General features: G+C 64.7%; 94 protein-coding genes and 1 tRNA gene. 43 read left to right on the top strand and 52 right to left on the bottom strand.

What is annotated here, in order from left to right:
* Positions 1–272 precede the first annotated feature (272 nt).
* The 4 genes from NMG10_RS13760 (at position 273) to NMG10_RS13745 (ending at position 4068) form a co-directional block, all read left to right on the top strand.
* Entirely contained in the window at positions 273–1082 is an 810-nt protein-coding gene (locus tag NMG10_RS13760) for a nuclear transport factor 2 family protein (RefSeq protein ID WP_232855661.1), read from the top strand.
* Positions 1083–1146: 64 nt separating this feature from the next.
* Positions 1147–2553 (top strand): FAD-binding oxidoreductase, encoded by a 1407-nt coding sequence (locus tag NMG10_RS13755; RefSeq protein WP_254464536.1) that lies wholly within the window; start codon positions 1147–1149, stop codon positions 2551–2553.
* Positions 2554–2586: 33 nt separating this feature from the next.
* Complete coding sequence (locus tag NMG10_RS13750; protein WP_203650757.1) at positions 2587–2928, top strand: cupin domain-containing protein; 342 nt, start codon at positions 2587–2589, stop codon at positions 2926–2928.
* A gap of 60 nt (positions 2929–2988) precedes the next feature.
* Positions 2989–4068: a polyamine ABC transporter substrate-binding protein gene (locus NMG10_RS13745; RefSeq protein ID WP_203650756.1), complete on the top strand. Its 1080-nt coding sequence runs from the start codon at positions 2989–2991 to the stop codon at positions 4066–4068.
* 159 nt (positions 4069–4227) lie between these two features.
* Here the strand turns inward: NMG10_RS13745 and NMG10_RS13740 are convergent, their stop codons facing one another.
* From NMG10_RS13740 to NMG10_RS13730, 3 genes are all read right to left on the bottom strand, one after another.
* Positions 4228–5811 carry a peptide chain release factor 3 gene (locus NMG10_RS13740; protein WP_203650755.1) on the bottom strand — a complete coding sequence of 528 codons (1584 nt, stop codon included), beginning with the start codon at positions 5809–5811 and terminating at the stop codon, positions 4228–4230.
* A gap of 110 nt (positions 5812–5921) precedes the next feature.
* Positions 5922–6251 carry an XRE family transcriptional regulator gene (locus NMG10_RS13735; RefSeq protein ID WP_203650753.1) on the bottom strand — a complete coding sequence of 110 codons (330 nt, stop codon included), beginning with the start codon at positions 6249–6251 and terminating at the stop codon, positions 5922–5924.
* A 3-nt stretch (positions 6252–6254) separates the two neighbouring features.
* Positions 6255–6701 (bottom strand): type II toxin-antitoxin system RelE/ParE family toxin, encoded by a 447-nt coding sequence (locus tag NMG10_RS13730; RefSeq protein WP_254464535.1) that lies wholly within the window; start codon positions 6699–6701, stop codon positions 6255–6257.
* A gap of 291 nt (positions 6702–6992) precedes the next feature.
* On the opposite strand from NMG10_RS13730, the gene NMG10_RS13725 reads away from it, so the two are divergent.
* From NMG10_RS13725 to NMG10_RS13710, 4 genes are read left to right on the top strand one after another with little or no spacing between them, the layout of a single operon-like run.
* Positions 6993–7706 (top strand): ABC transporter permease, encoded by a 714-nt coding sequence (locus tag NMG10_RS13725; protein ID WP_046854270.1) that lies wholly within the window; start codon positions 6993–6995, stop codon positions 7704–7706.
* A 13-nt stretch (positions 7707–7719) separates the two neighbouring features.
* Complete coding sequence (locus tag NMG10_RS13720) at positions 7720–8631, top strand: glycine betaine ABC transporter substrate-binding protein (RefSeq protein WP_254464534.1); 912 nt, start codon at positions 7720–7722, stop codon at positions 8629–8631.
* Entirely contained in the window at positions 8628–9281 is a 654-nt protein-coding gene (locus NMG10_RS13715; RefSeq protein ID WP_203650748.1) for an ABC transporter permease, read from the top strand. Before NMG10_RS13720 ends, NMG10_RS13715 begins: the two co-directional genes overlap by 4 nt.
* Positions 9278–10435, top strand: a complete 1158-nt coding sequence (locus NMG10_RS13710) for a betaine/proline/choline family ABC transporter ATP-binding protein (protein ID WP_254464533.1) — start codon at positions 9278–9280, stop codon at positions 10433–10435. The genes NMG10_RS13715 and NMG10_RS13710 overlap by 4 nt, the downstream gene beginning before the upstream one ends.
* A gap of 115 nt (positions 10436–10550) precedes the next feature.
* On the opposite strand, the gene NMG10_RS13705 is transcribed toward NMG10_RS13710, so the two are convergent.
* From NMG10_RS13705 to NMG10_RS13695, 3 genes are all read right to left on the bottom strand, one after another.
* Positions 10551–12968, bottom strand: a complete 2418-nt coding sequence (locus NMG10_RS13705; RefSeq protein ID WP_254464532.1) for a TonB-dependent siderophore receptor — start codon at positions 12966–12968, stop codon at positions 10551–10553.
* A gap of 108 nt (positions 12969–13076) precedes the next feature.
* Positions 13077–14039, bottom strand: coding sequence for a FecR family protein (locus NMG10_RS13700; RefSeq protein ID WP_254464537.1), 963 nt, complete (start codon positions 14037–14039; stop codon positions 13077–13079).
* 17 nt (positions 14040–14056) lie between these two features.
* Positions 14057–14545 carry a sigma-70 family RNA polymerase sigma factor gene (locus tag NMG10_RS13695; RefSeq protein WP_254464531.1) on the bottom strand — a complete coding sequence of 163 codons (489 nt, stop codon included), beginning with the start codon at positions 14543–14545 and terminating at the stop codon, positions 14057–14059.
* A gap of 613 nt (positions 14546–15158) precedes the next feature.
* Between NMG10_RS13695 and NMG10_RS13690 the strand changes: the two genes are divergently transcribed.
* Positions 15159–16322 carry a type III PLP-dependent enzyme gene (locus NMG10_RS13690; protein ID WP_254464530.1) on the top strand — a complete coding sequence of 388 codons (1164 nt, stop codon included), beginning with the start codon at positions 15159–15161 and terminating at the stop codon, positions 16320–16322.
* Positions 16323–16485: 163 nt separating this feature from the next.
* Here the strand turns inward: NMG10_RS13690 and NMG10_RS13685 are convergent, their stop codons facing one another.
* Positions 16486–17244, bottom strand: a complete 759-nt coding sequence (locus tag NMG10_RS13685) for a tetratricopeptide repeat protein (RefSeq protein ID WP_254464529.1) — start codon at positions 17242–17244, stop codon at positions 16486–16488.
* Between the two features lie 3 nt (positions 17245–17247).
* Positions 17248–17928, bottom strand: a complete 681-nt coding sequence (locus tag NMG10_RS13680; protein WP_232855669.1) for a Fe2+-dependent dioxygenase — start codon at positions 17926–17928, stop codon at positions 17248–17250.
* 222 nt (positions 17929–18150) lie between these two features.
* Here NMG10_RS13680 and NMG10_RS13675 point away from each other — a divergent pair, with 222 nt between their 5' ends.
* Positions 18151–20430 carry a TonB-dependent siderophore receptor gene (locus tag NMG10_RS13675; protein WP_254464528.1) on the top strand — a complete coding sequence of 760 codons (2280 nt, stop codon included), beginning with the start codon at positions 18151–18153 and terminating at the stop codon, positions 20428–20430.
* A gap of 216 nt (positions 20431–20646) precedes the next feature.
* Positions 20647–23202, top strand: coding sequence for a sulfite reductase flavoprotein subunit alpha (locus NMG10_RS13670; RefSeq protein ID WP_254464527.1), 2556 nt, complete (start codon positions 20647–20649; stop codon positions 23200–23202).
* A gap of 114 nt (positions 23203–23316) precedes the next feature.
* Here the strand turns inward: NMG10_RS13670 and NMG10_RS13665 are convergent, their stop codons facing one another.
* The 21 genes from NMG10_RS13665 to trmJ form a co-directional block, all read right to left on the bottom strand.
* Positions 23317–24108: an amidohydrolase gene (locus NMG10_RS13665; RefSeq protein ID WP_254464526.1), complete on the bottom strand. Its 792-nt coding sequence runs from the start codon at positions 24106–24108 to the stop codon at positions 23317–23319.
* Positions 24096–25244, bottom strand: coding sequence for a pyridoxal phosphate-dependent aminotransferase (locus NMG10_RS13660; RefSeq protein WP_203650726.1), 1149 nt, complete (start codon positions 25242–25244; stop codon positions 24096–24098). The genes NMG10_RS13665 and NMG10_RS13660 overlap by 13 nt, the downstream gene beginning before the upstream one ends.
* Positions 25245–25537: 293 nt before the next feature.
* Positions 25538–27001, bottom strand: coding sequence for a ribosome biogenesis GTPase Der (gene der / locus NMG10_RS13655; RefSeq protein ID WP_203650724.1), 1464 nt, complete (start codon positions 26999–27001; stop codon positions 25538–25540).
* A gap of 117 nt (positions 27002–27118) precedes the next feature.
* Entirely contained in the window at positions 27119–28261 is a 1143-nt protein-coding gene (gene bamB, locus NMG10_RS13650; RefSeq protein ID WP_186712887.1) for an outer membrane protein assembly factor BamB, read from the bottom strand.
* 1 nt (position 28262) lies between these two features.
* Complete coding sequence (locus NMG10_RS13645; protein ID WP_203650721.1) at positions 28263–28904, bottom strand: tetratricopeptide repeat protein; 642 nt, start codon at positions 28902–28904, stop codon at positions 28263–28265.
* Between the two features lie 38 nt (positions 28905–28942).
* The gene (gene hisS / locus NMG10_RS13640; RefSeq protein ID WP_186712888.1) at positions 28943–30229 is read right to left on the bottom strand and encodes a histidine--tRNA ligase; all 1287 of its coding nucleotides are present in this window, start codon (positions 30227–30229) and stop codon (positions 28943–28945) included.
* 24 nt (positions 30230–30253) lie between these two features.
* Entirely contained in the window at positions 30254–31363 is a 1110-nt protein-coding gene (gene ispG / locus NMG10_RS13635; protein ID WP_011532347.1) for a flavodoxin-dependent (E)-4-hydroxy-3-methylbut-2-enyl-diphosphate synthase, read from the bottom strand.
* Between the two features lie 3 nt (positions 31364–31366).
* Entirely contained in the window at positions 31367–32398 is a 1032-nt protein-coding gene (locus NMG10_RS13630; RefSeq protein ID WP_234560413.1) for a RodZ domain-containing protein, read from the bottom strand.
* Positions 32395–33156, bottom strand: coding sequence for a type IV pilus biogenesis/stability protein PilW (gene pilW, locus NMG10_RS13625; protein WP_254464525.1), 762 nt, complete (start codon positions 33154–33156; stop codon positions 32395–32397). Before pilW ends, NMG10_RS13630 begins: the two co-directional genes overlap by 4 nt.
* Before the next feature lie 14 nt (positions 33157–33170).
* Positions 33171–34313 carry a 23S rRNA (adenine(2503)-C(2))-methyltransferase RlmN gene (rlmN, locus tag NMG10_RS13620; RefSeq protein WP_028689594.1) on the bottom strand — a complete coding sequence of 381 codons (1143 nt, stop codon included), beginning with the start codon at positions 34311–34313 and terminating at the stop codon, positions 33171–33173.
* A 28-nt stretch (positions 34314–34341) separates the two neighbouring features.
* Positions 34342–34767: a nucleoside-diphosphate kinase gene (gene ndk / locus NMG10_RS13615; RefSeq protein ID WP_011532343.1), complete on the bottom strand. Its 426-nt coding sequence runs from the start codon at positions 34765–34767 to the stop codon at positions 34342–34344.
* Between the two features lie 89 nt (positions 34768–34856).
* Entirely contained in the window at positions 34857–35057 is a 201-nt protein-coding gene (iscX, locus tag NMG10_RS13610) for a Fe-S cluster assembly protein IscX (protein WP_028689593.1), read from the bottom strand.
* Between the two features lie 10 nt (positions 35058–35067).
* Entirely contained in the window at positions 35068–35409 is a 342-nt protein-coding gene (gene fdx, locus NMG10_RS13605) for an ISC system 2Fe-2S type ferredoxin (protein WP_028689592.1), read from the bottom strand.
* A gap of 3 nt (positions 35410–35412) precedes the next feature.
* Positions 35413–37275 (bottom strand): Fe-S protein assembly chaperone HscA, encoded by a 1863-nt coding sequence (gene hscA / locus NMG10_RS13600; RefSeq protein ID WP_203650716.1) that lies wholly within the window; start codon positions 37273–37275, stop codon positions 35413–35415.
* A 43-nt stretch (positions 37276–37318) separates the two neighbouring features.
* On the bottom strand, positions 37319–37840 hold the full coding sequence (gene hscB, locus NMG10_RS13595) for a co-chaperone HscB (protein WP_110735787.1): 522 nt from the start codon (positions 37838–37840) through the stop codon (positions 37319–37321).
* Between the two features lie 8 nt (positions 37841–37848).
* The gene (iscA, locus tag NMG10_RS13590) at positions 37849–38172 is read right to left on the bottom strand and encodes an iron-sulfur cluster assembly protein IscA (RefSeq protein ID WP_023630636.1); all 324 of its coding nucleotides are present in this window, start codon (positions 38170–38172) and stop codon (positions 37849–37851) included.
* A 28-nt stretch (positions 38173–38200) separates the two neighbouring features.
* On the bottom strand, positions 38201–38587 hold the full coding sequence (gene iscU / locus NMG10_RS13585; protein WP_007929523.1) for a Fe-S cluster assembly scaffold IscU: 387 nt from the start codon (positions 38585–38587) through the stop codon (positions 38201–38203).
* A gap of 46 nt (positions 38588–38633) precedes the next feature.
* Positions 38634–39848, bottom strand: a complete 1215-nt coding sequence (locus NMG10_RS13580) for an IscS subfamily cysteine desulfurase (protein WP_232855676.1) — start codon at positions 39846–39848, stop codon at positions 38634–38636.
* Between the two features lie 44 nt (positions 39849–39892).
* Positions 39893–40384, bottom strand: coding sequence for a Fe-S cluster assembly transcriptional regulator IscR (gene iscR / locus NMG10_RS13575; RefSeq protein ID WP_050704358.1), 492 nt, complete (start codon positions 40382–40384; stop codon positions 39893–39895).
* A gap of 168 nt (positions 40385–40552) precedes the next feature.
* The gene (gene cysE, locus NMG10_RS13570; RefSeq protein ID WP_028689587.1) at positions 40553–41341 is read right to left on the bottom strand and encodes a serine O-acetyltransferase; all 789 of its coding nucleotides are present in this window, start codon (positions 41339–41341) and stop codon (positions 40553–40555) included.
* A 3-nt stretch (positions 41342–41344) separates the two neighbouring features.
* Positions 41345–42100 (bottom strand): tRNA (cytosine(32)/uridine(32)-2'-O)-methyltransferase TrmJ, encoded by a 756-nt coding sequence (gene trmJ / locus NMG10_RS13565; protein ID WP_254464524.1) that lies wholly within the window; start codon positions 42098–42100, stop codon positions 41345–41347.
* Between the two features lie 151 nt (positions 42101–42251).
* Between trmJ and suhB the strand changes: the two genes are divergently transcribed.
* The gene (suhB, locus tag NMG10_RS13560) at positions 42252–43070 is read left to right on the top strand and encodes an inositol-phosphate phosphatase (RefSeq protein ID WP_110735793.1); all 819 of its coding nucleotides are present in this window, start codon (positions 42252–42254) and stop codon (positions 43068–43070) included.
* Positions 43071–43269: 199 nt separating this feature from the next.
* Here suhB and NMG10_RS13555 read toward each other — a convergent pair whose 3' ends face one another.
* From NMG10_RS13555 to queA, 6 genes are all read right to left on the bottom strand, one after another.
* Positions 43270–43818, bottom strand: a complete 549-nt coding sequence (locus NMG10_RS13555; RefSeq protein WP_050704355.1) for a glycine zipper 2TM domain-containing protein — start codon at positions 43816–43818, stop codon at positions 43270–43272.
* A 119-nt stretch (positions 43819–43937) separates the two neighbouring features.
* Positions 43938–44846: a protein translocase subunit SecF gene (gene secF, locus NMG10_RS13550; RefSeq protein WP_110735797.1), complete on the bottom strand. Its 909-nt coding sequence runs from the start codon at positions 44844–44846 to the stop codon at positions 43938–43940.
* Between the two features lie 10 nt (positions 44847–44856).
* Positions 44857–46719, bottom strand: coding sequence for a protein translocase subunit SecD (gene secD, locus NMG10_RS13545; protein ID WP_203650709.1), 1863 nt, complete (start codon positions 46717–46719; stop codon positions 44857–44859).
* Between the two features lie 64 nt (positions 46720–46783).
* Positions 46784–47119, bottom strand: a complete 336-nt coding sequence (gene yajC / locus NMG10_RS13540; RefSeq protein WP_110735801.1) for a preprotein translocase subunit YajC — start codon at positions 47117–47119, stop codon at positions 46784–46786.
* A gap of 43 nt (positions 47120–47162) precedes the next feature.
* The gene (gene tgt / locus NMG10_RS13535; protein ID WP_023629281.1) at positions 47163–48278 is read right to left on the bottom strand and encodes a tRNA guanosine(34) transglycosylase Tgt; all 1116 of its coding nucleotides are present in this window, start codon (positions 48276–48278) and stop codon (positions 47163–47165) included.
* Positions 48279–48292: 14 nt separating this feature from the next.
* The gene (queA, locus tag NMG10_RS13530; protein WP_050704349.1) at positions 48293–49342 is read right to left on the bottom strand and encodes a tRNA preQ1(34) S-adenosylmethionine ribosyltransferase-isomerase QueA; all 1050 of its coding nucleotides are present in this window, start codon (positions 49340–49342) and stop codon (positions 48293–48295) included.
* 108 nt (positions 49343–49450) lie between these two features.
* On the opposite strand from queA, the gene NMG10_RS13525 reads away from it, so the two are divergent.
* The 6 genes from NMG10_RS13525 (at position 49451) to NMG10_RS13500 (ending at position 52800) form a co-directional block, all read left to right on the top strand.
* A tRNA-Leu gene (locus NMG10_RS13525) sits at positions 49451–49535 on the top strand.
* Positions 49536–50064: 529 nt separating this feature from the next.
* Positions 50065–50298 carry a hypothetical protein gene (locus tag NMG10_RS13520; protein ID WP_234560419.1) on the top strand — a complete coding sequence of 78 codons (234 nt, stop codon included), beginning with the start codon at positions 50065–50067 and terminating at the stop codon, positions 50296–50298.
* 16 nt (positions 50299–50314) lie between these two features.
* The gene (locus NMG10_RS13515; RefSeq protein ID WP_254464523.1) at positions 50315–50575 is read left to right on the top strand and encodes a DUF3077 domain-containing protein; all 261 of its coding nucleotides are present in this window, start codon (positions 50315–50317) and stop codon (positions 50573–50575) included.
* Between the two features lie 217 nt (positions 50576–50792).
* Positions 50793–51347 carry a type IV toxin-antitoxin system AbiEi family antitoxin domain-containing protein gene (locus NMG10_RS13510; RefSeq protein ID WP_234560421.1) on the top strand — a complete coding sequence of 185 codons (555 nt, stop codon included), beginning with the start codon at positions 50793–50795 and terminating at the stop codon, positions 51345–51347.
* Positions 51334–52236 (top strand): nucleotidyl transferase AbiEii/AbiGii toxin family protein, encoded by a 903-nt coding sequence (locus tag NMG10_RS13505; protein ID WP_254464522.1) that lies wholly within the window; start codon positions 51334–51336, stop codon positions 52234–52236. Before NMG10_RS13510 ends, NMG10_RS13505 begins: the two co-directional genes overlap by 14 nt.
* 84 nt (positions 52237–52320) lie before the next feature.
* Positions 52321–52800, top strand: coding sequence for a GNAT family N-acetyltransferase (locus NMG10_RS13500; protein WP_254464521.1), 480 nt, complete (start codon positions 52321–52323; stop codon positions 52798–52800).
* A 157-nt stretch (positions 52801–52957) separates the two neighbouring features.
* On the opposite strand, the gene NMG10_RS13495 is transcribed toward NMG10_RS13500, so the two are convergent.
* The gene (locus NMG10_RS13495) at positions 52958–53119 is read right to left on the bottom strand and encodes a hypothetical protein (RefSeq protein WP_232855678.1); all 162 of its coding nucleotides are present in this window, start codon (positions 53117–53119) and stop codon (positions 52958–52960) included.
* Positions 53120–53310: 191 nt separating this feature from the next.
* Between NMG10_RS13495 and NMG10_RS13490 the strand changes: the two genes are divergently transcribed.
* A complete protein-coding gene (locus tag NMG10_RS13490; protein WP_234560424.1) occupies positions 53311–54201 on the top strand; it encodes a bestrophin family protein in 891 nt (296 codons plus the stop codon).
* Between the two features lie 411 nt (positions 54202–54612).
* Here NMG10_RS13490 and NMG10_RS13485 read toward each other — a convergent pair whose 3' ends face one another.
* Positions 54613–55731 (bottom strand): polysaccharide deacetylase family protein, encoded by a 1119-nt coding sequence (locus NMG10_RS13485; protein WP_254464520.1) that lies wholly within the window; start codon positions 55729–55731, stop codon positions 54613–54615.
* Between the two features lie 149 nt (positions 55732–55880).
* Here NMG10_RS13485 and yaaA point away from each other — a divergent pair, with 149 nt between their 5' ends.
* The 15 genes from yaaA (at position 55881) to NMG10_RS13410 (ending at position 75294) form a co-directional block, all read left to right on the top strand.
* The gene (yaaA, locus tag NMG10_RS13480; RefSeq protein ID WP_254464519.1) at positions 55881–56660 is read left to right on the top strand and encodes a peroxide stress protein YaaA; all 780 of its coding nucleotides are present in this window, start codon (positions 55881–55883) and stop codon (positions 56658–56660) included.
* A gap of 861 nt (positions 56661–57521) precedes the next feature.
* The gene (locus NMG10_RS13475; protein ID WP_050704345.1) at positions 57522–58838 is read left to right on the top strand and encodes a nucleotide sugar dehydrogenase; all 1317 of its coding nucleotides are present in this window, start codon (positions 57522–57524) and stop codon (positions 58836–58838) included.
* 71 nt (positions 58839–58909) lie between these two features.
* A complete protein-coding gene (locus NMG10_RS13470; protein ID WP_203650674.1) occupies positions 58910–60391 on the top strand; it encodes a glycosyltransferase family 2 protein in 1482 nt (493 codons plus the stop codon).
* Between the two features lie 34 nt (positions 60392–60425).
* Positions 60426–61592 (top strand): alginate biosynthesis protein Alg44, encoded by a 1167-nt coding sequence (locus NMG10_RS13465; protein WP_232855682.1) that lies wholly within the window; start codon positions 60426–60428, stop codon positions 61590–61592.
* A 12-nt stretch (positions 61593–61604) separates the two neighbouring features.
* Entirely contained in the window at positions 61605–63140 is a 1536-nt protein-coding gene (gene algK, locus NMG10_RS13460; RefSeq protein WP_254464518.1) for an alginate biosynthesis TPR repeat lipoprotein AlgK, read from the top strand.
* Complete coding sequence (locus NMG10_RS13455; protein WP_203650671.1) at positions 63137–64615, top strand: alginate export family protein; 1479 nt, start codon at positions 63137–63139, stop codon at positions 64613–64615. The genes algK and NMG10_RS13455 overlap by 4 nt, the downstream gene beginning before the upstream one ends.
* A gap of 19 nt (positions 64616–64634) precedes the next feature.
* On the top strand, positions 64635–66191 hold the full coding sequence (gene algG, locus NMG10_RS13450; protein ID WP_186712910.1) for a mannuronan 5-epimerase AlgG: 1557 nt from the start codon (positions 64635–64637) through the stop codon (positions 66189–66191).
* Between the two features lie 13 nt (positions 66192–66204).
* Positions 66205–67650: an alginate O-acetyltransferase gene (locus NMG10_RS13445; protein WP_203650669.1), complete on the top strand. Its 1446-nt coding sequence runs from the start codon at positions 66205–66207 to the stop codon at positions 67648–67650.
* 7 nt (positions 67651–67657) lie between these two features.
* Positions 67658–68761 carry a mannuronate-specific alginate lyase gene (locus NMG10_RS13440; RefSeq protein ID WP_203650667.1) on the top strand — a complete coding sequence of 368 codons (1104 nt, stop codon included), beginning with the start codon at positions 67658–67660 and terminating at the stop codon, positions 68759–68761.
* A gap of 178 nt (positions 68762–68939) precedes the next feature.
* Entirely contained in the window at positions 68940–70397 is a 1458-nt protein-coding gene (locus NMG10_RS13435; protein WP_234561614.1) for an MBOAT family protein, read from the top strand.
* A gap of 10 nt (positions 70398–70407) precedes the next feature.
* Positions 70408–71559 carry an alginate O-acetyltransferase gene (locus tag NMG10_RS13430; RefSeq protein WP_254464517.1) on the top strand — a complete coding sequence of 384 codons (1152 nt, stop codon included), beginning with the start codon at positions 70408–70410 and terminating at the stop codon, positions 71557–71559.
* Between the two features lie 20 nt (positions 71560–71579).
* Entirely contained in the window at positions 71580–72227 is a 648-nt protein-coding gene (locus NMG10_RS13425; RefSeq protein WP_203650648.1) for an alginate O-acetyltransferase AlgF, read from the top strand.
* Between the two features lie 34 nt (positions 72228–72261).
* Entirely contained in the window at positions 72262–73716 is a 1455-nt protein-coding gene (locus tag NMG10_RS13420; RefSeq protein ID WP_203650646.1) for a mannose-1-phosphate guanylyltransferase/mannose-6-phosphate isomerase, read from the top strand.
* 166 nt (positions 73717–73882) lie between these two features.
* Positions 73883–74347, top strand: a complete 465-nt coding sequence (locus NMG10_RS13415) for a multidrug transporter (protein ID WP_232855686.1) — start codon at positions 73883–73885, stop codon at positions 74345–74347.
* A 134-nt stretch (positions 74348–74481) separates the two neighbouring features.
* Positions 74482–75294 (top strand): SDR family oxidoreductase, encoded by an 813-nt coding sequence (locus NMG10_RS13410; protein ID WP_232855687.1) that lies wholly within the window; start codon positions 74482–74484, stop codon positions 75292–75294.
* A gap of 75 nt (positions 75295–75369) precedes the next feature.
* On the opposite strand, the gene NMG10_RS13405 is transcribed toward NMG10_RS13410, so the two are convergent.
* The 4 genes from NMG10_RS13405 to NMG10_RS13390 all read right to left on the bottom strand — a co-directional run bounded on the left by NMG10_RS13405 (position 75370) and on the right by NMG10_RS13390 (position 80685).
* On the bottom strand, positions 75370–76764 hold the full coding sequence (locus tag NMG10_RS13405; protein WP_232855759.1) for an efflux transporter outer membrane subunit: 1395 nt from the start codon (positions 76762–76764) through the stop codon (positions 75370–75372).
* A gap of 149 nt (positions 76765–76913) precedes the next feature.
* Entirely contained in the window at positions 76914–77975 is a 1062-nt protein-coding gene (locus NMG10_RS13400; protein WP_232855688.1) for an HlyD family secretion protein, read from the bottom strand.
* A 27-nt stretch (positions 77976–78002) separates the two neighbouring features.
* The gene (locus NMG10_RS13395; protein WP_203650638.1) at positions 78003–79526 is read right to left on the bottom strand and encodes an MFS transporter; all 1524 of its coding nucleotides are present in this window, start codon (positions 79524–79526) and stop codon (positions 78003–78005) included.
* 238 nt (positions 79527–79764) lie between these two features.
* Positions 79765–80685: a LysR family transcriptional regulator gene (locus tag NMG10_RS13390; RefSeq protein WP_232855689.1), complete on the bottom strand. Its 921-nt coding sequence runs from the start codon at positions 80683–80685 to the stop codon at positions 79765–79767.
* Between the two features lie 241 nt (positions 80686–80926).
* On the opposite strand from NMG10_RS13390, the gene NMG10_RS13385 reads away from it, so the two are divergent.
* The 3 genes from NMG10_RS13385 to NMG10_RS13375 all read left to right on the top strand — a co-directional run bounded on the left by NMG10_RS13385 (position 80927) and on the right by NMG10_RS13375 (position 82281).
* The gene (locus NMG10_RS13385; protein WP_234561619.1) at positions 80927–81373 is read left to right on the top strand and encodes a universal stress protein; all 447 of its coding nucleotides are present in this window, start codon (positions 80927–80929) and stop codon (positions 81371–81373) included.
* Positions 81374–81460: 87 nt separating this feature from the next.
* Positions 81461–81787, top strand: a complete 327-nt coding sequence (locus NMG10_RS13380) for a type II toxin-antitoxin system PrlF family antitoxin (protein WP_050704328.1) — start codon at positions 81461–81463, stop codon at positions 81785–81787.
* On the top strand, positions 81784–82281 hold the full coding sequence (locus NMG10_RS13375) for a type II toxin-antitoxin system YhaV family toxin (protein ID WP_203650632.1): 498 nt from the start codon (positions 81784–81786) through the stop codon (positions 82279–82281). Before NMG10_RS13380 ends, NMG10_RS13375 begins: the two co-directional genes overlap by 4 nt.
* Positions 82282–82325: 44 nt before the next feature.
* On the opposite strand, the gene NMG10_RS13370 is transcribed toward NMG10_RS13375, so the two are convergent.
* Genes NMG10_RS13370 through NMG10_RS13355 form a run of 4 tightly spaced genes read right to left on the bottom strand, consistent with a single transcriptional unit; the run spans position 82326 to position 87087 of the window.
* On the bottom strand, positions 82326–83186 hold the full coding sequence (locus NMG10_RS13370; RefSeq protein WP_254464516.1) for an HlyD family secretion protein: 861 nt from the start codon (positions 83184–83186) through the stop codon (positions 82326–82328).
* 10 nt (positions 83187–83196) lie between these two features.
* Complete coding sequence (locus NMG10_RS13365) at positions 83197–83397, bottom strand: DUF1656 domain-containing protein (protein ID WP_028689551.1); 201 nt, start codon at positions 83395–83397, stop codon at positions 83197–83199.
* Positions 83387–85564, bottom strand: coding sequence for an FUSC family protein (locus NMG10_RS13360; protein WP_254464515.1), 2178 nt, complete (start codon positions 85562–85564; stop codon positions 83387–83389). Before NMG10_RS13360 ends, NMG10_RS13365 begins: the two co-directional genes overlap by 11 nt.
* On the bottom strand, positions 85561–87087 hold the full coding sequence (locus NMG10_RS13355) for an efflux transporter outer membrane subunit (RefSeq protein WP_254464514.1): 1527 nt from the start codon (positions 87085–87087) through the stop codon (positions 85561–85563). The genes NMG10_RS13360 and NMG10_RS13355 overlap by 4 nt, the downstream gene beginning before the upstream one ends.
* A 180-nt stretch (positions 87088–87267) precedes the next feature.
* Between NMG10_RS13355 and NMG10_RS13350 the strand changes: the two genes are divergently transcribed.
* Positions 87268–88215 (top strand): LysR family transcriptional regulator, encoded by a 948-nt coding sequence (locus NMG10_RS13350; RefSeq protein WP_028689548.1) that lies wholly within the window; start codon positions 87268–87270, stop codon positions 88213–88215.
* A 225-nt stretch (positions 88216–88440) separates the two neighbouring features.
* Positions 88441–89415 carry a D-glycerate dehydrogenase gene (locus NMG10_RS13345; protein WP_254464513.1) on the top strand — a complete coding sequence of 325 codons (975 nt, stop codon included), beginning with the start codon at positions 88441–88443 and terminating at the stop codon, positions 89413–89415.
* Between the two features lie 112 nt (positions 89416–89527).
* Here NMG10_RS13345 and NMG10_RS13340 read toward each other — a convergent pair whose 3' ends face one another.
* Positions 89528–90430, bottom strand: coding sequence for a DMT family transporter (locus tag NMG10_RS13340; RefSeq protein ID WP_203650618.1), 903 nt, complete (start codon positions 90428–90430; stop codon positions 89528–89530).
* Positions 90431–90652: 222 nt separating this feature from the next.
* On the opposite strand from NMG10_RS13340, the gene NMG10_RS13335 reads away from it, so the two are divergent.
* Positions 90653–91528, top strand: a complete 876-nt coding sequence (locus NMG10_RS13335) for a helix-turn-helix domain-containing protein (RefSeq protein ID WP_254464512.1) — start codon at positions 90653–90655, stop codon at positions 91526–91528.
* A 114-nt stretch (positions 91529–91642) separates the two neighbouring features.
* Here the strand turns inward: NMG10_RS13335 and NMG10_RS13330 are convergent, their stop codons facing one another.
* The 6 genes from NMG10_RS13330 to NMG10_RS13305 form a co-directional block, all read right to left on the bottom strand.
* Positions 91643–94045 carry a TonB-dependent receptor gene (locus NMG10_RS13330; protein ID WP_254464511.1) on the bottom strand — a complete coding sequence of 801 codons (2403 nt, stop codon included), beginning with the start codon at positions 94043–94045 and terminating at the stop codon, positions 91643–91645.
* A 180-nt stretch (positions 94046–94225) separates the two neighbouring features.
* The gene (locus tag NMG10_RS13325; RefSeq protein WP_254464510.1) at positions 94226–95197 is read right to left on the bottom strand and encodes a FecR family protein; all 972 of its coding nucleotides are present in this window, start codon (positions 95195–95197) and stop codon (positions 94226–94228) included.
* The gene (locus tag NMG10_RS13320; protein WP_244670957.1) at positions 95194–95745 is read right to left on the bottom strand and encodes an RNA polymerase sigma factor; all 552 of its coding nucleotides are present in this window, start codon (positions 95743–95745) and stop codon (positions 95194–95196) included. The genes NMG10_RS13325 and NMG10_RS13320 overlap by 4 nt, the downstream gene beginning before the upstream one ends.
* A gap of 4 nt (positions 95746–95749) precedes the next feature.
* A complete protein-coding gene (locus tag NMG10_RS13315) occupies positions 95750–96076 on the bottom strand; it encodes a DUF3325 domain-containing protein (protein WP_254464509.1) in 327 nt (108 codons plus the stop codon).
* Positions 96076–97638, bottom strand: a complete 1563-nt coding sequence (locus NMG10_RS13310) for a PepSY domain-containing protein (protein WP_254464508.1) — start codon at positions 97636–97638, stop codon at positions 96076–96078. The genes NMG10_RS13315 and NMG10_RS13310 overlap by 1 nt, the downstream gene beginning before the upstream one ends.
* Positions 97635–97940: a DUF3649 domain-containing protein gene (locus NMG10_RS13305; RefSeq protein ID WP_186712930.1), complete on the bottom strand. Its 306-nt coding sequence runs from the start codon at positions 97938–97940 to the stop codon at positions 97635–97637. The genes NMG10_RS13310 and NMG10_RS13305 overlap by 4 nt, the downstream gene beginning before the upstream one ends.
* A 179-nt stretch (positions 97941–98119) precedes the next feature.
* Between NMG10_RS13305 and NMG10_RS13300 the strand changes: the two genes are divergently transcribed.
* From NMG10_RS13300 to fecA, 3 genes are all read left to right on the top strand, one after another.
* The gene (locus tag NMG10_RS13300; protein WP_232855701.1) at positions 98120–98614 is read left to right on the top strand and encodes a sigma-70 family RNA polymerase sigma factor; all 495 of its coding nucleotides are present in this window, start codon (positions 98120–98122) and stop codon (positions 98612–98614) included.
* 214 nt (positions 98615–98828) lie between these two features.
* Entirely contained in the window at positions 98829–99755 is a 927-nt protein-coding gene (locus NMG10_RS13295) for a FecR domain-containing protein (RefSeq protein ID WP_254464507.1), read from the top strand.
* A gap of 148 nt (positions 99756–99903) precedes the next feature.
* Positions 99904–102213, top strand: coding sequence for a TonB-dependent Fe(3+) dicitrate receptor FecA (fecA, locus tag NMG10_RS13290; RefSeq protein WP_254464506.1), 2310 nt, complete (start codon positions 99904–99906; stop codon positions 102211–102213).
* The last annotated feature ends 159 nt before the right edge of the window (positions 102214–102372 follow it).

Here is a 102372-nt window from a genome sequence, read left to right as displayed (position 1 = left end):
GCCGCAAGGCGGCCCCTGGGCTCTCAATGCATAAAGAACCAGATCAGGATGATCACCGGAATCGGCACCCCAATCATCCACAGCAGTATCGAGCGCATGGCCGTTCTCCTCGTTCGGTGTTAATCAAAGGAGGTGCAGCCCCCATGCCAGCTGTATCAAAAAGTTACATGCATACGAATCAAGCCCTTAGCCGATAACCGCCTGGGAAAACCGTGCAAAATGCCGGATCCATGCCCTTGCGCCTGGGTTTTCTGCAATGCACTATCGAGCCCATGACCGCCACTCCCCTCCCCGACGGCCCCGGGCAGACCCCGCTCACCGCCGACACCGTCATGCGCTACCACCTGTGCTGGAAGCATCGCGACCTGGACGGGGTGATGGCGCTCTACCACCCACATGTCCAGTACCACGACTTCTTCCAGAACCGCGTGCTCGGCTTCGACGAGCTGCGCGACTACGTGCGCGCCTGCCTGCCCCATGAAGCCGGCGAGGACATCGTCCACAGCGACCGTATCCGCGTCGACGGCTGCACCGCGTTCATCCAGTACCAGGTCACGGTCCAGGGTGGCGAGGGATTGGTGGCGTTCCAGTCCAGCGAGGCGATCACGGTCAGGGACGGGTTGATCTGGCGGGTCAACGAATACGCCACCCTGGTACGCCAGGGCGGCAACGCCAGCCTGCCGGGCGGCCCGCGTCCGGCCACCAGCCGCCTGGGCCTGTCACCGCGCCAGCTGTCGACCATGGCCCAGGACCTGGAGCACTACTTCCAGGCCCAACGCCCCTATCTCGACCCGGAACTCGACCTGCAGCAGGTCGCCGACGCAAGCGGCTACAGCCGCAACCAGATCTCCTACCTGCTCAACCAGGTGCTCGGCCAGAGCTTCTACCGCTACGTCAACCAGGCGCGCCTGCAACACCTGATGGCCAGCCTCGCCGACGCCAGTGCACGCACGCCCATCGACGAACTGGCGTTCAATGCCGGCTTCAACTCGCTGTCGGCCTTTTACAAGTGCTTTCGCGAGCATACCGGGCTGTCGCCCAAGGCGTATCTGAAGCAAATTTCCCTGCGTGCACGCACGTAAGACAGCCCCGCCCGCGCTTCACTAGGATCGCCCACAGACCCCAGCGGATGTGGAGCCCGACCCGATGCAACCCCTGCGCACGATCAGCCTGTGGATGGACCAGCTCGACGAGCCCCTGTGCGCACGCCCCGCACTGCGCCAGGACCTGGACCTCGATGTGTGCATCATCGGCGCCGGCTACACCGGCCTGTGGACCGCCTACTACCTCAAGCGCCAGGCACCTCAGCTGAACATCGCCGTGATCGAAGCCAATATCGCCGGCTTCGGCGCCTCCGGGCGCAACGGCGGCTGGCTGATGGGCAACCTGCTGGGCGAGGACCGCCTGCTTGCCACGCTCTCGCCGCAACAGCGGCGTGAAAGCATCGACCTGCTGCACGGCATCCCCGACGAAGTCCACAACGTGCTGCTGCGCGAAGGTATCGCCTGCGACTACCGCAAGGGCGGCGTGCTGTACTGCGCCGCCCGCTACCCGGAACAGGAGCGCAGCCTGCGCGCCTGGCTCGATGACCTCTACCGCCAGGGCATGAACGAAGACGACTACCGCTGGCTGCGCCCCGAACAGCTGGATGCCCAGTTGAAGGTGAGCAACCCCTACGGCGCGCTCTACAGCCCACATGTCGCCACGATCCAACCGGCCAGATTGGTGTGCGGCCTGGCGCGGACGGTCGAGGCCATGGGCGTGCCGATCTACGAGAACACCCCGGCCATCGACTGGCAGACCGGCGAAGTGCGCACCCCGCTGGCGCGTATCCGCAGCCACTGGGTGGTGCCGGCCGTCGAAGGCTACGCCGCCAGTCTGCCACCGCTCGGGCGGCACCAGTTGCCGGTGCAGAGCCTGCTCGTGGCCACCGAGCCGCTGCCCGAGTCGACCTGGGAACAGATCGGCCTGAGCCAGGGCCAGGCCTTCAGCGAAAACAGCCGCCAGGTCACCTACGGCCAGCGCAGCGCCGACAACCGCCTGGTGTTCGGCGCCCGCGGCGGCTACCGCTTCGGCGGTCGCCTGCGCGAAGACTTCACCCTCACCGACAACGAGGTCGAACTGCGCCGCTACCTGTTCGGCGAACTGTTCCCGCAGCTCAAGCATGTGCGCATCACCCACTCCTGGGGCGGCAACCTGGGCATGGCCCGGCGCTTTCGCCCACATATGCTGTGTGACCGCCAGCGCGGCATCGCCTTGTCCGGTGGCTACGGCGGCGAAGGCGTCGGCGCCACCAACCTGGGCGGGCGCACCCTGGCCGCGCTGATCCTCGGCCAACACAACGCACTCACGGCCCAGCCCTGGGTGCACGACAACCGCCCGTTGTCGAGCCTGGCCAGCTGGCCACCGGAGCCCTGCCGCTGGCTGGGCTACAACGCAATCATCCAGAGTTTCGTCCACGAGGACCGGACCCTCGCCAACCCGGCCAGCGCCCCCTGGCGGCGGCGCCTGGCCAGCGGTTTGGCCGACTTCATGGAAGGTTTCATGCACTGACTTCCCTTCATCACCACACAGGATCCACCGGTCATGAGCATCACCCAGTTCAAGCACACCGACAGCGCCATTCTGGACAGCTCCACCCCAGTCGCCGTGCCCCTCGGCGAGCCGGTCGCGGTCACCTCGGTCACTTGCGTCGAACGCAGTGACGGCGTCGAGACCGGAATCTGGGAGTGCACCCCGGGGCGCTGGCGGCGGCAGATCGTGCAGCAGGAGTTCTGCCACTTCCTCAAGGGCCGCTGCACCTTCACCCCGGACGGTGGCGAGCCACTATTCATAGAAGCCGGAGACGCCCTGATGCTACCGGCCAACAGCCTCGGCACCTGGGATATCCAGGAGACCGTGCGCAAGACCTACGTACTGATTTTCTGATCCGCTGAACCGCTGATCGCCTGCCTTCGATAACAACAGACAAAGCAAGGTAACCCCGACATGCGCACGCTCCTTATCGCTCCCCTGATGCTGGCCGCAGGCGTGGCTGGCGCCGCCGACTCGGTGAAGATCTACAACTGGTCGAGCTATATCGCCCCGGACACCCTGAAGAGCTTCCAGCAAACCACCGGCATCGTGCCCACCTACGATGTGTTCGACAGCAACGAGACCCTCGACGGCAAATTGATGACCGGCAACTCCGGCTACGACGTGGTGTTCCCTTCCAACCACTTCATGGCCCGGCAGATCCAGGGCAAGGCCCTGAAAAAACTGGACAAGTCGCAGCTGCCGAACTGGAAGAACCTCAACCCGGTGCTGCTCAAGGCCCTGGAGGTGAACGACCCTGGCAACCAGTACGGCTTCCCGTACCTGTGGGGCAGCACCGGGATCGGCTACAACATCGACAAGGTCAAGGCGGTGCTCGGCGACAGCGCCCCCATCGATTCGTGGGACCTTTTCTTCAAGCCCGAATATCTTTCCAAGCTCAAGAGCTGCGGCGTGGCGGTGCTGGACAATGGCCCCGAGCTGCTGCCGATCGCCCTGCACTACCTGGGTTTGCCGCACCACAGCCAGAACCCGGCCGACTACGACAAGGCCAAGGCACTGCTGATGAAAGTGCGCCCGTACATCAGCTACTTCCATTCCTCGAAGTACACCGGCGACCTGGCCAATGGCGACGTGTGCCTGGTGGTGGGCTTCTCGGGTGACGTGCTGCAGGCGAAGAACCGTGCCGAGGAGGCGAAGAACGGGGTGAAGGTGGGCTACTCGATCCCGAAGGAAGGCGCGCCGATGTGGTTCGACATGGTCGCCATGCCGGCCGATGCGCCCAACGAGAAGGCTGGCTACGCCTACATGAACTACCTGTTGCAGCCGCAGGTGATGGCGAACATCAGCAACTTCGTGCAGTACGCCAATGGCAACCAGCAAGCTGACACGCTGGTGGACCCGGCGATGAAGGGCAACACGATGATCTACCCGAGCGCGGATGTGATGGGCAAGCTGTATGCGCTGGAGGCGATGCCGGCGAAGATCGACCGCATTCGCACACGCATCTGGACCAGTATCAAGGCCGGGAATTGATTGCAGGCATTACGCGCCCCCTGTAGGAGCGGCCTTGTGCCGCGAAAGGGCCGCGTAGCGGCCCCAGGGTTCAGTGTTAGGCAAAGATCTCTGGGGCCGCTTTGCGGCCCTTTCGCGGCACAAGGCCGCTCCTACAGGGTCAAGTGCAGGCCTGCGGAATCAATGATGCTCGCGGGTCGCGCGGAACTTGATGTCCGGCCAGCGCTCTTCCATCAGCGCCAGGTTGACCCGGGTCGGGGCCAGGTAGGTCAGGTGACCGCCACCGTCGATGGCCAGGTTCTCCACGGCCTTGTTCTGGAATTCCTCGAGCTTCTTCTTGTCGTCGCAGCTGATCCAGCGCGCCGACCAGACGGTGATCGGCTCGTAGGCGCACTCGACCTTGTATTCTTCCTTCAGGCGGCTGGCGACCACGTCGAACTGCAGCACGCCGACCGCGCCAAGGATGATGTCGTTGCTGCGCTCGGGGAAGAACACCTGGGTCGCGCCCTCTTCGGCCAGCTGCTGCAGGCCCTGGCGCAGTTGCTTGGATTTCAGCGGATCCTTCAGGCGCACGCGGCGGAACAGCTCCGGGGCGAAGTGCGGGATACCGGTGAAGCCCAGCGCCTCGCCTTCGGTGAAGGTGTCGCCAATCTGGATGGTGCCGTGGTTGTGCAGGCCGATGATATCGCCGGCATAGGCTTCTTCCAGTTGCTCGCGCTCGGAGGAGAAGAAGGTCAGCGCGTCACCGATGCGCACGTCCTTGCCGGTCCGCACGTGACGCATTTTCATGCCCTTCTCGTACTTGCCCGAGCAGATGCGCATGAAGGCGATACGGTCGCGGTGTTTCGGGTCCATGTTCGCCTGGATCTTGAACACGAAGCCTGAGAACTTCTCTTCCACCGGCTCCACGGTACGCTCGTGGGCGACACGGGCCAGTGGGCGCGGCGCCCAGTCGACAACGGCGTCGAGCACATGGTCGACTCCGAAGTTGCCCAGTGCGGTACCAAAGAACACCGGCGTCAGTTGGCCATTGATGAACTCGTCCTGATCGAACTCATGGCAGGCACCCTGTACCAGCTCCAGCTGCTCGAGGAAGCGATCGTACTCGTCACCCAGGTGCGCACGGGCTTCATCGGAGTCGAGCTTCTCGATGATCTTCGCCTCGGTACGCTCATGGCCGTGGCCCGGGGTGTAGACAATGATGTAGTCGCCGGCCAGGTGGTACACGCCCTTGAAGTCGCGGTAGCAACCAATCGGCCAGGTGATCGGCGCGGCCTTGATCTTCAGCACCGCCTCGATCTCGTCGAGCAGTTCGATCGGGTCGCGGATGTCACGGTCGAGTTTGTTGATGAAGCTGACGATGGGCGTGTCGCGCAGGCGGCAGACGTCCATCAGGGCGATGGTACGCGGCTCTACACCCTTACCGCCGTCGAGCACCATCAGCGCCGAGTCCACCGCGGTCAGGGTGCGGTAGGTATCTTCCGAGAAGTCCTCGTGGCCGGGGGTGTCGAGCAGGTTGATCATGTGCTCGCGGTAGGGGAACTGCATCACCGAGGTGGTGATGGAGATACCGCGCTGCTTCTCCATTTCCATCCAGTCGGAGGTGGCGTGGCGGTCGGACTTGCGCGACTTCACGGTGCCCGCGACGGCGATCGCCTTGCCCATCAGCAGGAGCTTCTCGGTGATGGTGGTCTTACCGGCGTCGGGGTGGGAAATGATTGCGAAAGTGCGGCGCTTCGCGACTTCGGCGGCCTGGTTGGTCATGGGAAATCGCCTGACTGGGGATTCAAAAAGGGGCGATATCATACCTGAAGTCGGGCGTCAGGCCAAAACAAGCCCCAACGGTTCGACCCAATTCGCCCCTGCCGCATTGGTTAACCATCGACAAGCGAATCGCCGGCAAGCCCCTCGATGGTTATAGGAGCGCGGCCAGGCAGATGAGCGACCAGCTCCAGTCTCCCCCCCATGGCTTCCAGATAGTCACGCAACGTAGAGATCAACATATCGCTACGGTTCTCGAACCTGGAAACATTGCCCTGACGAACGTCAAGGCGCTCGGCCATGCTTTCCTGGGTGATCTCGAGTTGTTTACGCAAGGCCTGAAGCGTCATTTCCTCACGAATCAGTTCGCGACCACGCTCCTCGATTCTTGCCCTGCGCTCAGGCGTCAGCTCGTTCATCACGTCTTCAAGTGTCTTGTACATTTATCAACCTCTGGACAAATGTCGATCAAACCGTTCATCGGCACGGGTAATCAGGCTTCCATAAAATCTACGCTCATTGATGCCAGCCTTGTCCCCCGCAACGAGCAGCAACGCGGAGCGCGAACGATCGAAAGCGAATGCGACTGGCCATACACCGCCATCTGCGTTGAACCTCAACTCTTTCATGTTCGAATGCCTCGAGCCCTTCAGCGTGTCCACATGTGGACGCCCCAATGCGGGGCCAAAATGCTTGAGCAGATGGAGCTGCGCCAGCAATTCATTCTGTACCACCTCGGTCAACACCTGCAGCTCGGCATTGAACTCCCGGCACATTCCAATAGACCACCCCATTAAAATACCTCTAAGGGAATATTCCCTCAAGCGCATATCAAGATTCTTCGAGAAGAAATCCTGAACATCTGCAAGATGCCTCGATAGCAGGTACTTCAACGTCTCAACGTAATATTTACGCTTGATTTTCGCGTGAAATTTCCTACAGCCCAGTGATTAGCACTGGCCAAACGCCGCCCCAGATGGGAACCTTTCCCTCCACGGAGACGTCCACTCCCCTGCAACCCGCTTCGGTTCAGGGCTGGTTTCACCTGCTTCACGAGCCCGACGGGGTTCGGCTCATGGCCTGATGCCGCGCATCGGGCTGCTGCTCGCGACCACGCTGCCCGCCGCCAGGAATGGCCGGCCACACGGGGGTGTGATCGCCGACTATAAAAAAGGAGTCCGCCTGTGGCTGCACGCTACGGAAAAGGGCTGTTGGGATGGGCCGCCGTGCTCGTCATCCTGGCCCTGCTGGTCCACTGGATCGGCATCGACACAATCGATCGCTACCGCGACGATCTTGGGTTCTACCTGCAAGCGCACCTGGTCCTGGTGCTGGCTTCGATGGCGGCGGCGCTGGCCGTGGGCATCCCCGCCGGCATTGCCTTGAGTCGACCGCACCGGGTCGACAAGGCCGAGCGCTTCATGCAGTTTTTCAACGTTGGCAACACCATTCCTCCCCTGGCCGTCCTGGCCATCGCCCTGAGTATCCTGGGCATCGGCGCGGGTCCTGCGATCTTCGCGCTGTTCCTCGCCTCCCTGCTGCCCATCGTGCGCAATACCTACGAGGGCCTGAAAAACGTCCCCGCCTCGCTCAAGGAAGCCGCCACCGGCATCGGCATGACCCCGCGCCAGCAACTGTGGCAGGTGGAGTTGCCCAATGCCGTGCCGATCATCGTCGGCGGGGTGCGCGTGGCCCTGGCGCTGAACGTCGGTACCGCGCCGCTGGCGTTTTTGATCGGCGCCAACAGCCTGGGCAGCCTGATCTTCCCCGGCATCGCCCTGAACAACCAGCCGCAGCTGTTGCTGGGCGCCGCGTGTACCGCGCTGCTGGCCCTGGCGCTCGACGCGCTGGTGAGTTTCTCCAGCAAGCGCTGGCTGGAACGTGGCCTGGCCCGATAACGAGAGGGAAACCATGAAGAAGACAATCGCCCTGTTGCTGGGCGCGGTCCTGCTATGCGCAGGCTTTGCCCAGGCGGCGGAAAAACCGCTGATCCGCATCGGCGCGCGGGTGTTCACCGAACAGACCGTGCTCGCCGAAATCACCGCCCAGTACCTGCGCGCCAACGGCTTCGACGTGCGGGTGACCGCCGGCCTTGGCAGCAACATCGCCCGCCAGGCCCAGGAAACCGGTCAGCTCGACCTGATGTGGGAATACACCGGGGTCTCGCTGGTGTCCTACAACCATATCGACGAACGCATGCCCAGCGCCGAGGCCACCTACGCCCGGGTCAAAAAACTCGACGCAGAAAAAGGACTGGTCTGGCTGACTCCGTCGAAATTCAGCAACACCTACGCCCTGGGGCTGCCCAGGCAGGTTGCCGCAGCCTATCCGCAGGTCAACACCATCAGCGATCTAAACCAGGTGCTGCGTAACGAGCCCGGCCGCAACCACCTGGTGGCGCTGGACACCGAGTTCGCCAACCGCCCCGATGGCCTGGTCGGCCTGCGCGAGATGTACGGGCTGCCCCTGGACCGGCGCAACATCCGCCAGATGGATGGCGGCCTGGTCTACACGGCGATGCGCAACAACCAGGTGTTCGCCGGCCTGGTCTACACCACCGATGGGCGCCTGGACGCCTTCGACCTCAAGCTGCTGGAAGACGACAAGCACTATTTCCCCGACTACACCGCAGCGCCCGTGCTGCGCAAGGCAGTGCTCGACGCCCACCCGCAACTGGCCACCCTGCTCGAGCCGCTGGCCAATCAGCTCGACGACCAGACCATGCGCAAGCTCAACGCCCAGGTCGATGTCGAGCATCAGAGCCCGACCGTGGTCGCCGCGGCATTCCTGCGTGAGCATTCACTCGGCGAGGTACAACCATGAACCTGCTCGACACCTTTGCCCACCTCGACTGGGCGCAGGTCCTGCAACTGACCTGGCAGCACATCATGCTGGTCGGCATCGCGGTGAGCCTGGCCATCATCGTCGGCGTGCCGCTGGGCATCCTGATGACCCGCTTCCCGGTGTTCGCCGGCCCCCTGCAGGCCAGCGCCACGGTGTTGCTGACCATCCCCTCGATTGCCCTGTTCGGCCTGCTGCTGCCGTTCTATTCGAAGTTCGGCCAGGGCCTGGGACCGCTACCGGCGATCACCGCCGTGTTCCTTTATTCACTGCTGCCGATCCTGCGCAACACCTACCTGGCCCTGACCAACGTCGAACCGGGCATCCGCGAGGCCGCACGCGGCATCGGCATGACCTTCGGCCAGCGCCTGCGCATGGTCGAGTTGCCCATCGCCGTGCCGGTGATCCTCGCCGGCGTGCGCACTGCCGTGGTGATGAACATCGGCGTGATGACCATCGCCGCGACCATCGGCGCCGGCGGCCTGGGCGTGCTCATCCTCACCGCCATCAGCCGCAGCGACATGTCGATGCTGCTGGTCGGCGCCGTGCTGGTCAGCCTGCTGGCGATCATCGCTGACCTGCTCCTGCAAACCCTGCAACGTGCCCTGACTCCGGAAGGACTGCGCCCATGATCGAACTGAAGAACCTCAGCAAGACCTTCAACGTCAACGGCAAGGACGTCAAAGCCGTCGACGCGGTCAACCTCACCGTCAACGAAGGCGAAATCTGCGTGTTCCTCGGCCCCTCGGGCTGCGGCAAGAGCACCACGCTGAAGATGATCAACCGCCTGATCACCCCGACCGCCGGCCAGGTGTTCATCAATGGCGAGGACACCAGCGCGCTGGACGAAGTGACCCTGCGCCGGCATATCGGCTACGTGATCCAGCAGATCGGCCTGTTCCCGAACATGACCATCGAGGAGAACATCACCGTGGTGCCACGCCTGCTCGGCTGGGACAAGCAGCGCTGCCACGACCGCGCCCGCGAGCTGATGCACATGATCAAGCTCGAGCCCAAGCAGTACCTGCAGCGCTACCCACGCGAGCTCTCCGGCGGCCAGCAGCAGCGCATCGGCGTGATCCGCGCCCTGGCCGCCGAGGCGCCGGTGCTGCTGATGGACGAGCCGTTCGGCGCGGTCGACCCGATCAACCGCGAGATGATCCAGAACGAGTTCTTCGAGATGCAGCGGGCACTGAACAAGACCGTGATCATGGTCAGCCACGACATCGACGAGGCCATCAAGCTGGGCGACAAGATCGCCATCTTCCGCGCAGGCCGGCTGCTGCAGCTGGATCACCCGGACACCTTGCTGGCCCATCCGGTGGACGATTTCGTCAGCAACTTCGTCGGCCAGGACAGCACGCTCAAGCGCCTGCTGCTGGTCCGCGCCGAGGATGCCGCGGACAACGCGCCATCGGTGAGCCCGGAAACAGCGGTGAGCGACGCGCTGGAACTGCTGGACGAGCATGACCGCCGCTACGTGGTGGTCACCGATGGGCAGAACAAGGCGCTGGGTTATGTGCGCAGGCGCGACATGCACCGCCAGCAGGGGACGTGCGGGGATTTCCTGCGGACGTTCAATGCCACCGCGGCCCATGACGAGCACTTGCGCATCCTGCTGTCGCGGATGTACGAGTTCAACCGGGCATGGTTGCCGGTGCTGGATGCCGAAGGGATGTTCTTGGGGGAGGTGACGCAGGAGTCGATTGCGGCGTACCTGAGCTCGGGCAGGTCGCGGGGCGGCAAGACCAGTATCGTGTCGCCTGCCGAGGCAGTGGCCTCCTGATAGAAAGCCGGGGGCGCTTTGCGCCCCTTTCGCGACACAAGGCCGCTCCTACAGGGGACCGCATTCCATTGTAGGAGCGGCCTTGTGCCGCGAAAGGACCGCAAAGCGGTCCCATTCAGAATCCTACACTGGCCTGCACATAGAACGTGCGCGGCTCACCCACATAGATCCCGGCATTGTTATCGCTGGAACGGGTGAAGTACTGCTTGTCGAAGAGGTTCTTCACCCCCGCCGCCAGCTTCAGGTTCGACAGCTGCGGCCCGAAGTCATAGCCGCCACGGGCATGCCAGGTCACGTACCCCGGAATATCGCCATACTGACCGTCAGCACTCGGCTCGGTAATGTAGTCACCGTTGAAGCTGCCGTTGGCATTGATCCCGGTCCCCGGCGCTCGCTGCTTGGATTGGGCGTAGGCATCCAGGTTCCAGGTCCAGCGGTTGACGGCGTAACGCAGCCCGGCAGTGGCTACCTGGCGCGAGTAGAACGGCAGGTCGCGCCCCTTGAAGCCGGGAATCTCCCCTTCATAGGTAGCGCGGGTGTAGGTGTAGCCACCATTGACCGACAGGCCTTCCAGGCGCGGGTCGAGCCCGGCCAGGTCATAGCGCACCGAGGCCTCGATGCCCTGGTGCTTGGTCGCCCCCAGGTTGGTCCAGCCGACGTCGTTGCTGATGTACTGCAGCTCGTCGTCGAAGTCGATGTAGAACGCGGTCAGCTCACCGGCAAAACCGCCGTTGTCATAGCGCGTACCCACCTCGTAGGTCTTGGCTTTCTCCGGCTCCAGGCCATTGGCCGTGCTGTTGCCGGTACCGCCCTGGCCCAGCTGGAAATACTGCAGGCTGCCGAACGAGGTCTCGTAGTTGGCGAACAGCTTCCAGGCGTCGGACATGTGGTACATCACGCTCAGCGCCGGCAGCGGTTCGTTGCTGGTGATGCTGCGGTTCTTCTCCGGCACCGGGCGGTAGTTGGCGTCCGGCACCGGACGGTCGCGCCAGTCGGTGTTGATGTGCTCGAAGCGGATGCCCGGGGTGATGGTCCAGTTGCCGACGTCGATCTTGTCGTCGATGTAGTAGGCGCTGGCCTCGGTGCCGCCGCTGCGGTCCTGGAACACATGGCCGTCGGAGGTCGGGGTGACGGTGGGCACGTTGTCGACCAGGGCCAGGCGCGTGGATTGCTCGCGCATGGCTTCCTTCAGGTAGCGATAGCCGACGCTGACTTCCTGGGTGGTCGGGCCGACGAAGAAGATCCGCGACAGGCGTGGCTCGATGGCGAAGGTGTGGTAGTTGCGCGGGTACGACGACAGGGTCTTCATGTCGCGCGCGGCGATGGCGCTGCCACGGAAGCTGTCGGTGTAGTAGGTCAGCACCTCGAACTGGGTGGCGTCGTCGATCTGGCGCAGCCACTTGAACGACACGTCCTTGCGCCGGCCACTGAAGTAGTCGTAGTCGCGCACCGACTGGTAGGGGTCGTGATCGTACTGGGCCTGGGTCAGCCCGCCAGGCATGTCGGCACGGCCGTCGTAGTAGTGGAAGTTGAGCCAGAACTCGTCGACATCGGTCGGTGCCCAGTGGGTCTTGAGCATCACGTCGTCGATATCGTTGTCGTTGTTGCTGCTGCGGTAGCCGTCACCGTTCACGCCGGTGTACAGCAGCGCCACGCCCATGCCGTTATCGGCGGTGCCACCGACGAAGGCCGATTCGGTATGTTTCCAGCCGCCATGGCGGGAAGTCTCCAGGGTGGTGGACAACTCGCCGGTCGCCTTCTCGGGAATCGCCCGGGTCACGAAGTTGATCACCCCGCCGACGTTCTGCGGTCCGTAGCGCACGGAACCGGCGCCGCGTACCACATCGATGCTGTCGAGGTTGCCCGAGGAGATCGGCGCCATCGACAGCTGCGGCTGGCCGTAAGGGGCGAAGGCCGCCGGGATGCCGTCGATCAGCACGGTCGAACGCGGCGACAGGCGCGAGGTAAGGCCGCGCACGCCGACGTTCAGCGACAGGTCGCTGCCGCCGGTGCCGTTGGAGTCCTGCACCTGCACGCCCGGAATGCCGCGCAGGGCGTCGCGCACGTTCATCGTGCCCTTCTCCACCATCGCTTCGCGGCGCACCACGGTGCGCGCGCCAGGATGGTTCTGCACCACGCTCTGCTGGGCGTCGCCCAGCCAGTCACCGACCACTTTCACATCGGTGGGCGCCAGCTCCAGGCTGCCGCTGGTCAGGCTGCCGGCGGCCTGGGCCGGCTTGACCACCACGGTGTCCGCGGACTGCTCGAAGGTCAGCCCGCTGCCTTGCAGCAGTTGCTGCAGGGCCTGCTCCGGCGCCAGGTTGCCGGACACCGCCGGGGCCTGCTTGCCGTCCACCAGCTCGGGGCTGAAGAACAGTTGCAGGTTGGTCTGCTGGCCAAGCTGCTTGAGCGCGCCCGCCAGCGGCTGGGCCTGGATCTGGATGGTATCGGCGTAGCTGTTGCCAGCGGCGGCGCTGACCGCCAGGGCAAGCGCCAGGCGGCGCAGCTGGAGAAGGGGCTTATTGTTGTTCACGTCTTCGAGAGGTCCTGAGAGTCGGGATAAACGCCAACCGCATGCAAATGTAAATGCTTGGCAGTTGCAGCTGGCGGGGAAGACGAACGAACGGAAAAAAACCTGAATTTATTTCAGAACAATTTCGCTGGAGCCATCCGGACGGGTGTTCACCTGCACCGGCAGGATGCTTGGCAACGCCCGCAGCAGCGCGTCCGGGTCATCGGTGCTGAAGGTGCTCGACAGGCGTAGCGCGGCGGCCTTGCCGGGTGCCACATGCAGCGGCTGGGCGCGATAGCGCGAGACCTCCGCCACCACCTCGCTCAGCGGCGCGTTGTCGAACACCAGCTTGCCCTGGCGCCAGGCGGTCACGGCGTTGGCGTCGACTACATAGGGCGCGGCGACCTTACCCTGGGCGTCGATGTGCGAACCCTGCCCGGCACCGAGCAGCGCCAGCGACTCGGCCGCGCCCTGCACCTTCACCGAACCCTGCTCCACCGCCACGCGGGTGCTGGTCGGCTCCTGGCGCACATCGAAGCGGGTGCCGGTGACGGTGACCTCGCCCTGTGCGGTGCTCACCACGAATGGTCGGCCACTGTCGTGGGCAACGATGAACATCGCCTCGCCCGCAGCCAGGCGCACATGGCGACGCCCCGAAGAGAACATCACCTGCACCTGGGTGGCACTGTTGAGTTCCAGCCGTGATCCGTCCGGCAATTCGACCTGACGCCGCTCGCCCAGGGCTGTAGTCAACGTGTCCTGATGGTTGAGCTGCTGATACTGCCAACCCGTCCAGCCCAGCCCCAGCGCGACCACCGCCACGCCGGCCGCCAATGCCTGGCGCAGCAGGCGGCGGCGTGGGAGCTGGCGCACCGGCTCGGGCTGGCACAGCGCTTCGAGGCGTTGTCGGGGGATGAAATCGGCGGCGCGCCACAGCTGCACCAGGCGCTGGTATTCCTCGCGATGGCGTGGGTGCTGCGCCAGCCATGCCTGCAAGGCCTGCTGCACGGCGCTGTCATGCGGCGCTTCCTGGGCCCGGGCAAACCAGCTGGCCGCCTGCTCGCCCACGGGATCGGGCGCATGCTGTCTGATCAATGGGCTCTCCTGACTCATCTGGCCGACACATCCAAGTGCTCACGCAGATGTCGGAGCGTGCGGATCATATACTTTTCGACCATGTTCTTGGTCAAACCCATGCGCTCGGCGATCTCGGCCTGGGTCAGGCCCTCGAGCTTCTGCCAGATGAACACCCGGCGGCAGTTCAGCGGCAGTTCGGCCAGCGCCCGCTCGACGCTGTCGGCCAGTTCCAGGGCATGCACGTAGGCCTCCGGGTCGCTGCCATGCGTGGCGCCGTCGGCGAACGCCTCAAGTTCCAGCGCCTGGCGACGGTCCTCGCGGCGAAAGCCATCGACGGCGATGTTGCGGGCGGTCTGGTGCAGGTAGGCACGCGGCTGCTCGACCTGCTCGTTGGGGTTTTCCAGAACCCGGACAAAGGCGTCGTGAGCGAGGTCCTCGGCCTGCTGACGACTGCGCAACTTGCGCGTCCAGGTGCCGATCAGCTCATGGTAGTGGTCGAGGAAGCCTTTGTGTCCGGACACGTTCGGGGTCGTCAGGGAGGCAGATGAGGTCGCGAATAGTAATTCTTCTCATCAATGACGGCAATCGGCCCAGTCCTGAGCCGACCAAGGGTGGTTTCCGGTGTCGGTAACAAAAAATTTATGGCGATTTCGAAAAAAAAGACGGGCGTCCTGCGTGGCCATAAATATGAACACTCCGGGCCCCTTCGCGGGCAAGCCCTCTCCCACAGAAAAACGCCCACCCCCTGTGGGAGCAGGCTTGCCCGAGAAGGGGTCAGTACAGTCCATTCCACAATTATTTACGCTTGCCAAAGCCTGGGGAACATCTACCAGCCATGAGGGTCGGTTACTCAGGTAACAGCTCATCGATCCACGGCGAAACCACCGGGTTCGCCTGTTGATCTTGCGGTTTTCACGCCCTAAAGTGCGCGCCGAACGTCCATGCTGGAAACGATCCATCCGGCTCAAGTACTGACGACGAGACAGCAAGGTCACCCGCCGCCCTTTTCCGGCCCAGTTGACCTTTTTGCTTTCGGCGACATGCCTTGGGAAGTAGGCGAACCAAAGTGGGGATACGGAGGACGTTCAGTTTGCTGCCACTTATCTTTTCAGTTTGCCCATGGAGCCCTTGAGCATGTCGATCCAGGTCGAAGACTACTTTGCGCGTGACACCTTCCAGAAAATGAAGGCGTTCGCCGACAAGCAGGAAACCCCGTTCGTACTCATCGATACCCAGATGATCAGCCAGGCCTATGACGACCTGCGCGCCGGTTTCGAGTTCGCCAAGGTCTACTACGCGGTCAAGGCCAACCCGGCGGTCGAGATCATCGACCTGCTCAAGGAAAAAGGCTCGAGCTTCGACATCGCCTCGATCTACGAGCTGGACAAGGTGCTGGGCCGTGGCGTCAGCGCCGATCGCATCAGCTACGGCAACACCATCAAGAAGTCCAAGGACATCCGCTACTTCTTCGAGAAGGGCGTGCGCCTGTACGCCACTGACTCCGAAGCGGACCTGCGCAACATCGCCAAGGCCGCGCCGGGTTCGAAAGTCTATGTGCGCATCCTCACCGAAGGCTCCACCACCGCCGACTGGCCGCTGTCGCGCAAGTTCGGCTGCCAGACCGACATGGCCATGGACCTGCTGATCCTCGCCCGCGACCTGGGCCTGGTACCCTACGGCATCTCCTTCCACGTAGGCTCCCAGCAGCGCGACATCAGCGTGTGGGACGCGGCCATCGCCAAGGTCAAGGTGATCTTCGAGCGCCTGAAGGAAGAAGACGGCATCGAACTGAAGCTGATCAACATGGGCGGTGGCTTCCCGGCCAACTACATCACCCGCACCAACAGCCTCGAGACCTATGCCGAAGAAATCATCCGCTTCCTCAAGGAAGACTTCGGCGACGACCTGCCGGAAATCATCCTCGAGCCAGGCCGTTCGCTGATCGCCAACGCCGGCATCCTGGTCAGTGAAGTGGTGCTGGTGGCGCGCAAGTCGCGTACCGCCGTCGAGCGTTGGGTCTATACCGATGTGGGCAAGTTCTCCGGCCTGATCGAAACCATGGACGAGTCCATCAAGTTCCCGATCTGGACCGAGAAGAAAGGCGAGATGGAAGAAGTAGTGATCGCCGGCCCGACCTGCGACAGCGCCGATATCATGTACGAGAACTACAAGTACGGCCTGCCGCTGAACCTGGCCATCGGCGACCGCCTGTACTGGCTGTCCACCGGTGCCTACACCACCAGCTACAGCGCGGTGGAGTTCAACGGCTTCCCGCCGCTGAAGGCCTACTACCTGTAATGCACAACGGGGCCGCAAGGCCCCGTTTTCATTTGCCGCCCTGCCCCGCTCTGTAGGAGCGGCCTTGTGCCGCGAAAGGGCCGCGCAGCGGCCCCGGCGATTGATGCGTCAACGCTGAAAACCTGGGGCCGCTGCGCGGCCCTTTCGCGGCACAAGGCCGCTCCTACAGGGGTGGCGCCGGCCTTCGTTCGATCTCCTCGGCATAGCGCGCCGCATGGGCCATCAGCGCCGGCCCCGCCCCCTGCAACGTCACCAGCGCACTGCGCAGGAAATTCAGGTTGCCCTCGACCCTGGCCCGCTCCAGCCAAGGCCCGGCCTCGCCGATTTCCCCGCGCTCGACCAGCACCAGCGCCAGGCTGAACATCCCGCGAAAATCCCCGGCCTCGGCCGAACGCCGATACCAGCGCACCGCCCGGGCAGGACTCGGCGCGGTGGCGATGCCCTGCTCCAGGTAGCGCCCATACAGGTTCATCGACTTGGCATGCCCCAGCTGCGCGGCCTTCTCGTAGCACATCAACGCCTGGGCCTGGTCGGCCGGCACCCCGCGCCCGGTGGCCAACAGGTTGGCCAGGTTGTACATCCCCCAGTCCAGGCCGGCGTCGGCCGCACGGGCATAGTGAATGGCCGCCTGCGCGAGCTCCACCTCGCCACCCCAGCCGTGCTCCAGGCAACGGCCGAGCATGTTGTGCGCCATGGCGCTGCCACCCTGGGCGGCGATGGCGAACCAACGGCGGGCCACGCCGGCATCCTCTTCGATACCGCGCCCATCGAGCAGGATCTGCCCAAGCAACAATTGCGCCTCGACCACCCCCTGCCCCGCCGCCGCCAGGATTGCCTGGGCGGCCTGGCCCGGACTGTGTTCGAGCATCGCCTGCAACCCGGCAACATCCACCACATCTTCACGACGCAACTGATAGGACACGGCTCAGACCTCGGCCCAGCGGCGCAACAGGTTGTGATAGGTGCCGGTCAGTTGCAGCAGCGACGGATGCTCGGGCACATCGGCGGTGAGCTGGCGGATCGCGTTGTCCATCTCGAACAGCAAGGTGCGCTGGCTGTCCTCGCGCACCAGGCTCTGGGTCCAGAAGAACGCCGCATAGCGCGCCCCGCGAGTGACCGGGTTGACCTTGTGCAGGCTGGTGCCGGGGTACAGCACCAGGTCGCCGGCGGCCAGCTTGACCTCGCGCACGCCAAAGGTGTCCTGAATCACCAGCTCGCCGCCGTCGTAGCTGTCCGGATCGCTGAGGAACAGCGTCGAGGACAGGTCGGTACGCACCCGCTCCGGGCTGCCCTTGGGCTGGCGCAGGGCGTTGTCGATGTGGAAATCAAAATTGCCCCCTTCGCGGTAGCAGTTGATCAGCGGCGGGAACACCTTGTGTGGCAGGGCCGCCGACATGAACAACGGGTTGCGCCACAGCCGCTCGATCAGCGCATTGCCGATCTCCTTGGCCAGCGCATGGCCCTCGGGCAACTGCAGGTTGTGCTTGGCCTTGGCCGACTGGTACCCCGCGGTGATCTTGCCGTCTGCCCAGTCGGCCTGCTCCAGGGCCTCGCGAATGCGCGAGATCTCGTCGGCGTCGAACAGCCCGGGAATATGAAGCAGCATGGCGGCGGCACCAGGTATGACTGAAGGAGCGCCAATGATATTGATTCCCTTTTACCTACCACAAGCCCTTTATCCATGGCACGACGGATGAGACCGTAAAAACCGTAAGGCGAAATTGTAAAGAATGTAAATTTATGGCGAATGTAAACGCTTCTCAATTGTTCGTTACAATCACTTACATTATGCTCCGCGGCCTTCATACCTTGGGGAAGGTCTACAACAATGCGTCACGTGCCATCTGCTGTGAGTTCACCACGTCTGCTCGCCTCCGCCATCGGCATGGCGATCACCGCCACCTCGGCCTATGCCGCCGACCCGGCCGCCATTACCGCCATCACCCTGGACGCCACCAGCGTCAATGGCAAGGCCGAACAGGCAAGCACCGAGTACAAGGTCGACAAGGCCTCGTCGCAGAAGTACACCGCGCCGCTGGTGGACACCCCACGGTCGGTCACCGTGATCCCGCAGCAGGTGATCAAGGACACCAACGCCATGTCCCTGCAGGATGCTCTGCGCACCGTGCCGGGTATCACCTTCGGTGCCGGTGAAGGCGGTAACCCGCAAGGCGACCGTCCCTTCATCCGTGGCTTCGACGCCCAGGGCGACACCTACCTGGACGGCGTGCGCGACACGGGTGCCCAGACCCGCGAAATCTTCGCCATCGAGTCTGTCGAAGTGGCCAAGGGGCCGAACTCGGCGGTCGGTGGCCGTGGCGCCGCAGGCGGCACCATCAACCTGGTGAGCAAGCGCGCGCACCTGGGCAACTCGCTGGACGGCGCCTGGACCTGGGGCAGCGACCAGACCCAACGCTACACCTTCGACGGCAACTACCAGTTCAGCGACAGCGTTGCCGGGCGCCTGAACCTGATGACCCACGAAAGCAATGTCGCCGGTCGCGACAAGGTCAACTACGACCGCTGGGGCATCGCCCCCTCGCTGGCCTTCGGCCTGGGTACACCAACCCGCGTCAACCTCGACTACTACCACCTGGAAAGCGACGACCTGCCGGACTCCGGCATCCCCTACAGCGTGCCCCGTGCAGGCAGCACCGCACGGACTTCGGCGCATCCGGACAAGCCGGTCGACGGTGGCGACAGCGACAACTTCTACGGCCTGACCGGACGCGACTTCCGTAAGACCCGTGTCGATATCGCGACCTTCGCCATCGAGCACGACCTGACCGACACGCTGACCATCAAGAACACCCTGCGCCACGGCAACAGCATGCAGGACTACGTGCTGACCCAGCCCGACGACAGCGCCGGCAACGTCAACAACAACGGTGTCTGGCGTCGCGCCAACAGCCGTGTGGGCAACACCGCCACCACCACCAACCAGACCGACCTGTTCGGCGAGTTCTACCTGGGCGGCCTGAAGAACAGCTTCTCCACCGGCGTCGAGTTCACCAAGGAAGAGTCCGACCGCCAGAGCTACACCGTTACCCCCAACAGCAAGCTCATCTGCACCGGCCCGGGCAGCGGCGGCAGCTGCACCTCGCTGGACAACCCGAACCCGGACGACAACTGGGTCGGCACGGTCGAGCGCAACTACGCCGGCACCAGGACCAACAGCAAGACTCGCGCACTCTATGTGTTCGACACCCTGGAGCTGACCCCGCAGTGGCTGCTGAACATGGGCCTGCGCTATGACCACTTCGACACCGATTACCGTGGCTACAATGCCGACGGCAGTACCGCGGTGAGCAGCAAGGGCGTACCCGCCAAAGGCTCGGACACCAGCGAGTTCATCACCGGCCAGCTGGGCCTGGTGTGGAAACCGGCGGACAACGGCAGCATCTATGTGTCCTACGCCACCTCCGCCACGCCGCCTGGCGCCATGCTCGGCGAGGGCACCGAAGGCAACCCACTGGGCAACACCACCGACCGTTCCGGCAACCTGCTGGGCAGTGACATGGAGCCGGAAGAGACCACCAACTACGAGCTCGGCACCAAGTGGGACCTGCTCGACCAGCGCCTGTCCCTGGCTGCGGCACTGTTCCGCACCGAGAAGGAGAACGCCCGGGTCCAGGTCAACACCAACACCTACGAGAACGTCGGTGAAACCCGTGTGCAAGGCATCGAGCTGTCGGCCAGCGGCAAGCTGACCGACAAGTGGCAGGTGTTCGCCGGCTACACCTACATGCAGGCCCGCCAGATCGACGGTGGCCCGCTGGGCAAGGCGAACGACGGCAACCAGTTGCCCAACACGCCGAACAACAGCGCCAGCCTGTGGACCACCTACCAGCTGACGCCGAAGCTGACTGTCGGCGGCGGCGCCTTCTATGTGGATGACGTCTACGGCAGTGTGGCCAACACCACCATGGTCGACAGCTACGTACGCTACGACGCCATGGCCGCCTACAAGCTGACCAAGAACATCGACCTGCAGCTGAACGTGCAGAACCTTACCAACGAGGTCTACTACGACAAGGCGTACTCCACCCACTTCGCCAACCAGGCGGCAGGGCGCACGGCGTTGCTGACCACCAGCGTGCACTTCTGATGTAAGCGGCGCCTGCACTGGCCTCTTCGCGGGTAAACCCGCTCCCACAGGTTCGCCACCGCTCTGAAGGTCAGTGCTGTACCTGTGGGAGCGGGCTTGCCCGCGAAGAGGCCGGCACAGGACACCCCGCCCCGTTCATTCCCGTGAACGGGGCGTTTGCGTACCAAGGCATAATGCACGCCGCGCAGTTGCTGGCGGCAATACAAGGTGATCGATGTGGTGAAGAAGACGCTGTTCCAATTGCACTGGTTCTTTGGCATCACCGCCGGCCTGGTGCTGGCGCTGATGGGCGTGACCGGCGCGATCTGGTCGTTCCAGGAAGAACTGCTGCGCGCGTTCAACGCCGAGGTGCTCAAGGTCGAGGTACGCCAGGAAGGCGTGCTGCCGCCGGCCGAGCTGGTGCGCCGGGTCGAGGCCGCGCAAGGCGACAAGGTCTCCATGCTTTGGGTCGATACCCGCGAGGGCAACGCCGCACGGATCTTCTTCACCCCCGCCCCCGGCGAGCGACGCGGTGCGCTGCGCTACGCCGACCCGTACACCGGCGAGCTCAAAGGTGATGTAGCCGGGCTGGGCTTCTTCAACCTCATGCTCAACCTGCACCGGTTCCTGGCCATGGGCGACACAGGCCGGCAGATCACCGGTGCCTGCACCCTGATGCTGATCTTCTTCTGCCTCTCCGGGCTGTACCTGCGCTGGCCGCGCAAGGCACTGAACTGGCGGACCTGGCTGACGCTGGACTGGGCGAAGAAAGGCCGTGCCTTCAACTGGGACCTGCACGCGGTGTTCGGCACCTGGTGCCTGGTGTTCTACCTGCTGTTCGCCCTGACCGGGCTGTTCTGGTCCTACGAGTGGTACCGCGAAGGCCTCAATCGCCTGCTGGCCGACCAGCCTGCGGCGGGCGAGCAGAAGCGTGGCGAAGGCCGCGGCGGTCGCCATGGCCCGCCCAAGGTGGACAAGAACGCCCCGCCACTGGTGGTCGACTATGACGCCATCTGGACCAATCTCAAGGCCGCGGCAGGCCCCGGCCTGTCCACCTACAACCTGCGCCTGCCGCCGGCCGGCGGGCAACCGGCAACCCTGTTCTACCTGCTGCAGGGCGCCGACCACGAGCGCGCCCTGAACACCCTCACCCTCGACCCGGCCACCGGCCAGGTCAAGCGTCACGAGCGCTACACCGACAAGTCGTTCAAGGCCCAGTTGCTGCAGAGCGTCTACGCCCTGCACGTGGGCAGCTACTTCGGCCTGCCGGGGCGAATCATCGTCACCCTCGCCAGCCTGACCATGCCGCTGTTCTTCGTCACCGGCTGGCTGCTGTACCTCGACCGCCGGCGCAAGAAGCGCCAGGTCCGCGCCGCCCGTGGCGCGGTGGCCGCTCAGGCGAACGACGGCGACAGCTGGCTGATCGGTTTCGCCAGCCAGAGCGGCTTTGCCGAGCAGCTCGCCTGGCAGAGCGCCGGCCAACTTCAAGCCGCCGGCTTGCCGGTGCAGGTACGCCCGCTGGCCGAACTGGGCGAGGCCGAATTGCGCCAGGCCAACCGCGCGCTGTTCGTGGTCAGCACCTTCGGCGACGGCGAGGCCCCGGACAGCGCCCGTGGCTTCGAGCGCAAGGTGCTCGGCCAACCTTGGCCGCTGGATCACCTGGACTTCGCCCTGCTGGCCCTGGGCGACCGCCAGTACCCGCACTTCTGCGGCTTCGCCCGCCGGCTCCAGGCCTGGCTCGGCGAACGCGGCGCCACCTGCGCCTTCAGCCCGGTGGAGGTGGACAACGCCGACCCCGCCGCGCTGCAGCTGTGGCAACAGGAACTGACGCAATTCACTGGCGCCCGCCCGGTCGCCGCCTGGCAGCCGCCGAGCTTCGGCAACTGGCAACTGTTGCGCCGCGAACGGATCAACCCGGGCAGCCAGGGCGCGCCGGTCTACCTGTTGGGCCTTCAGGCAGTAGCGCCGACGACCTGGGAAGCCGGCGACCTGATCGAGATCCTGCCGCGCAACGGCCAGCCTCGTGTCGATGCCTTCCTTGCCGGCCTGGGCCTCGACCCAGGCAGCCCGGTGCAGCTCGACGACCTGCAGGAAACCCTGGTGCAGGCCCTGGCCACCCGCCAGTTGCCGGTCAGCCGCGAACACCTGGTCGGACTGCATGCCCAGGCACTGGTCGATGCCCTGATCCCGCTCACCGCCCGTGAATACTCGATTGCCTCCATCGCCAGCGATGGCGTGCTGGAGCTGATCGTGCGACAGGAACGCCACGCCGATGGCAACCTCGGCCTGGGCTCCGGCTGGCTGACCGAATACCTGCCGCTGCAAGGCAGCGTCAGCGCGCGCCTGCGTCGCAATAGCGGTTTCCATTTGCCCTCCGAGTCGGCGCCCTTGGTAATGATCGGCAATGGCACCGGCCTGGCCGGTCTGCGCAGCCTGCTCAAGGCCCGGATTGCCGGGGGCGAACAACGCAACTGGCTACTGTTCGGCGAACGCAACCGGGCGCACGATCTGCTGTGCGGTGAGGAACTGCAAGGCTGGGTGGAAAGCGGCGATCTGCAACGACTGGACCTGGCGTTTTCGCGGGACCAGGCCGAGAAAATCTATGTGCAGGACGTGCTGTTGCAGCAGGCCGCCGAGTTCAAGCGCTGGGTGGATGACGGCGCTTGCGTGTATGTCTGTGGGAGCCTGCAAGGGATGGCTGCCGGGGTGGATGCGGCGTTGCAGGGGATGCTGGGTGAAGCTGTCGTGCAGCAGTTGATCGAGGATGGGCGATATCGGCGAGATGTGTATTGAACAGTCACATCCCTGGGGGCGCGTTGCGCCCCTTTCGCGGCACAAGGCCGCTCCTACATGGGGTTGCGATCTCCTGTAGGAGCGGCCTTGTGCCGCGAAAGCGCCTCATGACCTTCAGTGCAATTCGAAGGTATCGGCATCCAGGTTCGCCGGGAACCGCGCCCGGTACGCTGCCAGCTCCGCAGCCCGCAGCACCACGGTGAACACCCCGTCGGCCTCACCCGCGCTCAGCAGGCTCTCGCCCTGGAAGTCCAGCACCTGGCTGTCGCCGGAATAGGCGAAGCCCTTGCCATCGGTGCCCACCCGGTTCACCGCCGCGACGAAGCACAGGTTCTCGATGCCCCGCGCCGGCAGCAGGCGGTTCCAGTGCAGGCGCCGCGCCGCCGGCCAGTTGGCGGTGTACAGCAGCAAGTCGGTGTCCTGGGCGTCGCGGCTCCACACCGGGAAGCGCAGGTCGTAGCAGATCAGCGGGCGGATCCGCCAACCCTTGAGCTCGAACTGCACCTGGCGCTCGCCCGGGGTGTAGTGCTTGTGCTCGCCGGCCATGCGGAACAGGTGGCGTTTGTCGTAGTGCAGGATCTCACCGTCGGGCCGTGCCCACAGCAGGCGGTTGCGGTGGCTGCCGTCGGCGGCCTGGATGATCACGCTGCCGGTGATCACCGCGTTGGCTTTCTTGGCCTGGGCCTTGAGCCACTTGTAGGTCGGGCCGTTTTCAGGCTCCGCCAGGCGTTCGGACTCCATCGAGAAACCGGTGGTGAACATTTCCGGCAGGACCACCAGGTCCACCTCGCCGGCCTGCCCGATCAGTTCCTCGAAGTGCGCATAGTTGGCCTCGCGGTCGTGCCAGGCCAGGGTGGTCTGCACCAGGGCGATTTTCAGGTTCGGCAGTTGGCTCAGATCGCGCATAGTTTTTCCGCTGCCTGGCGCAGCGTCTCCTCGCGTTTGGCAAAGCACAGGCGCACCAGGCGTTGCTCGGGGATGGGTTGCTGGTAGAACACCGACACCGGGATGCTGGCCACGCCATGCTCACGGGTCAGCCACAGGGCCATGTCGACATCGTTCAGGTCGGGCCGGATCTGCGAATAGTCCACCAGTTGGAAATAGGTGCCCGGCGTACGGGTGAAGGTGAAACGCGAAGCCTGCAGCAGGTCGCAGAACAGATCGCGCTTGGCCTGGTAGAAGGCCGGCAGCTCGTCGATATGCTCGGGGTGCTCGGCCATGAAGTCGGCCAGGGCGCACTGCAAGGGGGTCACGCCGCAGAAGTTGACGTACTGGTGCACCTTGCGCAGTTCCGCGCTGAGGGCCGGCGGGGCAACCACATAGCCAGTCTTCCAGCCGGTGACGTGGTAGGTCTTGCCGAACGAGCTGACCACGAACGCCCGCGAATAGAGCTGCGGGTGGGCCAGCACGCTGGCATGGCGCACGCCGTCGTAGATCAGATGCTCGTAGACCTCGTCGCTGATCAGGTAGATATCGCGGTCACCGATCAGCCTGGCCAGTTGGTCCAGATCGTCGCGGCTGATCAGCGCGCCGCTGGGATTGTGCGGCGAGTTGAGGATGACCATGCGCGTGCGCGGGCTCAGGGCATCGCTGAATTTCTGCCAGTCGATGCCGAAGCTGCCGTCGGTCAGTGGCACATGCACGCAGCGCCCGCCGGCCAGTTCCACGGACGGCTCGTAGCTGTCGTAGCTGGGGTCGAAGACGATCACCTCGTCGCCGGCATGGATGACCGCCTGGATGGCGCAGAAGATCGCCTCGGTGGCACCGGGGGTGATGGTCACTTCCTGGTCGGCATCGACATTCGCGCCGTACAGCCGGGTAATCTTCGCCGCCACCTGCTGACGCAGTGCCGGCAGGCCGGTCATGGGCGAGTACTGGTTGTGCCCGGCGGCCACATGGCGACCGACGGCATCGAGCAAGGCCTGGGGGCCGTTGAAGTCAGGGAAGCCCTGGGAGAGGTTGAGCGCACCGGTCTGCATGGCCAGTTGCGACATGGTGGTGAAGATGGTCGTGCCGACGTTCGGCAGTTTGCTGCGGATCATGGAGCCCTCTTTCCTGGGGTTTGTCCGGCACGGGGTTGGGTCCGAGCATAGCGGATCGAGCAGTCAGGAAAAAGGTTGAAACAATAGGGGGATTGCGGTGGGTCAACGTGTAGGGGGAGATCAGGATTTACGCACATCCCTGTAGGAGCGGCCTTGTGCCGCGAAAGGGCTGCAAAGCAGCCCCGGCTTCCTTGCAGCGCATTCTGAACCCTGGGGCTGCTACGCAGCCCTTTCGCGGCTCAAGGCCGCTCCTACAGGGGGCGCACGGCCTGGGAAGGCACGCCAAGCGGTTGTTAACGCTTGTCGCGCCGCTTCTTCTCGGCCTTCTTGTGATGCGACATCAGGCGGCGCTTCTTGTTGACCTGGCGATCGGTGAGGGTGTTCTTCTTGCCCTCGAAGGGGTTGTCACCACCCTTGTACTCGATGCGGATCGGCGTGCCGACCAGCTTGAGCACCCGGCGGTAGGTGTTCTCCAGGTAACGCGAGTAGGAGTTGGGGATCTTGTCGGTCTGGTTGCCGTGGATCACGATCAGCGGCGGGTTGGCGCCACCGAGGTGGGCATAGCGCAGCTTGATCCGGCGACCGTTGACCAGCGGCGGCTGGTGCACGCTGATGGCGTCTTCGAGGATCTGTGTCAGGCGGCTGGTCGGCCAGCGGGTGACCGCCGACTTGAACGCGGCCTGCACCGACTTGTACAGGTGGCCCACGCCGGTGCCGTGCAGCGCCGAGATGAAGTGGATGTCGGCGAAGTCGACGAAGAACAGCCGGCGTTCCAGCTCGGTCTTCACGTAGTCGCGCTCACCCGACTCCATGCCGTCCCACTTGTTCAGGGCGATGACCACGGCGCGGCCGGCGTCCAGGGCGAAGCCCAGCAGGTTGAGGTCGTGGTCGACCACGCCTTCGCGGGCGTCCATGACGAAGATCACCACGTTGGCGTCCTTGATCGCCTGCAGGGTCTTCACCACCGAGAACTTCTCGACTTCCTCGTGGATCTTGCCGCGCTTGCGCACGCCGGCGGTGTCGATGAAGGTGTACTTCTCGCCATCACGCTCGAACGGGATGTAGATACTGTCGCGGGTGGTGCCCGGCTGGTCGTACACCACCACGCGCTCTTCGCCGAGCATGCGGTTGACCAGGGTCGACTTGCCCACGTTGGGGCGGCCGATGATGGCGATCTTGATACCGTCTTTCTCGCTCGGGCCGGGGATGCGCGTGGCTTCCTCGCCTTCGGCGACATCCTCGTCGAGGGCTTCTTCCTCGGGATCACGGGGAATATGGCCGAGCAGCGACTCCATCAGGGCGTTGATACCACGGCCCTGGGAGCCCGCCACCGGAATGGCGTTGCCCATGCCCAGCGGCGAGAACTCGGCGCGGGCGATATCGGGGTCGATGTTGTCGATCTTGTTGGCGACCAGGATCGCTTCCTTGTTCCGCTTGCGCAGGTGATCGGCGATCATCTGGTCGGCGGCGGTCATGCCGGCACGGGCATCGACCAGGAACAGCACGTAGTCGGCTTCCTCGATGGCCATCAGCGACTGCTCGGCCATCTTCTCGTCCATGCCCACTTCGTCACCGGTGATACCGCCGGTGTCGATGAGGATGTAGGAACGACCCTGCCAGCTGGCATCGCCGTACTGGCGGTCACGGGTCAGGCCCGACAGGTCACCGACGATGGCGTCGCGGGTCTTGGTCAGGCGGTTGAACATGGTGGATTTACCGACGTTCGGCCGGCCCACCAGGGCGATTACGGGAACCATGCGGCTCTCCACTCTTGAATTCTTGAAAATGCAAAGGCCGCTGCAAGGCAGCGGCCGGAGTTCGGGCGGCGCTTCATGCGCCGCGGCCTGAGCCCGCGAGCGAGCTCAAGCATAGCTTCAGCGGATGGTCAGTGCCTCGAGCTTGCCGCTGTTGCCGAAGACGTAGATGGTGTCGCCGACCACCAGGGGTCGGGCGCGCAGGCCATCGCTGTCGATACGCTCACGGCCGACGAAGCGGCCATCGACCTGGCTGAGCAGGTGCAGGTAACCCTCGAAGTCGCCCACCGCCACATAGCTGGAGAACACTTCCGGCGCCGACAGCTGACGGCGAGCCATCGAGTCGTTGCTCCACAGCGAGCTGGAGGAACGCTCGTCGACGCTTTGCACGGTACCCGACGCTTCGCTTACGTAGACGTTGCCGAAGCCCTGGGCGACACCCACGTAGCTGGAGGCATCGCGCTGCCACAGCACGCGACCGCTTTCCAGCTCCAGGCCGGCGACGCGACCCTGGTAGGTGCCGACGTACAGGGTACCACCGGACAGCAGCAGGCCGCCGTCGATGTCCACCACCCGGTCCAGCTCGGAACGGCCCTGCGGAATCGCCACGCGGCTCTCCCACACCGGCACGCCGTTGCTGATGTCGACCGCCACCACCTTGCCGGTGGACAGGCCGGCCACGGCCAGGCGGTTGGTCACCACCGGCGCGCCGGTGCCGCGCAGGGTCAGCACGGCCGGGCTGTTCTCGTAGATCCAGCGACGGTCGCCGGTGGCGGCGTCGAAGCCGACCAGACGGTCGTCCTGGGTCTGTACCACCACCACGTCGCCGTTGTTGGCCGGCGGCGCCAGCACTTCGCTGCTGACGCGCGAGCGCCAGCGCTCCTCGCCGGTGCTGGAATCCAGGGCGATGACCTCGCCTTTGAGGGTACCCAGCATGACCAGGCCGTAGCCCACGCCCACGGCGCCGGAAACCGGCAGCTCGAGGTCCTTCTTCCACACCACGTCGCCGGTGATGCGGTTCAGCGCGAAGACCTCGCCGTTGACGTCGGAGGCGTAGATGCGGTCGTTCTCGATGGCCGGTACCAGGGTGTTGTAGGTCTCACCCTGGCCGTCACCGATCGAACGGCTCCACTGCTTCTTCAGCACCACTTCCTCGGTGAACTTGGTCAGCTCGGCCGGGGGCAGTTCCTTCTTGCTGTTGCTGCTGCAACCCGCCGCCAGCACGGCGAGGGTGAGCACTGCTGCTTGTTTCCAACCCTTCACTTCAGGCGTCCCCTTTGGCCAGGTCATCCAGCTTCAGTTGCAGGCCACCGATCGCGGCGTCGTCGGACAGCGCGGCCTTGGCTTTTTCGTAGGCGCTGTGCGCGTCGTCGGCGCGGCCCAGCTGTACCAGCAGGTCGCCCTTGAGTTCTTCGCGGCTGGCCAGGAAGGCCTTGTCGGTGTCGCCGTCGAGCAGCTTGAGCGCGTCCTCGGCCTTGTCCTGGGCCGCGAGCACGCGGGCCAGGCGCTGGCGCGAGATCTCGCCGAGGGTGGCGTCGGCCGGCTTGTCCAGCACGCCCTTGAGCTCGCTGGCCGCATCGTCCAGCTTGCCGCTCTCGACCGCGACCTTGGCCACGAACAGGCTGCCGTACTGGGCGTAGGCGGTACCGCCGAACTCGCTCTTGAGCTTGCCGGAAAGCTCGGCAACCTTGCTCGCGTCGGGCTTGCCGTCAGGCGTCAACGAGGTTTCCAGCAGCGCCTGATACAGCACCGAGGCGCCCTGGGACTGGTTGGCCTGGTACTTGTGCCAGGTCTGCCAGCCCAACACCACCACGCCGGCCAGCAGGGCGCCGGTCAGCAGCGGCTTGCCGTTGCGGTTCCACCAGTCCTTGGCTGCTGCCAGGCTCTCATCATCGGTACTCGACACCCCAATACTCCTATTCGCCTATTCGTTGTCAGACCGCGTCACGCCTGGGCGATCGCGGTTTCCAGGTGCGCGGCAAGCGCATCCCAGGCAATGTTCTGTTGTTCGCCCTGGCCACGCAGGGGCTTCAGGCCGATCTGCTGCTTCTCGAGCTCGTCGTCGCCCAGAATCAGCGCGAACAGCGCGCCGCTCTTGTCGGCTTTCTTGAACTGGTTCTTGAAGTTGCCGCCACCGGCATTGACTGCCAGGCGCAGGTTCGGCAGACGATCACGCAGTTGCTCGCTGATCTTCAGACCAGCCAGCTCCGCCTGCTCGCCAAAGGCGCACAGGTAAACGTCGATGGTACGGCTGATCGACTCAGGCACCTGGCCCAGGGTTTCGATCAGCAGCAGCAGACGCTCGATCCCCATGGCAAAGCCAACGCCGGCGGTCGGCTTGCCGCCCATCTGCTCGACCAGGCCATCGTAGCGCCCACCGGCGCAGACCGTGCCCTGGGCACCGAGCTTGTCGGTGACCCACTCGAACACGGTCTTGCTGTAGTAATCCAGGCCGCGCACCAGCTTGGTGTTGATCACGAACGGGATGCCGGCAGCGTCAAGACGGGCCTTCACGCCATCAAAGTGCACGCGGGACTCTTCGTCCAGGTACTCTTCGAGCTTCGGCGCGCCCACCAGGGCGGCCTGGGTGCCTTCGTTCTTGCTGTCGAGGATACGCAGCGGATTGCTCTTCAGGCGGCGCTGACTGTCTTCGTCCAACTGATCAATGCGCTGGGACAGGAATTCGACCAGTGCATCACGATAGCGCGCGCGGGCTTCGCTGGTGCCCAGGCTGTTGAGCTCCAGGGTCACCGCGTCCTGAATACCCAGCAACGCCCAGAGGCGCCAGGTGAGCATGATCAGTTCGGCGTCGATATCGGGGCCGGCCAGGTTGAACACCTCGACACCGATCTGGTGGAACTGGCGGTAGCGTCCCAGTTGCGGGCGCTCGTGGCGGAACATCGGGCCCACGTACCAGAGTTTCTGCACCTGGCCATTACCGATGATGCCGTGCTCGAGCACTGCGCGCACGCAAGCGGCGGTGCCTTCCGGACGCAAGGTAAGCGAGTCCTTGTTGTCCTGGAAGGTGTACATCTCTTTCTCGACGATATCGGTGACTTCACCGATCGAGCGCTTGAACAGCTCGGTGAACTCGACGATCGGCGTGCGGATCTGGCTGTAGCCGTAGCTGTCCAGCAAGCCGGCCACGGTGCCCTCGAAATAGCGCCACAGCGGCGACTGGTCGGGCAGGATGTCGTTCATGCCACGGATGGCTTGCAGCGATTTGCTCACGAGTAGTCCTTACGAATCTGTGTCTCAGCCGCGGGCGATCAGCGCCGCGTCGGCCTCGGCCTTCTCGGCCGCTTTCTGGCGGATGAGCTTTTCCAGCTCGTCGACCAGGTTGTCGTTGTTCAGCTTCTGCGATGGCTTGCCATCGATGTAGACCAGGTTCGGCGTGCCGCCGGTCAGGCCCACGTGCGATTCCTTGGCTTCGCCCGGACCGTTGACCACGCAACCGATCACCGCCACGTCCAGCGGTACCAGCAGGTCTTCCAGGCGCCCTTCCAGTTCGTTCATGGTCTTGACCACATCGAAGTTCTGCCGCGAGCAGCTCGGGCAGGCGATGAAGTTGATGCCACGCGAACGCAGGTGCAGCGACTTGAGGATGTCGTAGCCGACCTTCACTTCCTCGACCGGATCGGCGGCCAGGGAGATGCGGATGGTGTCACCGATGCCTTCGGCCAGCAGCATACCTAGGCCGACGGCGGATTTCACCGTCCCCGAGCGCAGGCCGCCGGCTTCGGTGATCCCCAGGTGCAGCGGCTGGATGATCTGCTTGGCCAGCAGGCGGTAGGCCTCGACGGCCATGAACACGTCGGAGGCCTTGACGCTGACCTTGAAGTCCTGGAAGTCCAGGCGGTCGAGGTGCTCGACATGGCGCAGCGCCGACTCGACCAGCGCCGCCGGGGTGGGCTCGCCGTACTTCTTCTGCAGGTCCTTTTCCAGGGAACCGGCGTTGACGCCGATGCGGATCGGGATGCCGCGGTCGCGTGCCGCGTCGACCACGGCGCGCACACGGTCTTCACGGCCGATGTTGCCCGGGTTGATGCGCAGGCAGTCGACGCCCAGTTCGGCCACGCGCAGGGCGATCTTGTAGTCGAAGTGGATGTCGGCGACCAGCGGCACGCTGACCAGCTTCTTGATCTTGCCGAACGCCTCGGCGGCGTCCATGTCCGGCACCGAGACCCGCACGATGTCCACGCCGGCATCGACCAGGCGCTGGATCTGCGCCACGGTGGCGGCGACATCGTTGGTGTCGGTGTTGGTCATGCTCTGCACCGCGATGGGCGCATCGCCACCCACCGGCACATTGCCGACCCAGATTTTGCGGGATTCGCGACGTTTGATCGGAGATTCGCCGTGCATGACTTACTGTCCCAACTTCAGGCGAGCGGTTTCGCCACTGGTGAACGGGGCGACATCGACCGCCTGGCCGTTGTAGCTCACCTGGGCGCCGCGGGCAAAGCCCAGGCGCACCGCGAACGGTGGCTTGCCGGTCAGTTCCAGGTTGTCGCCCTTGCGCTTGATGGCGCTGAACAGCACCTTGCCGTTGCCGTCGGTGACCTGGGTCCAGCAATCGGCGGTGAATTGGATATGGACCTTGGCGCTGCCGGCCGGGGCGACTTCAGCGGGCGCAGCCGGTGCGCTCGAAGCGACGGGGGCGGCTGGCGCGGCGGCGACAGGCGCGGCCACTGCAGGAGCGGCTGGCGCGACAACCGGTGCCACAGGTGCGGCGGCCGTCGGTGCCGGTGCCGCGCTGGTGGCTGGCGCGGCGGGTGCCACAGGCGCAACTGGCGCCTGGGCCTCGGTGACCGGCGCCTGCTCGGTAGCGTTCGGCTCCAGTGGCAGGGCCTGGCCCTCGGGCTGCTGGCCTTCGCTCACGGCCTGGTCTTCCGGCTCGTCCAGCGGATGAATCTGCGTGGTGCCGTCGGCGCTCTCGACCTCGACGTGCTCCAGGGCGATCTTGGCCAGGTCCTTGCCGCGCAGGCTGCTCTGGTCCTGCCACCAGAAGAAACCACCGCCGACCACCGCGACCAGCAGCAACAGGCTGACCACCCGCAGGATGTTGTGCGACAGGCGCACCGGCTCTTCGATGCGGCCGAGGGCGTGCACTTCGCTGCCCTGGGCGTGGGTGCCGGTGATCTGGTCGAAGGCCTCGACCAGAGGCGCCTGGTCCATATCCATCAGCTTGGCGTAGGCACGGATGTAGCCACGGGCGAAGGTGTGCCCGGGCAGCTTGTCGAAGGCGCCGTTTTCCAGGTTGTTCAGCGAAGATACCGTGAGGTTGAGCTTGCGAGCGACCTCGGCCTGGCTCCATTCGCGTTTTTCGCGGGCCTGGCGCAAGACATCACCGGGGTTCTGGCGAGTCGCTGCTGCTACTTCAGTGTGCGCGGCTTTCATCGTTGCTCCGACAGGTATTGCTGATATTCCGGCGTACCGGGATAAAGTCGTTGTAATTGCTGGCCCAAACGGGTCGCGGTGCCCTGTTCGTCGAGGGCGAGTGCCAGGCGATGGCCCAGCAGCAGGCTGCGGGCATCCTGGTCGCTCAGCTGGCTGAATCGATCGTAGTAATCCTGGGCCGGCACATAATGCCTGTTTTCGTAGGACAACTCAGCCATTTCGAGCAATGCCTTCGGTTGCCGCGGATTGAGCCGAAGGGCTTTTTCCAGGTAGGCACGCGCCTGATCACCCTGCCCCTGCTTCAGGGCGGTGAGCCCCAGGTTCTCGTACACGCGGGAACGCTCAGGATACAGGGTATCGGCCCCAGCCTGGAGGAACATCGCCCGGGCTTCGTCGAAACGGCCCTGAGCATATAGGAAACTGCCGTAATTGTTGCGGATTCGTGTGTCATCCGGGCGGATGGCCAAGGCCTTGGCGAAGTGCTCGCCGGCCAATGCGGGCTCATCCTCGGCCTGGAACACCAGGGCCAGTGCTGCATGAGCCTCGGCGTCACGGGCGTCCAGGGCCAGGGCCTTGCCCAGCGGTGCCTTGGCGCGCTCGGTCAAACCTTGTTGCAAATACCCCAGCCCCAACTGCACGTAGGCCTGCCCCGCCGCCTCACGCCCCTGGCGGCTGGCCAGGGGGTCGCCCGCGCCGCCGGACACGCAGCCGGCCAGCAGCGAAAGCGTCAGGATCGACAGCGCGGCGCGCAGGCTCATGGGGCAGGTGCTCGTCAGGGGCGCGCAGCGCTGTCTTGCGGCTCGTCGGCAGCCAGCTGACGTACGGCGATGTAGCGCTCGCTGCGGCGGGTACGGTCGTTGACCTGACCCACCAGCTGACCGCAGGCGGCGTCGATGTCGTCACCGCGGGTGGTGCGGGTGGTCACGTTGAAGCCGCCGTGGTGCAGCAGGTCCTGGAAGCGACGGATGGCATTGTTGCTCGGTCGCTCGTAGCCCGAATGTGGGAACGGGTTGAACGGGATCAGGTTGATCTTGCACGGCACATCACGCAGCAGTTCGATCATCTGCGCGGCATGCTCGGGCTGGTCGTTGACATCCTTGAGCAGGGTGTACTCGATGGTCAGCACGCGCTTGCCGCCGAGGGTGGACATGTAGCCCATGCACGACTCCAGCAGCATCTTCAGCGGGTACTTCTTGTTGATCGGCACCAGCTTGTTGCGCAGTTCGTCGTTCGGCGCGTGCAGCGACAGGGCCAGCGACACGTCGATGTGCTTGGCCAGCTCGTCGATCATCGGCACCACGCCCGAGGTGGACAGGGTGACGCGACGCTTGGAAATGCCATAGCCCAGATCTTCCATCATGATCTTCATGGCGGCGATGACATTGTCGAAATTCAGCAGGGGTTCGCCCATGCCCATCATGACCACGTTGGTGATGGCGCGGTCGATCTTGGCCGGGACGGTCCCGAAGGATTTGTTGGCAAGCCACACCTGGCCGATCACTTCGGCGGCGGTGAGGTTGCTGTTGAAGCCTTGCTTGCCGGTGGAGCAGAAGCTGCAGTCCAGGGCACAGCCGGCTTGCGACGACACGCACAGGGTGCCGCGATCGTCGGTGGGGATGTAGACGGTCTCGACGCAGCTGCCGGAGGCAACGCGGACCACCCACTTGCGGGTACCGTCGGCGGAAATGTCTTCACTGACCACCTCCGGACCGCGAATCTCGGCAACGGCCTCGAGCTTTTCGCGCAAGACCTTGCCGACATTGGTCATGGCGGCGAAATCATCGACGCCAAAATGGTGAATCCATTTCATCACCTGACCGGCACGGAAGCGCTTCTCCCCGATTGAGTCGAAGAACTGTTCCATTTCCGCCAGGGTCAGCCCCAGCAGGTTGATCTTGTCAGTCGATGTCGTCATGGATTCACCCTCACCCGTAAGCTTTCGCTTAGCGAGTGGTTACCTCGGTAGCAGCGAAGAAGTAAGCGATTTCGCGAGCAGCGGCAGCTTCGGAGTCCGAACCGTGAACGGCGTTGGCGTCGATCGACTCGGCGAAGTCGGCACGGATGGTGCCTGGAGCAGCTTCTTTAGGGTTGGTGGCGCCCATCAGCTCACGGTTCAGAGCGATGGCGTTTTCGCCTTCCAGAACCTGAACAACGACAGGGCCCGAAGTCATGAAGGCAACCAGGTCACCGAAGAAGCCACGAGCGCTGTGCTCGGCGTAGAAGCCTTCGGCTTCGGCCTTGGACAGTTGCTTGATTTTCGAAGCGACGATTTTCAGGCCGGCTTCTTCGAAGCGAGTGGTGATCTTGCCGATGACGTTTTTAGCGACGGCGTCAGGCTTGATGATCGAGAAAGTACGTTGAACAGCCATGGAAAACTCCAGAATATTGAGTGTTGCGAAAAATTAAACCCGCGAATTATACGCGGGTTCCAGGGGATTGCCTAACCTGCGGCGTGCGCTCAGTCGGCTTCTTCGATCCAGGCCGCCTGGATGGCCTCGAGAACCTTCTCGCCGCAACGCGACGGATCGTCATCGAAGTCCGGCAGAGCCATGACCCACGCGCGCAGATCGACGAAATTCACGTAATGAGGATCGACCTCGGGCTTGCTTTCCGCAAGCTGGATGGCGATCTCAAGTACATCAACCCATTTCAGACTCATGTACAGGCCCTCAGTGCGGCGCTTCGGCGGCGTGGTTGAGCGAATATTTGGGGATCTCGATGGTGAGGTCCTCATCGCCGACGACCACCTGGCAGCCCAGGCGCGACTGCGCCTCCAGGCCCCAGGCCTTGTCCAGCATGTCCTCTTCGAGCTCGTCCGCTTCTTCAAGGGAGTCGAAGCCCTTGCGGATGATGCAATGGCAGGTGGTGCAGGCCTTGACGCCGCCGCAGGCGCTTTCCATCTCGATGTGATGGTCGTGGGCCAGTTCCAGGATGTTGGTCCCGGTCGGCACTTCCACGGTCAACCCCTCGGGGCAGAACTTCTCATGCGGCAGGAATGTCACCAGCGGCATCGGTTACTCCTCGATCTCATTCAGGTTGCGCCCGGCCAGTGCGGCTTTGACCGTCGAATCAAGGCGACGGGCGGCAAATGCATCGGTCACCTGCGACAGACGCTTGGTCTGTTGCTCGATGGCGGCGCCATCGGTGCCGGTCAGCAAATCACGTAGTTCTTGCATCTGGAATTCGATCGCGTCGCGCTCGTCACTGCTGAGCAGGCGCTCGCCATCGGCGTCCAGGGCGCCCTGCACCGCCTCGAGCAGGCGCTCGGCATCGACCTGGTGCTCGCGCAACTGGCGCGCATGCTTGTCGGAGCCGGCATGCTCGAAGGAGTCCTTGAGCATGCGGGCGATCTCGCCGTCGGTCAGACCGTAGGACGGCTTGACCTGAATGCTCGATTCCACCCCCGAACCCAGTTCGCGGGCCGCGACGCTGAGCAGGCCGTCGGCGTCGACCTGGAAGGTCACGCGGATCTTCGCCGCGCCCGCGACCATGGCCGGGATGCCGCGCAGCTCGAAGCGCGCCAGGGAACGGCAGTCGCTGATCAGCTCGCGCTCGCCCTGCAGCACGTGGATCATCATGGCCGACTGGCCATCTTTGTAAGTCGTGAACTCCTGGGCGCGGGCCACCGGAATGGTGGTGTTGCGCGGGATCACCTTCTCCATCAGCCCGCCCATGGTCTCAAGACCCAGCGACAGCGGGATGACGTCGAGCAGCAGCAGCTCACCGCCTTCGCGACGGTTGCCGGCGAGGGTGTCGGCCTGGATGGCGGCACCGATGGCCACCACCTGGTCCGGGTCGATCGAGGTCAGCGGAGTACGGCCGAACAGCGCGCCGACCGCCTCGCGCACACGCGGCACACGGGTCGAACCACCGACCATGACCACCGCGCCGACTTCCTCCAGCTCGATGCCGCTGTCGCGCACGGCGCGGCGGCAGGCCTTGAGGCTGCGGGCGATCATCGGTTCGATCATGGCTTCGAAGGCGGCACGGGTCAGCTCGCCCTGCCAGGCACCATGCTGGACGCCGACGGCGTCACTGTCGGTCAAGGCTTCCTTGGCCGCGCAAGCGGTCTGCAGCAGCAGGCGCTGGGTGGCCGGATCGAGGTCGGCGGACAAATCGGCCTGCTCGATGATCCAGCCAGCGATCGCATGGTCGAAGTCATCGCCACCCAGGGCGGTGTCACCACCGGTGGCCAGCACTTCGAAGACACCGGCAGTCAGGCGCAGGATGGAGATATCGAAGGTGCCGCCGCCCAGGTCGAAAATCGCCACGACGCCTTCGGCATCCTGGTCCAGGCCATAGGCCACGGCAGCTGCGGTCGGCTCGTTGAGCAAGCGCAGGACATTGAGGCCGGCCAGCTTGGCGGCGTCCTTGGTGGCCTGGCGCTGGGCGTCGTCGAAATAGGCCGGCACGGTGATTACCGCACCGACCAGCTCGCCACCTAGGGTTTGCTCGGCGCGCTGACGCAGCACCTTGAGAATATCGGCCGACACTTGCACCGGACTTTTCGGGCCCTGAACGGTATCGATGAACGGCATGTGCGATTCACCGCCGACAAAACGGTACGGCAATTGCTCGCCCAGCTGTTTGACGTCCGCCAGGCCACGCCCCATCAGGCGCTTGACCGACAGGATGCTGTTGAGCGGGTCGCTGGGGGCAGCCTCGCGCGCGGCCAGGCCGACTTCGACAGCGTTGTCGAGATAACGCACGGCGGACGGCAGGATGACACTACCCTGGGCATCGGGCAGCGGCTCGCTGCGCCCGCTGCGCACGGCGGCGACGAGAGAATTGGTGGTGCCCAGGTCGATGCCCACCGCCAGGCGGCGCTGGTGCGGCTGGGGGCTCTGACCGGGTTCGGCGATCTGCAGTAGGGCCATGCTTATCTGAGTACCTTAGGCGTCATCACGGGCAACGCCGGGGTTAATCGTCGAGGCGCTCTTCGAGTTGGCGCACTTCTTGGGCGAGCTTGTCGAGGAACTGCATGCGGCGCATCAGGCGCTCGGCCTGCTCACGCTCTGCAGCAACATCCCAGCAGGCGGCGAAATCCTCGTTCAGCGTGTCCTGGGCGACCTTGAGGCGCTTCTTGAACACGGCGACGCCGTCGAGGTCGGCTTCGTCCTGCAGCTCTTCGAGCTCTTCGCGCCACTGCATCTGCTGCAACAGGAAGTCCGGGTCGTGCACGGTGACTTCCTGGGGCACCTCGTGGCCGCCGATGGCCAGCAGGTAGCGGGCCCGGCGCGGCGCGCTGCGCAAGGTCTGGTAGGCGTCGTTGAGGGCCGCCGACTTTTCCAGGGCTACGCGCTGCTCGCGCTCGGAAGCGTCGGCGAAACGGTCCGGATGGACCTCGCGGGCCAGCTCGCGGTAGCGAACAGCCAGTTTGTCGAGGTCCAGGCGAAAACCGGGTTGCAGCTCAAACAGGGCGAAATGACAAGGAGTACCCACGGCCAGCCTCAGACGTTGAAGCTTTCGCCGCAGCCACACTCACCGCGCACGTTGGGGTTGTTGAACTTGAAGCCTTCGTTCAACCCTTCCTTGACGAAGTCCAGCTCGGTGCCGTCGAGGTAGACCAGGCTTTTCGGGTCGATGATGACCTTCACGCCATGGTTCTCGAACACCTGGTCTTCGGCGGCGAGCTCGTCGACGAACTCCAGCACATAGGCCAGGCCCGAGCAGCCGGTGGTGCGCACGCCCAGGCGAATGCCCTCACCCTTGCCGCGCCCGTCGAGGGAGCGGCGAATGTGGTTGGCGGCGGCTTCTGTCATGCTGATAGCCATCGGAACTCCTTACCTCGCGACAGTCGACTTAGATCAAGCCTTTCTTCTGCTTGTAATCGCGAACAGCGGCCTTGATGGCATCTTCGGCGAGCACGGAGCAGTGGATCTTGACCGGCGGCAGTGCCAGCTCTTCAGCCAGCTGGGTGTTCTTGATGGTTTCGGCTTCGTCCAGGGTCTTGCCCTTCATCCACTCGGTGGCGAGGGAGCTGGAGGCGATGGCCGAACCGCAGCCGTAGGTCTTGAACTTGGCGTCTTCGATGATGCCTTGCTCGTTGACCTTGATCTGCAGACGCATCACGTCGCCGCACGCTGGAGCGCCGACCATGCCGGTACCGACATCCGGATCCTCGGCATTCATCTTGCCGACGTTGCGTGGGTTTTCGTAGTGGTCGATGACCTTTTCACTGTATGCCATGGTGCAATTCCTTCCTCATCAGGGAGCCGCTCTTGCCGGCGACTGCTTAGTGGGCGGCCCACTCGATCTTGGAGATGTCGACGCCGTCTTTGTACATGTCCCACAGCGGCGACAATTCACGCAGCTTGTTCACGGCCTTGCAGACTTCCTGCGCGGCGTAGTCGACTTCTTCTTCGGTGGTGAAGCGGCCGAAGGAGAAGCGGATCGAGCTGTGCGCCAGTTCGTCGTTGCGGCCCAGGGCGCGCAGGACGTAGGACGGCTCGAGCGAAGCGGAGGTGCAGGCCGAACCGGACGAAACGGCGATGTCCTTCAGCGACATCAGCAGCGACTCGCCCTCGACGTAGTTGAAGCTCAGGTTCAGGTTGTGCGGCACGCGCTGGGTCTGGCTGCCGTTGACGTACAGCTCCTCGAGGTCCGAGACCTGCTTGAAGAAGCGGTCGCTCAGGGCCTTGATGCGCACGTTTTCAGTGGCCATTTCCTGCTTGGCGATGGCGAAGGCTTCGCCCATGCCGACGATCTGGTGGGTCGGCAGGGTGCCCGAACGCATGCCGCGCTCATGGCCACCGCCGTGAATGATGGCTTCCAGGCGCACGCGCGGCTTGCGGCTGACGTACAGCGCGCCGATGCCTTTCGGGCCGTAGACCTTATGCGCGGAGAACGACATCAGGTCGACCTTGAGTTTCTGCAGGTCGATCTCGACGCGACCGGCCGACTGGGCGGCATCGACGTGGAACAGCACGCCACGCGAACGGGTCAGTTCACCGATGGCGGCGATGTCGTTGATCGAGCCGACTTCGTTGTTCACGTGCATCAGCGAGACCAGGATGGTGTCGTCGCGCAGGACAGCCTCGACCATGGCCGGGGTGACGATGCCGTCTTCGCCAGGCTCGAGGTAGGTGACTTCGAAACCTTCACGCTCGAGCTGGCGAGCGGTGTCCAGGACCGCCTTGTGCTCGATCTTGGAGGTGATGATGTGCTTGCCTTTGGTCTGATAGAAGTGCGCCACGCCCTTCAGGGCGAGGTTGTCGGACTCGGTGGCACCGCTGGTCCAGACGATCTCGCGCGGGTCGGCGTTGATCAGCTCGGCGACCTGGCGGCGGCCGTTCTCGACTGCTTCCTCGGCCTTCCAGCCGAACACGTGGGAGCGCGAGGCCGGGTTGCCGAAGTTCCCGTCGACCAGCAGGCACTCGGCCATCTTCTGGGCGACACGGGGATCGACCGGCGTGGTCGCGGAGTAATCGAGGTAGATCGGCAACTTCATTGAGTATCTCCTATCAGGCGGTGGCGTCGCTCGTCGCTGCGGTTTCAGTCGACGGCGGACGTCTCAATCTTGTCCAGCTGGGCAACTCGGCCTGCGACACGGCGCAGGTCCTGGCGCTGGGCGACTTCCTGCACCTCGCGGCGCATGACGAGGTCGGCCAGGCTGATGCCACTGAGGAATTCATGGATCTGCTGGCTCAGGTCGCACCACAGGTGGTGAGTCAGGCAGGTATCACCGGCGTGGCAGTCCCCCAGGCCCTGGCAACGGGTGGCATCGACCGATTCGTTGACCGCGTCGATGACCTGGGCCACCTGAATGGTTTCCATGCCCCGCGACAGCTGGTAGCCGCCGCCCGGACCGCGAACGCTGGAAACCAGGCTGCTGCGGCGCAGCTTGGCGAACAGCTGTTCCAGATAAGAGAGGGAGATGCCCTGGCGCTCGGAAATATCGGCCAAAGACACCGGCCCATGCTGCGCGTGCAACGCCAGGTCAAGCATGGCGGTCACGGCGTATCGGCCTTTGGTAGTCAGTCGCATGGCGTATGGGTACCACGGGAGTTACAGGATGTGTGCGAGTATGCGATTCCCGAGCATTTAAGTCAACTATTAGACCTAGTGCTTTAGTCGGGTATGCATGCGGGAGGCGGGCGCGAGTGTAGCAGACAAGGGGCGCAAGCACACGCCCCTTGTGTCGGCCCGGCGCAATCAATGCGACTGAGTGTCGCCCTGCTTCAGCTCGGCGCAGGCCGCGGCGAAGTCGTCGTCGGGCAGCGCCGGCAGCTCCTTGGCACAGTAGTCACTGCCCATCCGAGTCAGCGCGCCGCACATCCCCTCCAGGCGCTCGTCGACGGCCTGCAGGTGGTCGAGCATCTGGCCGATGGCGCGGGCCACCGGGTCGGGCATGTCGCCGCTGACGCCATAGGCGTCGAAACCGATCTTCTCGGCCATGGCCTTGCGCTTGGCCTCGACGGCGTCATCCTCGGTCTTGACGATGATCCGTCCCGGAATCCCCACCGCCGTGGCGCCGGCCGGCACCGCCTTGGTGACCACGGCATTGGAGCCGATCTTGGCCCCGGCGCCGACGGTGAACGGGCCCAGCACCTTGGCCCCGGCACCGACCACCACGCCGTTTTCCAGGGTCGGGTGACGCTTGCCCTTGTTCCAGCTGGTGCCACCGAGGGTGACGCCCTGGTACAGGGTCACGTCGTCACCGATCTCGGCGGTCTCGCCAATGACGATGCCCATGCCGTGGTCGATAAAGAAACGCCGGCCGATGGTCGCCCCCGGGTGGATCTCGATGCCAGTCATCCAGCGACCGAAGTTCGACACCAGCCGCGCCAGCCATTTGAAATCGCGCCGCCACAGGGCATTGCCCAGGCGGTGCAGCCAGATGGCATGCATCCCCGGGTAGCAGGTCAGGACCTCGAAGGCGTTGCGCGCCGCCGGGTCACGATGGAAAACGCTCTGGATATCTTCACGCAGACGCTCGAACATCTGTCAGTCCTTCCTTTTATGCGGCTCGCCCCGTGCGACCTTCTGGGTCTCGGTAAGAATGCCGCGCAAAATGCTCATTTCCGGACGCTCGACCGAGCTTCGCCCATACAGCCGGCGCAGGCGCGCCATCAGGTGCTTGGGTTTCTCGGGATCGAGGAAGCCGATGTCCACCAGGGTCTTTTCCAGGTGGTCGTAGAACAGCTCCATTTCGTCCATGGTCGCCAGCTCGCTGGCTTCGACCTTCTCGACCTTCGCCGCCGCGACCTGCCCTGCCAGCCAGGCCATGCGCACCTCATAGGAGAGCACCTGGACGGCGGCGGCCAGATTCAGCGAGCTGAAGTCGGGGTTCGAGGGAATGTGCACGTGGAAGTGACATCGCTGCAGTTCTTCGTTGGTCAGGCCGGCGTGCTCGCGCCCGAACACCAGGGCGATCTCTTCGCCGCCCATGGCCTGGGCCACGGCCTTCGCCCCGCACTCGCGCGGGTCGATCAACGGCCAGGGGATGCTGCGCTCACGGGCGCTGGTGCCCATGACCAGGCTGCAGCCGACCAGCGCCTGCTCGAGGCTGTCGACCACCTGGGCGTTGTCCAGCACGTCGTCGGCGCCCGAGGCGCGGGCGCTGGCGTCCGCGGCCGGAAACTCTTTTGGCTGCACCAGCACCAGGCGCGACAGGCCCATGTTTTTCATGGCACGCGCAGCGCCGCCGATGTTGCCGGGGTGGCTGGTATTGACCAGAACAACACGAATATTTTGCAGCAAGATGTCGTGCTCTCGGATGCGGAAACAGGAGGGTTCGATCTTACAGAACCGACCAGCGTAACGCCATGAAAGCAAATGTGACACTTCTGTCGTCAAAGATTTCTGCTAGAATGATCGGCTTTCCTCTTTAACATCTCCAGGTGACCTTCCCATGCAGCCTATGCTGAATATCGCCCTGCGCGCGGCTCGCAGCGCCAGTGAACTGATTTTCCGCTCCATCGAACGCCTGGATAGCATCAAAGTCGACGAAAAGCAGTCCAAGGACTACGTGTCCGAGGTTGATCGCGCCGCCGAGAAGGTCATCGTCGAGGCCCTGCGCAAGGCCTACCCGAACCACTCGATCCAGGGCGAAGAGACCGGCCTGCATGCAGGCAGCGGTGAAGAAGGCAAGGATTACCTGTGGATCATCGATCCGCTGGACGGCACCACCAACTTCCTGCGCGGCATTCCGCACTTCGCCGTCAGCATCGCCTGCAAATACCGCGGTCGCCTCGAGCACGCCGTGATCGTCGACCCGGTTCGCCAGGAAGAATTCACCGCCAGCCGTGGCCGTGGCGCCCAGATCAACGGCCGCCGCCTGCGCGTCAGCTCGCGCACCAGCCTGGAAGGCGCGCTGCTGGGTACCGGCTTCCCGTTCCGTGACAACCAGATGGCCGACCTGGACAACTACCTGGGCATGTTCCGCGCCCTGACCGGCCAGACCGCCGGCATCCGCCGCGCCGGCTCCGCCAGCCTGGACCTCGCTTATGTAGCCGCTGGCCGCTTCGACGCCTTCTGGGAGTCGGGCCTGTCCGAGTGGGACATGGCCGCAGGCGTACTGCTGATCCAGGAAGCCGGTGGCCTGGTGAGCGACTTCAACGGTGGCCACGACTTCCTCGAGAAGGGCCACATCGTCGCGGGCAACATCAAGTGCTTCAAGGCTGTGCTGACTGCTATCCAGCCGCACCTGCCGGAGCACATGAAGCGCTAAGCGCCGATTGCCGAGCACAAAAAAAAGCACCTCTCGAGGTGCTTTTTTTGTGCCTGCACGATGACCTGCAGGAGCGGCCTTGTGCCGCGAAAGGGCTGCGAAGCAGCCCCGGCAATCTTGATATATGCCGAAGATCCCGGGGCCGCTTCGCGCCCCTTTCGCGGCACAAGGCCGCTCCTACAGGGGGGGCACTTGCCGCTTACTGCCCCGGCTGGTTCTGCCCCAGGACCAACTTGCCATTCTTGTCCAGCGGGATGGTCGAGCCCGGCTCGTGATCCATCTTCACCTTGCCCACCTGGTCACCGATGGAATAGGTCACGTTGTAACCCACCACCTTGTCGCTGATGTCATTGACCGTGTTGCAGCGGGTTTGCGTGGTGGTGTAGGTATCACGCTCCTGCATGCCTTCCTGCACCTTGTTGCCGGCATAGCCGCCACCGACCGCACCGGCCACGGTGGCGATCTTCTTGCCGGTACCGCCGCCAATCTGGTTGCCCAGCAGGCCACCAGCGATGGCACCGACCACCGTACCGGCAATCTGGTGCTGGTCCTTGACCGGCGCCTGGCGCGTCACGGTGACATCCTTGCAGACCTCACGCGGCGTCTTCACTTGCTGCTTGATCGGCTGCACGTCGGTGACCTGGGCGTACTCAGGCCCTTTGTTCACCAAGCTGTAGGTCGCCACAGCACCTCCGGCAGTCACACCGACAGCACCCAGAACCGCACCCACCAGCATTGATTTGTTCACGTGAACCTCCTGATCGTACCCGCGGGCTCCGGCCCGCCTTCTCCTTGCCTTGGAGCAAAAAAAAAGGCGCGAGTTCAACACTCGCGCCTCTCTTTACGCCAAATGGCGCGGAACAAGCCTTACGGACGCTCGTCCACACCCTCGGTCTTGACCGGCGGGATCAGGTCTTCGCTGCTCAGGTTCAGCCAGATCAGCACCACGTTGGCGATGTAGATCGACGAGTAGGTACCCGCCATGACACCGATGAACAGCGCCAGGGAGAAGCCGAACAGGTTGTCGCCGCCGAAAAACAGCAGCGCGGCGATGGCCAGCAAGGTCGACACCGAGGTGGCGACGGTCCGCAGCAGGGTCTGGGTGGTCGAGATGTTGATGTTCTCGATCAGCGAGGCCTTGCGCAGCACGCGGAAGTTCTCGCGCACCCGGTCGAACACGACGATGGTGTCGTTGAGCGAGTAGCCGATGATCGCCAGCACCGCCGCCAGCACCGTCAGGTCGAAGGTGATCTGGAAGAACGACAGGATGCCCAGGGTGACCACCACGTCGTGGATCAGCGAGATGATCGCGCCCACGGCGAACTTCCACTGGAAGCGGAAGGCCAGGTAGATGAGGATGCCGCCCAGGGCCAGGAGCATGCCGAGGCCGCCCTGGTCACGCAGCTCCTCGCCCACCTGCGGGCCAACGAACTCAACGCGCTTGACCGTGGCCGGGTTGTCGCCGCCGATCTTCTGCAGCGCCTCGGCCACGCGGTTGCCCAGCTGCGGGTCATCGCCCGGCATGCGCACCAGCAGGTCGGTAGTGGCGCCGAAGCTCTGCACCACGGCGTCGTGGAAGCCGGAACCGACCAGTTCGGTACGGACCTTTTCCAGGTCCGCCGGACGCTCGTAGGTGAGCTCGATCAGCGTGCCACCGGTGAAGTCCAGGCCGAAGTTCAGACCCTTGTGCCACCAGCTGAACAGCGCCAGCACGGTGAGGAGCACGGTGATGGCGAACGCGACATTGCGCACGCCCATGAAGTTGATGGTTTTCATCGCAGCTCCCTCAAACCCACAGCTTCTTGATGTCACGCCCGCCGCAGGTCAGGTTGACCAGTGCGCGGGTCACCATGACGGCGGTGAACATCGAGGTGAAAATCCCGAGGGACATGGTGACCGCGAAACCCTTGACCGGGCCGGTACCCATGGCGAACAGGATGCCGCCGACCAACAGGGTGGTCAGGTTGGCGTCGACGATCGCCGAGTAGGCGCGGTTGAAACCTTCGTGGATGGCGCGCTGCACCGACATGCCGGCGGCGATCTCTTCGCGGATACGCGAGAAGATCAGCACGTTGGCGTCCACCGCCATGCCCATGGTCAGCACGATACCAGCGATACCTGGCAGGGTCAGGGTGGCGCCCAGCAGCGACATCAACGCCAGCAGCAGCACCATGTTGCCCGCCAGGGCGATGGTCGCCAGCACACCGAAGGCGCGGTAGATGGCGATGATGAACAGCGAGACGAACAGCATGCCCCACAGGGACGCGTCGATACCCTTGGTGATGTTGTCGGCCCCCAGGCTTGGGCCGATAGTACGTTCTTCGGCGAAGTACATCGGCGCGGCCAGGCCACCGGCACGCAGCAGCAGGGCCAGCTCGGACGACTCGCCCTGGCCGTTCAGGCCGGTGATGCGGAACTGGCTGCCCAGCGGCGACTGGATGGTCGCCAGGCTGATGATCTTCTTCTCTTCCTGGAAGGTCTGCACCGCGACTTCTTTCTCGACGCCATCGACCATCTGCTTCTGGTAGCGGGTGACCGGCTTCTGTTCGATAAAGATCACCGCCATGCTGCGCCCGACGTTGGTGCGGGTGGCGCGACTCATCAGCTCGCCACCGTGGCCGTCGAGGCGGATGTTCACCTGCGGGCGGCCGTGCTCGTCGAAGCTGGCCTGGGCGTCGGTGACCTGGTCACCAGTGATGATCAGGCCGCGCTCGACCGGGGCGGAGCGGCCGCCTTCGCGGAACTCGAACACCTCGGTGGTAGCCTTGGACGCACCCGGCTCGGCGCCGAAGCGGAACTCCAGGTTGGCGGTCTTGCCGAGGATACGCTTGGCTTCGGCGGTGTCCTGCACGCCCGGCAGCTCGACCACGATGCGGTTGGCACCCTGGCGCTGGACCAGCGGCTCGGCCACGCCCAGCTCGTTGACCCGGTTGCGCACGGTGGTCAGGTTCTGCTTGATCGAGTATTCGCGGATCTCGGCGACTTTCGCCTGGGTCAGCGCCAGACGCAGCACGGCGAGCTCGTTGCGCTCGGTGGTGGTCAGGTCGAAGTCATTGAAATTCTTGCGGATCAGGCTGCGGGCCTGTTCGCGGGTAGCATCGTCGGCGAAGCCCAGCATGATGCCGCCGTCCTGCTGGGGCAGGCTGCGGTAGCGGACGCGCTCTTTGCGCAGCAAGGTCTTGACCTCGCCTTCGTAGACTTTCATGCGAGCGGTCATGGCCTTGTCCATGTCCACTTCCAGCAGGAAGTGCACACCACCGGACAGGTCCAGGCCCAGCTTCATCGGGCTGGCACCCAGGTTGCGCAGCCACTGCGGGGTGGTCTGGGCCAGGTTCAGGGCCACGACATAGTCGTCGCCGAGGGCCTTGCGCGCCACATCCTTGGCTGGCAGCTGTGCTTCCTGGTTGGTCAGGCGCACCAGCGCACTGCCCTTCTCGCCCAGGTTGCTGCCTTTGACGGCGATGCCGGCATCGGTCAGCGCCTTGGTCACGCGATCGAGGTCGGCCTGGCTGACATGCAGGGCGGAACTGGCGCCGCTGATCTGCACCGCCGGATCATCCGGGTAGAGGTTGGGTGCGGAATAAATGAAGCCGACCGCCAGTACCACCACGATCAGCAGGTATTTCCACAGAGGGTATTTGTTCAGCATCACGCCGCCCGTTCAAGACGCGGGGCGCTTTGCGCGCCCCGACTGGAAAAATGAAACCGGTAACTCAGATAGCCTTGAGCGTACCTTTCGGCAGGGTCGCGGCAATGGCGCCCTTCTGGAACTTCAGTTCGACGTTGTCGGACACTTCCAGGACCACGAAGTCGTCGGCGACCTTGACGATCTTGCCGGCAATGCCGCCGTTGGTGACCACTTCGTCACCTTTTTGCAGGTTGCTCAGCAGGTTTTTCTGCTCTTTGGCACGCTTGGCCTGCGGGCGCCAGATCATCAGGTAGAAGATGACCAGGAAACCGACCAGGAAGATCCACTCGAAGCCGGTACCGGCTGGGCCGGCGGCTGGGGCTGCTGCGTCCGCGTAGGCGGCGGGAATCAAGAAGCTCATTGGGCACTCCTAATGAATGTTTTCTAATAATGGATGCGAACAGTCAGTCCAAGGGCGGCACAGGAAGCCCGCGCTTGGCGTAGAAGGCGTCGACAAAGGCGGCCAATTTACCCTGTTGAATAGCCTCGCGTAAACCGGCCATCAAGCGCTGGTAATGGCGCAAGTTGTGGATGGTATTCAGCATGCTGCTCAACATTTCGCCGCACTTGTCCAGGTGATGCAGATAAGCGCGGGAGAAGTTGGTGCAGGTATAGCAATCGCAGGTCGGATCCAGCGGCGATTCATCATGGCGATGGAACGCGTTGCGGATCTTGATCACCCCGGTGTCGACGAACAGATGGCCGTTGCGCGCATTGCGCGTGGGCATCACGCAGTCGAACATGTCGACGCCGCGGCGCACACCCTCTACAAGATCTTCCGGCTTGCCTACCCCCATAAGGTAACGAGGTTTGTCAGCAGGCATTTGCGCCGGCAGGTAGTCCAGCACCTTGATCATCTCGTGCTTGGGCTCGCCCACCGACAGGCCGCCGATGGCCAGGCCATCGAAGTCGATGTTGACCAGCGCTTCCAGCGAGCGCATGCGCAGGTCCTGGTACATGCCGCCCTGGACGATGCCGAACAGCGCCGCGGTGTTGTCGCCGTGGGCGTTCTTCGAGCGCTGGGCCCAGCGCAGCGACAGCTCCATGGAGGTGCGCGCCACATCATGCTCGGCCGGGTACGGGGTGCACTCGTCGAAGATCATCACGATATCCGAGCCCAGGTCGCGCTGGACCTGCATGGACTCCTCGGGGCCCATGAACACCTTGGAACCGTCCACTGGCGATGCGAAGGTCACGCCTTCCTCCTTGATCTTGCGCATGGCGCCCAGGCTGAACACCTGGAAACCACCGGAATCAGTGAGGATAGGGCCTTTCCATTGCATGAAGTCGTGCAGGCCGTTGTGCTTCTTGATGACCTCGGTGCCCGGGCGCAGCCACAGGTGGAAGGTGTTGCCGAGGATGATCTCGGCGCCGATGGCCTCGATGTCACGCGGCAGCATGCCCTTGACCGTGCCGTAGGTGCCCACCGGCATGAAGGCCGGGGTCTCGACGGTGCCACGGGGGAAGGTCAGCCGGCCACGACGGGCCTTGCCGTCGGTGGCCAGCAGTTCGAACGACATTCGACAGGTGCGACTCATGCTTGATCCTCTGGGCCGCGTGGCGCCGGATTGCGGGTGATGAACATGGCATCACCGTAACTGAAGAAGCGGTACCCGTTCTCGACCGCCGCCGCGTAGGCGGCCATGGTCTCGGGGTAACCGGCGAAGGCCGAGACCAGCATCAGCAGCGTGGACTCCGGCAGGTGGAAGTTGGTGACCAGGCAATCGACCACATGGAACGGCCGGCCCGGGAAGATGAAGATGTCGGTGTCGCCGCTGAAGGCCTTGAGCTCGCCATCGCGCGCCGCGCTTTCCAGCGAGCGCACGCTTGTGGTGCCCACGGCGATCACCCGGCCGCCACGGGCGCGGCACGCGGCGACGGCGTCGACCACGTCCTGGCTCACTTCGAGCCACTCTTTATGCATGGTGTGGTCTTCGATCTTGTCGACCCGCACCGGCTGGAAGGTGCCGGCGCCCACGTGCAAGGTGACGAAGGCGCGCTCGACGCCCTTGGCGGCGATCTTCGCCAGCAGCGCTTCGTCGAAATGCAGGCCGGCGGTGGGCGCGGCCACGGCGCCGGCGCGCTCGGCGTAGACGGTCTGGTAGCGCTCGCGGTCGGCGCCCTCGTCGGGGCGGTCGATGTACGGTGGCAGCGGCATGTGGCCGACGCGCTCGAGCAGCGGCAGCACCTCTTCACTGAAGCGCAGTTCGAACAACGTGTCATGGCGCGCGACCATCTCGGCCTCGCCACCGCCGTCGATGAGGATCTGCGTGCCTTCTTTAGGCGCCTTGCTGGCGCGCACGTGGGCCAGCACGCGGTGGCTATCGAGCACGCGCTCGACCAGCACTTCCAGCTTGCCGCCGGAGGCTTTCTGGCCGAACAGCCGCGCCGGGATCACCCGGGTGTTGTTGAACACCATCAGGTCGCCCGGGCGCAGGTACTCGAGCAGGTCGGTGAACTGCTTGTGGGCCAGCGTGCCGCTGGGGCCATCGAGCACCAGCAGGCGGCTGCCATGGCGCTCGGCCAGCGGATGGCGGGCGATCAGGGAATCGGGGAGTTCGAAAGAAAAATCGGCGACGCGCATGATGATGTTCGGTTCGACAGGGCCGCAAAGTTTAGCCCAATGCGTGAAAATTGACCATGAAAGCCGATTGACCGACCCAAGGCACCTCTCTATACTGCGGCGCCACAAGCCCTGATGGCGGAATTGGTAGACGCGGCGGATTCAAAATCCGTTTTCGAAAGGAGTGGGAGTTCGAGTCTCCCTCGGGGCACCAAGATCCAGAAAAAAACCGACCTTATGGTCGGTTTTTTTGTGCCTGGCGATTAGTCCATGCCTCGCCCCCTGTAGGAGCGGCCTCGTGCCGCGAAAGGGCTGCAACGCAGCCCCGGCGATTCCTGCGACATGGTTAAGATCCTGGGGCCGCGCTGCAGCCCTTTCGCGGCACAAGGCCGCTCCTACAAAAAACGTGCAAGCCTGGCGACTTCGAGTTCGTTTCACGCCCAGTCCTTTAAGACTTTCCCCATTCCCTGTAGTCCATTTCCCAAACATACTCCCAACCCCTTTCAAGCCATTGCGATGGTCTGGATCGGCCTCTAGTCTCGACCCGTCGCTGCCAAATCAGCGACCGGCTTTGACAGGCCGCTCCAGTAATTAACTCGCACAGCTATGCCACCTATGGCGGCTGTACGTGGGGCACCTTCGGGTGCGCCGGGTTTCCTTACTGACCGGTCTGTCAACCCACGTACCGCTGCCACCCTCTTGTTTGACAGCAATGGTGACGGCCCTTCAGTAAGGATCACACCATGTTGAAGATTGTCCCCGACCCACCGCTTTCTCCCGAAACAACCCACTCGCTCGAAGACCTGCTCATCCAGATCTCGGAACGCCTGTTCTGCGCCCTCTCCGTCACCCACCAGAACGCCCTCACCCAAGTCACCAGCACAGCGCGCGGCATGTCCATGGCAACGATGCACGAAATCGAGGCCGCACGCGGGCTGGTGGAACTGGCACTGAGCAAGCTTCAGATCAAGCACTGAACAGGGAGAAAACACGATGAACGACAAGACTGCCGGCGTGACCGGATTCGGCTATGGCGATGGCGAGCAACCACTGTTCCGGGTCGAACCGGGGCAGGACGGAAAGTCAGCCATGGAACAAGCCTCTGCGATCATGGCCTGCGTGAAGCGCATGACATTGCTTGCAGCGACTGATGGCGAGGTCAACCTTGGCTGGGGAGCACACTTGATGAGCGATATGGCCAAGGCGGTGATGGATGATGTGGAGTTGGGTCGCCAACGGGATTCGACTGAATAGCCCCTGCCGAACGTCTAACGCCTAAATCGGCTGTACCCGCTCCCACAAGCTCGGCAAAGCCCCGTGGGAGTGGGCTTGCCCGTTAGTAGGTGCGTTGATGCCTTTTGAGCCAAACTAGTGACTGCACAGAAAATCACACAAAGTGCAACTTACTGTATAGCCAGAGCTGCCGTTCTACACTAAGTTTCACAAACCGTGACTTTCTGTTGATCACCCCATGCCTGCCCAGCCGCTTCAGTGCCTCTATCGAGGCCTGCATCACCTCGCCACGCCCCAGCGCTATCTGTTCACGCCAGCGGATATGCGCGCCCTGGTGCCCGGCTTGTCCGACGGCGCCTATCGCTCGCTGCTGAGCAGAGCGTCCAACGACAACATCCTGATCAGGGTGTGCAGGGGGCTTTACCTTTTCACTCCGGCCAAGCCCAACCCTGGGCTCGTGCTCTATCACGCTGCGGCCCGCCTGCGAGCTGACAACCTCAACTACATCAGCCTCGAGTGCGCCCTCAGCGATATCGGAGTGATCTCTCAGGTACCACAGAACTGGCTGACTATCATGTCGTCAGGACGAAGCCAGACCATAAGCTGCGCAGCTTTCGGCACGGTCGAGTTCGTCCATACCACCCGTACCGCTCTCGAACTCAACGGCCAACTCGACTACGACGACCGCTGCCGCCTATGGCGCGCCAAAGCCTCGCTGGCCTTGGCCGACATGAAGCGGACCAGACGCAATCTGGAGCTGATCGACTGGAAAACGGCCAATGAACTTGTTTGATCGACTTGTCCAGCACGCCCTGGGCAACACACCTGAGCTCGCGCCACTGCAAGTGGTGGTGGAAAAGGAGCTGCTGCATCACGACATCATGCGGATACTCAGCGAGTCCGGCTTGCTGCAGAGGCTCTGCTTTATCGGCGGCACCTGCCTGCGAACCTGCTACGGTTCCAGGCGCCTGAGTGAAGATCTCGACTTCACTGGTGGCGCAGATTTCAAACGGGAAGACTTTTCGGCACTGAAGGAAAGCCTGATCGCAAGGCTGAGTGAAAAGTACGGATTGCAGGTCGATGTGAGCGAGCCGTTGCACACGCCTGGCAATGTGGACACCTGGAAGCTGTGCGTACAGACACGCCCCGAGGCTCGTAACCTGCCCGCGCAGAGAATCCACATCGACATCTGCGCAGTCCCGTCCTATCAATGCAAACCCATGACCTTGCTGAACCCCTACGGGGTCGATATGGGAACCGAAGGATTGATCGTCAACACGCAGAGTCTCGAAGAGATCTTCATCGACAAGCTGCTGGCTTTCGCCCTGCGCCGAGGGCGCATCAAGAATCGTGACCTCTGGGACTTGGCCTGGCTCAAACAGCGCGCCGTGATACCGGCTTTCGCACTGGTCAGGCGCAAGCTTGGGGACCACGCGATTACTGCCGACTGGCTATTGCAGCAAGGTACGGAGCGAGTCGCCTGTTTGCAGCAGGCACAGACGCAGCGCGACTTCCAGGCGGAGATGCGCCGCTTTCTTCCCTTGCAAGTGGTGTCGCAGACTATCGAAAACCCAGCATTCTGGAGCTATGTGGTGGAGACCGTCGAGCAGTTGTTCGGTGAGCTTTGCTTATCCCTGGACGCCGCGGATGCTGGCGCTGGCGATCACAGGTTCCTGATGTAAGGTAATGACTTGCCGGCCTAGCACTAACACCACCCTTCCGGCCATACAGGGTTGGTAACCTCTCCACACAGCGGAACATCATCCATGCCACTGAGCCATCGCCCCGTCCGATCTGCCGACATCGCCACGCTCTGCAACTTGCCTCAAGGCCCGGACGAACTGTTCTATATGTTCCCCAAAGCCACCTACCCATTCACTCCCGCACAACTGAGCGAAGCCATTGCCCAGCGCAGCGGCTCAACGGTGGTCGAAATTGACGGGGTGATCGTTGGCTTCGCCAATTTCTACAAAGCCAATCACGGCGGTGTCTGCGCGCTGGGTAATGTGGTGGTGGCGCCGGCTGCGCGGGGTCAGGGCGTGGCACGTTATCTGGTGCAGTGCATGATCGACTTGGCTCGCCAAGAGTTCGCCGCGCGGGAGGTCTGGGTGTCGTGTTTCAATCACAACACCGCAGGGTTGCTGCTTTATCCACAGCTCGGTTTTGTGCCGTTCGGGATCGAGGAGCGACAGGCACCGGATGGAAGCCGGATCGCGCTGGTGCAGATGAAGCAGGTGTTGAGCTGAGGTTGAGGTGATTTACGTGTGTGCGGTGTGGCCTGGGTTGGGGCTGCGTTGCAGCCCATCGCGGGGCAAGCCCGCTCCCACGCTGGCGATGCTTGCGACTCTACTCATCGTGCGACAGCGCAGCACAAAGCGCCGGGTGACAGGGGATCTGGCTGGACTAGCCTTCTGTATTGCGCAAGCGCGCGGCCTGGACATGGGACTGTGCTCGAATGATTTCATCAGCGTCTCCTTCGGCCGCTACCTGTAACAGGTATTCCTGAATCGCTGCCTCGGAATCCAGTAGATCCGCAATATTGAATGGCGTCAGTTCACTGGCCATGCTCGACTACCTCGCAATGTGAATGTGTAACGAGCCTAAACCATAGCCCTGAGGGAAGCTTTACCGCTTGCTGTAGGCCTCTTCTTTACTGCCGACCAGAAAAACCACGTAACACCCTGCGTCAAATCCCACCGAACCTTGCCCTTCCCGCGACGTCGGAACCTGCATCCCCCGCATCGAGGTTCCCCCACGTGAAAGCCCTCCTCGCCCGCAAATACCGCCTGGTGGTCAAGACCTTCGGCTACATCGGCTGGTCGCTGTTCTGGCTGCTGATCTGGGATGTGCTGGTCACCATCGACTTCATGCTGTTCTTCAACAGCAAGTTCAGCCTGCCGCTGATCCCGCTCACCCTGCTGGGCTCGGCGCTGGTGGTGCTGGTGAGCTTTCGCAACAGCAGCGCCTACAACCGCTGGTGGGAGGCGCGCACGCTGTGGGGCGCGCTGGTGAACAGTTCGCGCAGCTTCGCCCGGCAGGTGCTGACGCTGGTCGACGACCCGGCCGACGGGCCGAACCCGGTGAAGGCGACCTTGCTGCGTCGGCATATCGCCTACGTGAACTGCCTGGCGGCGCACCTCAAGGGCGAGAAATGCCCGGATGAGCTGATGGCCTTCATACCGCCCGGGGAGTTCGAGCGGCGCAATCGTTCGAACAACTTCGCCAACGATATCCTCGGCGGCTCGGCGGCCTTGCTGGCCCAGGAGTACCAGGCCGGGCGACTGGACAGCATTCGCCTGGCGCGGCTGGAATCGACCCTGGTGGACATGTCCAACGCCCAGGGCGGGATGGAGCGGATCGCCAATACGCCGCTGCCCTACCCTTATGTGTACTTCCCGCGGCTGTTCATCACACTGTTCTGCCTGATCGTGCCGGTGGGGCTAGTGGAGTCGCTGGGCTGGTTCACGCCGCTGGCCTCGACGGTGGTCGGCTTCATGCTGCTGGCCATCGAGCGGATCGGCACGGACTTGCAGAGCCCGTTCCGCTTCAGTGAGCACCAGATTCCAATGGACACGATCTGCGAGACGATCGAACGCAACCTGGAGTCGATGCAGCGGGAGGCGCAATGTGGGGCGTTGGTGCATTGAGTGGATCGATACGCCTTTTCAATCTATTCAAGGTTTTTGCAGGTGAAAAATTTGATCGCATATTGGCTGCCAGGTGCCAGACGATAGCCTTGCAGCGCCTATGAGATCGAGCGCCGCCCGCGCGGCGCATCGCGACGCAAGGCCGCTCCTACATTTGTTGCAACGTGCCGAACCTGTCAGGCCATGGTTGCCAGCCTTGACGCATGCCTTGAGACAGGTGGGACGGCAGTGGTGCCCACATTGAAATCGCGTCGAACCAACAAGGCGGACCCGGTAATGGCACAGGATTGACTGGCCCGAAACAGATGTAGGAGCGGCCTTGCGTCGCGATGCGCCGCGGGCGGCGCTCGATCTCAAAGACGCTGCAGAAATCTCGCCGAACACCCCGCAACGCCCCCACCGCTCTTAAGCCTACCCCCGCCGAGCATACTCCCGACAATCCTCCCAACCGATCCCGCTCTGGGCCGTATGCTGCAACAACCACTCCAGCGCCGGCTGCGTCTTGGGCTGATTGTCGCGGAACTGGATCACCCCCTTGCGCCACAGCAGCATCAGCGTCAGCACCCGCTGTGCCGAGGCTTCGGCGGTCAGCGGTCCGTCATCCTGGGCGTCGATGTCCCACAACGATACCCGCAACTGCTGGCTGTCCATGAACCCCTCGCCATCGGCGCGGCGCTGGCCATAGGGCGGGCGGAACAACGGCACATACTGCTCCGCCAGGTCGGCCTGGACCCGTGCCTGGCTGCGACGCAGCGAGTCCTGCCAGTCCTGCCACTGGGCGTGGGAGCGGTACTCCCACCCCTGGATACCCACGCACTGGCCGGCATACAGCTCATTCACCGGACCGGCGTCACGACGTTGCTGCAGGCGATTGCCGAGCACGAAGAAAATCCCGTCGAGCTTCTGCCGCCGCAGGTAGTCGGCCACCGCATCGGTGCCGCCGCCCTGTGGCCCCGGGCCGCCGGCGAAGGTCAGGAGGAACATCCGGTCGTTGAGCTCCTCGCCATTGCGCTCGCGGTTGGACAGCTTGGCCACCTCGCTGGTGGTTTGCGGGAACAGCGCGGCCTTGCGCAACTGTTCATCCAGGTATCGAGTGTGGAACTGATGACTGGGCTCGACCCATCCGGTATAGAACGTGCCTACATCCTCGGCGAAAACAGCAGACTGCGTGCGTAGATCGGCCATGGACTCGACCGGGTAGCAGAACGAGGCATCCTGCTCGCAACTCTTCTGCGCCTGTTGATAACTTGTCCACAGGCGCTGCCACAGACGTGCCCGTACGGCCCGCACGACGGTCAGGTTGATCTGGCGCAAGCCGAGCCGGGTCTTGAGCGCCTGCTCATCGAGCATCTCGCTTTCGTGCAGCACCCGGGCGAACGACAGGATCTCCGCCCGCGACGCCACGTCGAACAGCGTCGGGCTGTCCAGCTGCTCGGGCCACAGCTCACGGTCGAAACTGACGAAATCCGCCGGGGCCGCCTGCGCGCCCAGGCTGAGCAGCCCGGCGAACAGGGCAAACGCGATACGCACGATGAGCAATCTCCTTGAAGGCATGGCGCGCACTATAGCGCGACCGCCCGCGGTTTAATGTGGCGATGTTCGGTGACTATCGTCGCCATAGTTTGGCGTTGTGCCAGCGGCCCCGTAGAATTCGCCCGACGATTCCAGGAGCCGACCCGATGCTGACGGTGATTTCCCCCGCCAAGACCCTCGACTACGACACCCCGCCGGTAACCCAGCGCCACACCCTGCCCCAGTACCTGGACGACTCCCAGGAACTGATCGTGCAACTGCGCGAACTGGCGCCGGCGCAGATCGCCGAGCTGATGCACCTCTCCGACAAGCTCGCCGGCCTCAACGCCGCGCGCTTCGGCAGCTGGACCCCGGATTTCACCCCGGCCAACGCCAAGCAGGCACTGCTGGCGTTCAAGGGCGACGTGTACACCGGGCTCGACGCCGAAAGCCTGGGCGAGGACGACTTCAGCTACGCCCAGGACCACCTGCGCATGCTCTCGGGCCTGTACGGCCTGCTGCGCCCGCTGGACCTGATGCAGCCCTACCGCCTGGAAATGGGCACCAAGCTGGCCAATGCCCGCGGCAAGGACCTGTACGCCTTCTGGGGCACGCGCATCAGCGAATGGCTGAACCAGGCCCTGGCCGACCAGGGTGACGACGTGCTGCTGAACCTGGCCAGCAACGAATACTTCAGCGCGGTGAAGAAGAGCGCGCTGAAGGCGCGGGTGATCGATGTCGACTTCAAGGACCTGAAGAACGGCCAGTACAAGATCATCAGCTTCTACGCCAAGAAGGCCCGCGGGATGATGAGCCGCTTTGTGATCCAGGAGCGGATCAGCGACCCGGAGCAGCTCAAGCGCTTTGATGTGCAGGGTTACTACTACAGCGCCGAGCAGTCGAAGCCGGATCATCTGGTGTTCCTGCGCGATCACGCTGAGGGCTGATGGCCCCGGGGGCGCTTTGCGCCCCTTTCGCGGCACAAGGCCGCTCCTACAGGGACCGCGCTGTTCTCTGTAGGAGCGGCCTTGCGCCGCGAAAGGGCTGCGAAGCAGCCCCATCCCACCCTTGCCCTGCAACGGGGCACGCTTTCACCCTCGAATTCGCCAAATAACAGACGCCAAAAAACCAACCACCCTATCCTTATTGCAAAACGCCATAAGACCGTTCGTAGTTTTTTGACGAAAATTGAAAAAAATTTTCGCATGCTGGCCTATAACCATCCCCCTGCGATTTCGCCCTTTATATACGGGGACGAAACTGCCGTGTGCTATCAGATTGAAAGTATTTCCCTCTGAAAAAATATTTAGAAATCTTTCATCGTGACGAAACCGCCCCCGGAACTTCTGCCAAGGGAGATGGCTCATAGCACCCGTAACGAGTTTCAAGCGCCCGGCGTGAGAAATGACTTACAGATGACAAAGGGCCGCCATTCTCAACCGGCCCAAAAAACTTCAACGGCGGTACAGGAAGTGCCAAAAGCCATGATCCATGCAGGAGGCAAGCGCCCCTAAAATTCGTCCTAGTGGTTGATTTCAAAGGATTTATCCACTTGAAAAAACAAGCACAGCACTTCACCAACGGTGAATTGCAATAAAGACGGCTGCATTTCAGGGCACGCCTTTTTAAATACTGGCCTATGACTGCCAACTTTGAGTGCATAACTTTTTGCGCTCCGGATTTATTCATGCCTGCGTTCGGTGAAGTGTCAATTCGCCATGGATCCGTGCGCCCGAATACTGCTGGTCAATCAACCCGGTCGGCTCTTCGCTGAAGGGCTGGCGTGATAAACACACGAGGTGAATGCGATGCGTATCAGCATCTTTGGTTTGGGTTATGTGGGTGCAGTCTGTGCAGGTTGCCTGTCGGCACGAGGCCATGAAGTGATTGGTGTGGACGTTTCCAGCACCAAGATCGACCTGATCAACAAGGGCAAGTCGCCCATCGTCGAACCGGGCCTCGAAGAGCTGCTGCAACAAGGCATCGCCAACGGCCGCCTGCGCGGCACCACCGACTTCGCCGAAGCCATCCGCGCAAGCGACGTGTCGATGATCTGCGTCGGCACGCCAAGCAAGAAGAACGGCGACCTGGGCCTGGAGTACATCGAGTCGGTGTGCCGCGAGATCGGCTACGTGCTGCGCGACAAGGCCAGCCGTCACACCGTGGTGGTGCGCAGCACCGTGCTGCCGGGCACCGTGAAGAACGTGGTCATTCCGATTCTGGAAGACTGTTCGGGCAAGAAGGCCGGTGTCGACTTCGGCGTCGCGGTCAACCCGGAGTTCCTGCGCGAAAGCACCGCAATCAAGGACTACGACCAGCCGCCGATGACCGTCATCGGCGAACTGGACAGCGCCAGCGGCGACGTGCTGCAGGCCCTGTACGAAGAACTCGACGCGCCGATCATCCGCAAGCCGGTCGAAGTGGCCGAGATGATCAAGTACACCTGCAACGTCTGGCACGCGACCAAGGTCACCTTCGCCAACGAGATCGGCAACATCGCCAAGGCCGTCGGCGTCGATGGTCGCGAGGTGATGGACGTGGTCTGCCAGGACAAGGCGCTGAACCTGTCGCAGTACTACATGCGCCCGGGCTTCGCCTTCGGTGGCTCGTGCCTGCCCAAGGACGTGCGCGCCCTCACCTACCGCGCCGCCAGCCTCGACGTGCGCGCGCCGCTGCTCGACTCGCTGATGCGCAGCAACGAATCCCAGGTGCAGAACGCCTTCGACATCATCGAGAGCCACGACAAGCGCAAGGTCGCCCTGCTCGGCCTTTCGTTCAAGGCCGGCACCGACGACCTGCGCGAAAGCCCGCTGGTGGAGCTGGCCGAACGCCTGATCGGCAAGGGCTACCAGCTCGACATCTACGACCAGAACGTCGAGTACGCCCGTGTCCACGGCGCCAACAAGGACTACATCGAGTCGAAGATCCCCCACGTCTCCTCCTTGCTCAACGCCAACTTCGAGCAGGTGGTGGACAACGCCGAGATCATCATCCTGGGCAACCGTGACGAGCAGTTCCGCGCCCTGGCCCAGCAGGCACCGGAAGGCAAGCAGGTGATCGACCTGGTCGGCTTCATGAGCAAGCCGACCTGCGCCACCAGCCGCACCGAAGGTATCTGCTGGTAAACCCGGCCGGGCGGCGCGTCCCTCCCCAGCGCGCCGCCCGCCCTCCCCCGAATTCTCGACGGATGCCGAACATGCAAAGGTTCCAGACCATGCTGCTGCAATGCGCCGGCTGGCTGCTCTACATGAGCCTGCTCATGCTGATCGCCCTGGCCCTGCCCAGCGATATCTTCGACTCGCAGTCGAAGCACTTCATCTTCCTGGTCGGTGCCGTCGGCATCTGGCGCTACTCCATGGGCGCCACCCATTTCATCCGCGGCATGATCTTCCTGTACATCGTCTACCCCTACCTGCGCCGCAAGGTGCAGAAACTCGGCAAGGACGCCGACCCGTCGCACGTGTACCTGATGGTCACCAGCTTTCGCATCGAGGCACTGACAACCGCCCAGGTGTACAGCTCGGTAATCCGAGAGGCGATCGACTGCGGCTTCCCCACCACCGTGGTCTGCTCGCTGGTGGAGAAGTCCGACGAGTTGCTGGTGAAAAGCCTGTGGGCCAAGTACAACCCGCCGTCCCACGTGACCCTCGACATCGTGCGTATCGCCGGCACCGGCAAGCGTGACGGCCTGGCCTATGGTTTCCGCGCCATCTCGCGGATGCTGCCGGATGAAAACGCCGTGGTGGCGGTGATCGACGGCGACACCGTGCTGGCCGAGGGCGTGGTGCGCAAGACCGTGCCATGGTTCCGCCTGTACCCCAACGTCGGTGGCCTGACCACCAACGAGTTCTGCGAAGTGCGCGGCGGCTACATCATGAGCGAGTGGCACAAGCTGCGCTTCGCCCAGCGCCACATCAACATGTGCTCCATGGCCCTGTCCAAGCGCGTGCTGACCATGACCGGGCGCATGTCGATGTTCCGCGCAAGCGTAGTGACCAACCCCGAGTTCATCGCCGACGTCGAAAGCGACTCGCTGATGCACTGGCGCCTGGGCCGCTTCAAGTTCCTCACCGGCGACGACAAGTCCAGCTGGTTCAGCCTGATGCGCCTGGGCTACGACACCTTCTACGTGCCCGATGCCGCGATCAACACGGTCGAGCACCCGCCAGAGAAGAGCTTCGTCAAGGCCAGCCGCAAGCTGATGTACCGCTGGTACGGCAACAACCTGCGGCAGAACTCCCGCGCCCTGGGCCTGGGTCTCAAGCGCCTGGGGCTGTTCACCAGCATCGTGCTGCTCGACCAGCGCGTGTCGATGTGGACCAGCCTGCTGGGCCTGACCGTGGCGGTGATCGCCAGCTTCAAGTTCGGCCTGCAGTTCCTGCTGGTGTACCTGCTGTGGATCGGCATCACCCGCCTGATCCTCACCATCATGCTGCTGTGCTCGGGTCACAACGTCGGCCCGGCCTACCCGCTGATCCTCTATTACAACCAGATCGTCGGCGCGGTGATGAAGATCTACGTGTTCTTCCGCCTCGACAGGCAGTCCTGGACCCGCCAGCCCACTGCCCTCAAACGCGACCTCGCAAGTTTTCAACAATGGTTCAACACCTGGTCCTCGCGGACCATGACCTTCTCGGCCGCGAGCATCTTCGTCGCCGTGCTGTTCATGGTCGTGTGAGCCCCCGGATCGGACAACAGGAACGAATATCGCCATGAATACCGCCGTGAACGTCAATGTCGTGCATGAATCCGAAGCGCAGCGCCAGCACGCCCGGGTGCGCATCCCCGCCAAGCTGCGCTACCTGGACGGCAACCGCGAAGCGCACGAGGTGAAGGTTGACGACCTGTCCGCCGGGGGCCTGTCCTTCCACGCCAAGAAGCCTCTGCCTGAAGGCGAAGTGCTGCGCGGTCGCCTGCAGTTCGTGGTCGACAACCTCGGCCTGTCGATGGACGTCGAACTGCTGGTGCGCACCAGCAGCCGCGAGACCGCCCGCACCGGCGCCGAGTTCCAGAACCTCGAGCCGCGCGACATCGCCACCCTGCGCCACATCATCACCAGCCACCTGTCCGGCGAGCTGATCAGCGTCGGCGACGTGCTCAGTACCCTGCAGCGCGACAACTTCACCAAGGCGCGCAAGCACAAGGACGGAGGCTCGGGCCTTTCCGCCTTTGGCCGCCTGCGCGCGGTCACCGTGACCGCCGGGGTGTTCGTGGTCGGCCTGGTGGCCTTCGGCTTCGTCGCCAAGTCGCTGTACGGCCTGTACTTCGTCAGCCATGCCGAGGCCGGCGTGGTCGCGGTGCCCACCACCAACGTCACCATGCCCCGCGACGGCAGTCTGCAGAGCCTGGTGGAAAGCGGCGCGAGCGTGGCCAAGGGCGCACCGCTGGCGACCTTCAACACCAGCATGCTCGACCTGCTCAAGGGCCACCTGGACGACTCGCAGTTGGAGCCGGCCAAGGTCGAGGAGCTGTTCGGCAAGCAGCTCTCCGGCACCCTCACCAGCCCGTGCGACTGCGTGGTCTCGCGCCAGCTGGTGGATGACGGCCAGTACGCCAGCAAGGGCCAGCCGGTGTTCGCGCTGATCCCGCGCACCAGCGTCCCGACCATCGAGGCGCGCTTCAGCTATCGCCAGTTCGACGAAGTGAAGCCGGGTACCCGGGTCAACTTCCAGATCGCCGGCGAGGACGAAGTGCGCACCGGGCGGATCACCGGCAGCTCGAGCCTGGACACCGACAACCTGGCCTCCGACATCCGCGTGCAGATCAAGCCCGACGGCGGTCTGCCGGCCGAGCTCGCCGGGCGCCCGGCCGCGGTCAACAGTGATCGTGGTCCGTCGCTGAACTGGCTGATCGACAAGGCCGTGGCTCGTGGGTTGTAAGAGGATCGGACGATGAAACCTTTGAATGGTTTTTCTCCTGCTGGAGTGGCGTCGCCTGGATCGCGGCACAAGGCCGCTCCTACAGGGACCGCGCCGCACCCTGTAGGAGCGGGCTTGCCCCGCGATCGGGTGCGCAGCGCCCGCCCATTGGCATGGTGCGCCCTGGCCGCCGCCATCACCCTGGCCGGCTGCGCCGGCCTGCCCGACCAGCGCCTGGCCAATGAAGCGCTCAAGCGCGGCGACACCGCCACCGCCGAGCGCAACTACAAGGCCCTGGCCGACCTCGGCTACAGCGATGCCCAGGTAGGTCTGGCCGATATCCAGGTCGCCACCCGCGACCCGGCGAAACTCGAGGAGGCCGAAGCCACCTATCGCGCCGCCGCCACCACCTCGCCCCGTGCCCAGGCGCGTCTCGGCCGCCTGTTGGTGGCCAAGCCCGACAGCACCCAGGCCGAGCGCGAGGAGGCCGAAACCCTGCTCAAGCACGCTGCACAACAGGGCGAAAGCAACACCCTGATCCCGCTGGCGATGCTCTACCTGCAGTACCCGCAGAGCTTCCCCAAGGTCAACGCCCAGCAGCAGATCGACCAGTGGCGCGCCGCCGGCAACCCCGAGGCCGGCCTTGCTCAGGTCCTGCTGTACCGCACCCAAGGGACCTACGACCAGCACCTGGGCGATGTGGAGAAAATCTGCAAGGCGGCACTGGCCACCACTGACATCTGCTACGTCGAGCTGGCCACCGTCTACCAGAAACGCGCCCAGCCCGACCAGCAGGCCGCCCTGCTCGAACAACTGAAAGCCGCCCATGCCCGTGGCGCCGTGCCGGCCACCCGGGTCGACAGCGTCGCCCGGGTGCTGGCCGACCGCAGCCTCGGCCAGACCGACGAGAAGACCGCCAAGGACCTGCTCGAGCACATCGCCCCGGCCAACCCGGCCTCGTGGGTGAGCCTGGCGCAACTGCTCTACGACTTCCCCGAGCTGGGCGACACCGACCAGTTGATGGCCTACATCGACAAGGGCCGCGAGGCCGAGCAACCCCGCGCCGAACTGCTGCTGGGCCGCCTCTACTACGAAGGCAAGACCGTGCCCGCCGACGCGCAGAAGGCCCAGGAGCACCTGCAGGCCGCCGCCGACGCCGGCGAGGTCAGCGCCGACTACTACCTCGGCCAGCTCTACCGCCGTGGCTACCTGGGCCAGGTCGAGCCGCAGAAAGCCGTGGACCACCTGCTCGCCGCCGCCCGCGGCGGCCAGAACAGCGCCGACTACGCCCTGGCCCAGCTGTTCAGCGAAGGCCACGGCATCCGCCCGGCACCGACCAATGCCTGGGTGTTCGCCCAGTTGTCACAGGTCAACCCGACCCCGCAGTCGACCGAACTGCTGCAACAGCTCGACCAGCAGCTCACGCCCGACCAGCGCAACCAGGCGCAGGACCTGCTGGCGCAGGAGAAGCGGGCACGCGGCAGCATGACCCAGGGCGCCAACAGCACCCTGGCCATCGAAGCACTGCAGGACGAGAAAGACGACGTAGACGCCGAGGATTCGCTATGACGCTCAACCCCTTCGTGAAAGCCGGCATCGGCCTGGGCTTCGCCCTGCTGTGGTCGATGCCGACCCTGGCGGCGGAAACCGCGCAGAAGAACTTCGGCCTCGACGTGAAGATCACCGGCCAGTCCGAGGACGACCGCGACCTGGGCACCCGCTCCGGCGGCGACGTCAACGGCCTGGGCCTGGACCTGCGACCCTGGGTGTACGGTGAGCGCGGCCACTGGAGCGCCTTCGCCATGGGCCAGGCGGTGGCCGCCACCGACATCATCGAGACCGACACTCTGCGCCAGAACGACGACGGCACCACCAGCGACAACGGCGACGACAGCCGCAAGCCGGACAAGAGCTACCTGGCCATGCGCGAGTTCTGGATCGGCTACAGCGGCCTGACCCCCTACCCCGGCGAGCAGCTGCGCTTCGGCCGCCAGCGCCTGCGCAGCGACGACGGCATGTGGCGCGACACCAACATCGAGGCGCTGAACTGGACCTTCGACACCACCCTGCTCAAGGCCGACCTGGGCGTGGCCCAGCGCTTCAGCGAATACCGCACCGACCTCACCGAGCTGGCCCCGGAGGACAAGGACCGCACCCACGTCTATGGCAACGTCGCCACGCAGTGGACACCCGGCCACTGGGTCGGCCTGCGCGCCCACCACACTCATGACGGCGGCAGCCTGAAAAGCCCAGGCGAAACCGTCGACGCCCTCGACAAGACTCGCACGGGCGATCTCACCTGGCTGGGCCTGGAAGCCAACAGCGATGCCTACAACTGGCGCAACGACCACACCGTCAACTACTGGGGCAGCGTCACCTGGCTGACCGGCGATCGCGACACCCTCAGCAGCCAGGCGGTGGGCAACGACCAGGTCGCCACCGGCAAGCAGAGCGGCGACGTCAACGCCTGGGCCACCGACCTCGGCATCCGCCTGCGCCTGGACCCGCAATGGCAGGTCGGCGCGGCCTATGCCCGGGGCAGCGGCGGTGGCGGCAGCGACGGTTCGAACAACTTCGAGCAGACCGGCCTTGAGAGCAACCGCTCCAACTTCACCGGCACCCGCTCGCGGGTGCACCGCTTCGGCGAAGCGTTCCGCGGCGAGCTGGGCAATCTGCAGGCCGCCACCCTGTTCGCCTCCTGGCAGCTGCGCGACGACTACGACGCCAGCTTCATCTACCACAAGTTCTGGCGCGTCGACGGCAAGCAGAACATCGGCTCCAGTGGCATCAACGCGGTGGTCGACGACGGCGGCATCAACCGTCCGCTGGTGCAGGGTGAGAAAGACCTCGGCCAGGAGATGGACGTGGTCGTCACCAAGTACTTCAAGCAAGGCCTGCTGCCGGCCTCGATCAGCCAGTCGATCGACGAGCCGTCGGCCCTGGTGCGCCTGCGCGCCGGCGTGTTCAAGCCGGGCGACGCCTATGGCAAAGAGGCCGACTCGTACATGCACCGCGCCTTCGTCGACGTGATCTGGCGCTACTGAGGCCGGGAGAGGATTTGACATGAACCTGCACCCGAACCTTCGCCACAGCCTGCTGGCCAGCGCCCTGCTGCTGGCCGCAGGCCTGGCCCAGGCCGCCGAGCCGGAAATGGCCAAGGGGCTGCAACAGGCCAAGACCTACACCGTTGCCAGTGCGCCGATCGAGCCACTGCTGATGGACCCGCCCAAGCTGCCCGACCTCTCCGGCTACACCGCCGAAGCCGTGCAGAAGAAGATCGACCGCCGCCACAAGGGCAAGGTCAGCGTGCGCCGCATGCTCCAGGAGGACACCCTCAAGGAGTTCATCGGCGGCGACAATAAGGGCGCCGAGTGGGTGCGGCGCCAGCACGGCATTCCCCAGGCGATCTTCGTCGATGACGGGCATGTCGACCTGGTGGAACTGAGCAAAAAGGTGCCCGACCAGTACCTGCGCGAGACCGCGCCGGGGGTCTACCTCGCCCGCCTGCCGATCGTGGTCGGGCGCAAGGGCGTGCTGGAGATCGACGGCAAGGTCAAGGAGCTGCGCCTGTCCGAAGAGGCCGGCTCGTTCATCGTCAACGACGGCAAGCTGTTCGTCAGCGATACCCGGGTGACCGGCTGGCGCGAGCAGGCCAACGGCCCGGCAACCTTCCGCAAGCCCGATGAATTCCGCCCGTTCCTGCTCAGCTGGGGCGGCACCGAGACCTATATCGTCAACAGCAAGATGGCCAGCTTCGGCTACGCCAAGTCCAAGTCGTACGGCGTGAGCATCTCGCAGTACACGCCGAACATGGCCAAGCAGATGGGCCGCCCGGAACCCACCGGCTGGATCATCGGCTCCGAGTTCAGCGACATGTGGTACGGCTTCTACTGCTACGAGACCCAGGACTTCGTGATCAAGGACTCGACCTACCGCGACAACATCGTCTACGGCATCGACCCCCACGACCGTTCGCACCGCCTGATCATCGCCGGCAACACCGTGTACGGCACCAAGAAGAAGCACGGGATCATCGTTTCGCGCGAGGTCAACGACAGCTGGATCATCAACAACAAGAGCTACGACAACAAGCTCTCGGGCGTGGTGATCGACCGCAACAGCGTCAACAACCTGATCGCCTACAACGAGATCTACCGCAACCATACCGACGGCATCACCCTGTACGAGAGCGGCGACAACCTGATCTGGGGCAACAAGCTGATCAACAACCGCCGCCACGGCATCCGCGTGCGCAACAGCGTGAACATCCGCCTGTACGAGAACGTCGCCATGGCCAACGGTCTGGTGGGCGTGTACGGACACATCAAGGACCTCTCCGACACCGACCGCGACATCGCCCTCGACCCGTTCGACACCAAGGTGTCGCTGATCGTGGTCGGCGGCGAGCTGGCGGCCAACGGCTCCGGCCCGCTGTCGATCGATTCGCCCCTGTCGGTGGAGCTGTACAAGGTGTCGATGCTGATGCCGCGCAAGGCCAACGGCATCAGCTTCAACGGCGTGCTCGGCGAGCGCCAGGACGAAATCCTCGACCTGCTGGTGCGCCAGCAGAAGGCCGTGCTGATCGACCCGGTCGAACGCCAGACCGAAATGATCGACTAAGGAAGCCCAGACCATGACTCCACACCTGATGAAACTGCTGGGCCTGTCCGCCGCCCTCCTGGCCATCAGCCAGGGCGTGCGCGCCGACGAGGTCAAGGCGCCGACCTTCAGCGCCGAGCCCTGCTGCCAGCTGTGCCCCGAAGCCCACGACGCCAGCCGCTACACCACGCGCTACCAGCAGAACTTCACCACTCTGGTGCAGGCCCAGGGCGACTGGCTGTTCCGTACCCGCGAAGACCTGCGCACCGAATTCGACACCACCCCGGGCGGCTACAAGCGCCTGCAGCAGGTGCACGACGCGTTCAAGAAGCGCGGCGTCGAGCTGGTGGTGGTGTACCAGCCGACTCGCGGCCTGGTGAACCGCAACATGCTCAACCCCGAGGAAAAGGCCGCCTTCGATTACCAGAAGGCACTGCGCAACTACCAGGCCATGCTCCAGCGCTTCGCCAAGATGGGCTACAACGTGCCCGACCTGTCGCCGCTGACCAACGAGCAATTGGCCGCGGCCGACCAGGGCAAGGACTTCTACTTCCGCGGCGACCAGCACTGGACGCCCTACGGCGCCGAGCGCGCGGCGAAAATCGTCGCCGACACCGTGCACCAGATGCCGGCCTTCGAAGGCATCCCGCGCAAGGAATTCGAGACCAGGAAGTCCGGACGCATGGGCAAGACCGGCACCCTGCACAACGTCGCCGGCCAGCTGTGCGGCACCAGCTACGCGGTGCAGTACATGGACCAGTTCGCCACCGAGCCCAAGGGCGGCGCCAGCGGCGGCGACGACCTGTTCGGTGATTCGGGCAACGCGCAGATCACCTTGGTGGGCACCAGCCACAGCGGCAAGAACTACAACTTCTCGGGCTTCCTCGAGCAGTACATTGGCGCCGATGTGCTCAACGTCGCCTTCCCCGGGGGCGGTCTGGAAGGTTCGATGATCCAGTACCTGGGCAGCGAGGAGTTCCAGAACAACCCGCCGAAGATCCTGGTCTGGGAGTTCTCCCCGCTCTACCGCCTGGACCAGGAAACCATCTGGCGGCAGATCCTCGGCCTGCTCGACGACGGCTGCGACGACCGTCCCGCGCAGATGAGCGCCAGCGCCACCCTCAAGCCCGGCAAGAACGAGCTGATGGTCAACGGCAAGAATGGCGTGATCAAGGACCTGGTCAACCGCAACCACCAGCTCGACATCAAGTTCGAGGACACCTCGGTGAAAGTGCTGCAGGCCACTCTGTGGTACCTCAACGGCCGCCACGAGGACATCAAGATCGAGAAGCCCGAGACCTCCGACACCGATGGACGCTTCGTCTTCCAGATGCGCGAGGACGAAGACTGGGCAGGCCAGAACCTGCTCGCCCTGGAGGTCCAGGGGCCGGAAAGCGGCACGCAGAAAGTCGAAGCCAAACTCTGCAAACGCAACAACTTCGCCAGCCCCGCGCAGCACACCGCGCAGGCCGGCCAGTGAGGCAAGCATGACTTCCATCCACCGCAAGACCGCACCCGCTTTGCTCGCCCTCGCCCTGTTCGGCGGTGCGGCGCAGGCCGCGCTGGTACCGCCCCAGGGTTACTACGAGGGCATCGAGAAACTCAAGACCGGCGACGGCAATTTCCGCTGCGAGGCCGCACCCAAGCCCTATACCGGCGCGCTGGTGTTCCGCAGCAAGTACGAAGGCTCGGACAAGGCCCGGGCGACGCTCAATGCCGCCTCGGAAAAAGCCTTTCGCAAATCCACCGAGGACATCACCACCCTCGAGAAGGGCGTGAGCAAGATGGTCGGCCAGTACATGCGCGATGGCCGCCCGGCGCAACTGGACTGCGCACTGACTTGGCTCGACACCTGGGCGCGCGCCGATGCGCTGATGTCCACCGATTACAACCACACCGGCAAGTCCATGCGCAAATGGGCGCTGGGCAGCATGAGCGGGTCGTGGCTGCGCCTGAAGTTCTCCAACTCGCAGCCACTGGCGGCGCACCGGGCCGAGGCCGAGCAGATCGAGAAATGGTTCGTGCGCCTGGCCCGGCAGACCGTGCGTGACTGGAGCGACCTGCCGCTGGAGAAGATCAACAACCACAGCTACTGGGCGGCCTGGTCGGTGATGGCCACTGCGGTGGCCACCGACCGCCAGGACCTCTTCGACTGGGCGGTGAAGGAATACAAGGTCGGCGCCAACCAGGTCGATGAGCAGGGCTTTTTGCCCAACGAGCTCAAGCGCCGCCAGCGTGCCCTGGCCTACCACAACTACGCCCTGCCGCCGCTGGCGATGATCGCCAGCTTCGCCCAGGCCAACGGCGTGGACCTGCGCAAGGAAAACAACTTCGCCCTGCAACGCCTCGGCGAAGGCGTGCTGGCCGGTGCCCGCGATCCTGTTCATTTCAACACCCGCGCCGGCGTGAAGCAGGACCTGAAGGATTTGAAGATCGACAGCAAGTACGCCTGGCTCGAGCCGTGGTGCGCGCTGTACCAGTGCGTCGGCGACACCCTCGAGCGCAAGCATGACATGCAGCCGTTCAACAGCTTCAGGCTGGGTGGGGATGTGACGCGGGTCTATGACCCGAGCGCTGCTTTGAAGAAATAGACAACCCTGTGGGAGCGGGTTTACCCGCGAAAGGGCCAGACCTGCCATGTGCGGTGCCTGTGCCGGCCTCTTCGCGGGTAAACCCGCTCCCACAGGGACCTAGGTATCTCCCACTTTTTTGGTGGGGGGTTTGGGGGGCGCTGTGCCCCGGATGCTGTGAACAACAAGGAGAACCGGGATGGTCTTCTCGTCCAACGTGTTCCTGTTCCTGTTCCTGCCGGTTTTCCTCGGCTTGTACTACGTGAGCGGGAACCGCTATCGCAACCTGCTGCTGCTGGTTGCCAGCTACATCTTCTACGCCTGGTGGCGGGTGGACTTCCTCGCCCTGTTCGCCGGGGTCACCCTGTGGAACTACTGGATCGGCCTGAAGGTCGGCGCCGCCGGCGTGCGCACCAAGCCCGCGCAGCGCTGGCTGCTGCTCGGCGTGGGTGTCGACCTGTGCATCCTCGGCTACTTCAAGTACGCCAACTTCGGCGTCGACAGCCTCAACGCGATCATGACCTCGATGGGGCTGGAGCCGTTCATCCTCACCCACGTGCTGCTGCCGATCGGCATCTCGTTCTACATCTTCGAGTCGATCAGCTACATCATCGACGTGTACCGCGGCGACACCCCGGCCACCCGCAACCTGATCGACTTCGCCGCCTTCGTGGCGATCTTCCCGCACCTGATCGCCGGCCCCGTGCTGCGCTTCAAGGACCTGGTCGACCAGTTCAACAACCGCACCCACACCCTGGACAAGTTCTCCGAAGGCTGCACCCGCTTCATGCAGGGCTTCATCAAGAAAGTGTTCATCGCCGACACCCTGGCGGTGGTCGCCGATCACTGCTTCGCCCTGGAGAACCCCACCACCGGTGACGCCTGGCTCGGCGCCCTGGCCTACACCGCGCAGCTGTACTTCGACTTCTCCGGCTACAGCGACATGGCCATCGGCCTGGGCCTGATGATGGGCTTTCGCTTCATGGAGAACTTCAAGCAGCCCTACATCAGCCAGTCGATCACCGAGTTCTGGCGGCGCTGGCACATCAGCCTGTCGACCTGGCTGCGCGACTACCTGTACATCACCCTGGGCGGCAACCGCAAAGGCACCTTCAACACCTACCGCAACCTGTTCCTGACCATGCTGCTGGGTGGGCTGTGGCACGGCGCCAACTTCACCTACATCATCTGGGGCGCCTGGCACGGCATGTGGCTGGCGATCGAGCGGGCGTTGGGCCTGGACACCAACCCGCAGCGTTTCAACCCGGTGAAATGGGCCTTCACGTTCCTGCTGGTGGTGGTCGGCTGGGTGATCTTCCGCGCCGAGAACCTGCACGTGGCGGCACGCATGTACGGCGCCATGTTCAGCTTCGGCGACTGGCAGCTGTCAGAGCTCAACCGCGCCAACCTCACCGGCCTGCAGGTGGCCACGCTGATCGTCGCCTACCTGACCCTGGCGTTCTTCGGCCTGCGCGACTTCTACCGCAACGCAACGCCAGCACCCAAGGCCACCCCGGTGCAGGTCAACGCCGACGGCTCGGTAGGCCTGGACTGGACGCGGATCATGACCCGCGCCCTGATCCTGCTGCTGTTCACCGCCTCGGTGCTCAAGCTCTCGGCGCAGAGCTACTCACCGTTCCTCTACTTCCAGTTCTGAGGCCCCGATCATGAACCGGACACTTCGCATCACCTATTCGCTGTCGTTCATGGGCCTGCTGGTCGGCCTGGGAGTGGCCTCGCTCGGCGGGCTGGAAAGCTTCAACCGCACAGGGCAGATGACCTTGCTCGACGGCAAGCTGGCCAAGGCCGCCGAGACCCACTACGACGAGCAGTTCCCGATCAAGCGTCTGGGCACCAACCTGTGGGCCGCGCTGGACTTCAAGCTGTTCAACGAAGGCCGTCCCGGCGTGGTGCTGGGCCGCGACCAGTGGCTGTTCAGCGACGAGGAGTTCAAGCCCTCCGCCGGCGCCGAGCAGCTGATGCAGGACAACCTGGCGTTGGTGCGCGGCATCCGCGACGCCCTGCAACGCCACGGCAGCCAGCTGGTGCTGGCGATCGTGCCGGCCAAGGCGCGCCTGTACGCCGAGTACATCGGCAAGGAGACGCCGGCCAGCCTGCACGACGAGCTGTTCAACCGCTTCCACGCCCAGGCGCGCCAGGCCAATGTGTTCGCCCCCGACCTGCTGGCGCCGCTGGAGCAGGCCAAGGCCCGCGGCCAGGTGTTCCTGCGTACCGACACCCACTGGACGCCGATGGGCGCCGAGGTGGTCGCGCAGTCCATCGCCGAAGCAGTCAGCCGCCAGAACCTGCTCGACAGCGAACCCCAGGCGTTCATCACCGAGGCCGGCGCCACCGCGCCGTACAAGGGCGACCTGACCAACTTCCTGCCGCTGGACCCGCTGTTCAGCAACCTGTTGCCGTCCCCGGACAACCTGCAGCAGCGCAAGACTCACCCGGTGCAGGCCGAAGGCGATGACGCGCTGTTCGCCGACAACCAGATCCCGGTGGCGCTGGTGGGCACCAGCTACAGCGCCAACCCGCACTGGAACTTCCTCGGCGCCCTGCAGCAGGCGTTGCACAGCGACGTCGCCAATTACGCCGAGGACGGCCATGGCCCGCTGCTGCCGATGCTCAAGTACCTGCAAAGCGACGCTTTCAAGAACGCCCCGCCACAGGTCGTGGTGTGGGAATTCCCCGAACGGTATCTGCCAATGAAGAACGACCTCAGCGCTTTCGATCCGCAGTGGATCGCGCAGCTGAAGAACTCCCGTCAATCCGAAGAAAACCTGGCCCTGTCGTCCAATCGGACGGACCACTGAAGATAGAGAGGAATACGCACATGACCACCAAGACTTCCATTGCCAAAGCCCTCACCCTCGCCGCCGGCCTGTCCCTGGCCTCGCTGCAGGCCTTCGCCGGCGCCGATGCCGCCCTCTATGGCCCAAGCGCGCCGAAGGGCTCGACCTTCGTGCGCCTGTACAACGCCGCCGGCAGCCCCGCCGCCGCGTCGGTCGGCAACACCCAGATCAAGCAGGTCGGCGCCCAGGCCAGCAGCGACTTCAGCTTCCTGCCCGGCGGTGACTACACCGCCCAGGTCGGCGGCAAGAGCGTCCCGGTGAAACTCGCCGCCGACAAGTACTACACCCTGGTCAACAGCGCCAGCGGCAACCCTCAGCTGATCGAGGAACCGCCGTTCAAGAACAAGCAGAAGGCCCTGGTGCGGGTACAGAACCTCAGCGACCAGTCGCTGACCCTGAAGACCGCCGATGGCAAGACCGAAGTGGTCAGCCCCGTGGCCGCCAAGGGCCGTGGCGAGCGCGAGATCAATCCGGTCAAGGTCAACCTGGCCCTGTATCAAGGCGACAAGAAAGTCGGCGACGTCAAACCCGTCGCCCTGGCGCGCGGCGAAGCCGCCGTGCTGTACGTCACCGGCAGCGGCAGCAGCCTGTCGCCGGTGTGGGTCACCCGTCCCGTAGCCACCAACTGATTCCTGCCCCTTACGACCTTATTGGAGAAACATCATGATCCCGGTAATTCTTTCTGGCGGTAGCGGTTCGCGTCTGTGGCCTCTGTCGCGCAAGCAGTTCCCCAAGCAGTTCCTGGCCCTGACCGGCGAGCACACCTTGTTCCAGCAGACCATCCAGCGCCTGGTGTTCGATGGCATGGACACCCCCATCGTGGTCTGCAACAAGGATCACAAGTTCATCGTCCAGGAGCAGCTGAACGCGCTGAAGCTGGAAACCCAGGCCATCCTCATGGAGCCGTTCGGCCGCAACACCGCGCCGGCGGTGGCCATGACCGCGATGAAGCTGGTCAACGAAGGCCGTGACGAGCTGATGCTGGTACTGCCGGCCGACCACGTGATCGAGGACCAGAAGGCCCTGCAGCGCGCCCTGGCCCTGGCCACCGTGGCCGCCGAGCGCGGCGAGATGGTGCTGTTCGGCGTGCCGGCGACCAAGCCCGAGACCGGCTACGGCTACATCCGCTCGAGCCAGGACGCGCTGCTGCCCGAAGGCGTGGCGCGGGTCGCGCAGTTCGTCGAGAAACCCGACGAGAAGCGCGCCAACGAGTTCGTCCGCGCCGGCGGCTACTTCTGGAACAGCGGCATGTTCCTGTTCCGCGCCAGCCGCTTCCTCGAAGAGCTGAAAAAGCACGACCCGGACATCTACGACACCTGCCTGCTGGCCCTGGAACGCAGCCAGGAGGACGCCGATGCGCTGAGCATCGACGAAGCCACCTTCGCCTGCTGCCCGGACAACTCCATCGACTACGCGGTGATGGAAAAGACCCAGCGCGCCTGCGTGGTACCGCTGTCGGCCGGCTGGAGCGACGTCGGCTGCTGGTCGTCGCTGTGGGACGTGCACGAGAAGGACGCCGACGGCAACGTCACCAAGGGCGACGTGGTGGTGCAGGACAGCCGCAACTGCATGATCCACGGCAACGGCAAGCTGGTGTCGGTGATTGGCCTTGAGAACATCGTGGTGGTCGAGACCAAGGACGCCATGATGATCGCCCACAAGGACAAGGTTCAGGGGGTCAAGCAGCTGGTCAACACCCTCGACGCCCAGGGCCGCACGGAAACCCAGAACCACCTGGAGGTGTACCGCCCGTGGGGCTCGTACGATTCGGTGGACATGGGCGGGCGCTTCCAGGTCAAGCACATCACCGTCAAGCCCGGCGCCAGCCTGTCGCTGCAGATGCACCACCACCGCGCCGAGCACTGGATCGTGGTGTCCGGCACCGCCGAGGTGACCTGCGACGAGAACGTGTTCCTGCTCACCGAGAACCAGTCCACCTATATCCCCATCGCCTCGGTGCACCGCCTGCGCAACCCGGGCAAGATCCCGCTGGAGATCATCGAGGTGCAGTCCGGGAGCTACCTGGGCGAGGATGATATCGAGCGCTTCGAGGATGTGTATGGGCGGACTTCGACGCCGGTGGAACGTGGGGTTTCGGTGAAGACCATCGCGCAGTAAAACGTTGGAACCGCTTCGCGGCACAAGGCCGCTCCTACAGGAGGTTGCGTTCCCTCTGTAGGAGCGGCCTTGTGCCGCGAAAGGAGGGCAAAGCCCTCCCGCTTTTGAGCCAATACCCATTTCCCGCTACGATGATCGAACCCCCGCCACCAAGGCCTGCCCCACCATGATCATCGGCGCCCTGCTCGTCCTCACCTGGCTGGTCCTGCTGCTGCGCTACCCGGCCAAGGCCCTGCCGATTTCCATGGCCGCCGTTTGTGGCCTGGGGCTGGTGGCGCTCTACGTGGTCTGGCAGGACACCCGCGAAGCCTCGCAACTGGCCCGCCTCGATATCCGCCTGGCCTACGCCCCCGAGCAGTGCCCCGCCGACCGCGCCCTGCAGGTGCGCATGAAGAACGGCAACAAGGTCCCGCTCGGCGAACTGCGCTGGCGCGTCGGCGCCTATGCGCCTGGCGATACCGTGAACCTGGCCGAGAACACCTACGCCGCCCCGCGCTATCGTGGCCCCGGCGAATTGCAGCCGGGCGCCGAATGGAGCGATTGCCTGCCATTGCCGCCACTGCGCTCGGGCTATCGGCCACAAACCCTGGAGTTTCGTGCCGAGCATCTGCAAGGTACATTCGCCAATTGATTCGTTGCCCGATCTGGCCTCTTCACGGGTAAACCCGCTTCCACAGGGTTGTGGTGATCCCTGTGGGAGCGGGTTTACCCGCGAAGAGGTCGGCACAGACGACCCACTCCATCTATCGATCACAGGCCCTTTACATGCCCACCGTCCTGATCACCGGTTGTTCCAGCGGCATCGGCCGCGCCCTGGCCGACGCCTTCCGCGATGCCGGCCATGAAGTCTGGGCCACCGCCCGCAAGGCACAGGATGTCGAACAACTGGCCGCTGCCGGCTTCAATGCCCGGCAACTGGACGTGAACGACGCCGAAGCCCTCGCCCGCCTGGCCGAGGAGCTGCAAAGCCTCGACATCCTGATCAACAACGCCGGCTACGGCGCCATGGGCCCGCTGCTCGACGGCGGCGTCGCAGCCATGCGCCAGCAGTTCGAAACCAACGTCTTCGCCCTGATCGGCGTGACCCAGGCACTGTTCCCGCTGCTGCGCCGTTCCCGGGGGCTGGTGGTGAACATCGGCAGTGTGTCGGGTGTGCTGGTGACGCCCTTCGCCGGTGCCTATTGTGCGTCCAAGGCCGCCGTGCACGGGCTGAGCGATGCCCTGCGCCTGGAGCTGGCGCCTTTCGGAATCAGGGTCATGGAGGTGCAGCCGGGCGCGATCGCCTCGCAGTTCGCCAGCAATGCGCAGCAGCAGGCCGAGCAGGTGCTGGCGAGCGGTTCGCCGTGGTGGCCGTTGCGCGAACAGGTACAGGCGCGGGCGCGAGCGTCGCAGGACCGGCCGACGTCGGCGGCGGTGTTCGCCCAGAGGTTGCTGGCGGCGACGCGCAAATCGCCTGTGCCTGCACTGGTGCGTATCGGCAATGGCAGCACGGCCCTGCCGTTGATGGCCCGGCTGTTGCCACAGCGCCTGCTGGATTGGGTATTGCGCAAGCGCTTCGGATTGTTGCGACCGCTCTGACGTCGTCGCGGGGCAAGCCCGCTCCCACGGGGGCTCCCAGGTATGCGTGGAAGCGGGCTTGCCCCGCGATGCTGCTCAGACCTGGTCGAACGCCTGCCAGCCACCGCCCAGCGCCTTGTACAGCCCCACCAGCGCCTGCGACACCGCCGCCGAGCTGTCGATCCACTGCTCCTCGCTGGCCAGCAACGCCGACTGCACCGTCAGCACGTTGAGAAAGTCCACCGCCCCTTCCACATACTGGCGCTGCGCGGTCTCCAGGGCGATGCGGTTCTGCCGCACCGCCTCGGCCAGGTGATCGCGACGCAACTGGCTGGCGTTGTACAGGCGCAGCACATCGTCGATCTCATGCCAGGCGCCGAGCACCACCTTGCGGTAGTTCAGCGCCGCTTCCTGCTGCTGGGCCTCGCGCAGCTCCAGCTGGCCCTTGAGCCGTCCGCCCTCGAAGATCGGCAACGACAACTGCGGCCCGAAGGCGAAGCGGCGCGAATCCCAGGCGCCGAAATCGGACAGTTGCATGGCCTGGAAACCGACACTTCCGGACAGGCGGATGCTCGGATAGAAATCGGCCTTGGCCACGCCGATGCTGGCGGTGGCCGCATGCAACCGGGCCTCGGCCTGGCGGATATCCGGACGGCGCTCGGCCAGCTCCGACGGCACGCCGATGGCAAAGCGCTGCTGCGGCGCGGGCAATTCGCCGCCCTGCAGCAGCTGGGACTGCAAGCTGCGCGGCGGTTCGGCGGCAAGCAGGCTAAGGGCATTGATCAGGTCGTCGCGGCGGGCCTCCAAGGTCGGCAGGCGCGCCTCGATCGACGCCACCTGGGCGCTGGCCTGGGCGACGTCGAGCCGGGTGGCGACACCTTCGGCCTGGCGGCCTTCGGACAGCTTCAGGCTGTGCCGGGCAACCTTGAGGTTGTCCTGGGTGATGTCCAGGGTGTGCTGCACGGCGCGCAGCTGGATGTAGTTGCCGGCGGTCTCCGACAGCAGCGCCAGCAGCACGCCACGGCGATCGTTCTCGGCGACCGCCACGGTCGCATCGGCGGCCTCGACTTGACGGCGCACACGCCCCCACAGGTCCAGTTCCCAACCGGCGACCAGATCGCCTTGCCACAAGTTATACGCCGACTTGCCGGCCTTGCCGGAGGGGTCGTTCAATCCTTCGGCGCTGTTACGCGCCCGGCTGTAGCCTGCGTTTGCATCCACCGAAGGCATCTCGTCGGCCGCCACGGTGCTACGCAAGGCGCGGCTTTGCAGCAGGCGGGCGCTGGCCATCTGCAGGTCGAGATTGCGTTCGGCGACCTGCTGGATCAACGCGCTCAGCTGGGCGTCGTGAAAGCTGTCCCACCAGCGCAGTTCCAGCGGTTCAGCTACCGGCTGGCTGGCCGCTGCCTCACTTTGCAACGAGGCCCAATCCCGAGGCGCTTCGCTGGACGGGCTCTGGAAATCCGGTCCGAGGGTGCAGCCGGCCAGCATCGCGGCCAGCAGCAAGGGGGCCGCTGCGCGCCCCTTTCGCGGCGCAAGACCGCTCCTACAAAGGATCGCGGTCGCCTGTAGGAGCGGCCTTGTGCCGCGAAAGGGCTGCGCAGCAGCCCCGGCACTCTCAATTTTTTCAACCACATTGCTCATCGCGCCGTCACCTCTTTAACGGCCAGCTTGTCGCCCTGGGTATCGATGACCGCCTCCACCGACATGCCCACCCGCAGGCGCTCCAACAACGGCTGGCCATCGTCAAAGACAATCTTCACCGGAATACGCTGCACCACCTTGGTGAAGTTGCCGGTGGCGTTGTCCGGTTTCACTGCCGCGAAGGTCACCCCCGTGGCCGGGGCGATGCTCTCGACGCGGCCGTGGAGTTTCTCGCCGGAAAAGGTATCGACGCTGATGCTCACCGGCTGGCCCGGCTGAACGTGGGTCAGCTGGGTCTCCTGGAAATTGCCGACGATGTAGGCGCGCTCCAGCGGCACCACCGACAACAGTCGTGCGCCCGGATTGACGTAGGCGCCGACGCGCAGGGCGCGCTCACCGACCATGCCGTCCACCGGCGCAGCAATGCGGGTGTAGGAAAGATCCAGCCGGGCTTTCTCCAGGCCGGCCTCGGCCCGTTTCAGCTGGCCATCGGCACTGGCCACCTGGGCGTCGAGGATATCCACCTGCTTGCGCGTCGCCACCAGCGCCGCCTGGGTGTTGGCCAGCCGGGCACGGGCCTGGTCAACGCCGCTGCGCGCCTGCTGGGCGTTCTGCACGGTGCCGGCGCCCTGCTCGGCCAGGCGGCTGTAGCGGGTCACTTCGTGATCGGCGAACGCGGCCTCGGCCTGGGCCGCCTTCACCGCGGCCTCGGCCTGGGCGATCAGCGCCGCCTGGCGCTCGAGGGTGGCGCGGGCATCCAGGCTCTGCGCCCTGGCCACCAGCAACTGGGCCTGGGCCGCGTCGAGGGCGGCCTGGTAGTCCCGTGGGTCGATGGTCGCCAGTAACTGCCCGGCCTTCACCTGCTGGTTGTCCTCCACCAGCACTTCCTTGATGAAGCCCGCCACCTTCGGCGCGACCACGGTGTAGTCGGCGGTCACGTAGGCGTCGTTGGTGCTCTGGCGGTGGTCGCTGCCGAACATCCAGGGGCCGACGATGGCGGCCAGCACGGCCACGGCGAGCACCGAGCCGATAAGGATTGTCTTGCGGTTGTTGGTCATTTCAAGGTCTCGGATTCATCCACGGATTCAGGCCACCGCACGCGGCGGGAAGATCCGGGTAGGCACGAAGGGGATCAGGCAGATCAGGGCGACAGCGATGCCCGCCATCACCAGGTAAAGGTCGGCCGAGGTCAGCACCAGGGCCTGTTCATGGATGCGCTTGGCCAGGCCAACGGTGTTGTCGTCGATCAATGGCGCGTTGCCCAGGCTGTCGACCAGGTGGTTGGAATGAAAATGCCGGCGCAGGGTACCCAGGGCGTCGAGCAGACCGCCGGCGATCACCGCCGACAGGCCCTTGACCGTGTTGAACCAGGCGGAGGCGAACGGGCCTTCCTGCGGGGTCATGCCATTGGTGGAAAGCATCAGCAGCGGCAGCACCGCCATGGGTTGGCCGAACACCTGCAGCAGGTAGAACGGATAGAAATCGCCGCGGATCCACTGCGAGGTCAGCAGGCTGCTGCCCACGCACGAGACCGCCAGCATGGCCAGGCCCGTCGCCAGCACCCAGCGGCAGTCCACCGCGCGGATGTTGCACAGCGCTGCGGTCAACGGCAGGGCGATCAGCTGCGGCATGGCCACCAGCATCATCAACGGGCTGGTCTGCGCCGGGCGATAGCCCTGGATCTGCGCCAGGTAGGCGGACGGAATGCTGCCCACCCCCGAAAGCACGATCAGCACCCCGGCCAGGGTCACCAGAGCGAAGCTCAGGTTGCGCCGCGTGAGCATGCGCAACTGGAAGAACGGCAGCGGCTCGGACCATTCGTTGAACATGAACAGCACCAGCAGCAACACGCCGCCGCCGAGCAGCCAGCAGATCAGCGGCGAGTCGAACCAGCCCCAGCGGTCGCCCAGCGACAGGCCGAGGACGATGCAACTGATCGCCGGCAGGCCGAGCAGCACGCCGCGCCAGTCCAGCTGCCTGAAGCGCTCGAGGCGCAGCGGATCCTGGGGCAGGCCCCAGCCGACGCAGGCGATCGCCAGCAGCGACGGCAGGATGATCTGCCAGAACGCCCATTGCCAGCCGACGTATTCAGTCCACAGGCCCGCCAACGGCGTGCCCAGGTTCGGTCCGAAGGTGGCGGTCAGGGCATAGCAGGCCAGGCCGTAGACCTTGATGCCCGGCGGCAGGAAACGCAGCGCCACGCTCATCAGCATCGGCGGCAAGGCGCCCGAGGCGAAGCCTTGCAGCACGCGCAGCAGCATCAGGCTGTGCAGGTTGGGGGCGAAGGGTTGGATCAGGCCAAGCACGGCGAACAGGCCGACGGCGCTCATGGTGAAGCGGCGCAACGAGAAGGTGGTGGCCAGCCAGGGCGCGAAGGCCATGGCCGAGACCGAGGCGGCGGCATACACCGCCAGCAGCCAGGCGCCTTCGTCAGCGCCGATGCCCATGGCACCACGGATGTCGCTTAGCGAAATCTTGGTCACCGCCTCGTTGAGCCCGGCGCACAGCACCGCTAGCAACACGCCGAACAGGCCGACCACCACCCGCAGGCCGAACGCCGTCTGCGCAGGGGCGACCAGCGCGGCAGTAGGCGCGGTCAGGGAACTCATGGATAGACATCTCCAGCAACAAATTCAGGGCTGGAGCAAGTCTATGAAGGTCGAATGCTGACGAAAACTGACTTGTTGGCAGGTTTATGTTGCGTCAGACGCAATCCATGAAAAATGCGCATCACCTGTAGGAGCGGCCTTGTGCCGCGAAAGGGCTGCAAAGCAGCCCCGGCGATTTTTGCGTTAACGCCGACATCCGGGGGCCGCGTTGCGCCCCTTTCGCGGCACAAGGCCGCTCCTACAGGTTAGCTGGCGTGGGCTCGCCCGCGCAGCAGGCGCGCATGGTCTGGCGCAGCCAGCGATGCGCCGGGTCGTTGTCGAAACGCGGATGCCAGGCCTGCATCACCCGCACCCGCTCCAGCGGCACCGGGATCTCGAACGATCGCAGCGGCAGGCCGAACTTGGTCACGCTGCCGAGGATGTTCGCCGGCATCGGCAGGATCAGGTCCGACTCCGGCAACGAGAACATCGCCGAATGAAAGCTCGGCGTGATCAGCGCCACCCTGCGCTGCACGCCATGGGCGCCCAGCTCCACGTCGATCGGCCCATTGGCCCGCCCGCGCCGCGACACACTGATCTGCGGGTAGCGGGCAAAGCGCTGTGGGGTGATCTCGGCGTCGAAGATCGGGTGGTCGGCCCGCGCCAGCCCGACGAACCAGGTGTCGAACAGGCTCTGCACCTTGATCTCCGGTCCCATGTCGATGCTCGAACTGACCACCAGGTCGATCTGCCCGTGGCGCAGCACCAGGTCATCGTCGCCCTGGTGCTCGGGGACGAAGCGCAGCACGGTGTTCGGTGCCTGTTCGAGCATCATGTGCAGCAGGCGCGCACCGTACAGGGCGATGAACAGGTCGTTGGTACGGATGTTGAAGGCCCGGTCGAGGTTCGGCAGGTCGACCTCGTCGCCACTGCGAAACACCAGACCGGCCTGCTCCACCAGCGCCCGTACCTGGTCGCGCAGGGCCAGTGCCCGGGGCGTCGGTACCAGGCCACGGCCGGCGCGCACCAGGATCGGGTCGCCCATGGCCTCGCGGATGCGCCCCAGCGTGCGGCTCATGGCCGCCGGGCTCAGGTTCATGCGCTGGGCAGCGCCGACCACGCTGCCTTCGTCGAGCAGGGCGTCGAGGGCGACGAGCAGGTTCATGTCCGGGAGTTGCATGGCCGTTTTCCGTGACAGCTGTGGGAAACGCGATGGTATCAGGTTGGTGGATTGCGTCAGGCGCAATGGCACCGTGCATGGAGGGCCATTTATCCCGGCCGGTCGATGCGTCAACCTGTACCGGCCCTCTCGCGGGGCAAGCCCGCTCCCACGCCATTCGCAAAACACTCGTGGGAGCGGGCTTGCCCCGCGATAGGGAGATCCAGCGTTTAAGAATGTCACCGCCCTGCAAGGAACCCCCATGCCCCGCCCGGTCCTGATTGCCATCGACGCCTCCCCCGCCAGCCACGCCCTGCTCGACCTCGCCCGTCGCTACTGCCGCCCTGACGAACACACCCTGCACGTGCTGCTGGCCATCGACTCTACCTTTGCCGTGCACGACCACCGTACGGCCTACACCGAAGAAGAGCTGGAGGAATACCCCGCCGCCTGCGACGAACAGCAATTGGCCGAGCACGCCGTGAACAGCGCCGTGGGCACCCTGCGCGAAGCCGGGTTCGACAGCCTGGGCTGCATGGTGGCCGGCCAGCCGGTGGAGGCGATCATCACCAAGGCCCGAGAGCTTGAATGCGAGCTGATCATCATTGGCCACCGCCACCTGTCGCGGGTCGGAAGGCTGCTGGATCCGTCAATCAGTGCCAAGGTGATCGACCGGGTACAAGTCCCAGTGCTGGTTGGGGCCGCTTGAGCCAGGAAAGCCGTTGATCAGGCAGGACACACCAGGTAATGCACTCGCATTACCTTGATCGATATTACCCCTCGCGGACCTACGATCATGGCCACTACCTTCGAAGCCGAGTCGACCCTGACCGAGCGCTACCAGACGACGGTCCCCGAAACCGTTCGCCGTGCCTTGGGCCTGAAAAAACGTGACAAGATTCACTACTCGATCCGCCCTGACGGAGCGGTAATACTGACCCGCGCAGAGACAGCCGAGGAAGACCCCGCCGTGGGGCAGTTCCTGGATTTCCTGGCCCGGGATATCGCCACGAATCCGCAACGATTGAAGGTTGTCGATGCAGAGCTCGTCGCTCGCCTGGATGCACTGGTGGGCGACGTTGAAATCGATCTCGATCAACCTCTCTCGGCGGATGATGAATGACTGAAACGAGGCGCAAACCTCTTTGCGTGCATGGCTGGAGCGTGTTCGCCCACCCCCTCTTTCTCGACAAACTGGAGGCACTCATCGATGAAGTCGAAGTGCTTCAGAAGAAGGATCCGGTCGGCTACGTAAAGAAAAATGCGGCAAAACGATTGAAGGCCGTCAGACGCTTGGCCTTCGACGTCATTGCCCAGGCGCCTGGCAACGCTGACCATCGAATGGGCGGCACACTGGGCGCGGAACACAAGCACTGGTTTCGTGCAAAGTTCTTCCAGCAATACCGCTTGTTTTATCGCTATCACGCCTCCAGCAAGATCATCGTGTTGGCGTGGGTGAACGATGACGACAGCAAACACGCTTACGAAAGCAGTGACGATGCCTACAGAGTGTTCCGTCGCATGCTGGGCAGCGGACACCCTCCTGATGACTGGGACCAACTGTTGCAGGAAGCGACCGCGGCAACAGCTCGATTCAACGCCACCCTCAAGCGCTGACACCTGCCCACCAATCCATCAACGGCGTCAGCGCAAGAACCGGATCATTCCTCGCTCGGTTTAACCACCACCGTACAGGTCGTCCCAGCCGCCAGCAGGAATCCTTCCGGCACTTCATCGATATGGATCCGCACCGGCACCCGCTGCGCCAGGCGCACCCAGTTGAAGGTTGGGTTCACATCGGCGATCAGCTCACGACTCTGCGGGTTGTCGCGGTCGTAGATGCCCCGGGCGATGCTCTCCACATGCCCCTTGATCCGCTCGCCGCTCATCATCTGCAGCTCGGCCACATCGCCCACCTTCACATGGGGCAACTTGGTCTCCTCGAAAAAGCCGTACACCCAGAACGACTGCTCATCCACCACCGCCATCACCGCCTCGCCGGTGCGGGCGTAGTCGCCCTTGTGGATGTTCAGGTTGGTCACGTAGCCATCGACGGTGGCGACGATCTGCGTGCGCTTGAGGTTCAGCTCGGCGGCCGCCAGCTGGGCCTGGGCGTGCTGGTAGTCGGCCAGTGCCGAGTCGGCGATGTTGCTGGCGTCGTCGCGGTTCTCTTTCGAGATCACCAGGTTGTCCAGATCGGCACGGCGCTTGGCATTCACCTTGCGCATCTCCCAGGTGGCCTTGCGCGAGGCCACCAGTGCCTTGGCCTGGTCCACCGCCAACTGGTAGTGCTCGGCATCGATGCGGATCAGCACATCGCCCTTCTTCACTCGCTGGTTGTCCTTGACCGGCACGTCCACCACATAGCCCGGCACATCGGCGGCGACGTTGATGATGTCGGCGCGCACCCGGCCGTCACGGGTCCACGGCGTGGTCATGTAGTGCAGCCACAGCTGACGGCCGATCGCCACGGCAGCGACCAGCACCAGCAGGGTGGCGATCAGGCTGAAGAACTTTTTCATTGCAGGATTCTCACCAGTAGAGCGACAGCGCCAGGGCGCCGAACAGGCAGACGAACAGCGACAGGCGCAGCAGCGCCGGGTGCCAGAAGAAGCGATAGCCATCAACGCTTGCGATGAACCGGTCCAGCCCCCAGGCCAGGCCCAGGGCGAACAGGAACATCAAGGTCATGGTGGGCATGTACACGCCATGGAAGGCGATCTCACGGGGCATGGTGCATTCCTTTCGCCGGTGCCAGCGGCGACTGTGGGTCGAGCAGGGAGGAACGTATGAAGTGCAGGTAGCTCTGCGCCCGGCGCAGCACCGAGGTGTCGAAGTGCCGGGCGAAGGGTTCGTCGGTGGCCTGCACGCGGCTGATCGCATGGTCCACCGCCACCAGCGCGCGCTCGTGGTTGCTGGCGCTGGGTTGCAGGAACAGCCGCGCCAGGGCCCGGCCCATCACGCGGATGGCCTGGCGCCAGGGCTGCGACTCGGCGTAGGCCGGGTGGATCGGCGCGCGATCCTGCTCCTTGCGCAGCTCGATGATGGCGTGGCCGATCTCCAGCACGGTGAACATCCAGCCCATCAGCTCGCTCTGCACCTGCGGCTTGCCGGCTGCCAGGCCATAGGCCTGGTGCAGCAGGTCGCGGGTGCGGCTCTCGAACGCCGAGCCCAACCCGCGCAGGCGCCCACCGATGGCGAACAGCACCTGCTCGCGCAGCTCCTGCTCCAGGCGGCTCCACAGCCAGCGGCTGTTGGGCGGCAGGATGATCGCCCCGGCCGCGGCGCAGACGAACATGCCGATGACCATGCCGATGTAGTCGTTGATGAAGGTGTAGGGGTTATAAACAGTCAGGTTGTTCGGCACCGAACCGATGGCGAAGAACACCAGCAGGCCCAGACCGTAACCGGCATAGGCCGGGCGCGAGGCGAGGAACGCGCCGAGCACGAACACCGGCGCCAGCACCATGCACAGCAGCGGGAAACCGTCGATCCAGGGGAACACGAAGAACGTCTCGAAGAACCCGATGAACGCGCCGATCGCCGTCCCGCAGGCCATCTGGAACGACATGCGCTTGGGGTTCGGCGAGGCCGCCGACAGGCCCACGGTGACCGTGGCGATCAGGGTCATCATGGCGCCGCTGGGCCAGTCGCTGAGCAGCCAGTAGCTGCCCAGCAACAGCAGCACCGCCGAGGCGCGCACGCCGGCCGCCAGTGATACCAGCCAGCTGGTCTGGGCCACGTAGGGCTCGTCCCACTGCTCGCGCTCGTGCTTGTGCACGGCCAGCGAGGCGTGGGTCTCGGCGTAGCTGTACATCTCGTCGACGAAGCGGTAGAGCAGCTCGAAGGCGGTATGGAAGTCGAGCAGGTCGGACTCGCTGGGGTTGGTCTCCAGGTACTCGGCGCGCAGGCCACGCACCTGAGCCTGCAGGCCTTCCTTGTAGGTGCCCAGCTCCAGTGCCAGGCGCAAGGCATCAGCGTCAGTCAGAGCCCGACCGACATAGGGCTGCAGCAGCTCGGCCAGGGTGTCCAGGCCGGGCTCGATGGCGCTGACGATTTGCAACGGGCCACGGGCGCGCAGGCGTTCGAGCAACCGGTGCAGGGCGTTGAAGCGCGTGGTGATGGCCATGAACTCACTGTTCATCCGCACCAGGCGGCCGGAGCGCCGGCGCATGTGCGGGTCCTCGAAGGCGGTGACGTTGCGCAGGCTCTCCAGGCCCACCGCCTCGGCGACAAAGCGCACGTTGCTGGTCTCGAAGCGGTCGCGCTGGCTGTCGCCGCGCAGGGCCTCGACCACCACCCCGGCGAACACGCCGAAACGCTGGTACAGGCCGTTGCGCATGGCGGCACTGGCCGACTGCGGCAGGATCGCGGCACTGACGAAGGTCGAGACGAGAATCCCCAGGGCGATCTCCAGCACCCGCCACACTGCTGCCATGAACGCCTGGTCAGGGTGTTGCAGCACCGGCAGGCCGATCATCGCCGCCGTGTAACCGGCCAGCACGAAACCATAGGCGCGGAAGGTGCGGTAGCGCATGGCACCCGCCGAGCACAGGCCGACCCACAGCGCCAGGCTGGGCAGGAACAGCTCGGTGTTCTGCGGAAAGATTGCCATCAACGCGACCATCATCGCCGAGCCGGCCAGGGTGCCGAGCACCCGGTAGAAGCTCTTGGCGAACACATGGCCGCTCTGCGGCTGCATGACGATGAACACGGTGATCATCGCCGTGCGCGGCTGCGGCAGTTCCAGGCGCATGGCCAGCCACAGGGTGATGAACGCGGCGGCCAGCACCTTGAAGATGTAGACCCAGGTGACCCCGTCGGTGCGCGCCCAGGCGAAGAACCCCCGGCGCCATTCCAGGCTCCGCAGCCAGCGCAGGGGCAAGCTCGATGTGCTCATTCGGCGTGGTCCGGCTGGTCGAAGATGGCCAGGGTGGCCGGCGTTTTCGGTGCAGCCTGGCGCTCTTGCTCAGGGACATCCTTGCCCGCCTCCAGGCCGCCGCCCAGGGCGGTGACCAGCTCGGCGTGGGCGGTCAGGCGCGCGGCCTGCACCTGCTGCTGCACCTGCTGCTGGCGGAACAGCAGGGTCTGGGCGTTGAGCACGTTGAGGTAATCGGTCAGGCCACGCTGGAAGGCGACGGTGGCGATGTCGTAGGTCTTCTGCGCGGCGGCCACGCTTTCGGCGGCGAAGTGCGCCTGCTCCTTCATCGACTCGCGGCGGATCAGCTGGTCTGAAATGTTTTTCAGCGCGCCGATCACCGTCTGGTTGTAGCGTGCCACGGCCACGTCATAGCCGGCCGAGGCCACGCCCAGCTGCGAGCGCAGGCGGCCGCCATCGAAGATCGGCAGGCTGATGGCCGGCCCCACGTTGTAGTTGAACTTGCGCCCGGTGAGGAACTCCAGCGGGCCGCCGCCGGTGGCCATGAAGCCAAGGCCGCCGACCAGGTCGACGTTGGGGAAGAAACCGGCGTGGGCCACGTCGATGCCACGGGCCTGGGCCGCCACCTGCCAGCGGCTGGCAACCACGTCCGGGCGCTGGCCGACCAGTTCGGCGGGCAGGTTCGACGGCAGTTTCAGCGGCGCGCCGAGGGTCAGGGTCGGGCGTTGCAGCTGTGCGCCCTCCCCTGGCCCCTTGCCGGCCAGGGCGGCCAGCTGGTTACGAGTCAGGGCGATTTCTTCGTTGAGGCTGTCGATCTGGCGGTGGGTTTCCGGCAGCGGCGCCTCGGCCTGGCTGACCTCGAAATGGGTGCCGATGCCGCCGTCCAGGCGGCGCTTGGCCAGGGCGACGATCTGCTCCTGCTGCGCAAGCTCCGCCTGGACGATATCGCGCCGGGCGTAATGCAGGCTGAGCTGGATATAGGCGCGCACCACGTTGTTCTCCAGTTCCAGCTGGGCCTGGCGCGCCTCGGCGACGCTCATGTGCGCCTGGTCCACGGCCTGCTCGCTGGCATTGCGCTCGCGGCCCCACAGGTCCAGGGCGTAGCTGAAGCCGATGGCGGCGTTGTTGTCCCAAGTGTTGGCGCCGGACAACGCGCCCGGGCCGTAGAACTGATCCTCGGGCCAGTTGTGACGCTTGAGCGCGGCGTTGCCATTGGCCTGCAGTTTTTCCGCCGACTCGACCACGCCGGCCATGGCCTTGGCTTCCCGCACCCGGGCGGCGGCCATGGCCATGCTCGGGCTGCCGGCCAGGGCCTGGGCGATCCAGGCGTCGAGCTGCGGGTCGCCATAGACGCGCCACCATTGCTGGGCCGGCCAGTGGGCGTCGCGCGCGGCCTCGCGGATCGCGGCGTCGGTGGTCAGTTGGTTGGCTTGGAGGGTCTTGCTTTGCGGGGCGATGCCCCAGGTTCCGATACAGCCGCTCAAGGTGAGACAAAGGGCACAGGCACTGAACGCATGGAGCGCTCTGATGTGGCGACGCGGCACAGCTGCGATTTCCCGAGGAAGAGGTGGAGGGGCCGGGCAATTCTAGGGGCCGCCCGCACTGGCGATAAGCGCATAATCCTGCGAATCTTTGTTACCAAAACAGCGATAATCCGGCTTTAGTCGGAGGCAAAACTCCGTTACTTCATGTCACAATTTTGTCCTCTAAACCGAGAGTGACCCATGGACACCTTGCAAAACATGCGTGCTTTCAGTTGCGTGGCCCAGCTCGGCAGCTTCACCGCTGCCGCGGCGCAACTGGATACGACCACCGCGAACGTGTCGCGGGCGGTCTCCAACCTGGAAGCCCATCTGCAAACCCGCCTGCTCAACCGCACCACCCGGCGCATCGCGCTGACCGAGGCCGGCAAGCGCTACCTGATGCGCTGCGAACAGATTCTTACCTACGTGGAAGAAGCCGAGGCCGAGGCCAGCGACGCCCACGCCCGCCCCGCCGGGCAGTTGAAGGTGCATTCGATGACCGGTGTCGGCCAGCACTTCGTGGTCGATGCCATCGCCCGCTACCGCGAGTCGCACCCGGACGTGACCTTCGACCTGACCATGGCCAACCGCGTGCCCGACCTGCTGGACGAGGGCTACGACGTGTCCATCGTGCTGGCCAGCGAGCTGCCGGACTCGGGCTTCGTCTCGCAACGCCTGGGCATCACCTACAGCATCGTCTGCGCCTCGCCCGAGTACGTGGCCCGCCACGGCAGTGCGCACAAGCCGGCCGACCTGCTCAAGCATGCCTGCCTGCGCATGGTCAGCCCGGTGATCCCGCTGGAGAAGTGGCTGTTCGACGGCCCGGAAGGCCAGGAGATGGTCAACATCACCACCTCGCCGTTCCAGGTCAACTCCGCGGACGCTATGAAGACTGCGATCCGCAGCGGCATGGGCGTGGGCGTGCTGCCGATCTATTCGGCCATCGACGGCCTGCGCGACGGCAGCCTGGTGCGGATCATGCCGGAGTATCGCCTGCAGGAGCTGAACCTGTACGCGATCTACCCGTCGCGCCAGTACCTGGATGCCAAGATCAAGACCTGGGTCGAGTACCTGCGCAATTCGCTGCCGGAGATTCTTGCCGCCCATGAGGCCGACCTGAAGACTCATGAGCTGCTGATCGCCAACTGAAAAAAGCGGCTGCATTGGGGGTGGGGACAATGGTAGGTTGCTAACCATCGATTCCAGTGTCTGGCAGACAGGGCCATGGGAGGGCTGCGCCCTCCATCGCGGCACAAGGCCGCTCCTACAGGGGTACCCGGCACTTGTAGGAGCGGCCTTGCGCCGCGAAAGGGCCGCACAGCGGCCCCGCTCTTCTGCCCGAGTCCACCCCACGCCTTGCAGAGAAGCAGCACGATGAAAAAGACCGTCCTGGCCTTCAGCCGCATCACGCCAGCCATGGCCGAACGCCTGCAACAAGACTTCAACGTGATCGTGCCGAACCCGAAACTCGGCGACATCAGCGCCCAGTTCAACGAAGCCCTGCCCGAGGCCCACGGTCTGATCGGCGTCGGCCGCAAGCTCGGCAGGGCGCAGCTCGAAGGCGCGGGCAAGCTGGAGGTGGTGTCCAGCGTCTCGGTCGGCTACGACAACTACGACCTGGACTACTTCAACGAACGCGGCATCGCCCTGACCAACACCCCCGACGTGCTCACCGAAAGCACCGCCGACCTGGGCTTCGCCCTGATCATGGGCTGTGCCCGGCGCACCGCCGAGCTGGATGCCTGGACCAAGGCCGGCCACTGGCAGGCCACCGTCGGCCCGGCGCAGTTCGGCTGCGATGTGCACGGCAAGAAGCTGGGCATCGTCGGCATGGGCAACATCGGCGCGGCCATCGCCCGTCGTGGCCGCTTCGGTTTCAACATGCAGGTGCTGTACACCGGCAACAGCCGCAAGACCGCGCTGGAACAGGAACTGGGCGCGCAGTTCCGCAGCCTGGACGCCCTGCTGGGCGAAGCCGATTTCGTCTGCCTGGTGGTGCCGCTGTCCGACGCCACCCACAAGCTGATTGGCGCCCGCGAACTGCAGTTGATGAAGCCCAGCGCATTTCTGGTCAATATCGCCCGGGGGCCGGTGGTGGACGAAGCGGCGCTGGTCGAGGCGCTGCAGAACGGCACGATCCGCGGCGCCGGGCTGGATGTTTACGAGAAAGAGCCGCTCGCCGACTCGCCGCTGTTCAAACTGCCCAACGCCCTGACCCTGCCGCACATCGGCTCGGCCACCGCCGAGACCCGCGAGGCCATGGCCAACCGTGCGCTGGACAACCTGCGGGCGGCGTTGCTGGGTGAGCGGCCGCGAGATCTGGTGAATCCGCAGGTGTGGAAACACTGAAAGGTTGCTGCCAACCGTTCTGCCTCTTCGCGGGTAAACCCGCTCCCACAGGGACTGTGCAAGCCGTGTGGGAGCGGGTTTACCCGCGAAGAAAACAGTGAAGATTAGCGCCCTACTTGGCCATGGCCGTCATTATGACCGGCCTGGATTTCGGCTTGCGAAACACCAGCACATTCCCCGCCATCACCGCCACCAGGCCCAGCAATGCCGGCGCCGTCCATTGGTAGCCCTCGGCGAATGCCGACACATTCAACGCCACCAGCGGGAACAGTACCGTGCAATAGGCTGCCCGCTCCGGCCCCATGCGTCCGACCAGGGTCAGGTAGGCGGTAAAGGCGATCACCGAACCCGGGATCACCAGGTACAACAGCGAGCCGATGTAGCGGGCGCTCCACTCCATGTCGAAGGGGATGCCCTTTGCCAGGCAGTACACCGCCAGCATCGAGGCGCCATAGAGCATGCCCCAGGCATTGGTGGTCATCGGCTTGAGCCCGGCCTTCTGCTGCACGCTGGAGAGCATGTTGCCGGCCGAGAAGCACAGCGTGCCGAGCAGGCCCAGCCCCAGGCCGTACAAGGTCTCGCGGCTGGCGGCGTGGTGCGAGAGTTCCGGCCAGAACAGCAGGCCCAGGCCGAGCAGACCCAGGGCGCCGCCACCGAGCACATTGGCGGCGATCTTCTGGCCGAAGAAGATCCGTGCATTGATGGCATTCCACAAGGTGGCGGTGGAGAACACCACGGCGATCAGGCCGCTGGCGACCCACTGGCTGGCAGTGAGGAAGCACATGAAGTTGACGCAGAACAGGCACAACCCCTGGGCCAGGCACACCAGGTGGCCACGTCGGTTCATCGGTTGCAGACGGCGGGTGAGCAGCAGGAAGGCGAACAGGATGAGCCCGGCCAGGGCGAAGCGGTAGACGATCGACACCGGGATGGCGACCTCGCCCAACTGCCATTTCAAGGCAATCCAGGTGGTGCCCCAGATCAGGACGGTGAGCAGGTAGAGCGACAGGTTCATGATGGACTCCCTCGACAGGTATCAGGCCTATCGCGGGGCAAGCCCGCTCCCACAGGGCGCATGCGACCTCGATGGGAGCGGGCTTGCCCCGCGATGAAAACCCCATGAGCCCAGTTTCTTGCGCCATTGCTGTTCGGCGCTTGCATAAACTTGCGCTTTTCCTCCCCGGGTAGCTGCCATCCCGGTGCCGGCGCAGTACGATGGCCAGCAGAGGAACCGCCCATGCCCCCACTCGATCACCTGCAGGTCTTCAACGTCCTGAACGCCTCGCCCCACGCCAGGCTGGAGCTGAGCGCGCAACTGGGCGACGGGCTGGCGGCGGCCTTGTGGAGCAACCGCGACGATGCCCGCGACTACCAGGCGCCCAGCCATCACACGCTGTCGTGCTACATCGCCGACGGCACCGGCACCTTCCGTCGCCAGCGCCCTGGCGATCGCGGCGCACCGGACAAACTGTGCGTGATGCCCGCCGGCCACGAGTCGAACTGGGTGATCAACGGCACGATTCGCCTGGCCCACCTGTATATCAGCGAGGAACAGTTCGCCCTTGGCTGCACCCGCCTGCTGGACCGCGAGCCGCGGGAGATGCAGCTACGCGAGGCGACCTTCCTCGACGACCCGCAACAGGCCCGGCGCTTCCGCGAGCTGATCGGCCTGGACTGGGCCGAGCCCGGCGAACGCCTGCTGGCCAGCAGCCTGGCCCACGACATCATCGACCACGCCGTGCTCAACCAGGTCGGCCTGCGCCAGGGGCTGAAACTCAAGGGCGGACTGGCACCGCACCAGCGTCGGCAACTGGTGGACTATATCGAGGCCAACCTCGACCAACCGCTGACCCTGGGGGAGCTGGCGCTGCGCTGCAACCTGTCCGAATACCACTTCGCGCGGATGTTCCGGGCGAGTTTCGGCTTGCCGCCGCATCAGTACCTGCTGGCCCGGCGGCTGCAGCGGGCGTGTCGGTTGCTGCGCATGGGCACGTTGCCCCTGGGCGAGGTGGCGTTGTTGTGCGGGTTTGCCAGTGCCAGCCATTTCAGCAACCGGTTCCGCCAGGCGCTGGGGGCGACGCCGGGGGCGTATCGGGCGGCGTTTGCCGGTTGAATCCTGGGGCCGCGTTGCGGCCCTTTCGCGGCACGAGGCCGCTCCTACAGGAGACCGCGTACTTTGTAGGAGCGGCCTCGTGCCGCGAAAGGACCGCAAAGCGGTCCCGGCGATCTAGAACTCCAAGGTGCTCGACAAGCTCACCTGCCGAGCATCCCCCACCGCGACGAAATACCGGTTCACCGCCGAGCTGTAATACACCTTGTCGAACAGGTTCTTCACGTTCAACTGCAAGCGCACCTTGTGCTCGTCCAACTTCGTTTCGTAGCTGGCAAAGGCATCGGCCACGGTGTACGCCGGCAGGTCGAAATCATTGGTGGCGTTCCCCGCACGCTCCCCCACATAACGCGCACCAGCCCCCAGTCTCAGGCGATCGCCGCCGAACAGGCTGCCATAGTCATACACCGCCGACAGCGAACCACTGTGCCGGGCGACATTCTGCAGGCGATTGCCCTTGAGCTGCGGGTCCTTGGTCACCTCGGCGTCGGTGAAGGCGTAGGCGCCGATCAGGCTCCAGCGCTCGCTGAGCTGGCCGGTCAGGTCCAGCTCGACGCCGCGTGAGCGCACTTCGCCCGCGTTGCTGTAGAGAATGGTGCCCGGCTGGGTGTCGCCATCGGCCACCAGCACGTTGCGCTTGGTGATGTCGAACAACGCCAGCGTACCGGTCAGCGCCCCCGGCACATCGAGCTTGGCCCCGATTTCCCAGGACTTGCCCTCCTCCGGCGCTATACCTGAGTCCAGGGTCAGGGTGCGGCCACCGCCGATGCTCAGCGGGGCGATGGTCGAGTTGGGCTTGAACGACTCACTGTAGCTGGCATACAACGACAGCTGGTCATCGACCTTGTACACCACGCCCGCATGGGGCACCCAGGTCTGGTCGCTGGTGTCGGTATTGACGTTGAACGGCCGGCCGCGCCCGGCGTACTGGTCGTACTGCTGAAAGCGCCCGCCGGCCACCAGAATCCAGTGCTCGTCCAGGTGCCAGGCGTCCTGCAGGAACAGCGAATCGGTGCGCAGCTTGTCGGTCTGGTCGCTGTCGCTGGCGCGCACGCTGGTGCCTTCCACTTCGCGGCCATAGACCGGGTTCAGGTAGCTGAAGGTCGAGCGGCTATTCTGGCGGATCAGGTCGGCGCGGTAGACCTTGCGGTCCTCATGGTCGACACCGACCACCAGGTCGTGGCGCATGCCCGCCAGCTCAACGCTGCCGTTGAGGCTGAGGGTGGCGAACTGGTCGCGGCTCAGGGCGCCCTGGGTGCCGTCGATGCTGCGTGACAGCGTGCCCTTGCTTTCATCCACGCCGGTCACGCGAACCTGACTGGCGTCGTAGGTCTCGCGGTTGAAGCTGTAGCCGAAGTGCAGTTTCCAGTCATCGGCCAGGCGATGGTCGACCTCCAGGCGGTACAGGTCGGACCGGCCCTCCATGTCGTTGAACCGCTCGTCGAGGCGACGGCTGGCGGGAATGTTCAACGGGTGGCCGTCGCTGCCAAAGGCGGTGCCACGGTCGAATGGGTAGAGAAACTCGCGGTGCTCATAGGCCAGTACCACCTGGGTGTCCTCGCCGTACCAGGCCAGCGACGGCGCCACCAGCGACTCGCGGTGCACGCCGTAGTTGCGCCAGTAGTCCTCGTCCTCGTGATCGACGATCAGGCGATAGGCCAGGTTGCTGTCGCCCAGCGCGCCGGTGCTGTCCAGGCCGCCGCCACTGCCGTTCTTGCCGCTGCCGTAGGTCGAGCCACGCAGGGTCAGGGCGTTGTACTGCTGCAGTTGCGGGCGCTTGCTGACCACGTTGATCACCCCACCCGGGTCCTGGATGCCATACAGCAGCGAGGCCGGCCCCTTGAGCACCTCGACCCGCTCGGTGCTGGCGTTGAGGGCGCGGCCCTGCACGATCGGCATGCCGTCACGCATGATCGAGCCGTCGCGGTTGTCGCCGAAGCCGCGCTTCATCACGGTGTCGGCGGTACCGCCGAAGTTGTTGCCCTGGGTGATGCCGCTGACGTTGTACAGGGCATCGTCCAGGTTGCGCGGCGCCTGGTCGCGGATCACCTGGGCCGGGACCACGTTGACGGCCTGGGGGATGTCCAGCGTCGCGCCCTGGCCACGCATGATCGAGGCGCTGGCTGGCGGCTGGTAGCTGTAGTCGTCCAGCTGCGAGTTGATGGTGGTGGCCTGCAGGTTCAGCGCGCCGGAGCTGTCGACCGGCTCCAGGGTCAGGGTGCGGGCGTCGAGGCGGCGCCAGGCCAGGCCCGAGTTGCCGAGCAACTGCTGCAGCGCCTGGTCGGCGTCGAAGGTGCCGTTCAGCGCCGGGGCCTGCACATCCGGCAGGACCAGGGTGTAGACCACGCTCTGCCCGGTGGCGCGGCTGAAGGCGTTGAGTGCCTGGGCCAGCGGCTGGCTTGGCTGGGCAAAGCTGTAGACCTGGCTCTGCTGCGCGGCCAGGGCCTGGGGCGCGATGGCGATAGCGGGCAGGGAGCAGAGGCCGAACCAGAGCGGGACGCAACGCGGGGTGAACTTCATGGACGCGGACCTGTGAGAGGGATGATCGTTTGCGAATGAATCGCACTTCCACTCACTACACGGATGCCGTGGGGGGATACCTCATCACCTGATCGAAAAATTTTTGCTGCACCGACGTCTTCGCGGGGCAAGCCCGCTCCTACAGGGACCGCGCAACCCCCGCGATGGCGTCGGCTCAGGTCAACGCAAGACGGTCAGCCGCCCCAGCAGCGTCTGCCGCGAGAAACCCATCACCTTGCCCAGCGAATCCAGCGCGGACAGTGGTTCCGCCACCGGGAAACTGCCACTGACCCTGCGCTGCCCCAGCTCACCGTCAAGCAACAGGATCCGCCCGGGGTAGTAACGCCCAAGGTCCTCGACCACCTGCGCCAACGGCACCTGGTAATAGTTCAGCCAGCCCTGGCGCCAAGCCAGGCGGCTATCGCTGTCTACCGCCTCGACCCCACCAGCCACACCGTCGGCATAGGCCAGTTGCTGGTTGGCGGTCAGCTCGCGGGCCGCCTGCCCTTCGGCCGCTGTCACCGCCACGCGGCCGCTGCGCACGGTGACCTGGGCGCCATCGCCCTGCCCGCGTACCTCGAACTGGGTCCCCAGCACCCGCACTTCACCGCCCTGGGCATCCACCAGGAACGGCTCGCCGGTATGGGTCACCTCGAAGAACGCGGCGCCGCGCAACAACCGCACGCGCCGCTCGCCCTGGGCGAAATCCACCGCCACGGCTGTGCCGGCATCCAGGGTCAGCTGCGAATGATCGGCCAGGGTCACCTGCCGCACCTGCGCGCCGCTGGTGTAGTCGGCACGCAGGTCCTGCAGCCAGAACTGCGGCTGCCAGCCCGCCGCGCATCCCAGCGCCAGCACAAGACACGCTGCCACCGCCAGGCCGCGCCACGGCCTCTTGCGCGCGGGTCGGCGCATGGCGTCCAGGTACTGTTGCAGGCCCTCTCGCTCCTCGACTGCCAGCCGCGCCGCCGGTGCCTCGCTCAGGCGCCACAACGCCTGGGCTTCGGCATAGGCCTGGCGATGGGCCGGGCTCTCCAGCAACCAGCGCTTGAACGCTGCGCCCTCGGCCTGCGCCGGCTGCTGCTGGATGCGCCCCAGCCAGCGCAGGGCGGCCTGGGACTGTGCAGCAGTGATTGGCTGTTCAAGACTCATCGACGGGCGCTCCCTGGCCGGCGCAGTGAGGACGCGGGTTCGGCGACGCTCGCCTTGCACGCTTCGAGGGCGCGCATCATATGCTTTTCCACCGCGCTCTGGGACAACTGCATGGCCTTGGCGATCTCACCGTAGGTGCAGCCATGGATGCGGTTGAGCAGGAAGATCTGCCGCGTGCGCTCGGGCAATGCCCGCAGGGCCGTCTCGATACGCTGCAGGTCGTGGTCAACTTCCAGGGCCTGCTCGGGAGCCTGGCTGCCCTGCGGCTCCTCGGGGTCGTGCAGGCCTTCGGCGGCCCGGTCGCGGCTGCCTTCGCTGCGCAGATAATCGATGGCCAGGTTGCTGGCGCTGCGCAGCAGGTAGGTGTCGAGCGCCTCGACCTTCACCTCGGGGCGCCGCCAGAAACGCAGGAACAGGTCCTGGACCAGGTCCGACGCCGTGGCGCGGCAGCCGACGCGCCGGCTGACCAGCGCCTCCATGCGTGCGCGCTGGGCCAGGAACACCTGGAGAAAGCGCGCCCGACCACCGCCAGCCTCGGAGTCGCTCAAGGGCCTAGACCGCCAACACGGCCAGCAGCGGTCCGAGCACCAGGCTGGCGAGCGCCGCGCCGAGCAGCAGGCGCGGCTGGTAAGGCAGGCCGAACACCCACAGCGTCACCCCGGCCATCAGCACGGCGATCCACTCCACCAGGCCCAGGGCCCAGCCGCGCCCGTGCACGGCGAGGATCAACGACAGCAACAACAACGCCCAGCCCCCGACCTTCAGGGCTCGCAGTTGCCGGCTCGTAGGCTTGCGCCCGAGCAGGTCGTTGAAGTGCTTTTCCATGGCCAGGCACAGGCTGGCGAAACCGGCGAAGCCCATCAGCGCGACACCCAGCATCAGCTCGCCTCCACGGTCTTGGCGGCGCGTGGCGCACGCTTGGCGACCGGCTTGGGCGCACGCAACATCTTGCCGGCGGCCCAGGCCAGGAACAGGCCGGTGGCCAGCGCCGTCAGGTCGAAACCTGCCATCGCCCAGTCACCCGCGGCGATGGAATGATCAAGCCCCTTGTCGGTGGTCAGCGCGTTGAGCACCGGCAGCACGGCGAACGCCAGCGCCCCCAGGGTCAGTTGCTCACCCCAGGCGCGGCGTCCACTGCGTAGCATGGCGTGGAGCAATGACGCGCCCCAGGCCAGGAAGAAGGCGTTTATCTCCCAGTCGGCCCGCCCGTCCATGGCCGGCGGCAGCAGGCGATTGGCCCAGAAGAACGCCGCCACGCCCAGCAACAGGCCGCTCATGCTGGCGATGTTCAGCACTTCGACCAGGCGCAGCTCGCCAGGCATGCGCTCGCTCTTGGCATGCTTGAGCTGTCGCTTGCCCAGCCACATCACCAGCCCCGTGCCGATCACCGCCGTGCCGGCCACGCCGAAGACGAAGTACAGCCAGCGCAGCCAGGGCCCGGCGAAATTGCCCATGTGCAGGCCGACGAAGGTGAAGGAGGTGGTCATCGCCGCGCTTTCCGGCGCGCCACGTCGCAGCAGTTCGCCACTGACGCCATCGAAGGTCCAGATGGCGCTGCGCTGGTAGGCGACGCTGTCGGCCGAGGCGCGGGTGAAGGTGACCCGGGCGTTGCGGTCGCCGGGATTGTGCACCTGGATGTAGCCCATGCGTGCACCCGGCGCCTGTTCCTGGACCTTGGCGTACAGTTCGGTCAGTGGTGCCAACGGCGCGGCCTGAGCCGCCGTCTTGGGTACTTCGTCGCGGCCGAACACATCGTTGAAATAGCCGCTGCTGTCGCCGTAGCTGGCCAGGATGCTGGCCGGCATGACCATGTACATGAAGATCACCAGGCTGCTGTAGCTGATCATCAGGTGGAACGGCAGCACTAGCACGCCGATGGCGTTGTGGCCATCGAGCCAGGAACGCTGGCCCTTGCCCGGGCGGAAGGTGAAGAACTCCTTGAAGATCTTCTTGTGGGTGATGATCCCGGTGACCAGCCCGAGCAGCATGATGAAGGCGCAGAAGGTCGACAGCCAGCGGCCCCAGGGGTGGGGCATCTGCAGCTGGAAGTGGAAGCGGTAGAAGAACTCGCCGCCACGGCTGTCACGGGCCTCGACCGCCTCGCCGGAGCGGGCGTCGAGTTCCTTGTCGGTGAAACCGCGGCGCCCGCCGCCGTTCGGGTCGCGCCAGCTGACGCTCAGCGCCGCCTCGCGCTCGCTGGGCAGGCGGATGAACCAGGTGCTGGCGTGGCCGGCATTGGATTCCAGGTAACGCTGGGCCAGCCCGAGGCTGCTCACCGGGTCAAGCGGATGGCTCTGCACCTCGGGCTGGGTCCAGTGGCTGATTTCTTCCTTGAAGTACGACAGCGTCCCGGTAAGGAAGATGGCGAACAGCAGCCAGCCGAAGATCAGGCCGGTCCAGGTATGCAGCCAGGCCATGGCCTGGCGGAAGCCTTCTTTCATGGCAGGTTCATCCAGTAGGCCAGCGCGTTGATCAGCCCCAGGGCCAGGCTTGGCAGCAGCACGCCCAACCAGGCGCGCCAGGCACTGCGGCAGGCGAAGCACCAGATGAAGGCGATCAGGTAGAAGACGAACGACAGCATCATCCCGGTCATCGTCGCGTCGGCCTGGGTCATCGGCGCGAGCAGGGTTATGCAGACACTGGCCATCGACGCCAGCAGGTAACCGCCCAGCAACGCGGCCAGGCTGCGTGAGGTCACGGCCAGGCGGTAGCTCAGGGGAAGGCCGGCGGCTTTGCTCTTCATGGCGAGGGTCCGGGAATTGGGGTTGCAATACTAATGATTTCAATTCTCATAAGCAAAGCATGCCGGCGCCAGCGGTAGGCATGCCTTGCGTCGGCAGCGATTGCCGAACACCGGTGGCATGAATACAATGCGAACAATTCTTACTTCCAGTTGCGCTTTGCGGCGCCGGAGTCGTATCGGTGTCCAGTGCCCTCTCTTCCACCGTCGAAGGCCTTTACCACGCCCATCACAGTTGGCTGACCGGCTGGCTGCGACGACGCCTGGGCTGCCCGCAGAGTGCCGCCGACCTGGCCCAGGACACCTACCTGCGCCTGCTCCAGGCCCGCGAGGCACCGCAGCTGATCGAACCCCGTGCCTTCCTCACCACCGTGGCCAAGCGCGTGCTGTGCAATCACTTCCGCCGCCAGGAGCTGGAGCGCGCCTACCTCGAGGCCCTGGCCCAGTTACCCGAGCAGGTGGTCCCCAGCGAGGAAGACAAAGCCATCATCCTCGACACCCTGCTCGAACTCGACCGCCTGCTCGATAGCCTGCCACCGCTGGTCAAGCGTGCCTTCCTGCTGGCCCAGGTCGATGGCCTGGGCCAGGGGGATATCGCCCGCGAGCTGGGCATTTCCCTGGCGACGGTCAAGCGCTACCTGCACAAGGCAGCCTTGCGCTGCTATTTCGCCTTGTGAATCCTGCCTTTCGAGGTTTTTGCGATTTTTTGGATATGAACGCTCCAATTCAAGATTGCCGGGGTCGCTTTGCGACCCTTTCGCGGCACAAGGCCGCTCCTACAGGGGGCGCGGTCACCTGTAGGAGCGGCCTTGCGCCGCGAAAGGGCCGCACAGCGGCCCCGGCAAATCCAAACCGGACGCCAATTTTCAACACTTTGGAAGGGCTGCCCCTGTGAACGCTGCCTTTTCCTCGCAGATCGCCGAACAGGCGGTACACTGGCTGATCGAGTCGCAGAGCGACAATTTCGACCAACACCAGGCCCTGGAGCGCTGGCTGCAGGCCGACAGCGAACACCAGCGGGCCTGGGCCCATATCCAGCAGGTCAACCAGCGCCTGCGCGGCGTCGCCGCCCCGGTGGTCCACGCCACCCTGCAGGCGCCTCCCTCGCCGGCCCGGCGCCGCGCCCTCAAGGCGCTGCTGCTGGCAGGGGTGGCCAGTGCCGCCGGGCTGGGCCTGCACCCGCACAATCCACTGCCCGGACTGATGGCCGACTACCGCAGCCCGGTCGGCCAGCGCCGCCGCCTGACCCTCGACGACGGCAGCCAGTTGCACCTGAACACCCGCAGCGCCGCCGATGTGCGCTTCGACGGCCGGCAACGCCTGGTGCGCCTGCAGGAAGGCGAACTGCTGCTCGAGGTGATCAACGATCCACGCCCACTGCGCCTGGCCACGGCCCAGGGCGAGCTGCATCTGCACAGCGGACGCTTCGACGTCCGTCAGTTCGACGGTTTCAGCCTGATATCGGTGTTCAGCGGCAGCGCCAGCGTGGCCGGCACACCGCTGCTGGCCGGGCATCAGGCACGTTTCGCGCAAGGCGGCTGGCAGGCAATCGCACCGCTGGACCCTAACCGGGCGGCCTGGGTGGAGGGCATGCTGGTGGTGTCGCAGATGCGCCTGGGTGACTTTCTCGCCGAGCTGTCGCGGTATCGACTCGGGCAGTTGGGATGCAGCGAGCGGGTGGCCGATCTACGGATTTCCGGATCGTATCCGCTGGCAGACAGTGAGCAGATCCTGGAGATGCTGGAAGTGACACTGCCGGTAAAGGTGCGGCGGTTCACCCGGTACTGGGTGTCGCTCGAGGCTGCGTCAACGGGTTGAGAGGCAAGCAACCGACATGGCCATCGCGGGGCAAGCCCGCTCCCACGATTATCGGCTCCAACCCAAAATTATTTCAAATCAGTTGAGCCATTTTCCAAACCTCGCGTGACAGAGAAGACAGAACCCCTTGTCACAGGACCTCCGTCACATGCCCCTGCGCCTCAGCCCCCTAGCCTACGCCCTGATCCTCGCCGCCCCGCTCGCCCTGGCTGGCGAGCCCCGCGCCTACCACATCGCGCCCGGCACACTGGAACAGGCCCTGAACCAGTTCGGTCGTGAAAGCGGCGCGCTGATCTCGTTCAGCCCGGGCCTGACCCAGGGCCTGAGCAGCCCGGGCCTGGAGGGCCAGTACGAGGTCAGCCAGGGGCTCGATGCCCTGCTGCGCGACAGCGGCCTGCAGGCGCGCCAGGAGACCGACAACGCCTACAGCCTGCAACCGCTGCCGGCCATAGGCGGCAACGCCCCGGTCGAGCTGGGCGCCTCGACCGTGGTCGGCGACTGGCTGGCCGAGGCCCGCCAGGACAACGTCTTCGAACATGCCGGCGCCCGCGACGTGGTGCGCCGTGAGGAGTTCGAACGCAGCGGTGCCAGCAGCGCCCGCGAAGTGCTCAACCGCATCCCCGGCGTTAACGCCCCGGAAAACAACGGTACCGGTAGCCATGACCTGGCGCTGAACTTCGGCATCCGTGGCCTGAACCCGCGCCTGGCCTCGCGCTCCACCGTGCTGATGGACGGCATCCCCGTGCCCTTCGCCCCCTACGGCCAGCCGCAGCTGTCACTGGCGCCGATCAGCCTGGGCAACATGGACGCCGTGGACGTGGTGCGCGGCGGCGGCGCGGTGCGCTACGGGCCGCAGAACGTCGGCGGCATCGTCAACTTCGTCACCCGCGCCATCCCTGAAGAAGCCACCTTCAAGGCGGCGATGCAGAACCAGATCAGCCCCTCGTCCAGCCAGGATGGCCTGAAGAACAGCGCCAACCTGTTGATCGGCGGCACCAATGCCAACGGTCTGGGCGGCGCCCTGCTCTACTCCGGCACCCGCGGCAGCGACTGGCGCGAACACAGCGACACGCAGATCGACGACCTGATGCTCAAGGGCAAGCTGCAACTGGACGAAGCCAACAGCCTGCATGCCATGGCCCAGTACTACGAGGGTGAAGCCGAGATGCCCGGTGGCCTGAGCACTGCCGCCTTCGACGCCGACCCGTACCAGTCGACCCGCCTGAAGGACAAGTTCTGGGGCCGCCGCACCCTGTTCAACCTGGGCTACGACTACAAGCAGGACGACCGCCAGTTCAGCGTCAACAGCTTCTTCACCAAGACCCTGCGCAGCGGCTACCTCGACCAGGGCAGCTTCGTCTCGCTGTCGCCACGCGAGTACTGGGTACGCGGTATCGAGACCCGCTTCTCGCAGGGCGTGGCCCTGGGCGACAGCTGGCACGAGCTGGGTATCGGCTACCGCTACGTCAACGAGGCCGGGCATGAACTGCGCTACCGCGAGCCGGTCAACGGCGCCCTGCCGACCACCGCCAGCCGCAACGACCGTGACACCCGCGGCAGCACCGAAGCCCACGCCATCTACCTGGACGACCGCATCGACATCGGCCGCTGGACCATCACCCCGGGCATCCGCTACGAGATGATCGACTCCGAGCAGAGCAACAAGCTCAATGGCCAGCAGTACCAGGGCAGCTACAACACCGCCCTGCCGGCACTGAACGTGATGTACCACCTCACTGACAACTGGAACCTCTACGCCAACACCGAAGGCTCGTTCGGCAGCGTGCAGTACAGCCAGATGCCCAACCGGGTCAGCAGCGGCGAGGTGAAACCGGAGAAGGCGCGCACCTGGGAAGTCGGCACTCGCTACGACAATGGCGACCTGCAGGCCGAGATCGGCGCATTCCTGATCAATTTCGATAACCAGTACGAAAGCAACCAGACCAACGACTCGGTGATCGCCCGTGGCGAAACCCGTCACCAGGGCATCGAAACCAGCGTGCGCTACGCCCTCGACGGCCTGAGCCCGGCCCTGGCCGGTTTCGACGTGCACGCCGGCTACGCCTTCGTCGATGCCACCATCCGCGAGGACGGCCCGAACAAGGGCAACCAGGTACCGTTCTCTTCCCGCCACAAGGGCACGCTGGGGATCGGCTTCACCGAAGGCCCGTGGCAGTTGAACCTGGACAGCAGCTTCCAGAGCAGCCAGTACGCCGACAACGCCAACACCGGCGGCGAGAGCGCCGACGGCAGCACCGGGCGCATCCCTGGCTACATGCTGGTCAGCACCCGCGCCGGCTATGACTTCGGCCCTGCGCTTTCGAACCTGAAGGTGGCGGTGGGAGTGAAGAACCTGTTCAACCGCGAGTACTACACCCGCTCGTTCGACGACAACAACAAGGGCAAGTACGTGGGTGAGCCGCGGACGCTGTATGTGCAGACGTCGGTAGCGTTCTGACGGCCTAGGGCAGAGGTATATGACGCCGCTCTCATGGAACAAAACATAATTCTGTGATTTGACTGGAGCAGCGGGGGGGGGGGGGGGGGGGGGGGGGGGGGGGGGGGGGGGGGGGGGGGGGGGGGGGGGGGGGGGGGGGGGGGGGGGGGCGCGGCGCGC

Source organism: Pseudomonas sp. DVZ6 (assembly GCF_024259445.1).
Taxonomy (GTDB): domain Bacteria; phylum Pseudomonadota; class Gammaproteobacteria; order Pseudomonadales; family Pseudomonadaceae; genus Aquipseudomonas; species Aquipseudomonas peradeniyensis.
This window is presented reverse-complemented; position numbering and strand designations above follow the sequence as displayed.

Excerpts from the sequence above, each read along its gene's own strand:
- queA (WP_050704349.1), bottom strand. The coding sequence starts at position 49,342 with ATGCGCGTCGCCGATTTTTCTTTCGAACTCCCCGATTCCCTGATCGCC.
- NMG10_RS13720 (WP_254464534.1), top strand. The coding sequence starts at position 7,720 with ATGAAGAAGACAATCGCCCTGTTGCTGGGCGCGGTCCTGCTATGCGCA.
- NMG10_RS13715 (WP_203650748.1), top strand. The coding sequence starts at position 8,628 with ATGAACCTGCTCGACACCTTTGCCCACCTCGACTGGGCGCAGGTCCTG.
- NMG10_RS13710 (WP_254464533.1), top strand. The coding sequence starts at position 9,278 with ATGATCGAACTGAAGAACCTCAGCAAGACCTTCAACGTCAACGGCAAG.
- NMG10_RS13435 (WP_234561614.1), top strand. The coding sequence starts at position 68,940 with ATGGTCTTCTCGTCCAACGTGTTCCTGTTCCTGTTCCTGCCGGTTTTC.
- NMG10_RS13465 (WP_232855682.1), top strand. The coding sequence starts at position 60,426 with ATGAATACCGCCGTGAACGTCAATGTCGTGCATGAATCCGAAGCGCAG.
- hscA (WP_203650716.1), bottom strand. The coding sequence starts at position 37,275 with ATGGCCCTACTGCAGATCGCCGAACCCGGTCAGAGCCCCCAGCCGCAC.
- NMG10_RS13510 (WP_234560421.1), top strand. The coding sequence starts at position 50,793 with ATGCCTGCCCAGCCGCTTCAGTGCCTCTATCGAGGCCTGCATCACCTC.
- iscX (WP_028689593.1), bottom strand. The coding sequence starts at position 35,057 with ATGAGTCTGAAATGGGTTGATGTACTTGAGATCGCCATCCAGCTTGCG.
- NMG10_RS13660 (WP_203650726.1), bottom strand. The coding sequence starts at position 25,244 with ATGATCCGCAGCAAACTGCCGAACGTCGGCACGACCATCTTCACCACC.
- NMG10_RS13455 (WP_203650671.1), top strand. The coding sequence starts at position 63,137 with ATGACGCTCAACCCCTTCGTGAAAGCCGGCATCGGCCTGGGCTTCGCC.
- ndk (WP_011532343.1), bottom strand. The coding sequence starts at position 34,767 with ATGGCTGTTCAACGTACTTTCTCGATCATCAAGCCTGACGCCGTCGCT.
- ispG (WP_011532347.1), bottom strand. The coding sequence starts at position 31,363 with ATGCACGGCGAATCTCCGATCAAACGTCGCGAATCCCGCAAAATCTGG.
- NMG10_RS13330 (WP_254464511.1), bottom strand. The coding sequence starts at position 94,045 with ATGAAGTTCACCCCGCGTTGCGTCCCGCTCTGGTTCGGCCTCTGCTCC.
- NMG10_RS13370 (WP_254464516.1), bottom strand. The coding sequence starts at position 83,186 with ATGAAAAAGTTCTTCAGCCTGATCGCCACCCTGCTGGTGCTGGTCGCT.
- NMG10_RS13365 (WP_028689551.1), bottom strand. The coding sequence starts at position 83,397 with ATGCCCCGTGAGATCGCCTTCCATGGCGTGTACATGCCCACCATGACC.
- NMG10_RS13755 (WP_254464536.1), top strand. The coding sequence starts at position 1,147 with ATGCAACCCCTGCGCACGATCAGCCTGTGGATGGACCAGCTCGACGAG.
- NMG10_RS13385 (WP_234561619.1), top strand. The coding sequence starts at position 80,927 with ATGCCCCGCCCGGTCCTGATTGCCATCGACGCCTCCCCCGCCAGCCAC.
- NMG10_RS13580 (WP_232855676.1), bottom strand. The coding sequence starts at position 39,848 with ATGAAGTTGCCGATCTACCTCGATTACTCCGCGACCACGCCGGTCGAT.
- NMG10_RS13470 (WP_203650674.1), top strand. The coding sequence starts at position 58,910 with ATGCAAAGGTTCCAGACCATGCTGCTGCAATGCGCCGGCTGGCTGCTC.
- yajC (WP_110735801.1), bottom strand. The coding sequence starts at position 47,119 with ATGAGCTTCTTGATTCCCGCCGCCTACGCGGACGCAGCAGCCCCAGCC.
- NMG10_RS13305 (WP_186712930.1), bottom strand. The coding sequence starts at position 97,940 with ATGAAGAGCAAAGCCGCCGGCCTTCCCCTGAGCTACCGCCTGGCCGTG.
- iscR (WP_050704358.1), bottom strand. The coding sequence starts at position 40,384 with ATGCGACTGACTACCAAAGGCCGATACGCCGTGACCGCCATGCTTGAC.
- NMG10_RS13390 (WP_232855689.1), bottom strand. The coding sequence starts at position 80,685 with ATGCAACTCCCGGACATGAACCTGCTCGTCGCCCTCGACGCCCTGCTC.
- iscA (WP_023630636.1), bottom strand. The coding sequence starts at position 38,172 with ATGGCTATCAGCATGACAGAAGCCGCCGCCAACCACATTCGCCGCTCC.
- NMG10_RS13665 (WP_254464526.1), bottom strand. The coding sequence starts at position 24,108 with ATGCGCGATCTGAGCCAACTGCCGAACCTGAAAATCGCCCTGGTGCAG.
- NMG10_RS13360 (WP_254464515.1), bottom strand. The coding sequence starts at position 85,564 with ATGAGCACATCGAGCTTGCCCCTGCGCTGGCTGCGGAGCCTGGAATGG.
- rlmN (WP_028689594.1), bottom strand. The coding sequence starts at position 34,313 with ATGACGACATCGACTGACAAGATCAACCTGCTGGGGCTGACCCTGGCG.
- NMG10_RS13630 (WP_234560413.1), bottom strand. The coding sequence starts at position 32,398 with ATGAAAGCCGCGCACACTGAAGTAGCAGCAGCGACTCGCCAGAACCCC.
- NMG10_RS13500 (WP_254464521.1), top strand. The coding sequence starts at position 52,321 with ATGCCACTGAGCCATCGCCCCGTCCGATCTGCCGACATCGCCACGCTC.
- NMG10_RS13515 (WP_254464523.1), top strand. The coding sequence starts at position 50,315 with ATGAACGACAAGACTGCCGGCGTGACCGGATTCGGCTATGGCGATGGC.
- NMG10_RS13410 (WP_232855687.1), top strand. The coding sequence starts at position 74,482 with ATGCCCACCGTCCTGATCACCGGTTGTTCCAGCGGCATCGGCCGCGCC.
- NMG10_RS13425 (WP_203650648.1), top strand. The coding sequence starts at position 71,580 with ATGACCACCAAGACTTCCATTGCCAAAGCCCTCACCCTCGCCGCCGGC.
- NMG10_RS13310 (WP_254464508.1), bottom strand. The coding sequence starts at position 97,638 with ATGAAAGAAGGCTTCCGCCAGGCCATGGCCTGGCTGCATACCTGGACC.
- NMG10_RS13520 (WP_234560419.1), top strand. The coding sequence starts at position 50,065 with ATGTTGAAGATTGTCCCCGACCCACCGCTTTCTCCCGAAACAACCCAC.
- NMG10_RS13740 (WP_203650755.1), bottom strand. The coding sequence starts at position 5,811 with ATGACCAACCAGGCCGCCGAAGTCGCGAAGCGCCGCACTTTCGCAATC.
- NMG10_RS13335 (WP_254464512.1), top strand. The coding sequence starts at position 90,653 with ATGCCCCCACTCGATCACCTGCAGGTCTTCAACGTCCTGAACGCCTCG.
- NMG10_RS13750 (WP_203650757.1), top strand. The coding sequence starts at position 2,587 with ATGAGCATCACCCAGTTCAAGCACACCGACAGCGCCATTCTGGACAGC.
- fecA (WP_254464506.1), top strand. The coding sequence starts at position 99,904 with ATGCCCCTGCGCCTCAGCCCCCTAGCCTACGCCCTGATCCTCGCCGCC.
- NMG10_RS13475 (WP_050704345.1), top strand. The coding sequence starts at position 57,522 with ATGCGTATCAGCATCTTTGGTTTGGGTTATGTGGGTGCAGTCTGTGCA.
- NMG10_RS13350 (WP_028689548.1), top strand. The coding sequence starts at position 87,268 with ATGGACACCTTGCAAAACATGCGTGCTTTCAGTTGCGTGGCCCAGCTC.
- NMG10_RS13340 (WP_203650618.1), bottom strand. The coding sequence starts at position 90,430 with ATGAACCTGTCGCTCTACCTGCTCACCGTCCTGATCTGGGGCACCACC.
- cysE (WP_028689587.1), bottom strand. The coding sequence starts at position 41,341 with ATGTTCGAGCGTCTGCGTGAAGATATCCAGAGCGTTTTCCATCGTGAC.
- NMG10_RS13675 (WP_254464528.1), top strand. The coding sequence starts at position 18,151 with ATGCGTCACGTGCCATCTGCTGTGAGTTCACCACGTCTGCTCGCCTCC.
- NMG10_RS13395 (WP_203650638.1), bottom strand. The coding sequence starts at position 79,526 with ATGAGTTCCCTGACCGCGCCTACTGCCGCGCTGGTCGCCCCTGCGCAG.
- NMG10_RS13430 (WP_254464517.1), top strand. The coding sequence starts at position 70,408 with ATGAACCGGACACTTCGCATCACCTATTCGCTGTCGTTCATGGGCCTG.
- NMG10_RS13505 (WP_254464522.1), top strand. The coding sequence starts at position 51,334 with ATGAACTTGTTTGATCGACTTGTCCAGCACGCCCTGGGCAACACACCT.
- secF (WP_110735797.1), bottom strand. The coding sequence starts at position 44,846 with ATGAAAACCATCAACTTCATGGGCGTGCGCAATGTCGCGTTCGCCATC.
- NMG10_RS13760 (WP_232855661.1), top strand. The coding sequence starts at position 273 with ATGACCGCCACTCCCCTCCCCGACGGCCCCGGGCAGACCCCGCTCACC.
- NMG10_RS13345 (WP_254464513.1), top strand. The coding sequence starts at position 88,441 with ATGAAAAAGACCGTCCTGGCCTTCAGCCGCATCACGCCAGCCATGGCC.
- iscU (WP_007929523.1), bottom strand. The coding sequence starts at position 38,587 with ATGGCATACAGTGAAAAGGTCATCGACCACTACGAAAACCCACGCAAC.
- NMG10_RS13405 (WP_232855759.1), bottom strand. The coding sequence starts at position 76,764 with ATGCTGGCCGGCTGCACCCTCGGACCGGATTTCCAGAGCCCGTCCAGC.
- NMG10_RS13745 (WP_203650756.1), top strand. The coding sequence starts at position 2,989 with ATGCGCACGCTCCTTATCGCTCCCCTGATGCTGGCCGCAGGCGTGGCT.
- NMG10_RS13445 (WP_203650669.1), top strand. The coding sequence starts at position 66,205 with ATGACTCCACACCTGATGAAACTGCTGGGCCTGTCCGCCGCCCTCCTG.
- der (WP_203650724.1), bottom strand. The coding sequence starts at position 27,001 with ATGGTTCCCGTAATCGCCCTGGTGGGCCGGCCGAACGTCGGTAAATCC.
- pilW (WP_254464525.1), bottom strand. The coding sequence starts at position 33,156 with ATGAGCCTGCGCGCCGCGCTGTCGATCCTGACGCTTTCGCTGCTGGCC.
- algG (WP_186712910.1), top strand. The coding sequence starts at position 64,635 with ATGAACCTGCACCCGAACCTTCGCCACAGCCTGCTGGCCAGCGCCCTG.
- secD (WP_203650709.1), bottom strand. The coding sequence starts at position 46,719 with ATGCTGAACAAATACCCTCTGTGGAAATACCTGCTGATCGTGGTGGTA.
- NMG10_RS13380 (WP_050704328.1), top strand. The coding sequence starts at position 81,461 with ATGGCCACTACCTTCGAAGCCGAGTCGACCCTGACCGAGCGCTACCAG.
- tgt (WP_023629281.1), bottom strand. The coding sequence starts at position 48,278 with ATGTCGTTCGAACTGCTGGCCACCGACGGCAAGGCCCGTCGTGGCCGG.
- yaaA (WP_254464519.1), top strand. The coding sequence starts at position 55,881 with ATGCTGACGGTGATTTCCCCCGCCAAGACCCTCGACTACGACACCCCG.
- NMG10_RS13690 (WP_254464530.1), top strand. The coding sequence starts at position 15,159 with ATGTCGATCCAGGTCGAAGACTACTTTGCGCGTGACACCTTCCAGAAA.
- NMG10_RS13735 (WP_203650753.1), bottom strand. The coding sequence starts at position 6,251 with ATGTACAAGACACTTGAAGACGTGATGAACGAGCTGACGCCTGAGCGC.
- NMG10_RS13440 (WP_203650667.1), top strand. The coding sequence starts at position 67,658 with ATGACTTCCATCCACCGCAAGACCGCACCCGCTTTGCTCGCCCTCGCC.
- algK (WP_254464518.1), top strand. The coding sequence starts at position 61,605 with ATGAAACCTTTGAATGGTTTTTCTCCTGCTGGAGTGGCGTCGCCTGGA.
- NMG10_RS13400 (WP_232855688.1), bottom strand. The coding sequence starts at position 77,975 with ATGACCAACAACCGCAAGACAATCCTTATCGGCTCGGTGCTCGCCGTG.
- NMG10_RS13420 (WP_203650646.1), top strand. The coding sequence starts at position 72,262 with ATGATCCCGGTAATTCTTTCTGGCGGTAGCGGTTCGCGTCTGTGGCCT.
- NMG10_RS13680 (WP_232855669.1), bottom strand. The coding sequence starts at position 17,928 with ATGCTGCTTCATATTCCCGGGCTGTTCGACGCCGACGAGATCTCGCGC.
- suhB (WP_110735793.1), top strand. The coding sequence starts at position 42,252 with ATGCAGCCTATGCTGAATATCGCCCTGCGCGCGGCTCGCAGCGCCAGT.
- fdx (WP_028689592.1), bottom strand. The coding sequence starts at position 35,409 with ATGCCGCTGGTGACATTCCTGCCGCATGAGAAGTTCTGCCCCGAGGGG.
- NMG10_RS13495 (WP_232855678.1), bottom strand. The coding sequence starts at position 53,119 with ATGGCCAGTGAACTGACGCCATTCAATATTGCGGATCTACTGGATTCC.
- NMG10_RS13375 (WP_203650632.1), top strand. The coding sequence starts at position 81,784 with ATGACTGAAACGAGGCGCAAACCTCTTTGCGTGCATGGCTGGAGCGTG.
- NMG10_RS13315 (WP_254464509.1), bottom strand. The coding sequence starts at position 96,076 with ATGCTGGGTGTCGCGCTGATGGGCTTCGCCGGTTTCGCCAGCCTGTGC.
- NMG10_RS13415 (WP_232855686.1), top strand. The coding sequence starts at position 73,883 with ATGATCATCGGCGCCCTGCTCGTCCTCACCTGGCTGGTCCTGCTGCTG.
- NMG10_RS13325 (WP_254464510.1), bottom strand. The coding sequence starts at position 95,197 with ATGAGTCTTGAACAGCCAATCACTGCTGCACAGTCCCAGGCCGCCCTG.